Annotated in this window: 110 protein-coding genes, 1 pseudogene and 3 riboswitches (1 of these 114 cut by a window edge); of the genes and pseudogenes, 74 read left to right on the top strand and 37 right to left on the bottom strand. The window is 68.9% G+C overall.

The annotated features are described in order from the left end of the window. The first annotated feature begins 493 nt into the window (after positions 1 to 493). The 5 genes from ACYVAN_RS01320 to whiG all read left to right on the top strand — a co-directional run bounded on the left by ACYVAN_RS01320 (position 494) and on the right by whiG (position 5876). Positions 494 to 889, top strand: a complete 396-nt coding sequence (locus tag ACYVAN_RS01320) for a YraN family protein (protein ID WP_460954680.1) — start codon at positions 494 to 496, stop codon at positions 887 to 889. A gap of 172 nt (positions 890 to 1061) precedes the next feature. After that, on the top strand, positions 1062 to 2576 hold the full coding sequence (locus ACYVAN_RS01315) for a YifB family Mg chelatase-like AAA ATPase (protein WP_460954678.1): 1515 nt from the start codon (positions 1062 to 1064) through the stop codon (positions 2574 to 2576). A gap of 82 nt (positions 2577 to 2658) precedes the next feature. Next, positions 2659 to 3804 (top strand): DNA-processing protein DprA, encoded by a 1146-nt coding sequence (dprA, locus tag ACYVAN_RS01310; RefSeq protein WP_460954676.1) that lies wholly within the window; start codon positions 2659 to 2661, stop codon positions 3802 to 3804. A 199-nt stretch (positions 3805 to 4003) separates the two neighbouring features. Then, positions 4004 to 4921 carry a tyrosine recombinase XerC gene (locus ACYVAN_RS01305; protein ID WP_460954674.1) on the top strand — a complete coding sequence of 306 codons (918 nt, stop codon included), beginning with the start codon at positions 4004 to 4006 and terminating at the stop codon, positions 4919 to 4921. Continuing rightward, complete coding sequence (whiG, locus tag ACYVAN_RS01300; protein WP_460954672.1) at positions 4896 to 5876, top strand: RNA polymerase sigma factor WhiG; 981 nt, start codon at positions 4896 to 4898, stop codon at positions 5874 to 5876. Before ACYVAN_RS01305 ends, whiG begins: the two co-directional genes overlap by 26 nt. Positions 5877 to 5880: 4 nt before the next feature. Here the strand turns inward: whiG and ACYVAN_RS01295 are convergent, their stop codons facing one another. After that, a complete protein-coding gene (locus ACYVAN_RS01295) occupies positions 5881 to 6444 on the bottom strand; it encodes a M23 family metallopeptidase (RefSeq protein ID WP_460954670.1) in 564 nt (187 codons plus the stop codon). Between the two features lie 423 nt (positions 6445 to 6867). On the opposite strand from ACYVAN_RS01295, the gene rpsB reads away from it, so the two are divergent. From rpsB to ACYVAN_RS01260, 7 genes are all read left to right on the top strand, one after another. Continuing rightward, entirely contained in the window at positions 6868 to 7731 is an 864-nt protein-coding gene (gene rpsB / locus ACYVAN_RS01290) for a 30S ribosomal protein S2 (RefSeq protein ID WP_460954668.1), read from the top strand. Between the two features lie 249 nt (positions 7732 to 7980). Beyond that, positions 7981 to 8796 carry a translation elongation factor Ts gene (gene tsf / locus ACYVAN_RS01285; protein ID WP_460954667.1) on the top strand — a complete coding sequence of 272 codons (816 nt, stop codon included), beginning with the start codon at positions 7981 to 7983 and terminating at the stop codon, positions 8794 to 8796. A gap of 198 nt (positions 8797 to 8994) precedes the next feature. Then, positions 8995 to 9744, top strand: coding sequence for a UMP kinase (gene pyrH / locus ACYVAN_RS01280; protein ID WP_460954665.1), 750 nt, complete (start codon positions 8995 to 8997; stop codon positions 9742 to 9744). A 107-nt stretch (positions 9745 to 9851) separates the two neighbouring features. Continuing rightward, positions 9852 to 10409: a ribosome recycling factor gene (gene frr / locus ACYVAN_RS01275; RefSeq protein WP_460954663.1), complete on the top strand. Its 558-nt coding sequence runs from the start codon at positions 9852 to 9854 to the stop codon at positions 10407 to 10409. A gap of 119 nt (positions 10410 to 10528) precedes the next feature. After that, positions 10529 to 11374 (top strand): phosphatidate cytidylyltransferase, encoded by an 846-nt coding sequence (locus ACYVAN_RS01270; protein WP_460954661.1) that lies wholly within the window; start codon positions 10529 to 10531, stop codon positions 11372 to 11374. Continuing rightward, complete coding sequence (locus ACYVAN_RS01265; protein ID WP_460954659.1) at positions 11341 to 12117, top strand: class I SAM-dependent methyltransferase; 777 nt, start codon at positions 11341 to 11343, stop codon at positions 12115 to 12117. The genes ACYVAN_RS01270 and ACYVAN_RS01265 overlap by 34 nt, the downstream gene beginning before the upstream one ends. Before the next feature lie 259 nt (positions 12118 to 12376). After that, a complete protein-coding gene (locus tag ACYVAN_RS01260; RefSeq protein WP_460954657.1) occupies positions 12377 to 12856 on the top strand; it encodes a hypothetical protein in 480 nt (159 codons plus the stop codon). 105 nt (positions 12857 to 12961) lie between these two features. Here the strand turns inward: ACYVAN_RS01260 and ACYVAN_RS01255 are convergent, their stop codons facing one another. From ACYVAN_RS01255 to ACYVAN_RS01240, 4 genes are read right to left on the bottom strand one after another with little or no spacing between them, the layout of a single operon-like run. Then, positions 12962 to 13648: a metal-dependent transcriptional regulator gene (locus ACYVAN_RS01255; RefSeq protein WP_460954655.1), complete on the bottom strand. Its 687-nt coding sequence runs from the start codon at positions 13646 to 13648 to the stop codon at positions 12962 to 12964. 48 nt (positions 13649 to 13696) lie between these two features. Further along, the gene (locus ACYVAN_RS01250; RefSeq protein WP_460954653.1) at positions 13697 to 14569 is read right to left on the bottom strand and encodes a metal ABC transporter permease; all 873 of its coding nucleotides are present in this window, start codon (positions 14567 to 14569) and stop codon (positions 13697 to 13699) included. Next, on the bottom strand, positions 14566 to 15324 hold the full coding sequence (locus ACYVAN_RS01245) for a metal ABC transporter ATP-binding protein (protein WP_460954651.1): 759 nt from the start codon (positions 15322 to 15324) through the stop codon (positions 14566 to 14568). The genes ACYVAN_RS01250 and ACYVAN_RS01245 overlap by 4 nt, the downstream gene beginning before the upstream one ends. Next, positions 15321 to 16259 (bottom strand): metal ABC transporter substrate-binding protein, encoded by a 939-nt coding sequence (locus ACYVAN_RS01240; protein WP_460954649.1) that lies wholly within the window; start codon positions 16257 to 16259, stop codon positions 15321 to 15323. The genes ACYVAN_RS01245 and ACYVAN_RS01240 overlap by 4 nt, the downstream gene beginning before the upstream one ends. Before the next feature lie 142 nt (positions 16260 to 16401). Here ACYVAN_RS01240 and rlmN point away from each other — a divergent pair, with 142 nt between their 5' ends. Beyond that, positions 16402 to 17508, top strand: coding sequence for a dual-specificity RNA methyltransferase RlmN (gene rlmN / locus ACYVAN_RS01235; RefSeq protein WP_460954647.1), 1107 nt, complete (start codon positions 16402 to 16404; stop codon positions 17506 to 17508). Positions 17509 to 17576: 68 nt separating this feature from the next. After that, positions 17577 to 18230 carry an ion transporter gene (locus tag ACYVAN_RS01230; RefSeq protein ID WP_460954645.1) on the top strand — a complete coding sequence of 218 codons (654 nt, stop codon included), beginning with the start codon at positions 17577 to 17579 and terminating at the stop codon, positions 18228 to 18230. 176 nt (positions 18231 to 18406) lie between these two features. Here the strand turns inward: ACYVAN_RS01230 and ACYVAN_RS01225 are convergent, their stop codons facing one another. Beyond that, on the bottom strand, positions 18407 to 18691 hold the full coding sequence (locus ACYVAN_RS01225; RefSeq protein WP_460954643.1) for a DUF2631 domain-containing protein: 285 nt from the start codon (positions 18689 to 18691) through the stop codon (positions 18407 to 18409). Between the two features lie 235 nt (positions 18692 to 18926). Then, positions 18927 to 19199, bottom strand: a complete 273-nt coding sequence (locus ACYVAN_RS01220) for a GlsB/YeaQ/YmgE family stress response membrane protein (RefSeq protein ID WP_460954641.1) — start codon at positions 19197 to 19199, stop codon at positions 18927 to 18929. 161 nt (positions 19200 to 19360) lie between these two features. On the opposite strand from ACYVAN_RS01220, the gene dxr reads away from it, so the two are divergent. The 12 genes from dxr to ACYVAN_RS01160 all read left to right on the top strand — a co-directional run bounded on the left by dxr (position 19361) and on the right by ACYVAN_RS01160 (position 31985). Further along, on the top strand, positions 19361 to 20617 hold the full coding sequence (gene dxr, locus ACYVAN_RS01215; protein WP_460954639.1) for a 1-deoxy-D-xylulose-5-phosphate reductoisomerase: 1257 nt from the start codon (positions 19361 to 19363) through the stop codon (positions 20615 to 20617). Further along, positions 20617 to 21900 carry a M50 family metallopeptidase gene (locus ACYVAN_RS01210; protein ID WP_460954637.1) on the top strand — a complete coding sequence of 428 codons (1284 nt, stop codon included), beginning with the start codon at positions 20617 to 20619 and terminating at the stop codon, positions 21898 to 21900. Before dxr ends, ACYVAN_RS01210 begins: the two co-directional genes overlap by 1 nt. Before the next feature lie 218 nt (positions 21901 to 22118). Then, a complete protein-coding gene (gene ispG, locus ACYVAN_RS01205) occupies positions 22119 to 23267 on the top strand; it encodes a flavodoxin-dependent (E)-4-hydroxy-3-methylbut-2-enyl-diphosphate synthase (RefSeq protein ID WP_460954635.1) in 1149 nt (382 codons plus the stop codon). 166 nt (positions 23268 to 23433) lie between these two features. Beyond that, positions 23434 to 24303, top strand: a complete 870-nt coding sequence (locus tag ACYVAN_RS01200; RefSeq protein WP_460954633.1) for a GNAT family N-acetyltransferase — start codon at positions 23434 to 23436, stop codon at positions 24301 to 24303. Positions 24304 to 24351: 48 nt separating this feature from the next. Next, complete coding sequence (locus ACYVAN_RS01195; protein ID WP_460954631.1) at positions 24352 to 26148, top strand: penicillin-binding transpeptidase domain-containing protein; 1797 nt, start codon at positions 24352 to 24354, stop codon at positions 26146 to 26148. Positions 26149 to 26172: 24 nt separating this feature from the next. Continuing rightward, positions 26173 to 26439, top strand: a complete 267-nt coding sequence (locus ACYVAN_RS01190; RefSeq protein ID WP_460954629.1) for a type II toxin-antitoxin system Phd/YefM family antitoxin — start codon at positions 26173 to 26175, stop codon at positions 26437 to 26439. Next, complete coding sequence (locus ACYVAN_RS01185) at positions 26436 to 26831, top strand: PIN domain-containing protein (protein WP_460954627.1); 396 nt, start codon at positions 26436 to 26438, stop codon at positions 26829 to 26831. The genes ACYVAN_RS01190 and ACYVAN_RS01185 overlap by 4 nt, the downstream gene beginning before the upstream one ends. A gap of 81 nt (positions 26832 to 26912) precedes the next feature. Then, positions 26913 to 27770, top strand: coding sequence for a type I methionyl aminopeptidase (map, locus tag ACYVAN_RS01180; RefSeq protein WP_460954625.1), 858 nt, complete (start codon positions 26913 to 26915; stop codon positions 27768 to 27770). A 142-nt stretch (positions 27771 to 27912) separates the two neighbouring features. Next, a complete protein-coding gene (locus ACYVAN_RS01175; protein ID WP_460954623.1) occupies positions 27913 to 28494 on the top strand; it encodes a hypothetical protein in 582 nt (193 codons plus the stop codon). A gap of 173 nt (positions 28495 to 28667) precedes the next feature. Continuing rightward, positions 28668 to 30212, top strand: coding sequence for a cobyric acid synthase (locus tag ACYVAN_RS01170; RefSeq protein ID WP_460954621.1), 1545 nt, complete (start codon positions 28668 to 28670; stop codon positions 30210 to 30212). A gap of 53 nt (positions 30213 to 30265) precedes the next feature. Beyond that, a complete protein-coding gene (locus ACYVAN_RS01165) occupies positions 30266 to 30526 on the top strand; it encodes a type II toxin-antitoxin system Phd/YefM family antitoxin (protein ID WP_460954619.1) in 261 nt (86 codons plus the stop codon). A gap of 217 nt (positions 30527 to 30743) precedes the next feature. Continuing rightward, positions 30744 to 31985: an MFS transporter gene (locus tag ACYVAN_RS01160; protein WP_460954617.1), complete on the top strand. Its 1242-nt coding sequence runs from the start codon at positions 30744 to 30746 to the stop codon at positions 31983 to 31985. Between the two features lie 81 nt (positions 31986 to 32066). On the opposite strand, the gene gdhA is transcribed toward ACYVAN_RS01160, so the two are convergent. From gdhA to ACYVAN_RS01140, 4 genes are all read right to left on the bottom strand, one after another. Next, entirely contained in the window at positions 32067 to 33407 is a 1341-nt protein-coding gene (gdhA, locus tag ACYVAN_RS01155; RefSeq protein WP_460954615.1) for an NADP-specific glutamate dehydrogenase, read from the bottom strand. Between the two features lie 162 nt (positions 33408 to 33569). Further along, positions 33570 to 34976, bottom strand: coding sequence for a mycothione reductase (locus tag ACYVAN_RS01150; protein ID WP_460954613.1), 1407 nt, complete (start codon positions 34974 to 34976; stop codon positions 33570 to 33572). Positions 34977 to 35176: 200 nt separating this feature from the next. Beyond that, on the bottom strand, positions 35177 to 36304 hold the full coding sequence (locus tag ACYVAN_RS01145; protein ID WP_460954611.1) for a VanZ family protein: 1128 nt from the start codon (positions 36302 to 36304) through the stop codon (positions 35177 to 35179). 70 nt (positions 36305 to 36374) lie between these two features. Beyond that, on the bottom strand, positions 36375 to 36920 hold the full coding sequence (locus ACYVAN_RS01140; RefSeq protein ID WP_460954609.1) for a YbhB/YbcL family Raf kinase inhibitor-like protein: 546 nt from the start codon (positions 36918 to 36920) through the stop codon (positions 36375 to 36377). Positions 36921 to 37062: 142 nt separating this feature from the next. Between ACYVAN_RS01140 and ACYVAN_RS01135 the strand changes: the two genes are divergently transcribed. Together ACYVAN_RS01135 and ACYVAN_RS01130 are read left to right on the top strand one after the other, a co-directional pair. Next, positions 37063 to 37974 (top strand): NAD(P)-dependent oxidoreductase, encoded by a 912-nt coding sequence (locus ACYVAN_RS01135; protein WP_460954607.1) that lies wholly within the window; start codon positions 37063 to 37065, stop codon positions 37972 to 37974. 238 nt (positions 37975 to 38212) lie between these two features. Further along, complete coding sequence (locus tag ACYVAN_RS01130; RefSeq protein WP_460954605.1) at positions 38213 to 39067, top strand: S1 family peptidase; 855 nt, start codon at positions 38213 to 38215, stop codon at positions 39065 to 39067. Positions 39068 to 39131: 64 nt separating this feature from the next. Here the strand turns inward: ACYVAN_RS01130 and ACYVAN_RS01125 are convergent, their stop codons facing one another. Next, positions 39132 to 39764, bottom strand: coding sequence for a LysE family translocator (locus tag ACYVAN_RS01125; protein WP_460954603.1), 633 nt, complete (start codon positions 39762 to 39764; stop codon positions 39132 to 39134). Positions 39765 to 40062: 298 nt separating this feature from the next. On the opposite strand from ACYVAN_RS01125, the gene ACYVAN_RS01120 reads away from it, so the two are divergent. The 4 genes from ACYVAN_RS01120 to ACYVAN_RS01105 all read left to right on the top strand — a co-directional run bounded on the left by ACYVAN_RS01120 (position 40063) and on the right by ACYVAN_RS01105 (position 44818). After that, the gene (locus tag ACYVAN_RS01120; RefSeq protein WP_460954601.1) at positions 40063 to 40950 is read left to right on the top strand and encodes a S1 family peptidase; all 888 of its coding nucleotides are present in this window, start codon (positions 40063 to 40065) and stop codon (positions 40948 to 40950) included. Positions 40951 to 41088: 138 nt separating this feature from the next. Then, the gene (locus tag ACYVAN_RS01115) at positions 41089 to 41556 is read left to right on the top strand and encodes a GNAT family N-acetyltransferase (RefSeq protein WP_460954599.1); all 468 of its coding nucleotides are present in this window, start codon (positions 41089 to 41091) and stop codon (positions 41554 to 41556) included. A 166-nt stretch (positions 41557 to 41722) separates the two neighbouring features. Further along, positions 41723 to 41906, top strand: a riboswitch (cobalamin riboswitch). 66 nt (positions 41907 to 41972) lie between these two features. Further along, positions 41973 to 44159: a putative cobaltochelatase gene (locus ACYVAN_RS01110; protein ID WP_460954597.1), complete on the top strand. Its 2187-nt coding sequence runs from the start codon at positions 41973 to 41975 to the stop codon at positions 44157 to 44159. Between the two features lie 134 nt (positions 44160 to 44293). Then, a complete protein-coding gene (locus tag ACYVAN_RS01105; RefSeq protein ID WP_460954595.1) occupies positions 44294 to 44818 on the top strand; it encodes a DnaB-like helicase C-terminal domain-containing protein in 525 nt (174 codons plus the stop codon). On the opposite strand, the gene ACYVAN_RS01100 is transcribed toward ACYVAN_RS01105, so the two are convergent. Further along, positions 44708 to 45847, bottom strand: a complete 1140-nt coding sequence (locus tag ACYVAN_RS01100) for a YcaO-like family protein (protein ID WP_460954593.1) — start codon at positions 45845 to 45847, stop codon at positions 44708 to 44710. The two genes, ACYVAN_RS01105 and ACYVAN_RS01100, sit on opposite strands and share 111 nt — an antisense overlap. Before the next feature lie 369 nt (positions 45848 to 46216). After that, positions 46217 to 46459, bottom strand: a complete 243-nt coding sequence (locus ACYVAN_RS01095) for a hypothetical protein (RefSeq protein WP_460954591.1) — start codon at positions 46457 to 46459, stop codon at positions 46217 to 46219. A 202-nt stretch (positions 46460 to 46661) separates the two neighbouring features. On the opposite strand from ACYVAN_RS01095, the gene cobO reads away from it, so the two are divergent. The 6 genes from cobO (at position 46662) to ACYVAN_RS01065 (ending at position 53241) form a co-directional block, all read left to right on the top strand. Next, entirely contained in the window at positions 46662 to 47276 is a 615-nt protein-coding gene (gene cobO, locus ACYVAN_RS01090; protein ID WP_460954589.1) for a cob(I)yrinic acid a,c-diamide adenosyltransferase, read from the top strand. Further along, complete coding sequence (locus tag ACYVAN_RS01085; protein ID WP_460954587.1) at positions 47273 to 48676, top strand: cobyrinate a,c-diamide synthase; 1404 nt, start codon at positions 47273 to 47275, stop codon at positions 48674 to 48676. The genes cobO and ACYVAN_RS01085 overlap by 4 nt, the downstream gene beginning before the upstream one ends. 63 nt (positions 48677 to 48739) lie before the next feature. Beyond that, complete coding sequence (locus ACYVAN_RS01080; protein ID WP_460954585.1) at positions 48740 to 48937, top strand: hypothetical protein; 198 nt, start codon at positions 48740 to 48742, stop codon at positions 48935 to 48937. Then, the gene (gene cobM, locus ACYVAN_RS01075) at positions 48934 to 50574 is read left to right on the top strand and encodes a precorrin-4 C(11)-methyltransferase (RefSeq protein WP_460954583.1); all 1641 of its coding nucleotides are present in this window, start codon (positions 48934 to 48936) and stop codon (positions 50572 to 50574) included. The genes ACYVAN_RS01080 and cobM (ACYVAN_RS01075) overlap by 4 nt, the downstream gene beginning before the upstream one ends. Before the next feature lie 100 nt (positions 50575 to 50674). Further along, positions 50675 to 51889 carry a precorrin-6y C5,15-methyltransferase (decarboxylating) subunit CbiE gene (cbiE, locus tag ACYVAN_RS01070; protein WP_460954581.1) on the top strand — a complete coding sequence of 405 codons (1215 nt, stop codon included), beginning with the start codon at positions 50675 to 50677 and terminating at the stop codon, positions 51887 to 51889. Then, positions 51886 to 53241, top strand: a complete 1356-nt coding sequence (locus ACYVAN_RS01065; protein ID WP_460954579.1) for a cobalamin biosynthesis protein — start codon at positions 51886 to 51888, stop codon at positions 53239 to 53241. Before cbiE (ACYVAN_RS01070) ends, ACYVAN_RS01065 begins: the two co-directional genes overlap by 4 nt. A 79-nt stretch (positions 53242 to 53320) precedes the next feature. On the opposite strand, the gene ACYVAN_RS01060 is transcribed toward ACYVAN_RS01065, so the two are convergent. Beyond that, complete coding sequence (locus tag ACYVAN_RS01060) at positions 53321 to 53590, bottom strand: DUF1876 domain-containing protein (protein ID WP_460954577.1); 270 nt, start codon at positions 53588 to 53590, stop codon at positions 53321 to 53323. Positions 53591 to 53715: 125 nt separating this feature from the next. Next, positions 53716 to 53911: riboswitch (cobalamin riboswitch) on the top strand. A gap of 102 nt (positions 53912 to 54013) precedes the next feature. Between ACYVAN_RS01060 and ACYVAN_RS01055 the strand changes: the two genes are divergently transcribed. Beyond that, positions 54014 to 55060, top strand: a complete 1047-nt coding sequence (locus ACYVAN_RS01055; RefSeq protein WP_460954575.1) for a HoxN/HupN/NixA family nickel/cobalt transporter — start codon at positions 54014 to 54016, stop codon at positions 55058 to 55060. Positions 55061 to 55160: 100 nt separating this feature from the next. Next, positions 55161 to 56384, top strand: coding sequence for a uroporphyrinogen-III C-methyltransferase (gene cobA, locus ACYVAN_RS01050; RefSeq protein WP_460954573.1), 1224 nt, complete (start codon positions 55161 to 55163; stop codon positions 56382 to 56384). Positions 56385 to 56558: 174 nt separating this feature from the next. Here cobA and cobN read toward each other — a convergent pair whose 3' ends face one another. Further along, a complete protein-coding gene (cobN, locus tag ACYVAN_RS01045) occupies positions 56559 to 60173 on the bottom strand; it encodes a cobaltochelatase subunit CobN (RefSeq protein ID WP_460954571.1) in 3615 nt (1204 codons plus the stop codon). A 132-nt stretch (positions 60174 to 60305) separates the two neighbouring features. Next, positions 60306 to 60431, bottom strand: a riboswitch (cobalamin riboswitch). Between the two features lie 132 nt (positions 60432 to 60563). Between cobN and cobG the strand changes: the two genes are divergently transcribed. From cobG to ACYVAN_RS01030, 3 genes are read left to right on the top strand one after another with little or no spacing between them, the layout of a single operon-like run. Next, positions 60564 to 61811, top strand: a complete 1248-nt coding sequence (gene cobG / locus ACYVAN_RS01040; RefSeq protein WP_460954569.1) for a precorrin-3B synthase — start codon at positions 60564 to 60566, stop codon at positions 61809 to 61811. Then, a complete protein-coding gene (locus ACYVAN_RS01035) occupies positions 61808 to 62470 on the top strand; it encodes a precorrin-8X methylmutase (protein ID WP_460954567.1) in 663 nt (220 codons plus the stop codon). The genes cobG and ACYVAN_RS01035 overlap by 4 nt, the downstream gene beginning before the upstream one ends. An 8-nt stretch (positions 62471 to 62478) precedes the next feature. Further along, entirely contained in the window at positions 62479 to 64113 is a 1635-nt protein-coding gene (locus tag ACYVAN_RS01030) for a precorrin-2 C(20)-methyltransferase (protein ID WP_460954565.1), read from the top strand. A gap of 62 nt (positions 64114 to 64175) precedes the next feature. Here the strand turns inward: ACYVAN_RS01030 and ACYVAN_RS01025 are convergent, their stop codons facing one another. Beyond that, positions 64176 to 64910, bottom strand: coding sequence for a cobalt-precorrin-6A reductase (locus ACYVAN_RS01025; protein WP_460954563.1), 735 nt, complete (start codon positions 64908 to 64910; stop codon positions 64176 to 64178). A 50-nt stretch (positions 64911 to 64960) separates the two neighbouring features. Between ACYVAN_RS01025 and ACYVAN_RS01020 the strand changes: the two genes are divergently transcribed. Next, on the top strand, positions 64961 to 66043 hold the full coding sequence (locus tag ACYVAN_RS01020; RefSeq protein ID WP_460954561.1) for a cobalt-precorrin-5B (C(1))-methyltransferase: 1083 nt from the start codon (positions 64961 to 64963) through the stop codon (positions 66041 to 66043). A gap of 52 nt (positions 66044 to 66095) precedes the next feature. On the opposite strand, the gene ACYVAN_RS01015 is transcribed toward ACYVAN_RS01020, so the two are convergent. Then, complete coding sequence (locus ACYVAN_RS01015; RefSeq protein ID WP_460954559.1) at positions 66096 to 67322, bottom strand: MFS transporter; 1227 nt, start codon at positions 67320 to 67322, stop codon at positions 66096 to 66098. A gap of 161 nt (positions 67323 to 67483) precedes the next feature. Here ACYVAN_RS01015 and ACYVAN_RS01010 point away from each other — a divergent pair, with 161 nt between their 5' ends. Next, the gene (locus tag ACYVAN_RS01010) at positions 67484 to 67945 is read left to right on the top strand and encodes a MarR family winged helix-turn-helix transcriptional regulator (protein ID WP_460954557.1); all 462 of its coding nucleotides are present in this window, start codon (positions 67484 to 67486) and stop codon (positions 67943 to 67945) included. 350 nt (positions 67946 to 68295) lie between these two features. Here the strand turns inward: ACYVAN_RS01010 and cobM (ACYVAN_RS01005) are convergent, their stop codons facing one another. The 7 genes from cobM (ACYVAN_RS01005) to ACYVAN_RS00975 all read right to left on the bottom strand — a co-directional run bounded on the left by cobM (ACYVAN_RS01005) (position 68296) and on the right by ACYVAN_RS00975 (position 75056). Continuing rightward, a complete protein-coding gene (gene cobM / locus ACYVAN_RS01005; RefSeq protein WP_460954555.1) occupies positions 68296 to 69039 on the bottom strand; it encodes a precorrin-4 C(11)-methyltransferase in 744 nt (247 codons plus the stop codon). Continuing rightward, positions 69036 to 70262 carry a precorrin-6y C5,15-methyltransferase (decarboxylating) subunit CbiE gene (gene cbiE, locus ACYVAN_RS01000; RefSeq protein ID WP_460954553.1) on the bottom strand — a complete coding sequence of 409 codons (1227 nt, stop codon included), beginning with the start codon at positions 70260 to 70262 and terminating at the stop codon, positions 69036 to 69038. Before cbiE (ACYVAN_RS01000) ends, cobM (ACYVAN_RS01005) begins: the two co-directional genes overlap by 4 nt. Positions 70263 to 70286: 24 nt before the next feature. Further along, entirely contained in the window at positions 70287 to 70697 is a 411-nt protein-coding gene (locus ACYVAN_RS00995) for a TIGR03618 family F420-dependent PPOX class oxidoreductase (RefSeq protein ID WP_460954551.1), read from the bottom strand. A gap of 150 nt (positions 70698 to 70847) precedes the next feature. Next, positions 70848 to 72290: a DEAD/DEAH box helicase gene (locus ACYVAN_RS00990; protein ID WP_460954549.1), complete on the bottom strand. Its 1443-nt coding sequence runs from the start codon at positions 72288 to 72290 to the stop codon at positions 70848 to 70850. A gap of 313 nt (positions 72291 to 72603) precedes the next feature. Beyond that, a complete protein-coding gene (locus tag ACYVAN_RS00985; protein WP_460954547.1) occupies positions 72604 to 72813 on the bottom strand; it encodes a hypothetical protein in 210 nt (69 codons plus the stop codon). A gap of 169 nt (positions 72814 to 72982) precedes the next feature. Beyond that, on the bottom strand, positions 72983 to 73723 hold the full coding sequence (gene yaaA, locus ACYVAN_RS00980; protein WP_460954545.1) for a peroxide stress protein YaaA: 741 nt from the start codon (positions 73721 to 73723) through the stop codon (positions 72983 to 72985). Positions 73724 to 73775: 52 nt separating this feature from the next. Further along, positions 73776 to 75056 (bottom strand): cytochrome P450, encoded by a 1281-nt coding sequence (locus ACYVAN_RS00975; protein ID WP_460954543.1) that lies wholly within the window; start codon positions 75054 to 75056, stop codon positions 73776 to 73778. 412 nt (positions 75057 to 75468) lie between these two features. Here ACYVAN_RS00975 and ACYVAN_RS00970 point away from each other — a divergent pair, with 412 nt between their 5' ends. Then, complete coding sequence (locus tag ACYVAN_RS00970; RefSeq protein ID WP_460954541.1) at positions 75469 to 77214, top strand: proline--tRNA ligase; 1746 nt, start codon at positions 75469 to 75471, stop codon at positions 77212 to 77214. 92 nt (positions 77215 to 77306) lie between these two features. On the opposite strand, the gene ACYVAN_RS00965 is transcribed toward ACYVAN_RS00970, so the two are convergent. Both ACYVAN_RS00965 and ACYVAN_RS00960 read right to left on the bottom strand, forming a co-directional pair. Then, the gene (locus ACYVAN_RS00965; protein ID WP_460954539.1) at positions 77307 to 78059 is read right to left on the bottom strand and encodes an HAD family hydrolase; all 753 of its coding nucleotides are present in this window, start codon (positions 78057 to 78059) and stop codon (positions 77307 to 77309) included. A gap of 84 nt (positions 78060 to 78143) precedes the next feature. Next, positions 78144 to 78554 (bottom strand): secondary thiamine-phosphate synthase enzyme YjbQ, encoded by a 411-nt coding sequence (locus ACYVAN_RS00960; RefSeq protein WP_460954538.1) that lies wholly within the window; start codon positions 78552 to 78554, stop codon positions 78144 to 78146. Between the two features lie 451 nt (positions 78555 to 79005). Here ACYVAN_RS00960 and ACYVAN_RS00955 point away from each other — a divergent pair, with 451 nt between their 5' ends. Continuing rightward, the gene (locus ACYVAN_RS00955; RefSeq protein ID WP_460954537.1) at positions 79006 to 80121 is read left to right on the top strand and encodes a hypothetical protein; all 1116 of its coding nucleotides are present in this window, start codon (positions 79006 to 79008) and stop codon (positions 80119 to 80121) included. 31 nt (positions 80122 to 80152) lie between these two features. Here ACYVAN_RS00955 and ACYVAN_RS00950 read toward each other — a convergent pair whose 3' ends face one another. Continuing rightward, the gene (locus ACYVAN_RS00950) at positions 80153 to 80596 is read right to left on the bottom strand and encodes a ferritin-like domain-containing protein (RefSeq protein ID WP_460954535.1); all 444 of its coding nucleotides are present in this window, start codon (positions 80594 to 80596) and stop codon (positions 80153 to 80155) included. After that, positions 80593 to 81072, bottom strand: coding sequence for a hypothetical protein (locus ACYVAN_RS00945; RefSeq protein WP_460954533.1), 480 nt, complete (start codon positions 81070 to 81072; stop codon positions 80593 to 80595). The genes ACYVAN_RS00950 and ACYVAN_RS00945 overlap by 4 nt, the downstream gene beginning before the upstream one ends. Positions 81073 to 81374: 302 nt before the next feature. Here ACYVAN_RS00945 and rimP point away from each other — a divergent pair, with 302 nt between their 5' ends. The 8 genes from rimP (at position 81375) to ACYVAN_RS00905 (ending at position 90295) form a co-directional block, all read left to right on the top strand. After that, complete coding sequence (rimP, locus tag ACYVAN_RS00940; protein ID WP_460954531.1) at positions 81375 to 81932, top strand: ribosome maturation factor RimP; 558 nt, start codon at positions 81375 to 81377, stop codon at positions 81930 to 81932. Continuing rightward, positions 81929 to 83008 (top strand): transcription termination factor NusA, encoded by a 1080-nt coding sequence (gene nusA, locus ACYVAN_RS00935; RefSeq protein WP_460954529.1) that lies wholly within the window; start codon positions 81929 to 81931, stop codon positions 83006 to 83008. The genes rimP and nusA overlap by 4 nt, the downstream gene beginning before the upstream one ends. 116 nt (positions 83009 to 83124) lie before the next feature. Beyond that, positions 83125 to 83535, top strand: coding sequence for a YlxR family protein (locus ACYVAN_RS00930; protein WP_460954527.1), 411 nt, complete (start codon positions 83125 to 83127; stop codon positions 83533 to 83535). 80 nt (positions 83536 to 83615) lie between these two features. Then, entirely contained in the window at positions 83616 to 86801 is a 3186-nt protein-coding gene (gene infB / locus ACYVAN_RS00925) for a translation initiation factor IF-2 (protein WP_460954525.1), read from the top strand. A 70-nt stretch (positions 86802 to 86871) separates the two neighbouring features. After that, complete coding sequence (locus ACYVAN_RS00920) at positions 86872 to 87165, top strand: DUF503 domain-containing protein (protein ID WP_460954522.1); 294 nt, start codon at positions 86872 to 86874, stop codon at positions 87163 to 87165. Between the two features lie 111 nt (positions 87166 to 87276). Then, positions 87277 to 87795 (top strand): 30S ribosome-binding factor RbfA, encoded by a 519-nt coding sequence (gene rbfA / locus ACYVAN_RS00915; protein WP_460954520.1) that lies wholly within the window; start codon positions 87277 to 87279, stop codon positions 87793 to 87795. 44 nt (positions 87796 to 87839) lie between these two features. Next, positions 87840 to 88883 (top strand): DHH family phosphoesterase, encoded by a 1044-nt coding sequence (locus ACYVAN_RS00910; protein WP_460954518.1) that lies wholly within the window; start codon positions 87840 to 87842, stop codon positions 88881 to 88883. A gap of 92 nt (positions 88884 to 88975) precedes the next feature. Continuing rightward, complete coding sequence (locus tag ACYVAN_RS00905) at positions 88976 to 90295, top strand: MATE family efflux transporter (RefSeq protein WP_460954516.1); 1320 nt, start codon at positions 88976 to 88978, stop codon at positions 90293 to 90295. A 54-nt stretch (positions 90296 to 90349) separates the two neighbouring features. Here the strand turns inward: ACYVAN_RS00905 and def are convergent, their stop codons facing one another. Beyond that, a complete protein-coding gene (def, locus tag ACYVAN_RS00900; RefSeq protein WP_460954514.1) occupies positions 90350 to 90847 on the bottom strand; it encodes a peptide deformylase in 498 nt (165 codons plus the stop codon). A 98-nt stretch (positions 90848 to 90945) separates the two neighbouring features. Between def and truB the strand changes: the two genes are divergently transcribed. The 11 genes and pseudogenes from truB (at position 90946) to ACYVAN_RS00845 (ending at position 101083) form a co-directional block, all read left to right on the top strand. Further along, positions 90946 to 91869 carry a tRNA pseudouridine(55) synthase TruB gene (truB, locus tag ACYVAN_RS00895; protein ID WP_460954512.1) on the top strand — a complete coding sequence of 308 codons (924 nt, stop codon included), beginning with the start codon at positions 90946 to 90948 and terminating at the stop codon, positions 91867 to 91869. 146 nt (positions 91870 to 92015) lie between these two features. Then, positions 92016 to 92261, top strand: a pseudogene (locus tag ACYVAN_RS00890) (ATP-binding cassette domain-containing protein); the annotation flags it as partial. Between the two features lie 41 nt (positions 92262 to 92302). Beyond that, the gene (locus ACYVAN_RS00885) at positions 92303 to 92872 is read left to right on the top strand and encodes a hypothetical protein (protein ID WP_460955278.1); all 570 of its coding nucleotides are present in this window, start codon (positions 92303 to 92305) and stop codon (positions 92870 to 92872) included. A gap of 127 nt (positions 92873 to 92999) precedes the next feature. Further along, complete coding sequence (locus ACYVAN_RS00880; RefSeq protein ID WP_460954510.1) at positions 93000 to 93983, top strand: bifunctional riboflavin kinase/FAD synthetase; 984 nt, start codon at positions 93000 to 93002, stop codon at positions 93981 to 93983. 158 nt (positions 93984 to 94141) lie between these two features. Beyond that, positions 94142 to 94627: a helix-turn-helix domain-containing protein gene (locus ACYVAN_RS00875; protein ID WP_460954508.1), complete on the top strand. Its 486-nt coding sequence runs from the start codon at positions 94142 to 94144 to the stop codon at positions 94625 to 94627. Between the two features lie 30 nt (positions 94628 to 94657). Further along, entirely contained in the window at positions 94658 to 95212 is a 555-nt protein-coding gene (thpR, locus tag ACYVAN_RS00870) for an RNA 2',3'-cyclic phosphodiesterase (protein WP_460954506.1), read from the top strand. Positions 95213 to 95535: 323 nt separating this feature from the next. Next, the gene (rpsO, locus tag ACYVAN_RS00865; protein ID WP_460954504.1) at positions 95536 to 95805 is read left to right on the top strand and encodes a 30S ribosomal protein S15; all 270 of its coding nucleotides are present in this window, start codon (positions 95536 to 95538) and stop codon (positions 95803 to 95805) included. Positions 95806 to 96050: 245 nt separating this feature from the next. Beyond that, positions 96051 to 98318 (top strand): polyribonucleotide nucleotidyltransferase, encoded by a 2268-nt coding sequence (locus tag ACYVAN_RS00860; RefSeq protein WP_460954502.1) that lies wholly within the window; start codon positions 96051 to 96053, stop codon positions 98316 to 98318. 105 nt (positions 98319 to 98423) lie between these two features. Continuing rightward, positions 98424 to 99779, top strand: coding sequence for a M16 family metallopeptidase (locus ACYVAN_RS00855; protein WP_460954500.1), 1356 nt, complete (start codon positions 98424 to 98426; stop codon positions 99777 to 99779). Positions 99780 to 99850: 71 nt separating this feature from the next. Beyond that, positions 99851 to 100606 (top strand): 4-hydroxy-tetrahydrodipicolinate reductase, encoded by a 756-nt coding sequence (gene dapB, locus ACYVAN_RS00850; protein ID WP_460954498.1) that lies wholly within the window; start codon positions 99851 to 99853, stop codon positions 100604 to 100606. Continuing rightward, positions 100607 to 101083 carry a hypothetical protein gene (locus tag ACYVAN_RS00845; protein WP_460954496.1) on the top strand — a complete coding sequence of 159 codons (477 nt, stop codon included), beginning with the start codon at positions 100607 to 100609 and terminating at the stop codon, positions 101081 to 101083. 111 nt (positions 101084 to 101194) lie between these two features. Here ACYVAN_RS00845 and ACYVAN_RS00840 read toward each other — a convergent pair whose 3' ends face one another. Both ACYVAN_RS00840 and ACYVAN_RS00835 read right to left on the bottom strand, forming a co-directional pair. Then, complete coding sequence (locus tag ACYVAN_RS00840) at positions 101195 to 101719, bottom strand: hypothetical protein (protein ID WP_460954494.1); 525 nt, start codon at positions 101717 to 101719, stop codon at positions 101195 to 101197. Positions 101720 to 101887: 168 nt separating this feature from the next. After that, positions 101888 to 102451 (bottom strand): GNAT family N-acetyltransferase, encoded by a 564-nt coding sequence (locus ACYVAN_RS00835; protein WP_460954492.1) that lies wholly within the window; start codon positions 102449 to 102451, stop codon positions 101888 to 101890. 96 nt (positions 102452 to 102547) lie between these two features. On the opposite strand from ACYVAN_RS00835, the gene ACYVAN_RS00830 reads away from it, so the two are divergent. After that, positions 102548 to 103756 carry a winged helix-turn-helix domain-containing protein gene (locus ACYVAN_RS00830; protein ID WP_460954490.1) on the top strand — a complete coding sequence of 403 codons (1209 nt, stop codon included), beginning with the start codon at positions 102548 to 102550 and terminating at the stop codon, positions 103754 to 103756. 103 nt (positions 103757 to 103859) lie between these two features. Here ACYVAN_RS00830 and ACYVAN_RS00825 read toward each other — a convergent pair whose 3' ends face one another. Then, the gene (locus tag ACYVAN_RS00825; RefSeq protein WP_460954488.1) at positions 103860 to 104858 is read right to left on the bottom strand and encodes a DUF4097 family beta strand repeat-containing protein; all 999 of its coding nucleotides are present in this window, start codon (positions 104856 to 104858) and stop codon (positions 103860 to 103862) included. 24 nt (positions 104859 to 104882) lie between these two features. Beyond that, positions 104883 to 105458, bottom strand: a complete 576-nt coding sequence (locus ACYVAN_RS00820) for a toxin-antitoxin system HicB family antitoxin (protein ID WP_460954486.1) — start codon at positions 105456 to 105458, stop codon at positions 104883 to 104885. Positions 105459 to 105633: 175 nt separating this feature from the next. On the opposite strand from ACYVAN_RS00820, the gene thyX reads away from it, so the two are divergent. Continuing rightward, positions 105634 to 106386, top strand: a complete 753-nt coding sequence (thyX, locus tag ACYVAN_RS00815) for an FAD-dependent thymidylate synthase (protein WP_460954484.1) — start codon at positions 105634 to 105636, stop codon at positions 106384 to 106386. 200 nt (positions 106387 to 106586) lie between these two features. After that, the gene (locus ACYVAN_RS00810) at positions 106587 to 106796 is read left to right on the top strand and encodes a hypothetical protein (RefSeq protein ID WP_460954482.1); all 210 of its coding nucleotides are present in this window, start codon (positions 106587 to 106589) and stop codon (positions 106794 to 106796) included. A 29-nt stretch (positions 106797 to 106825) separates the two neighbouring features. Here the strand turns inward: ACYVAN_RS00810 and tnpA are convergent, their stop codons facing one another. After that, a complete protein-coding gene (gene tnpA, locus ACYVAN_RS00805; RefSeq protein ID WP_460954480.1) occupies positions 106826 to 107221 on the bottom strand; it encodes an IS200/IS605 family transposase in 396 nt (131 codons plus the stop codon). On the opposite strand from tnpA, the gene ACYVAN_RS00800 reads away from it, so the two are divergent. The 5 genes from ACYVAN_RS00800 to ACYVAN_RS00780 all read left to right on the top strand — a co-directional run bounded on the left by ACYVAN_RS00800 (position 107201) and on the right by ACYVAN_RS00780 (position 112299). Beyond that, on the top strand, positions 107201 to 107545 hold the full coding sequence (locus tag ACYVAN_RS00800) for an RNA-guided endonuclease InsQ/TnpB family protein (protein ID WP_460954478.1): 345 nt from the start codon (positions 107201 to 107203) through the stop codon (positions 107543 to 107545). The two genes, tnpA and ACYVAN_RS00800, sit on opposite strands and share 21 nt — an antisense overlap. Before the next feature lie 46 nt (positions 107546 to 107591). Beyond that, positions 107592 to 108218, top strand: coding sequence for a TIGR03085 family metal-binding protein (locus ACYVAN_RS00795; RefSeq protein WP_460954476.1), 627 nt, complete (start codon positions 107592 to 107594; stop codon positions 108216 to 108218). 138 nt (positions 108219 to 108356) lie between these two features. After that, complete coding sequence (dapA, locus tag ACYVAN_RS00790; protein WP_460954474.1) at positions 108357 to 109307, top strand: 4-hydroxy-tetrahydrodipicolinate synthase; 951 nt, start codon at positions 108357 to 108359, stop codon at positions 109305 to 109307. 32 nt (positions 109308 to 109339) lie between these two features. After that, positions 109340 to 111028, top strand: coding sequence for a ribonuclease J (locus ACYVAN_RS00785; protein WP_460954472.1), 1689 nt, complete (start codon positions 109340 to 109342; stop codon positions 111026 to 111028). Between the two features lie 185 nt (positions 111029 to 111213). After that, a complete protein-coding gene (locus tag ACYVAN_RS00780; RefSeq protein ID WP_460954470.1) occupies positions 111214 to 112299 on the top strand; it encodes a beta family protein in 1086 nt (361 codons plus the stop codon). A gap of 116 nt (positions 112300 to 112415) precedes the next feature. Here ACYVAN_RS00780 and ACYVAN_RS00775 read toward each other — a convergent pair whose 3' ends face one another. Together ACYVAN_RS00775 and ACYVAN_RS00770 are read right to left on the bottom strand one after the other, a co-directional pair. After that, on the bottom strand, positions 112416 to 113798 hold the full coding sequence (locus tag ACYVAN_RS00775) for an MFS transporter (protein ID WP_460954468.1): 1383 nt from the start codon (positions 113796 to 113798) through the stop codon (positions 112416 to 112418). Between the two features lie 27 nt (positions 113799 to 113825). After that, positions 113826 to 114804 carry the 3' portion of a Gfo/Idh/MocA family protein gene (locus ACYVAN_RS00770; protein ID WP_460954466.1) on the bottom strand. Its footprint extends 74 nt past the window's final position, so the window shows 979 of its 1053 coding nt (coding positions 75-1053); its start codon lies off the right edge, out of view; the stop codon is at positions 113826 to 113828.

Here is a 114804-nt window from a genome sequence, read left to right as displayed (position 1 = left end):
CCGCGGTGGCCGGCCGAGCTTTTTGTTTTCGCGGATGGTTCGGTCGGATTGGTTTCGCGGTTCGTGATCCGCTCAGCTGCTCACCCGATTGGTAGCACACGTTCGCATGAAAATGGTGTGTGCAAAAGTGTGAATCACGGGTGAGTTGTGCACAAGGCGGCAAGTTCTCCACAGAGTTGAAATCGGCGTTGGAAAAGCGTCTGCGGGGTGGGCAGTGTGGAGATCGCGACGGAACCGATTCGAGGAGAATCCAATGAGCGAGCTCCCTGCTCCGGTGAAAGCCATGCGTGAGAAAGCAGCCAACGAAAGAGCTATCGGGGGAAAGCCCCAGCAGGACGGGCCTCAGCAGGACGGGCCTCAGCAGGACAGGCCTCAGCAGGACGGGCCCCAGCAGGACAGGCTAGGGCGGCGGACACCGCAACCGGGTTCTCCCCATCCGGGGTCTGCGCGGGCAGGAAAGGCGCGAAGGGAGCGGGCGTCACGAGGGGCCCGAGTGGAAACGTTCACGGGTGTGCTGTCCGATTGCGACACCGCTGCGGGAACGCACCTGCTCGGCAGGGCCGGGGAACGGTTGGCCGCGGCCTGCCTGGAACAGCACGGTCTGACGGTGCTGACGCGCAACTGGCGATGTTCCCTCGGTGAGCTCGACATCATCGCCACGGATGGCGACCAAGCGGTCTTCTGCGAGGTCAAGACCAGGTCCGGAGTCGACTACGGGACTCCGCTGGAAGCGGTTGGTCCGGAGAAGATCGGCCGTATCCGCAACCTCGCCAAGGCGTGGCTGGTCGAGCAGTCGCTGGTGGGTTGTCCGGTGCGTTTCGACGTCGTCTCGGTGTTGTGGCCGCTTGGGGGGTCGGTTCGCATCGATCACCTCGAAGGAGTCTTCTGACTGAGGCCGCGGTCGCTCTCCGGAGTCTCGCGGTCCCTGCCGGGGATGACCCCGTGGAGCGGCAGTGCGTCTGTTTCGAGACTGGTCCCTTGGGGTTGCTCTTCAATTCGGTCCGAATGAGCTTCAGGTCAAAGATTCATTAAGGCGACATCGCCGGAAAGGGGAGCCGCGGATGGCGTTGCGACGAAGTTGGGCAGTGGCGCTTTTCGGCGTCGACGGTGTTCTGGTGGAGATCGAAGCCGATGTGCGCAAGGGGGGATTGCCGAATCTGCAACTGTTGGGGTTGCCGGACACGGCTTTGCAGGAGTCCAAGAACAGGGTTCGATCGGCTATTCAGAATTGTCGCGAGAGCTGGCCGAACACGTGCGTAACCCTGGCGTTGTCCCCGGCCGCGATGCCCAAGGCAGGAACCTCCTACGACGTGGCACTGGCGTGCGCGGTGCTGGCCGGTGCGGAGCAGATACCTCCGGATCGTCTGGAGGGGACGGCACTGTTCGGCGAGTTGGCCCTGGACGGGCGGATCCGCTCCGTGCGTGGCCTGTTACCCGGCCTGTTGGCAGCGCGCAGGGCCGGGATGCCGCGGGCGATCGTCCCGATGGCGGGACTTGCCGAAGCGCAGCTGGTCGACGGGTTGGAGATCTACGGCGCCGAACATCTGAGCGAAGTCCTCGCTTGGCTTCGTGGTTCGGACGAGCTGGCGGAGGTGCCGCTGCTGACGGAGTCGGGTCGCCCCGATGAACAGCCGGACCTGATCGACGTGCGGGGACAACCGGAAGCGCGGTGGGCACTGGAGGTGGCGGCGGCGGGTGGCCACCACCTGCTCATGGTCGGCCCGCCCGGTACCGGCAAGACCATGCTGGCCAAGCGACTCTGCGGGCTGTTGCCCGGCTTGAACCGGCAGGAGGCGTTGGAGGTCACCGCTATCCAGTCGGTGGCCGGTGATCTCTCAGCGGACGCTCCACTCATCAGCACGCCCCCGTTCGTCGCTCCGCACCATTCCCTCTCCGTCTCCGGGCTGGTCGGAGGCGGCGCGGGGTTGGCGAAACCGGGCGCGGTCAGTAGGGCTCACCGAGGGACGTTGTTGTTGGACGAGGCTTGCGAGTTCGGCCTCAAACGATTGGAAGCACTGCGCACGGCATTGGAGGAAGGCGAGATCCGGTTGGCCAGACGGGACGGGACCTTGCGGTATCCGGCGCGCTTCCAGCTGGTGCTCGCTACCAACCCATGTCCGTGTGCCCCGCCGAGGGAGATTGATTGCCAATGCGCACCGCAGGTACGGCGTCGTTACCTGGGCAAGCTCTCCGGACCGCTGATGGATCGGGTCGATCTCCGGGTGCGGATGCGCCCGATCACCGCCATGTCCGTCCACGACGAAGCGCTACCCGAATCCAGCGCGATGGTGCGTGCGCGGGTGGAGGCTGCTCGGGCGACGGCGATCGAACGTTGGGCGGAGCACGGTTGGCAGACCAACGGTGAGGTGCCCGGCCCGGTGTTGCGCCGGGAGTTCGTGTTGCCCGGGAAGGTTACGGCGTTGCTGGACAAGGGGTTGGACAGCGGGGCGGTGACCGCACGTGGCGCCGACCGGTGCTTGCGGGTGGCGTGGACGTTGGCAGATCTCGACGGCAGTGCGCGTCCGGATGCCGACCACGTTGCCGCCGCCCTCGAGTTCCGGGATCGGCGGTCGTAGTGCGGGCGGGACGGAGTGCGGTGGGTTTCGAACGCAGCTGGTTCGGAGTGGAGCGGGGTCTGTCCGGAGTGGGGGAGGTGCGGTGACGAGCGAAAGCACATATCCGCGTGACGAGCTGCTGGTGGCACGTGCGTACTTGTCGGCGGTCGCCGAGCCGCCTGCGCCCGCGCTCGCCGGTTTCATCGCCGAGCAAGGCGTACTCGGGGCTGCTCAGCTGGTGCGTGAGGGCGCGATACCGGAGTCGGTGGCCGATGAGGTCGATGCACGCAGAACGACTGCTTCGGGACACAGCGTGCTGGCGGCGGCGGATGCGGTCGGGGCACGCTTGATCAGCCCCGAACATCCGGAGTGGCCGTGGGAGTCGTTCCGCGAGTTCGTGGACGGCAGAACCGTGGGGATGGTGGGCATGGCTGAACCGGTTGCCCTGTGGGTTCGCGGCGGTGCCCGGCTTTCGGAGGCGTTCGCCGCTTCGGTTGCGATCGTCGGCGCGCGGGCGGCTTCCGGGTACGGGGAGCACTTGGCCGCGGAGTTCGGCCACGGGGTTGCGAGTGCGGGTGTGACGGTGGTCTCCGGGGCCGCGTACGGCATCGACGGTGCTGCGCACCGCGGGGCGCTCGCCGGGGGAGGCACCACCGTAGCGTTCCTGGCGTGCGGCGTGGACATGGATTACCCGGCCGGACACGGAAGGTTGCTGCGGGCGATCGCGACCCAGGGCGCGGTGGTGAGCGAATATCCACCCGGCACCGTGCCACGCAAACATCGATTCCTGGTGCGGAATCGGCTGATCGCGGCGGCCGGGCAAGGCACCGTGGTGGTCGAGGCCGGCTTGCGCAGTGGTGCGGCCAACACGGCGAATTCCTCGGAAGCGTTGGGTCGTCCACTGATGGCCGTACCGGGGCCGGTGAGCTCGGCCACGTCGGTGGGCTGTCACGAAATGGTCCGAGCGGGTAAGGCGGTGCTGGTGACGGCGACCGACGAGATCCTCGAAGTGATCAGCCCGCTGGGCACGAACCCGCAGGTGGAGCGGGAGTCACCGACTCGTCCGATGGACGCCATGGACCCGTCGGCTCGGATTCTCTACGACGTGCTCGCGGAACTCGGTGACGCCGGTGCCGACCGGATCGCGCAGGATTCAGGACTTGCGCTGCGGAAAGTGCGCGCATTACTGCCCACACTGGAAATGGCGGGTTTCGTGGTGCGGACCGAGTACGGGTGGTCCCGCAGCTGAGCACATCGTGACCGTGCCGGATACCACGTCGCACGGATCGTCGCGCCGAGTACCGCGACTTTGTCGAATAATGCTTCAGTTGGCGTCCTCCTGCCGCGTGGCGATGCTTGACCGAGATCGGCGGAGCGACGAGCGTCGGGGCATGGCTCGCACACGTTCCGGTGGTTCCCCGAGACCGGACATTCGCGCGGCTCGATCGATGCTGCCGGCTCAACTCGTTTCCAGCATCAACGCGTTCGAACGGCACCTGACCTTCGAACGGGGTATGTCCGGGCACACGGTCCGCGCGTATCTCGGAGACGTTGTCTCGTTGCTGGATCATGTCCGTCGCAGCAATTCCGGTGAAACCCTGGAAGCACTGTCGATTTCCGTCTTGCGGGAGTGGTTGGCCGAACAGCACTCGCAGCAGGTCAGCCGGGCTACGCTGGCCCGCCGCGCGGCCTCGGCACGAGCTTTCACCGCTTGGGCCACCCGTGCGGGGCTGCTCACGGTGGACCCCGGGCTGCGGCTGACGGCGTCCTCCCCGCAACGAAAACTTCCGGTCGTATTGCGATCGGACCAAGCGGCCACGACTATGCGGGCTTCGGCGAGTGGTGCCGAACAAGGTGATCCGGTAGCGCTGCGCGATCACGCGGTGCTGGAATTGCTGTATGCCACCGGGGTGCGGGTTTCGGAGCTCTGCGGACTCGACTTCGAGGATATCGACCACGACCTGCGGGTCGTACGTGTCGTGGGCAAGGGAGACAAGCAACGAGCAGTGCCGTTCGGCGTACCGGCCGATCGTGCGCTCGGTCGTTGGCTTTCGTCCGGGCGGACCGCGTTGGCGACGGAAAAGTCCGGATCCGCGGTGTTCCTCGGTGTCCGTGGTGGACGATTGGACCCGCGTACCGCGCGCCGCGCGGTACACGACGCGGTCGGCAGCGTGCCGGGGGCGGCCGATGTCGGGCCGCACGGACTGCGCCATTCGGCTGCGACCCATTTGATCGAGGGCGGAGCAGACCTCCGTAGCGTTCAGGAGTTGCTTGGTCACGCTACGCTCGCAACGACTCAGCTCTATACCCACGTGACCGTCGAACGGCTGAAGGCTATCCATGACCGAACCCACCCCCGTTCCTGATGACGCCGGGGGCGGTACCCGCTCGGTGACCGCGTGGTCCACCACGGTGTCGACCAAGCGCACGCCCTCCCGCGAACCGGATCCGGGTGCGTCGACCAATGGCCACGCGAATGGCCGTGTCCAGTATTCCCCCGACTCCGGGGCGCAAGCGGTCGAACCGAGCAGTGCCGGACCCGATGACCTGCGCAACGGCGACGAGGTCGAAGCCGGGATCGTGGCGTTGTGGAAGGCGTTCGGGCAGGAGCGCGATCAGGACCTCCGTGATCGTCTCGTCCTGCACTACGCGCCGTTGGTGAAATACGTCGCGGGCCGGGTCGGCACGGGGTTGCCTTCCCATGTCGAGGTTTCCGACTTGATTCAGTCGGGAATCTTCGGCTTGGTCGATGCGATCGAGAAGTTCGAGCCCGAGCGCGGACTGAAGTTCGAGACCTATGCCATGCAACGGATCCGGGGCGCGATCCTCGACGATCTGCGGGCGCAGGATTGGGTCCCGCGTTCGGTGCGCAGTCGTGCCCGCGATGTGGAAAGGGCGTTGGAACGGCTCGAAGCGAAGCTCCAGCGCACCGCCACCGACAGCGAACTCGCCGACGAACTGGAGGTCACGGCCGACGAGTTGCGGGATCTGTTCGCTCAGCTACAGATGACGAGTGTCGTCGCACTGGACGACCTCATCGGTGTGGGCAAGGGGGCGGCCTCGCTGGCCGAGACGCTGCCGGACGACCGTGCCGAGGACCCCGTGGCGGCCTTGGTCGATCGGGACAGCCGCAGGCAGCTCGCGGAAGCGGTAGAGCGGCTCAGTGATCGGGACAGGATCGTCGTGACGCTCTACTACTTCGAGAACCTCACGCTCGCCGAGATCGGCAAGGTGCTGGGAGTGACCGAGTCCCGCGTCTGTCAGTTGCATACCCGTGCGGTGTTGCGCTTGCGCAGCAAGCTCACCGAGAGCAGTTCCTGATCTCTCAGCCGTGGTGGCGCCGACCGGTGTCGTCGTTCCACGGAAGCAGACGGACGCCCCCGGTGCCGAGCAGGCGCAGCGGGTCGAGGTAGTCGAGTCTGCGGCGTGCTCCCCAGTGCAGGCAGGTCGTAGGGCCGCTCGCCGCGCACTCCGGGTGCCCGGGTTGCAGGTGCCCGATCGGATCGCCGGTGCTGACGAGGTCGCCGACCTGGACGCTGGGGGCCACGGGTTCGTAGGTGGTTCGAAGACCGCTGAGATGTTCGATCGACACCAGGTCGCGGTCCACCACCCGGCCCGCAAAGAGCACCAGCCCGTCGCCGGCCGCCAGCACGGGCTGACCGGGAGTGCCGGTGAGATCCACACCGCGGTGACCCGGGCCGTAGGTGTGGGGAGGCCGTTCGAAGGGGCGCGAGACGGTGGGGGGCGTCGGCGCGAGCGGCCATCCGTACCGGGGGCGTGCGGGGGCCGGACGGGCGTCGGATCGCTCGGCGCGGACCGGTTCGTTCGCGGGCGGCGCCGCACTCACCAGCAGCGGTGTGGCCAGGGCGGCCACGATCAGCAAGCGCATGGTTCAACGCTGCGTCAAATACCGGTCGAGTGACAGTGTGAAATCGGATTCTGTGGACAAACCGCCTGTCTGTGAATAACACGCGGGCACGCCTAGCGGGACTTTTCACGTCCAGTACACTGGCCCTGCGGTTTCGTGCAAGATGAACCGACTTCGCGTGTTCGCGCGGTGTTCTCGATTCCGGTTACCGGCGCAGGTCGTCGATCGATCCGGAGTCTGCCGGGCAAGCGGGTGTGTGGTCGAGGCTTCGGCAGCGGCTGGTGCATACCGCCCGGCGGGCACCCGAACAGGGCTCCTCGCGGTCCCGGACCCGGTCCGGGTGGGGGGCTGGCGAACACCAGGGCGATGGGTCACCCGGCCCGTCGCGTGAACCGAACCGCGCGTCCTCGCGACGCGCCCGACGAACGAGGTGCGAAACAGGCTATGGCCGTCGTCACCATGAAGCAGCTGCTCGACAGCGGCGTGCATTTCGGGCATCAGACCCGGCGCTGGAACCCGAAGATGAAGCGCTACATCTTCACCGAGCGCAACGGCATCTACATCATCGACCTGCAGCAGACGCTGTCCTACATCGATGCCGCCTACGACTTCGTCAAGCAGACCGTGGCCCACGGGGGCACGATCCTTTTCGTCGGCACGAAGAAGCAGGCGCAGGAAGCGATCGCGGAACAGGCACTGCGGGTCGGCATGCCCTACGTCAACCAGCGTTGGCTGGGTGGCATGCTCACCAACTTCCAAACCGTGCACAAGCGTCTGCAGCGTCTCAAGGAGCTTGAGACGATGGAGCAGACCGGTGGCTTCGAGGGTCGCACTAAGAAGGAAATTCTGATGCTGACCCGCGAGAAGGACAAGCTGGTCCGGACGCTCGGCGGTATCCGCGACATGTCCAAGGTGCCCAGCGCCGTGTGGATCGTGGACACCAAGAAGGAGCACATCGCGGTGGGCGAGGCCCGCAAGCTGGGTATCCCGGTTGTGGCGATCCTCGACACCAACTGCGATCCGGACGAGGTCGACTACCCGATCCCGGGTAACGACGACGCGATCCGCTCCGCCGCGCTGCTCACCCGCGTGGTGGCCGACGGTGTCGCGGACGGCCTGATGTCCCGCAGCGGCCGCTCCAACGGTGCTGCCGAGGGCGAGGAGAAGCCCCAGGCCGGTGTGGCCGAAGAGCCGCTGGCGGAGTGGGAGAAGGAACTGCTGTCCGGTTCCGATTCCGCCGCGACCGCGCAGACCGGTTCCGACGCGTCTGCGACCGCGCAGACCGGCGAGCAGCCCGCGCAGTCCTGACCTGCAGCTTCGCGCCCATCGCCACGGTGATGGGCGCGAAGCGTGGCTTCGGGGGCCCGTTGTCACACCGGTGCACGTGGCATTTGAGGTGGGCATTGTCGTTCGGGTGACCGGCTTCGTGACCGCCCGGCCCGACTGCGCGCCGCACGGTCGCCGGTACGACGACCGTGGCGGCGAACCGGCCGGGCATCCCCCGACCCCAGAACTTCCCACTGCGTACACATTCCGAAGAAGGACGGACAACGCACGATGGCGAACTACACTGCGGCCGACGTGAAGCGTCTCCGCGACCAGACCGGCGCCGGCATGATGGACTGCAAGAAGGCCCTCGAGGAGAACGAGGGGGACTTCGACAAGGCCATGGAGGCCCTGCGGATCAAGGGCGCGAAGGACATCGGCAAGCGAGCCGAGCGTTCGGCCGCCGAGGGTCTGGTGGCCGCCGAGGACGGCGTGCTGATCGAGCTCAACTGCGAGACCGACTTCGTCGCCAAGAACGACGAGTTCATCGATCTGGCCAACCGGATCGTCAAGGCCGCCAAGGCCACGAACTCCTCCGACGTGGACGTCGTGCTCGCCGCGGACCTCGACGGCAAGACCGTTGGTGAGACCATCAAGGAACTGGCCGCGAAGATCGGTGAGAAGCTCGAGCTTCGCCGAGTGGTCATCTTCGAGGGTCAGGTCACCACCTACCTGCACCGCCGTTCGGCGGACCTGCCCCCGGCCGTCGGCGTGCTGCTGGAGTACACCGGCTCGGACGAGGAGGCCGCCCGCGCGGCTGCGATGCAGGTTGCCGCACTGCGCGCGCGCTACCTCCACCGGGACGAGGTTCCCGAGGATGTGGTGGCCAACGAGCGCCGCATCGCCGACGAGACCGCGCGTGCCGAGGGCAAGCCGGAGCAGGCCCTGCCGAAGATCGTCGAGGGTCGGCTCAACGGGTTCTACAAGGAGAACGTGCTCCTCGACCAGCCGTCGGTCCAGGACAACAAGAAGACCGTGAAAGACCTGCTCGACGAGGCCGGCGTCACCGTCACCCGGTTCGCTCGTTTCGAGGTCGGCCAGTCCTGAACGAGCGGCGCTCGGCGTGCGTGCACGCCCAGTAGCTGCTAGGTAGTGAGTTGCCGGCTTCGGTCGGTCGAGTCGGTGGCAGTCGCCGGCGAGAGTCGACATTCGCGCCCCGCCTTCGTCGCACCGAGGGCGGGGCGCTTTCTCGCCGGGGGTCTGTCCGACAACAGTTTTCGCGCGACGAGCCTTTCAGGAGTGACAGTGACCGACGACGACCCTGCAGCGGGCGGCTACAGCCGAGTGCTACTCAAGCTCGGCGGCGAGATGTTCGGCGGCGGAAGTGTGGGCATCGATCCCGAGGTTGTCGGTGCGGTCTCCCGACAGATCGCCGATGTCGTTGCCGACGGGGTCGAGGTGGCCATCGTGATCGGTGGTGGCAACTTCTTCCGCGGCGCGGAGCTGCAGCAGCGCGGTATGGAGCGGGCGCGCGGCGATTACATGGCGATGCTGAGCACGGTCATGAACTGCCTGGCGCTGCAGGACTTCCTCGAACGCGAGCACGGCATCGACACCCGCGTCATGACCGCCATCACGATGGGACAGGTCGCCGAGCCCTACATTCCGCGTCGCGCGATGCGCCACATGGAAAAGGGGCGCGTGGTCATCTTCGGTGCCGGGACCGGCATGCCGTACTTCTCGACCGACACCACGGCCGCGCAGCGCGCCCTGGAGATCGGTTGTGAGGTGGTGCTGATGGCGAAGGGCGTCGACGGGGTTTTCACCGCGGATCCGAAGACGACCCCCGAGGCGGAACTGTTCTCCCACATCACGCACCGTGAGGTGTTGGAACGCGGTCTGAAGGTTGCCGATGCGACGGCGTTCAGCCTGTGCATGGACAACCAGATGCCGATCCTCGTCTTCAACCTCCTGGTGGAAGGCAACATCGCACGTGCGGTCAGTGGTGAGAAGATCGGCACCCTGGTCAAGACCCCGGGCGCTGACGAGATGTGAGCGTGCTGGGATCCTGATCGAGTCGCGGGTCGCCGAACCGGAGACGGTCCGCGCAGCAGCACCGACTCCGCAATGTCCACTCCGCCTGCACACTAGAAGGAGCAGCCGTGATCGACGAGACTCTTCTCGATGGCGAGGAGAAGATGCAGAAGGCTGTGGAGGTGGCCAAGGACGAGCTGGCCACGGTCCGCACCGGCCGCGCGAACCCCGCCATGTTCTCCGGCATTGTCGTCGAGTACTACGGTTCGCCGACGCCGCTGAACCAGCTGGCCAGCATCAGCGTTCCCGAGGCTCGCATGGTGGTCATCAAGCCGTACGACTCCAGCCAGCTCCAGGCGATGGAGAAGGCCATCCGTGACTCGGACCTGGGGGTCAACCCCACCAACGACGGCAAGCTGATCCGAGTGGCGATTCCGCAGATGACCGAGGAACGCCGCAAGGACATGGCCAAACTCGCCAAGCAGAAGGGCGAGGAAGGCAAGATCACCGTTCGCGGGATCCGGCGCAAGGTCAAGGAAGAGATCGACCGCATCGTCAAGGACGGCGAAGCGGGCGAGGACGAGGGCACTCGTGGTGAGAAGGAGCTGGAGAACACCACTCACCGGTACGTCGGCCAGATCGACGAACTCGTCAAGCACAAAGAGGCCGAGCTTCTTGAGGTCTGACGAGCCGTTCCGGAGTGAGTGAGGCTCATGAGGACTCGTGGGAACGCGAACAACGCCAGAACGCATTCTGAAAGAACCTGCCAGTGGTGACGGCCAGCCGGTGTGAAGGTGAGTCCGGGATGTCGAGCGAGGTACCGGGCTCTCCTTCGCCCGCGTCCCGTGCGGGGCGCGACCTTCGCGCCGCTATCGGGGTCGGAGTGGTGCTGGGTGCGGCGATCATCATGTCGCTGTTGATGTCACGGCACGTGTTCATCGGCATCGTGGCGGCTGCCGCGGCTGTTTCCACCTTCGAGTTGGCGGGTGCGCTGCGGCGCGGTGCGGATATCCGGATTTCGCTGGTGCCTGTGCTGGTCGGTGGCCAGGCGATGCTGTGGTTGTCGTGGCCCCTGGGTTTGCGTGGCTTGTTGCTGGCGTTCACCGGCACCGTGCTGGCGTGTATGGCCTGGCGGTTGTGGGCCGGGGTCGAGGGCTACCTGCGGGATGTGACCGCGTCGGTGTTCACGGCTGCGTACGTGCCGATGTTCGGTGCGTTCGCGGCCATGCTCGCGGTCCCGGAGGACGGCGGGTTCCGCGCGCTGGCGTTCATGATCGGCGTGGTCGCTTCCGACACCGGTGGGTACGCGTTCGGCGTCTTCTTCGGACGTCACCCGATGGCCCCGGAGATCAGCCCGAAGAAGTCCTGGGAGGGCTTCGCGGGGTCGATGCTCACGGGTGTGACGGCCGGTGTGCTTTCGCTCGTGTTGCTGTTGGACGGGCAGTGGTGGCACGGTGCGCTCTTCGGGGCGGCTCTGGTCTGCAGTGCCACGTTCGGTGACCTGCTGGAGTCGGTGATGAAGCGGGATCTCGGCATCAAGGACATGGGAACGATGCTGCCCGGCCACGGTGGGCTGATGGACCGGATGGATTCGCTGTTGCCGTCCGCCGTGGTGGCGTGGGTGGTGCTGTCCTGGTTGCTGCCGAGCTGATGCGCGGACAACGTGCTCGCTCGGCGCCGGGGGTCACACCGAGTCCGAACATCTGGCACTGGCCGGACGTCTACGAGGTCGAGAACCGGGCGCAGGACTCCGGTGGGGTGCTGTGGGCCGCTGTCCGCGATCGGTGCGACTGGAGTGGCGGCGACGTCGTCGACGTCGGTTGTGGTGATGGTTTCCACCTACCCTTCTTCGCCGCGACGGCCCGGTCGGTGATCGGGGTCGAACCGCATCCTCCGCTTGCGAGCCGGGCTTCCCAGCGCATGACCGGCGAACCCGGTGTCGAGGTGTTCTCAGCGCCTGCCCAGCGGTTGCCGGTGGCGGATTCCGCCGTCGACCTGGTGCACGCGCGCACGGCGTACTTCTTCGGGCCCGGTTGCGAGCCTGGTCTTGCCGAAGCCGAACGCGTGCTGCGGCCGGGCGGATCGATCGTGATCGTCGACTTGGACGCGTCGTGTCCGCCTTATGGGGATTGGATGCGGGCGGATGCGCCACATTACGACCCGCGTGCGGTGGAGGCCTTCTTCGATCGGCACGGCTTCCGCAGTGTGCGGGTGGACACGCAGTGGTGCTTCGAGGATCGGGCGGCTTTGGAAGCGGTCCTGGGAATCGAATTCTCCGCGAAGGTGGCTCGGCGGGCGGCGACCGAGGTCTCGGGGCTCACGATCCCGGTCGGGTACCGGGTGCGGTCCCGGACCAAGCCGGTGTGCCTGCTTCGCCCTGGTTCGTCGTCCTGATCCCCCGGCGTACTACGCGCCGTGAGTGGATGGGGCAGAACGGGCACGGCGGGTGCCGGTGGAGGGCACTGACGGATGACCTAGTTTTGACGCGGTGGCGAAAGCGTTACGTTCCGGTGCCTCTTCCGCAATCCGAACGCCCCCGAATGACGCCTTGTCTGCACGTGCATCCCGTGATCGACTTATATCGGCACGGTTCGTGGTTGTGTTACATACCGTGCGCCACATTTCGCATCGCCGACGGCAAACAGGAGCAGCCATGGCTTTCAGCTGGGGTATGCCGGTCGCTGCGGGTTTGAGCCAGGTCGCGCAGATGGATCGAGGGCAGCGGGCGCGCATCGTGCGTCAGGTCTGCGACGAGTACCCGGGTTTCCGTGGACTGCTCAAGCAGGTGTCGGTCGCGAGAGGCGTGGCATTCGCGTCCGGATTGGCGCTCGCGGTCGCCGTGATCCTGCTCGTGCAGGCGGCTTCGGTGTGGTGGGTGGCGGCGTTGGTGTTCACCGGCCTGGGCGGCTTCGGCTACGTCACCGTCGTGCTCACCGACAGCCGGTTCGATCTGCTGCTGGCCGTGCTGGGGGCGCACCGGACCGATGAACTGCACGGGCGGCTGGTCACCGATCAGATCTACGGGGAGGAGCCCGTAGCGGAGCCCGTTCAGCCGTCGTTGACCTGTTCGCGGGCGCGAGGACGTCTCCTACCGGTCGAACCGGCTCCTCGGCGCGGCCACCGCGTCAACTGACCGAGCTCGTCGCGCCGGAGCAGCCCATGGCTGGTGGGCCCGCCGGTGTCGATGGGGGCGATGGCGAGCGCACGCCCAAGGGTCCGCGGTGTAGCCGGATTTCGATCAGACGTAGTGGCTGATGGACAGTGCCGCCGCGATCTCGTCGCCGAGGAAGTGGGTCGTGTCGTCGGGGGGTTCTCCCACTCGGACCACCAGCGGGCCGCCGAATGGTTTGCGTTCGACCACCTCGATGCGGGCGCCGAGAACCATCCCGTGGTCGGTGAGGTAACGCAGCAGTTCGGAGTCGGTGTCCCACACCCGCGCGATCGTGCCGACGGTACCGGGCTCGACGTTGTCGATCAGTTTCGTCGCGGGCTTGTCCAGGTCGCCCTCGGAAGTGGGGATCGGATCTCCGTGCGGATCCTTCGTGGGGTGGCCGAGCTTGGCAGCGATGTGCTCGATGAGTTCGTCGGAGGCGGCGTGCTCGAGCGCGTCGGCCTCTTCGTGCACCTCGTCCCAGGTGTAGCCGAGTTCCTCGACGAGGAACGTTTCGAGGAGGCGGTGCCTGCGCAGCACCGCGTGCGCGAGCCGCCTGCCCTCGTGGGTGAGCTCCACGCTGCGGTAGCGAACGTGGGTGACGAGCCCGAGCTGGTCGAGTTTGGTGATCATGCCGGAGACCGACGAGGGGCTGAGCCCGAGCCGCTGGGTCAGGGTCGCGTTGGTGACCGCGACGCCGCGCTCGCTGAGCCCGTAGATCACCCGGACGTAGTCCTCGACGGAGGACGACGGGCGCTCAGCCATGCTTGTCATGACTTCCACGATAAGAGACGAGTCCCAGATCGAGCGGAAGACGGTGCGTCAACCGGCGATAGCGGCCCGCCTGCGGTACTTCCGCACCGCCTGGGCGATGATCCCTTGCTCGGGCGCGGCCAGGTAGGCGGCTGTGAACAGGCATGACTGGCACAACACGATCATGCCGCCGGTGGATGTGTCGATGTGGAAGCTCAGATACGTGCCGAGCAGACCGCTGAACGTCGAGGCAGCGGTGGCCACGATCAGCATGCGGGAGAAGCGGCGCGTCAGGAGCACGGCGGTGGCACCGGGCGTGATGAGCATCGCGGTCACGAGGATCACGCCGACTGCTTGCAGGGCGACCACGACGGTCAACGCCAGCATGGTCAGCAGCAGTGCACCGATGCGGCGAGGGTTGAGCCCGATCGCGTGCGCGTGGGTGGGGTCGAAGGCGTAGAGCGTGAGGTCGCGGCGTTTGAACAACGCCACCGCCAGGGTGACCGCGCTGATCACCAGCACCTGCGCGATGTCGTTGTCGGAGACGCCGAGGACGTTGCCGAACAGGATGTGGTTGAGGTCCACCTGGCTGGGAATGCGCGAGATGAGCACGAGCCCGAGCGCGAAAAGGCCGGTGAACACGACTCCGATCGCGGCATCTCCCTTGAGTCGGGTCGTGGAGCGCACCGCGCCGATCAGGGCGACCGCCAGGCCGCCGAACAGGAACGCTCCCACCGAGAACGGCACCGCGAACACGTAGGCCAGCACGACGCCGGGCAGCACGGCGTGCGAGACCGCGTCTCCGAGCAGCGACCAGCCGATCAGCGTCACCCAGCAGGAGAGCACCGCGCAGACCAGTCCGGCGACGATGCTGACGAACAGGGCACGCTGCATGAAACCGAACTGCAGTGGTTCGACCAACCAGACGACGAGCTCGCTCATCGGGTTTCTCCGCTCAGGCCGAAGGTGTGCGCGAGCGTCTCCGGAGCGAGCACCTCGTCGAGCGGTCCGTGCGCTACGACGCGCTGCTGCAGCAGTACGGCCTCGTCGCACAGCGATGGAACACCGCCCAGGTCGTGCGTGGAGATCACGATCGTCTTTCCCTCCGAGCGCAGGGTGAGCAGCAGTTCGGTGATCACGGCCTCGGAGCGCTTGTCGACACCGGCGAAGGGCTCGTCGAGCAGCAGCAGCCCGGCCTGCTGCGCGATGCCTCTGGCGACGAAGGTGCGCTTTCGCTGGCCGCCGGAGAGGTCGTAGATGGGCTTGCGGGCCTGCTCGGTGAGGCCGACGAGTTCGATCGCGCGGGCGACGGCTTCCCGGTCCGCCGCTCGCGGTCTGCGGGTGGGGCCGAGGTGGCCGTAGCGGCCCATCATCACCACATCGGCGACCGTGACCGGGAAGGTCCAGTCCACGTCCTCGGACTGGGGCACGTAGGAGATCAGGCCCTGCTTGCGGGCTTGCCGGGGTGTACGCCCCATCAGGTGAACTTCGCCGCGCTCGGGCCGGACGAGTCCGGTCAGCGTTTTGAACAGCGTCGACTTGCCGGAGCCGTTCGTCCCCAGCAGGCCGCACACCCGTCCGGTGCCGATCTCGATGTCGACGCGGTCCAGGGCACGGAGGTCGCCGTAGGAGACGGTCACGTCGCGGGCGTTGATCGCGATGCTGCTGTCGGCGCCGTGCGACGGGTGTGCGCTCATCGGGTCCCTCCGCTCAGGCCTTCGACGATGGCTGCGGCGTCGTGACGCAGCAGCGCGAGATAGGTGGGCACCGGGCCGTCCGGGCGGGAAAGCGAGTCGACGTAGAGCTTGGTGCCCAGTCGGGCTCCCGTCTCGTCGGCGACCTGCCGCTGGGCCGAGTCGTTGACCGTGGACTCGCAGAAGAGCGTCGGTATCCCGTTGTCCCGGACGAATCTCGTGGTGTTCTTGATCTGTTGCGGGGTGCCTTCGCTCTCGCTGTTGACCGGCCACAGGTAGGCCTCCCGGAGTCCGGCGTCCCTGGCCAGGTAGGAGAACGCTCCTTCGCAGGTGACCAGGGCGCGGTGCGCGTCGGGAACGGTGGCGAGTTCCGCTCGCAGGTGCCGGCCGATCTCGTCGATCCGACGTGAGTAGTTCTCCGCGTTGGTCCGGAAGGTGTCGGCGTGTTCGGGTGCGAGTCGGATGAGGGCGTCCCGGATCGCCGCGACGTAGGTCTGGGCGTTGTCGGGCGACATCCAGGCGTGCGGATTTGCCGCGCCGTCGTAGTCCCCGCCGCGGATGGGAATCGTCTTGATGTCGCTGGTCAGCGTGACGTGTTCGGCTTCGCTACGCTCGACGAACTTGGCGAACCAGCGTTCGAGTCCGAGTCCGTTGTCGAGCACCAGGTCGGCTTTCGCCGCGGTGAGCATGTCGCTGGGGGTGGGCTCGTAGGTGTGGATCTCGGCGCCGGGTTTGGTGATCGATTCCACCGCGACGGCGTCTCCCGCGACGTTGCGCGCCATGTCCGCGAGCACGGTGAATGTGGTGACGACCCGTTTGCGCTCGTCGTCGTCAGCGCGCACGCCGCTTCCGCAGGCGGTCGCGAGCACTCCGGCCAGCGCGAGCAGCGCGGCGAGGAGTGTTCGATTTCGGCTGCGCGTCGATGGCGGTTTCGGCACGACGAAAACTCTAACGCCCGACGCCCGCCGACCCAAACGAGGCCCGGTCGATCCCCGCCGGTGGCGGGGTCGAAATCCGCGGCGACACCGGCCTTACCCGCGCCATCTGCGCAGCTCGCGACTGTGGGAGAATGGTGAGGTTATGACTTCACTTCCCCTGGTTTTCGACGCTCCGCGCCGCGGCATGCCGCCCCGGCACCTGGCCGACCTCTCGAGCGAAGAGCGTCGGGAGGTGGTTGCGGAGCTGGGGGAGAAGCCGTTCCGGGCGAAGCAGCTCTCGCACCACTACTTCGGCCGACTCAGCGCCTCCACGGGAGACATGACCGACCTCCCCGCGGCGAGCAGGGAAAAGCTCGGCGCGGACCTGCTTCCGGAACTCCTCACGACCGTCCGCAACGTCGACACCGACAACGGTACGACGCGCAAGACACTGTGGCGGGCGCACGACGGCACGCTGATCGAGAGCGTCCTGATGCGCTACCCGGAGCGGGCCACCGTCTGCATCTCCAGCCAGGCGGGTTGCGGGATGGCCTGTCCGTTCTGCGCGACGGGACAGGGCGGGCTGCAGCGGAACCTCTCGACGGCGGAGATCGTCGACCAGGTTCGCTCGGCCGCCGCGATGCTGCGCAACGGTGAGGTGCCCGGTGGCGAGGGCCGGTTGTCCAACGTCGTGTTCATGGGGATGGGCGAACCGCTGGCGAACTACCGGCGGGTGATCAACGCGGTGCACCGGATCTGCGACCCCGCCCCGGAGGGGCTCGGCCTGTCGCAGCGTTCGGTGACGGTCTCGACGGTGGGCCTGGTCCCGGCCATCAAGCGGATGACCGCCGAGAACCTGAACGTGACGCTGGCCGTGTCGCTGCACACGCCCGACGACGAGCTCCGCGACACCCTCGTGCCGGTGAACAACCGGTGGAAGGTGTCCGAGGTGTTGGAGGCGGCGCGTGGCTATGCCGACAACACGGGCAGGCGTGTCTCGATCGAATACGCGCTGATCCGGGACGTCAACGATCATCCGTGGCGCGCGGACCTGCTCGGCAAGCTGCTGCACCAGTACTTGGGCCAGTACGTGCACGTCAACGTCATTCCGCTGAACCCGACGCCGGGCAGCGAGTGGGATGCCAGCCCGAAACCGGTCGAGCGCGAGTTCGTCCGGCGAGTGCGCGCGGCGGGAGTTCCCTGCACGGTGCGCGATACCCGCGGCCAGGAGATCTCAGCGGCCTGCGGCCAGCTCGCTGCCGAGGAATGAACCTCCCCGCTGTCCGATAGGCGGCAATTGCGCCGTCCTGGCCGATTCGGCCTTCGTGCTTTGGCAGGATGACCGATGTGAACGCGAGCTCCGAAGAGGTTCCGGATCGAGCGTCGGAGCTGGAGCGGCGGCTGCAGGCTCCGGTGCTCATCGCGGCGGCGGCCGCCGTACCAGCGGTGTTCCTCACGGGGATGGACGGCGGCGCCGGAATCGTCGGAACGGTGCTCAACTGGGTGTCGATGGTGGTGCTGACCGGCGAGTCCGTCCTGCTGTTCTGGTTCAGCTCCGACCGGATCGCGTGGCTCCGCTCGCACTGGTGGGTCGCCTTGGTGGCCATCGTGACGGTCCCGGCGGTGCTGTTCGCCATCGGTCCCGTTCAGGTCCTGCGCGCGGCTCGAGTGGTCACGGCATTCCAGATCCTGCGGGTGTCGCGGTTGATCAAGGTGGCGCGCGTGCTGCACCGCCACGGCCGGAGGTTCGGACGCCTCCGGGATTTGCTGTGGATCTCGGTCCTGGCCCTGGCGCTGGTGTTCGCCGGTAGCGTCCTCACCGATCCGGAGGCGTCGTCCCGCCGCGTGCTGAGCTTCGTGTTCGATCACTGGATGTGGACGGCACCCGTTGCGGGGGTTCTGCTCGCGGTCGCCGGCGGCTGTGCTGTCCTGTGGTGGAAGGCGCGCCGGTCCCGGGGCGCGGAATGCGGTCATAGCCGCGACGAGAGCTGAGATCGCGCGGGCACGGATTCGGCGGACTCACCGACCCGGCTTTCGGGCAGCAGGTCGCGAATCGCCGCCTGGTCCGGAGTTGCCCGGCCCGTCAGCGCTGGTGTGTGCCGTCCGGTCCGAATGACCGGCTCGGAACCGGCACGGGCCGCCGGAAGTGCTCGCTCCGGCGGGTGATGTCAGCTGCGCCAGCCGGAGCGCTTGCGGCGCAGGTCGACCAGCAGGCCGATGATCAGCACGAGTGCGATCCCGATCAGCCAGTAGTCCGAGGTGACGAACGAGTCGCCGCCGCTGAGGATGCCCTGGTGGTTGCCGATCAGCATCATCAGGATCGAGAACGCCGAGAACCAACCGGCGATCTGGGTGCCCTTCGGGAACCCGCCGTGCCAGCCCCACTCGGCGGACGGTTCCTCTGCCGGGTCGATGGCCTGGCTGGGCTTCTTCTCCAGCTCCGTGCTCGCCACGTCACCCTCCTGTGCCAGCGGCCACCCAGGCCGTTGATCGTGCTCGTCCGTATTCGGCTGCCGCCACCGATGTTGTCCGGGTGCGGCGCGCCGAATCATCCTCGCACACGCGGAAGCCACGCGGTCGTGCGGCCGATGTGGTCTCCGTCGCTGCGGAGACGATGGCGTGAACGCAGTTGTTGCGGAACAGGCCGGGCCTGTTCCGCAACATCCTGGGAGGACACTGCGATGGGGATCAACTCCCCTTGACGGCCTTCCGGCCGACGATCAACCGATAGACACCCAGCACGATCAACGAGCCGACGATCGCCAGCAGCCACGTGGTCAGCGACCAGAACCGGTCGATTCCCACGCCGAAGATCCAGTTGCCGAGCAGGCCGCCGAGGAAGGCCCCCACCACGCCGAGCAGCATGGTCACCAGGATTCCTCCCGGATCGTCGCCCGGCATGATCAGTTTTGCGATGGCCCCCACGATGAGACCGAGCACGATCCAGCCGATAATGCCCATGACCTCCCCCTTTCACCGGTCCACCCAATGGTGCCCCGGAGTGACTGACTGTGCGACCGCTGTGACAACGCTGGGGTCTACTCGGATGATCGTGACGTCTTACGGTGATTTCCGCACCGCGAACGTTTGCGGGTCACCTGCTTCGGGGACAATGGGCGTCGATGGAAACCGCGACCCCCACCAGTGACCCGAGCGCCGACCGCGGTACGAACGAGCCACGCAGCGTGCTCGTCCTCGGTTCGACCGGCTCGATCGGCACTCAGGCGCTCGACATCGTCCGGCGGAATCCGCATCGTTTCCGAGTGGCGGGCATCGCCGCCGGGGGCAGCGATCCGCACGCCTTGGCGGCCCAGGCGCTCGAATTCGGGGCGGAGACCGTGGCGGTGGCCAAGGGAACCGCGGCCGAGGACGTGCAGCTGGCCCTCTACGCCGAAGCGCAACGCCTCGGGTACGCGTCCGGCGAGTACCGGCTCCCGCGATTGCTGGCGGGGCCGGACGCCGCCCAGGAGCTGGTCGAATCCGTCCCGGTCGATGTGGTGCTCAACGGTGTCGACGGTTCCAGGGGGCTGCGGTTGACTCTGGCCGCGCTGGCCACCGGCGCCGATCTGGCGCTGGCGAACAAGGAGTCGCTGGTCGCGGGCGGGTCGCTGGTGCTTGCGCGGGCCAAACCGGGCCAGATCGTGCCGGTGGACTCGGAGCACTCCGCGCTCGCCCAATGCCTGTTCGGTGGGCGGAGCGACGAGGTCGACCGGTTGGTTCTCACCGCTTCCGGCGGGCCGTTCCGGGGTCGGACCAAGGCGGAGATGGAGAACGTCACGGTCCAGGAGGCGTTGGCGCATCCGACCTGGTCGATGGGTGACGTGGTCACGATCAACTCGGCGAACCTGATGAACAAGGGGTTGGAGCTGATCGAGGCGAACCTGCTCTTCGGCGTGGGCTATGACCGGATCGACGTGGTGGTGCACCCGCAATCCATCGTGCATTCGATGGTCACTTTCGTGGACGGGTCGACCATCGCGCAGGCGAGTCCGCCGAACATGCGGGTACCGATCGCGCTCGGACTGGACTGGCCGAACCGCGTCGAGGGTGCAGCACCGGCTCTGGCATTCGACGCGGCGAGTTCGTGGACGTTCGAACCACTCGACGAGGAGGCCTTCCCGGCCGTTTCGCTGGCCAGATACGCGGGGCGCGCCGGCGGTTGCCTGCCAGCGATCTACAACGCCGCGAACGAGGAAGCCCTGGACGGGTTCGTCAAGGGGAACATCCGCTTCACCTCCATCGTGCACACTGTTGAGCAGACGTTGGTCGCGGCCGAACAGTGGGGGGCCGAGCCGGTCGACGTGGATGATGTTTTCGCAGCAGAGGACTGGGCGCGGGCCAAGGCGCGCGAGGTCGTCGCGGCAGGGAAGGCGAATTGATGCTGGTCGTTCTGGGCATCCTGATCTTCTTCATCGGGTTGTTGCTGTCGATTGCCTGGCACGAGCTCGGGCATCTCGCCACCGCGAAGATGTTCGGTGTCAAGGTCACCCAGTACATGGTCGGCTTCGGCCGCACCGTGTGGTCTCGCCGGAAGGGCGAGACCGAGTACGGGATCAAGGCCATCCCGTTCGGCGGCTACATCCGGATGATCGGCATGTTCCCGCCGAAGAAGGATGAGGACTACGGCCGGACCGCATCGTCGGCGCCCTGGCGGGCCATGATCGAGGACGCCCGCGAGCAGTCGTCCGAAGAGGTCACCCCCGAGAGTGCGCACCGGCAGTTCTACCAGCGCAAACCGTGGAAGCGGATCATCGTGATGGCCGCGGGCCCGTTCATGAACCTCATCTTGGCGGTGGGGCTCTTCGCGGGGTTGCTGATGGGCTACGGCACGGCGGAACCCACGACCACGGTGGCCAGCGTGAGCAAGTGCGTGCTGCCCGCGGCGGCAGAGGACACGAGTACCTGCCCGGTGGACGCTCCACCGTCGCCCGCGGCCGCTGCCGGTTTCCAGCAGGGCGACAGGATCGTCGAGTTCGACGGCAAGCGCTACGCGAGCTGGGAACAGCTGCGGCTGGCCATCCGCGACTCCTCGGGCACGGTGCCCGTGGTGGTCGAGCGGGACGGGCAGCGGGAAACGTTGCACGCCGAACTGATGCGGACAGAGCGGCCGAAGATCAACGACCAGGACGAGCTCGTGCAAGTCGGTTTCCTCGGGCTCGCACCGACTACGCACCTGGTGCGCCAGGACATCGGTGGCGTGGTCGACACGATCGGTGGGTTCATCAGCCTCACCGCGCAAAAGATCGTGGAGCTGCCGCAGCGCATACCCGGCCTGGTCTCCGCGATCGGCGGTCAGGAGCGGGCCAACGACTCGCCGGTCGGGATCGTGGGCGCCAGCCGGTTGGGCGGCGAGGTGCTGTCGATGGACCAGGCTTCGGTCGGGGCCAGGCTCGTGACCATGGTGCACTTGCTCGCGGCGGTGAACCTCTCCCTGTTCGTGTTGAACATGCTGCCGCTCCTCCCGCTCGACGGCGGGCACATCGCGGGTGCCGCCTGGGAGTCGATCCGGCGTAACCTCGCCCGAGTGTTCAAACGACCCGATCCGGGTCCATTCGATACGGCAAGGTTGATGCCGCTGGCCTACGCGGTCAGCCTGGTGTTCATCGCGTTCTCGTTGCTGGTCTTGGTGGCCGATATCGTGAATCCGGTGACACTGTCGTAGCACCTCTCGGGGCCGTCCGCAGTCCTGCACGGTGCGGGAAGTGCGCAGACGGTTCCCGGCAGTGGGTGGACTCTCGGTGAACATCGAACGTCGAATACGGAACGTGGCGGGGATGCCATGTTTCCCGCTCCGACCGGGTGAAACGGTATCGGTATCGTGGTAGCCGGTACGGCTCGCGCCGCACCCGAAGTCGCCAGCGCAAAGGTGGAGAGGAATCGATGACCGTCGATCTGGGCATGCCGTCAGCACCCGACCCGGTGCTCGCCGAACGGCGCAAAACCCGGCAGTTGCAGGTCGGACCAGTCGGAGTGGGCAGTGAGCACCCGATCTCCGTCCAGAGCATGACGACGACCAACACGGCTGACATCAACGGAACCCTCCAGCAGATCGCCGAGCTGACCGCGTCCGGGTGCGACATCGTCCGGGTCGCCTGCCCGAGTGCCGACGATGCCGAAGCGCTGCCCGCGATCGCGCAGAAGTCCAAGATCCCGGTGATCGCCGACATCCACTTCCAGCCGAAGTACGTGTTCGCCGCGATCGAGGCGGGATGCGCGGGTGTACGGGTCAACCCGGGCAACATTCGCAAGTTCGACGACCAGGTCAAGGAGATCGCGCACGCCGCGAGGGACCACGGCACTCCCATTCGGATCGGGGTGAACGCGGGGTCGCTCGATCCGCGGCTGATGGCCAAGCACGGCAAGGCGACGCCGGAGGCGCTGGCCGAGTCGGCGTTGTGGGAGGCGAGCCTGTTCGCCGAGCACGGTTTCCACGACATCAAGATCTCGGTGAAGCACAACGACCCCGTGGTGATGGTGGGTGCTTACGAGATCCTCGCCGAGCAGTGCGACTACCCGCTGCACCTCGGCGTGACCGAGGCCGGACCGGCGTTCCAGGGGACCGTGAAGTCGGCGGTCGCGTTCGGGGCGCTGCTGCGCCAGGGAATCGGGGACACCATCCGGGTGTCCCTGTCCGCCCCGCCGGTCGAGGAGATCAAGGTCGGCACCCAGATCCTGCAGTCGCTGAACCTCCGCCCCCGCAAGCTGGAGATCGTCTCCTGCCCGTCCTGCGGGCGGGCGCAGGTCGATGTCTACAAGCTGGCGGAGGAGGTCACCGCCGGGCTCGAGGGCATGGAGGTGCCGCTGCGGGTGGCGGTCATGGGGTGCGTGGTCAACGGGCCCGGTGAAGCTCGCGAGGCGGATCTCGGCGTGGCTTCCGGCAACGGCAAGGGGCAGATCTTCGTCAAGGGTGAGGTCATCAAGACCGTTCCCGAGGCCAAGATCGTCGAGACGCTCATCGAAGAGGCCATGCGGATCGCCGAGGACATGGAGCAGACCGACTCGGAGGCTCCGACGGTGACGGTCGGTTGATGCCGGCCTGCTGACTGGTGCCGGCCTGCTGATTGGTGCCGGCAGGTTCGTTGGTGAGCAGGTTCGTTGGTGACGGCAGGATGTGCCGATTCTTCGAGAATGGGCACATCTACTCCAATCGGGTGAGTCCGCTCGGTTGTCCGGCAAGTCCTGAGCGACTGACGAGTTGACGGCTGGAACTTTCTGGCAGGCTTGGCTCGTGCTCAAGCTCGCCGGTGCGCGGTTGTTGGAAGAACGCGACGTACGCAGTGTCCGCTCGCTGCTCGACGCGGACCCCGTCGCTGCCTGCATGGTCGCGACCAGGGTAGAAGCCGCGGGGCTCCGCCCGTTCCGGTTGGGCGGTGAGCTGTGGGGTTACGGCAGCGCTCTCGAAGGCCTGTGCTTCTCCGGCGTGAACCTCATCCCGTTGCGTGGTGATGCGCACGCGATGCGCGCGTTCGCCGAGCGTGCTCTGCGGCGCAAGCGGATCTGCTCCTCGCTGGTAGGGCCGTCCGAGCAGGTCATGATGCTGTGGGACCGGCTCTCGCGGGAGTGGGGCCCGGCTCGGGAAGTGCGGGCGGAACAACCGCTGATGGTGCTGGCGGGTGAGCCGGACATCGTTCCCGACCCGTTGGTGCGCCCGGTCCGTCCGGACGAGCTCGATCGCTACCTGCCCGCGGCGGTCGCGATGTTCACCGAGGAGGTCGGCATCGACCCCTCCAGTGACGGAGGTGGAGCGGGCTACCGCGCGCGAGTGGCCGAGCTGATCGCGGCGGGGCGAGCGTTCGCCCGCTTCGACGGCGACGAGGTGGTCTTCAAGGCGGAGATCGGGGCGCTGTCGAGGTCGGTCGGCCAGATCCAGGGCGTGTGGGTCCATCCGGATCGGCGGGGTACCGGCCTGGGGACTGCGGGGACGGCCGCGGTGGCCGACCGGCTCGTGCGCGGACTGGGGCGCACCGCGAGCCTGTACGTCAACGATTTCAACATCGCCGCCCGCGTCGCTTACCGCAAGGTCGGCTTCCACGAATCGGGATCGTTCAGCACGATCCTGTTCTGACCGGCGATCTCGCGTGACCTCGTCGTGGATCTTCGGCATACTTCTGGCGTGTTGGGATCTCGGATCTACGCCCTCTTTGCGGGCCTGCTGTTGGTGATTCCGGTGTCGGGATGCGGTGTGTTCGACACAGGACCGTCGGCCAGAGAGGTCGCATCGGGCTTTCTCGACGCCGTCGCCGCAGGTGACGCGGCTGCGGCTGCGGCAAGGACCGACGCGCCCGAGGTGGCTCGGCCGTGGCTGGCGGAGAACCGCGATGCGCTCGACCCGCAGTCGGTCACGACTTCTGTGCGCGAGATCACCGAGGGCGAGCAGATCGACACGGCTTCCTTCGACGCCTCTTGGGTCTTCGGCGAGGGCAAGGAGTGGAATTACCGGGGTTCGCTGGAGTTGGTCGAGCGGGAAGACGGCCTGAAGGTTCGGTGGTCGCCGTCGGCGGTGCATCCGGACCTGGCAGGCGGCCAGACCCTCGACTTCAGTGAGCAGGCCCCTGAACCGGCTCCGGTGCTCGATCGCGACGGCAAGTCGATGATGTCGCCTGAACCGCTGGTGACCGTGACGCTCGATCCGCGGCAGGCGGACGACGTTCCGAAGGTGGTGGACACGCTCGCCGGTGCGCTCGGCGAGATCGACCCGGGCATCACCAGCGAGTCGATCATGGAAGGTGTGGAGAAGAGCCCCGGCCAGCCCTACGCGGTCGTGACGCTGCGCCAGGAGGACTACGAGAAGGTCAAATCGGAGATCCATGCGCTGCCGGGGGTGTGGTTCCCGGAGAAGACCGAACTGGTCGCGCCCGAACGCACATACGGGGCGCAGGTGCTGCCCGGGCTCGCCCGGCACGCCGAGAAACGAGCCGCTGCCAAGACGGGTTGGCGCGTGGTCACGCGGGACGCCGACGGCAACGAGGTCGACGTGCTGCACGACCAGCCCGCCGGAAAGGCCGAGCCGCTGCACACCGTGCTCAGCGACCGTGTGCAGCGGGCCGCCGAACAAGCGGTCGACCCGGTTGAGAAGGGCGCCATGGTCGTGGCGATGCGACCTTCGAACGGTGATGTGCTCGCGGTCGCGCAGAACGAGGGCGCGGACGCGCACGGCCCGGTCGCACTGACCGGGCAGTACCCGCCGGGGTCGACGTTCAAGATCGTCACCGCCGCCGCCGCGTTGGAGGTGGGCGCCACCGGGATCGACCAGCCCGTGGAGTGCCCCGCGAAGAAGACCTTCAACGGGCGCGAGCTGCCCAACGACAAGGAGTTCGAGCTGGGCACGGTCCCGTTGCACACTGCTTTCGCCCAGTCGTGCAACACGACCTTCGCCCAGCTCGCGGTGGATCGACCGGCGGATGCCCTGACCAGCACCGCCCACAAGTTCGGCGTTGGCGTGGACTTCGACATGCCCGGTGCGATCACGATCACCGGCAAGGCGCCGCCCGCCGAGCAGGTCGTGCAGAAGGCCGCCAACGGGATCGGACAGGGTTCGGTGGTGGCCAGTCCGTTCGGGATGGCACTGGCGGTGTCGACGGTCGTCAACGGCAGCATGCCGACACCCACCCTGATCAGGGGTACCGAGACAAAGGTTGATTCCCCTCCGGAAGCGCCGAGCGGTGCGGTGCTGGAACAGCTCCGGCCGATGATGCGGGAGGTCGCCACCTCGGGGACCGCGTCCGCCTTGGCCGGTGCTGGGGACGTCGGGGGGAAGACCGGCACGGCACAGTTCGGTGACGGCACGCATTCGCACGGTTGGTTCGTCGGGTACCGCGGTGATCTGGCGTTCGCCGTGCTGATCACGGATGCGGGAACGTCCAAACCCGCTGTCCAGCTCGCGCGGAGTTTCCTTTCGAACACGCAGTGAAGTCAATGTGCTACGTTGTAGCTCATGGAGCGGATCGGTGTGCGTGAACTTCGCCAGCACGCGAGCCGTTATCTCAAGCGGGTGGCGGCGGGCGAGTCGATCCTGGTGACCGATCGGGGACGCACGGTAGCGGTGCTCGGTCCGCCCACTCGGGAACTCTCGCTTTACGACGAACTCGTGGCCGCCGGTGAACTCGTTCCGGGTGACGGCGGCGAGTTGCCCGACCCCTTGCCCGCGACCTCCGAGACGGCCGATGCCGAACGGTGCGGGTGCGAACAGGAGCGGTTTTGATCTACCTCGATTCCTCCGCGCTGATCAAGTTGATCGCCCCGGAGCCCGAGAGCAAGGCGCTGAGCGAGTGGGTCCGGGATCGCTGGGAGCAGCCCCGGATCACCAGTGCGCTGTCGAAGGTCGACGTGTTGCGCACGTTCCGCGAGGTCGGATCCGCGGCCGAGGATCTCGCGTCGATCATCGTCTCGAAGATCGACCAGTTGCCGGTGAAGCAGGATGTGCTCGACGTGGCCACCGATCTGCGGGTGTCGTCGTTGACCCCGACGGAGGCGATCCACCTCGCGTCCGCCTGCAAGTTGCGGGAGGGACTCCACGCCTACGTGTCCTACGACCCGGCGATGCTCGCGGCCGCCGAGGGTGCGGGACTGGCGACGGCGTCGCCGGGGACGTGATGGGCGTCGCGCCGCCGACGTGGGCACCTCGTCGACACCTGCCCTGACCTGTGCAGCACCGGACGTTCTAGAGTGAGGGACATGCCGGTACGAGCCCCGCTGCAGCCAGGTGTGCAGACACCCCGTCGCCAGGTCCCATCGTCGATCGAGCGCCCCGAATACGTGGACAAGCCGGCTCCGAGCCGGAACACGGACCCGGATGTGCAGCCGCCCGAGGTCATCGAAGCCATGCGGGTGGCGGGCAAGCTCGCCGCGCAGGCCCTCGCGGAAGCCGGGAACGCGATCCGGCCCGGCGTGACCACCGACCACGTCGACGAGGTCGTGCACCAGTTCTTCGTGGACAACGGCGTGTACCCGTCGACGCTCGGCTACCGCGGCTTCCCCAAGTCCTGCTGCGTCTCGCTGAACGAGGTGATCTGCCACGGCATCCCGGACTCGACGGTGATCGAGGACGGTGACATCGTCAACGTCGACGTCACCGGTTTCGTCGGTGGCGTGCACGGTGACAACAACGCGACCTTCCTGGCGGGCGAGGTTTCCGAGGAGGCCCGGCTGCTGGTCGAACGCACCCACGAGGCCACGATGCGCGGGATTCGCGCGGCCAAACCGGGTCGCCAGCTCAACGTGGTCGGGCGGGTCATCGAGTCTTACGCCAAGCGGTTCGGCTATGGCGTGGTCCGCGACTTCACCGGCCACGGCATCGGGCGTTCCTTCCACAGCGGTCTGGTGGTGCTGCACTACGACGAGCCGTCGGTGCAGACGGTGATGGAACCGGGAATGACCTTCACCATCGAGCCGATGATCACCCTCGGCACGCACGAGTACGACATCTGGACCGATGGCTGGACGGTGACCACCAAGGACAAGAGCTGGACCGCCCAGTTCGAGCACACCATCCTCATCACCGAGGACGGCAACGAGATCCTCACCCAGCTCTGAGGCTCAAGCCGTGCTGCGGAGACCCGGCAGGCTTTCGCGCGGGTGGCGACCTGGGCCGCGCACCGCGTGGAGGTCGCGACGTCACCACCAGCGGGCTGGGTGGCCGGGTTGGGTGGCGGAGTCGAACGGCTTAGGGGGGCGTGTGCGGAGTGAGGCTTCGTCGCCCGGCGAGAACGCGACCACCGTCCGGTACCGCTTCGGTTGGGGAATGTTCGCGGGGGCTCTGGGGCTCTGCAGTTTCGTGGGACTGTTCGTGTACTACCTGGTCACGCCCGACCAGGCGGCGCGCGAGTTCAATCCGATCATCCCGTGGATCATGATCGCCGTAGTGGGGCCGTTCGCGTTGTTGATGCTCGCGGGCGCGCTGTTCATGCTGTCCCGCACACATCGGGTGGACGTCGACGACCGCGGGATGTGGTTCATCGGCTGGGGTGCGACCGAACTCGTCTCCTGGAGTGAGCTGCAGGCGGTACGGGCGCGGGAGCCGCAGCCCAAGGAGAAGGAGAACGCGGACTCACGGGCACTGTCCGCGGCGGTCGAGTTCTTCCCGGACGATTCCGGTTTCACCGACCGGCACCGCCGGTTGGTGAAGGCCGACGCCAGCGGGGCCTGCATCGTCGACCTGCCCGGGCGAGGCACCGTTCAGCGGCTCGCACGGGCGGTCTCAACGCACCGCCCGGAGCTCCTGCGTCCAGGGCAGTCGGCCGCGGACTCGTCGGACTGAGAGCCGGTTCAACCCGTCTTTGCTCGCGGGCTTGTTTGCGTTCTTGGTGATCGGCTCTGATCTTCGCCCGGAACTCGTCGGTTCTTGCTTCTTTGCGGCGCGCTCTTCGGGGTGCCAGTCCTGGGCAGCGGGGTGTGAGCTGGGCGGTGTGCGGGCCTGAGGTAGAAAGCGGTGTGACTTCGCTGCTGATCGCCGGTACGACATCGGATGCGGGTAAGAGCGTGGTGACGGCGGGTATTTGCCGTTGGCTGGCGCGTGAAGGTGCCCGGGTGGCGCCGTTCAAGGCGCAGAATATGTCCAACAACTCGGTGGTGACGCCCGACGGCGGGGAGATCGGCCGTGCGCAGGCGGTGCAGGCCGCCGCGTGTGGCGTCGACCCGACGGTGCGCTTCAACCCGGTGTTGCTCAAGCCGGGAAGCGACCGGACCTCCCAGGTGGTGGTGCTCGGCAGGGTGGCCGGTGAGGTGACCGCCATGTCTTACCGGGACCGCAAGGCGAGCTTGCTGGAGACGGTGGTGGCCACCCTGGAGGAGCTGCGTTCGGAGTACGATCACGTCATCTGCGAAGGGGCGGGCTCTCCGGCGGAGATCAACCTGCGCGCCAACGACATCGCCAACATGGGGTTGGCCAGGGCGGCCGACCTACCGGTGCTGGTGGTCGGCGACATCGACCGCGGCGGCGTGTTCGCCCAGCTTTTCGGCACGTTGGCCCTGCTGGACCCGGCCGACCAGGCGTTGATCGGCGGATTCGTGGTCAACAAGTTCCGCGGTGATCCGGAGCTGCTCCGGCCCGGGTTGGATCAGCTCCGCGAGTTGACCGGCCGCGCCGTGCACGGGGTGCTCCCGTGGGCGGAGGAGCTGTGGCTGGATGCGGAGGACTCGCTCTCGTACGTGGCCGACGGGGTCGTCGGCAGGCCGGAGTCGCCGCGCGGTGACCAGTGGCTGCGGGTGGCGGTGCCGCGACTCCCGCGGATTTCCAACGCCACCGACATCGAGGCGCTGGCCGCCGAGCCGGGAGTGTCGGTCCGGTTCGTCACCGAGCCGTCCCGATTGGCCGACGCCGATCTCGTGGTGCTGCCCGGGTCGAAGTCGACCGTGGCCGACCTGGATTGGCTGCGCGGGACGGGACTGGCCGCGTCGATCAGTGCGCACGCCGCGGCGGGACTTCCGGTGTTCGGCATCTGCGGGGGCTTCCAGATGCTCAGCAAGGTGATCACCGACGAGGTCGAATCCGGTGGTGGTCGGGTCGGCGGCCTGGGGCTGCTGGACCAGGAGATCGAGTTCGCGCGGAACAAGACCCTGGCCCGCCCGACCGGTACGGCCTTCGGAGAAGCGGTGCACGGCTACGAAATCCACCATGGTTCGGTCGTCGCCACCGGTGACGCGCTCGCTCCGCTCGTCGAGCTGTCCGAGGGTTCGTACGAGGGCGCGCGTGACGGTGCGGTGGCAGGCACCCATTGGCACGGCCTGTTCGAGAATGACGCGTTCCGGCGGCGGTTCCTGCGGTGGGTGGCCGACACGGCCGGCCGCAACGGGTTCGTGGTGGACGAGAAGACGTCGTTCGCCGAGCTGCGTTCGGGCCAGTTAGACCTGTTGGGTGATCTAGTGGCGGAGCACCTGGACACCGACGCGCTCCGGCGGATGCTCGACGGCGGGGCACTGCGAGGACTGCCGAACCTGACGACCTCCACCGGTGTTGAAGACCGCAACACCACCTGATCGGCGCTCCGGTCCCGCCGATGCGGCGCCGTTCGTGCGCGTAGCGTCGGGATATGGCCATCGAGTTCTCCGCAGAGCAAGCGCAGGAACGGTTGCCGGACTTGCTCGACCGCGTCGAGTCCGGTGAAGAGATCGTGATCACGCGGTTCGGGGCGCCGTCGGTGCGGCTGCAGCCGGCCGGTGACGTCCGAGCGGGTGCGGGGATCGCATCCGGAGTCATCACCGGCGCGTGGCTGGGGGCCGGCGCGGAGGAAACCGGTGGTGACTCGGGTTTCGACGTCGGAACCGACTACCTGACCGGACTGTCCGGCTGACCAGCGGCTGATCCGCCGGCCCAGCGCAGGCGGTCGAAATTCCGGCGGCGGCCACCACACCGGCTCGCGAGTCCGTGGGGTGCTCGGCCGACGAGGGCGGTTCGTTCCGGGGTGGTCTGCGGGTGCGGTTCTCGGCGCACCGCAACGGTCCCGACACCGCTTGTGATACTACTAGTCAGTAATGTTCCCCGAGCTGCCTACTCAGCCGATCGCACGCGTGACCGCAGGCAGACGCCGGGCGGAACCCGGACAGACCCTCGGGCTGCTTCCCGAAACGCCGGGGTTGCGTACCGCCTCGGTGACCGGTGGGGGACTGCTGCTGGTGGGGGTGGCGCTCGCCGCGCTGAACATGCGCCCCGCGGTCACGAGCCTCGCCTCCGTCCTCGGTGAGGTCCAGGGGGCGGCCGGGGCATCGACCACGTGGGCGAGCGCGGTGACGGCTGCCCCGACGGTGTGCTTCGGAATCGCGGGAATCACCGCCCCGCTTCTCGCCGCCCGGTGGGGCCACAACCGGGTCGTGGGGGCTGCTCTGGCGGCGTTGACCGTGGCACTGCTGCTGCGCACGACCGGTGGTCCACCCACGATCCTGGCGGGCACGGTGCTGGCCTGCGCCACGCTCGCGCTCTGCAACGTGCTCATTCCCGTCGTCGTCAAGGAATCGTTTCCCGACCGGGTCGGCATGGCGACCGGTCTGTACACGACCGCGATGGCTGCCGGAGGTTCCCTGGGGTCGGCCTTGACGCCGTGGCTGCGGTCGGCCGCCGGTAGCTGGCGGCTCGCGCTGGCGACGTGGGCGGTGGTGTCGTTCGCCGCCCTGTGCGTGTGGGTGCCTGCCACGCTGCGTCGGAACCCACCGGAACCGCCGAACGAACCCCTCACCGCGGGCCCTCGCCGGTCTCTCGTTCGCAGCCCGCTGGCCTGGGTGATCACCGTCTACTTCGCGCTGCAGGCGCTGATCGCCTACGTGGTCATGGGGTGGTTGCCGGAGGTCTTCAAGGGTGCGGGGATGGACAGCACCACTGCCGGGCTCGTGCTGGCCGTGCTCCTGTTGATCGGCGTGCCGATCAACATGGCGTTGCCGCCATTGGTGACCCGATCGCGCAGCCAGTCGTGGTGGGCGGTGGGGCTGTCCGTGGCCGGGGCGGGCGGCGTCGCCGGGCTGTTGCTGGATCCGTTGAGCGCACCGCTGCTGTGGGCGCTCCTGCTGGGGATCGGAATGAGCTCGTTCCCGCTGGCGTTGGTGCTCATCTCACTGCGGACGAACAACGCGGCCGAGACGGGGCAACTCTCGGCGATGGCGCAGGGGTGCGGGTACTTGCTCGCTTCGGCGGGGCCGTTCCTGTTCGGCGTGCTGCGCGACGTGACCGGCGGCTGGTCGGTCTCCCTGGTCGGAGCACTCGTCGTCGTCCTCGTGCAGGGCGTGGTCGGTTTCGTCGCGGGACGTCCGAGAACGGTCTGACCGTTATCGATTGCGCCGCGGGGCCGATCCGTGAAGGGAGCGACACCCGCGGCGCAGCAGCTCAGGTCAGGCCGGGCCCGCTCAGACCAGGCCGAGACGCAGCATCGCGTCCGCGACGCGGGTGAACCCGGCGATGTTGGCGCCCGCAACATAGTTGCCGGGCATGCCGTAGTCGTCGGCAGTGGTGTGGACGCGGGTGTGCACGTCCTTCATGATCTCCTCGAGCCGCCGTTCGGTGAACTCGAAGCTCCAGCTGTCCCGCGAGGCGTTCTGCTGCATCTCCAGGGCCGAGGTGGCCACGCCACCGGCGTTGGCCGCCTTGCCGGGGCCGAAGGAGACTCCGGCCTCCTGGAAGATGCGTACGCCCTCCGGGGTGGTGGGCATGTTGGCGCCCTCACCGACCGCGATGCAGCCATTGGCGACGAGGTTCGCTGCGTCCTTGCCGGTGATCTCGTTCTGCGTGGCCGAAGGCAACGCGACCTGGCAGGGAATGTCCCAAAGCCGACCGCCTTCGTAGTACTTCGCGCGGGGGCGGCGTTCGGCGTAGACGCTGATGCGGTCCCGCTCGACCTCCTTGATCTGCTTGATCAGTTCGGTGTCGATGCCCTGCGGATCGTGGATGTAGCCGGCCGAGTCGGAGCAGCCCACGACGGTGCCGCCGAGCTGGTGCACCTTCTCCATCGTGTAAATCGCGACGTTGCCGGATCCGGACACCACGGCTTGCCTGCCGTCGAAGGACAGCCCGCGAGCGTTGAGCATCTCGTTGACGAAGAACGCGCAACCGTAACCGGTGGCCTCGGTGCGTACCCGCGCCCCGCCGAAGGCGAGGTGCTTGCCGGTCAGCACGCCCGACTCGTAACGGTTGGTGATGCGCTTGTACTGGCCGAACAGGTAGCCGACCTCGCGTCCGCCCACTCCGGTGTCGCCTGCGGGCACGTCGGTGTACTCCCCGAGGTGCCGGTGGAGTTCGGTCATGAAGCTCTGGCAGAACCGCATGACCTCGCGGTCGGAACGTCCCTTGGGGTCGAAGTCGGCTCCGCCCTTGCCGCCGCCGATGGGGAGCCCGGTGATGGCGTTCTTGAATACTTGCTCGAAACCGAGGAACTTGACGATCCCCTGGTAAACCGACGGGTGGAAGCGCAGGCCGCCCTTGAACGGTCCGAGAGCGCTGTTGAACTCGATTCGGAACCCGCGGTTGATGTGCACCTCACCGGAGTCGTCTTCCCACGGCACGCGGAAGACGATCTGGCGTTCCGGCTCGCAGATCCGCTCGATGGTCTTGTGATCGGCGTACTCCGGGTGCTTCGCCAGTACGGGGCCGATGCTTTCGAGCACTTCGCGAACAGCTTGGTGGAACTCGGTCTCGCCGCGATTCCGGTTGACCACGTCTTCGTAGATCGGCTCCAGCCGCTCGTGCAGCATGAACGCTCCTTACCTGGTGGCGGGGAAACACCGCTCTAACACGGCGGTCATGTTGTTTTACATCGCCGAGAGCCGTTACCACAGGTTCGAGTGGTTCTTCCCACGGCATCTCGACAGCACGAGACGCGGGGGTAGCTCCGCCGTCCGAGCGGTCTCCGCGAATCAGGACGTCGTCGACAGGGGCAGGTTCAACAGTGCGTTCTCGACCAGTTCGGGCATGCCGGGGTGGATCCAGTACTGGCCCGTCGCCATGGTGTGCGCATCGAGTCCGAACCGCATGGCCTGGATCAGCGGCTGCAGCAGGGTCGGTGCCTGGGGACCGATGATGTGTGCACCGAGCAGCTCGCCGCTGTCCGGGTCCGCGAGCAGCTTGGCGAACCCGGAGGTGTCCTCCATCGCCCAGCCGTAGGCGACTCCGGCGTAGTCCTGCGTGGAAGTGACGTACGGGATGCCGCGCTGCCGGGCTTCCTGCTCGGTCAATCCCACCGAGGCGATCTGCGGGGACGAGAAGACCGCGTGCGGTACGTAGCGGTGGTCGGTCTCGGTCGGTGCATCCGGGTGCAGGAGGTTGTGCTGCACGACCTGCATCTCGTGGTTGGCGACGTGCTTGAGCTCGTACTCGGAGCTGATGTCACCGAGCGCCCACACGCCGTCGACGGAGGTCCGCTGGTGGGCGTCAACCTTGATCTTGCCGTTCTCCGCCGTTTCCATACCGCCGGCCGTGGCGTCGAGCAGGTCCGAGTTCGGCTCCCGGCCGACCGCGACGAGGAGTTCTTCGGCCTCCACGACCTCGGCCCCCTCGGAGCCCTCCAGGTGCAGGCGCACGAGCCCGTCGACTCGCTCCACCCGGACCTCCTTGCGGTCGAGCCGCAGGTCCCAGCTCTGAGCGGCGATGTCGGTGAACCGCTCGGAGACGTCGACGTCCTCGGAGCGCAGGGCCCGACCGGACCGGCCGATCATGGTGACGTCCACGCCCAGCGAGGAGAACACGTGCGCGAACTCCGCGCCGACGAAGCCGGTGCCCATGATGATCATGCGCTGCGGGAGTTGTTCGAGGCGCATCACGGTGTCGCTGGTGTGGACGCCGACGTCCGAGCAGCCCGGAATCTCGGGGATCGTCGGACGGCCACCGGCGGCCACCACGACGCGGTCCGCTGTGATCGTCTCCGGCCCGGTGCTCAGCTCCACGGTCAGTTGCTTGACGCCGGTGAACCTGGCGGAACCCTCGAAGACGGTGACGTTCGCGTTGTCCTCGACCCGGTAACGACGACCACCGGCGGAAATCGTGTCGATGCGCCCGAAGATCCGGTCCCGGATCTCCTGCCACCGCACGTCACGCAGTTCGAGGTCGACCCCGAGCCGGTCTCCTGCCGATGGTGCGCTCGCGACGTCGGCGGTGTGGACGAACATCTTCGTCGGGATGCAGCCGACGTTCAGGCAGGTACCGCCATAGGCGTCGTTGGTGCCGATGCCCTTTTCGACGACGGCGACGTTCCAGTCGGCGAACCGATCGTCGAGGATCGAGTTGCCGGAACCGGTACCGATGATGATCAGGTCGAAGTGGCGCACGGGTCCATCCTGTCTCGGGGGTGTGGAGCTTGGGCTAGTTGTGGCGGAGCGACTTCGTCCGGGACGCTCTCCCGCGAGGGAACCACCCCGGCCGGAACGGCACACCCGACCACCCCGACTCAGGGTCGGACTCGCAGGGTCGGACTCGCAGGGTTGAACTCTCAGCGCTGAACCTCACTATGCCGACTTCCGGTGCCGATTCACGAGTCGATGGTGCTCGGGGTTCGCTCGGGAGCGGGCCGCAGCGTCCTGACGTCTACCACGTCCAACCCGGCGAACCGGCCCGCAATTCCACGGTGTCCGCGAGATCGCAGCACGCTGAAGAGGGTGATCGTCAGCCATCCCACGGCCAGCAGCGCCCCCAGCGCGGGGAGGAGCACGTGCACGATTCCCTGGGCCAGGGCGAACCCGCCCAACCCGGCAAGCCAGTGCAACCCGGTCCGCCACGGGCTGCTCCGGCTTCCGCGGGCGTCGACCGAGCGGAGCAGGACCGCGTGCTGGCCGAGACTGCTGCCCTGACCGATCAGCGACACCAGCAACAGCAGGACGGCGGGTCCGAACCACAGTGCGCCCGATTCGATCCACGCGGCGTTCCCGATCGCCACCTCGCCGCGGCGGAGCAGGTAATCGGTGGCGCGGTAGGTACTGGTTCCCAGCCACCACAGCAGCAGAAGGTCGCAGCCCATCCCGAGCAACCGCCGGGTGGCGGTGACCGGGCGCGGCTGCGTGGCCTCGATCCCGCTGCGCTGGCCGGGCAGCAGCCGCAGCAGCGGGGCGAGCATCCCGCCCACCAGAGCTCCCGCGGAATTGGCGATCAAGTCGTCGACGTCGAACAGCCGGTACGGGCACGGGTAGAGGAACCAGATGCCGGTGAGTTGGGTGAGTTCGATCAGCATCGAGACGCCGAACCCGGTGAGCAGGGCGGCCGTCATTCCTCGTCCGCGCAGGTGCCGGACGAACGTTCCCAGCGGGACGAACAGCAGAACGTTGAAACCGAACTGCTGGATGGTCGGATCCGCGAGCACGTTGGTGAGTTCGTGCCACGTGTGCGGCCGGGCGATCTGATCGAATCCGGCGAACGGTTGCCACTGCGGGGTCATGCCCGAGAACGTTTCGCAGAATCCGGGTGCGACGGGGGGCAGCGGAACGAGCACGAAGGCCACCAGGCCCAGCAGATACAGGAGCGCGGCGAAGCGCACCACGACCGTGCCCGCGCGGAGTTCCCCGTACCGGCGGTGTTCGCGTGCCACGAAGGGCACGAACAGCACCACCGCCAGTAGTACCGCGAAAAGAATGGCGACGACTGCGGGCAGGACCCGGACGCTCACCGCGGGCCTCCTCGGAACGGCGCGGTTTCAACGGAAACCACCGTTGGTTTCCGTTGAAACCGCCGGTGGATCAGTGTGCGTAGGTCGGCGTGATGATCGCTCGGCCGACCGTGTGGAAGGCCAGGTTGAAACCGACCACCGCCGGGCTGGCGTTCTCGTCCACCCCGAGCGTGTCGACGTCCACCGCGTGCACCACGAAGTAGTAGCGGTGGGGCCGGTCACCGGGCGGCGGGGCGGCACCGCCGAAGGCGAGCTCGCCCATGTCGTTGTGCACGTGGAAGGCGCCATGCGGGATGCCGGAACCGTTGCGGTTGCCCGCGTCGGCGGGCAGTTCCGTGACCGAGAGGGGAATGTCGACCAGGACCCAGTGCCAGAACCCGCCAGGGATCGGAGCGTCCGGGTCGAAGCAGGTGACGACGAAGCTCTTGGTCTCCGCGGGGAAGCCTTCCCAGCTCAGCTGCGGTGAGCGGTTCTCGCCGCCCGCTCCCATGCCGTCGAAGGCGTGGGCGCGGGACATCGGCTGCCCGTCGGCCACGTCCTGGGAGGTGACCGTGAAGGACGGAACCTCCGGAAGCAGCGAGTACGGGTCCGGATCGATCGGTCGCTCCAGGCTCATCGAGAGTCATCCTCCTCGTCGAGATGGGGTCTTGGTTCGAGTGAAAGATCACCTGCGGCAAGCGTAGTCCGAAGGGGGGCTCGGTTCTCGATAGGCTCGACGGCCGGACGTGTCGGATTCAACAGGATTGGTGGGAGTCGGAGTGAAGGTCCACATCGGCCCGGGGGAGCCGTCCGAGCTAAGAGATGCGGTGTGCTCCGCTGGAGCGGAGCTCAGTTCGGCGGCTGACGCGCAGGCGCTGGTGTGGTTCGGTGCCGGGCCGGAACGGTTCGGTGAGCTCGTGCACCCGGGACTCGAATGGGTGCAGTTGCCGTCCGCCGGAATCGAGTCGTGGATCGGCTCGGGCAGCTTGCCGGAGGGCATCACGATCACGTCAGCGGTGGGCAGCTATGCGGACACCGTCGCGGAACACGCCCTCGGGATGATGCTCGCGGGTGCGCGCGAGTTGCACACCCACGCCAGGTGTGCCGAGTGGACCGCTCCGCGAGGTCCCCGCACGCTTTTCGGTGCCACGGTGGGCATCATCGGTGCGGGCGGTATCGGACGCGCGTTGATCGGACTGTTGGCCCCGTTCGGGGGGCGGGTACTGGCGACCAATCGTTCGGGCGAGCCGGTTGCCGGCGCGGAGCGGACGTGGCCCGCCTCGGATCCGGTCGGGTTGCGGGAACTTCTCGCGGAGTCCGATTTCGTGGTGGTTGCCGCTCCGGCGACTCCCGACACCGAGCGGATCGTGGACGCGAACGCGCTGGCCGCGATGAAGGACGACGCCTGGTTGCTGAACGTGGCGCGCGGCTCGCTCGTCGATACCGAAGCGCTGGTCGAGGCGTTGGACGAGGCGCGGATCGGTGGTGCGGCGCTCGATGTCACCGATCCGGAACCGCTGCCCGCCGACCATCCGCTGTGGTCCAGTCCGCGTGCTCTGATCACCTCGCATTCGGCGAATCCGCGCTCGATGCTGATGCCCGCGCTGGCACGACGGGTGCGGGAGAACGTGCGCCGCAGGATGGCCGGGGAGCCGTTGGTGGGAGTGGTCGATCGGACGGCCGGGTACTGAACGGTCGAGGGCGGCGTGCTCCGTCCGCCGTGCAGCAGAGCGCCCTGTTCGTCCTTTTCGGACTTTGACTGCTGCGTTCGGGTGGTATGCGCCCGTCTGGCTCACCTGGTCGGGTGGAGAGTCGGTATCCCGGTACGGAATCCGGCGCTGTGGTCCTCTTTCTCGTGGAGACTGAACCGGCCGGAAGCGGCCCGGTCGTGGACCGTGCCACCACGCTCCAGGGGAGGAGAGCAGCCAGATGGGACGAACTCGGCACCGAACGTGGTCGTTGACCGGCGTCGCCGTCGCAGCCGGTGCGGCAGCGGTCGCGTTGATCGCGCCCGCCGTCCCCGCACCCGCCCTCTCCGCGGCCACCCTCTCCGCGGCCACCCTCTCCGCGGCCGCCGATCGGAGCGCGCCACCGCCCTCACGAATCGTCGGTGGCGAACCCGCGAGCATCCAGGAGTACCCGTGGGTGGTTTTCCTGGCGGACCACAACGGCAACCAGTTCTGCGGGGCGACGCTCGCCCGCCCGGACAAGGTCGTGACGGCAGCGCACTGCGTGCGCCACGAGTCCCCCGGCGGGTTCGAGGTGGTCGCTGGTCGGGAGGACAAGACGAGCGACGAAGGGGTGGCGGCGCGGGTCACCGACATCTGGATGCATCCGGAGTTCCAGAGCGCCAGCGCCGGTAACGACGTCGCGGTGCTCACGCTGGACCAGGAGTTGCCTCAGGACCCGCTGCCGCTTGCTTCCGGCGCGGACAGTGCGTTGTACGAGCCGGGGACGCGGACCACGGTGCTGGGCTGGGGTGCGGTCTTCGAGGGCGGGGCGTCGTCGGACATCCTGCGCAAGGCGCACCCGCCGGTGGCCAGTGACGAGGATTGTTCGCGGGCCTACGGCAGCGGCTACGACTCGGTGGCGATGGTCTGCGCCGGGCTGCCGGAGGGCGGTGTGGACAGTTGTCAGGGTGACTCCGGTGGACCGCTGGTGGCGGGCGGCAAGCTGATCGGGATCGTGTCCTGGGGCAATGGTTGTGCTCGTCCGGGTTCGCCCGGTGTCTACACGCGAGTGGCGACCTACCACGACGAGGTGCGGGCACAGTTGGACCGGTGATCCGCTGACGAATGCGGCCGGGCACCCGAATCGGTGCCCGGTCGCATTCGCGTGGTCGGTCCGGTCAGGCGGTGACCAGGCCGACGGAGATCGTCATGAATGCCGCTGCGCTGACCATGTCGAGGGAGCGGGCGAACCGGGGGTGACGGAGCCGTTCGGCGATGCGCGCGGCCATCAGCACGATCAGGACTTCCCAGATCGCGGCCATCACGAGGAAAACCGCTCCGAGCATGACCAGCTGCAACGCGGGTTGCGCGGCCGTTCCGACGAACTGCGGCAGGAAGGCCAGGCTGAACAGCAACATCTTGGGGTTGGTGATGTTGCTCAGGAATCCGCGCATGTACGGGTTGGACGGGTCGGTCTGTTCCGCCGCGAGCGCACCGTCGACGGATTCCTTCCTGGTCAGCCACAGTCCGCGGAGGATCGTTCCGGCGAGGTAGACGAGGTATGCCGCACCGACCCACTTGAGCGTGGACAGCATGGCCGGGTTCGCGCTGATCAGGGCGCCCAGTCCGGAGATCACGAGTGCTACTTGCAGCGCGGTCGCGGTGTGGATACCAGCGAGGGCGAGCAGTCCGGGGCGGATTCCCTGGCGCAGCGAGGTCCGCAGGAGCAGGAACATGTCCACTCCGGGTGTCAGGACCACGACGACGCCGGCGAGCAGGAAGCCCGGCAGGGTTGTGAGGTCCAGCATCATGGCGTGTTCGCTCCTTCTGTTGGTGTGCGGTCCCGTCTGCGCCGCAGGCGGGCATCACTTGATCGGGGGTGATCTCTCACCCGGGCGTGTGTAAACCGCTCGGGGATGCGGACACGGTCGACGCAATATCGAGATGACCAACGGCCGACAGCGATGTCGGCAACAACTTTTCCCGCGTATGTCCATTGTATCGGGATTTTTTTCTGTGACCTTGTGAGTTCTGCCTCGTAATGTTCTGTCAACGAACCGATACGCTCTGCGGTCGACACAAGATCCCTGGGTTGGCTGGAGGCACGACGTGGCATTCGACGTTGCTCGGAGGAGTGGGCAGGCGCGTGGCGGTGCGGTTCTGCGGCGGCTTGCCGTGACCGGTGCGGTCGCCGCGTTGGCCGGTGGCATCGGCGCGTCGGCAGGTGTCACTCCTGCGAGTGCGGAGCCCGGTTCGGCGGATTCTCGTTCGGGAGAGTCGGGGGCGCGGTCGCAGGCACGTGTGCTCGGTGGTGCGGAGAGCAGCACCGCGGAGGCGCCGTGGACGGTGGCGCTCATCGGCGAGACCGGCGCGCACTTCTGCGGTGGGACGTTGGTCTCCGCCACCAAGGTGGTCACGGCGGCGCATTGCACGGTCGATCCGAGGACGGGGGAGACGCGGGATCCGGAGTCCCTGCAGGCGGTGGCGGGCCGAACGGATCTGCGCACGAACGAGGGCTTCGTCGGCGATGTGGAGCGGGTGTGGGTGCACCCGGAGTACACCGATTTCTCCCAGGGCGAGGACCTCGCGGTGCTGACCCTGGCCGAACCACTGCCGCAGGAGACGTTGCCGCTGGTGGAGCCGGGGGATGCCGAGTCGTATCGGGCGGGCACTCCGGGGCGCGTCTACGGATGGGGCCGGACGAGCGAGTGGTCTTCTTCGTCGCCGCAGCTGCGCTCGGTGGAGGTGCCGGTGGTCGCGGACGCCGATTGCAAGGCGACCTATCCCGAGTACGACGGCGCGGCGATGCTCTGCGCGGGCGTGCCGGAGGGCGGTCGGGACGCCTGCACGGGTGATTCGGGCGGCCCGCTGGTCGTCAACGGCCGCCTGGCGGGCGTCGTTTCCTACGGCAACGGCTGCGGCCGTCCCAACACGCCGGGGGTCTACACCCGGGTCAGCACCTACAGCCCCGAGATCGCCACCCAGCTGCGGAACTGAACAGCAGGACCCGAGCAGTGGTGTCCTGCGTCCGGAGGTGTTCCCGGGGCCGGAGGTGTTGGGCCGGGGCGTGTCGTAGGCAACGTCCACCGCTGGTGAATGCGGGTCCGCCCGCCGGGTTGTGATATCCAGGTAAGGGTGACCCTCCAGCCGCTTGCGACCGCCGTGCACCGCGCCTACACCGCCGACCTCGACGCCGAGGACTTCTATCGGATGCTGCGGTTGCGCGTCGACGTCTTCGTCGTGGAGCAGCAGTGCCCCTACCCGGAGTTGGACGGTCGGGACCTCGAAGGCAGTACCCGGCATTTCTGGATCGACTCGGCTGACGGTTGTGTGCTCGGCTACGTCCGGCTGCTCGAAGAGCCGGACGGGACCTACCGCATCGGCCGGGTCTGCACCGCGAAAAACGCCCGAGGCATGGGCCTCGGGCGCAAGCTGATGCGGGCGGCCGTGGCGGAGATCCAGCGCGCGCCCGCCGTGCTCTCGGCCCAGTCGGACACGGTCGAGTTCTACCGTTCCTTCGGTTTCGTCGAAGCCGGTGACGAGTACGTGGAGGACGGCATCCCGCACGTCGACATGGAGCGCTTCGTGACGACCCGCCGCTGAGGTCGCGCACTTCCCGCGGTACCGGAGCAGGTCAGCGAAGTGCCGCCCGCTTGGGCGAAGCCGCCGGTTTCGGGCCTCACCGGGCAGCCCGCTGGAGGCGCGGGTGGCGCATGGCGGAGTGGCGAGGGTTACGTCGACGGCGAATGAGCTTGGTCGACTGATCCCGTTCTGGGACGATGCACGCTGGTCCCAGCGAGGAGCCAGTCAGGAAGCCGGTGCGAGTCCGGCACGGTCGGCGCCACTGTGACCGGGGAGCGGACCTCCCACGAGAGCCACCGGGAAAGCCCTGGGAAGGCCGGCGGGACGCGATGATCCGGGAGTCAGGACACTGCTGCGCTCCTTGTCCACACCGGCTGCGCGGCACGCTCGCGCGGCCACATTCGGGGCGTCCGATACCCGAGGAAGGAACTGCCGGCATGACAGCCTCCCCAGTGGAGCGCACGACCGCCCGATACCCCTTTACCGCCGTCGTCGGTCACGACGACCTGCGCTTGGCACTGCTGCTCAACGCGGTGCACCCGCGCATCGGGGGTGTCCTGGTGCGCGGTGAGAAGGGCACGGCCAAGTCGACCATCGTCCGGGCACTGGCCGCACTGCTGCCCGCACTCGACGTGGTGCCGGGATGCCGGTTCGGCTGTTCGCCCTCCGAGCCGGACTCCCGCTGCCCGGACGGGCCGCACGAAGGCGCGGAGACCGGAACGCGCCCCGCCGAACTCGTCGAGTTGCCGGTGGGTGCCACCGAGGACCGCCTGGTCGGTTCGTTGGACCTGGAGCGGGCGCTGACCGAAGGAGTGCGCGCCTACCAGCCGGGTCTGTTGGCCTCGGCGCACCGCGGTGTGCTGTACGTCGACGAGGTCAACCTGCTGCACGACCATCTCGTCGATCTGCTGCTCGACGCGGCGGGGATGGGTCGTGCGCACGTCGAGCGCGAAGGTGTCTCGATCTCGCACGCGGCCTCGTTCCTGCTGGTGGGAACGATGAACCCGGAAGAGGGCGAACTGCGACCGCAGCTGCTCGACCGGTTCGGGCTGACCGTGCAGGTGGCGGCCTCGCGAGAGGTGGAGACCCGCACCGAGGTGGTGCGCAGGCGATTGGCGTTCGAGGACGATCCGGCGGCGTTCGCGCGCAAGTGGGCGGACGAGGACGCCGCGCTGGCCGAACGGATCGTCGACGCGCGGGGGCGCGTCGACTCGATCGCGCTGCCGGATTCGGAACTGCGCCGGATCGCGGCCTTGTGCGCGTCCTTCGAGGTGGACGGGATGCGGGCCGATCTGGTGTTGGCGCGCACCGCGGTGGCCCACGCCGCCTGGCGCGGTGCCGATGCCGTCGCCGAAGCCGATGTCGAGGCAGCCGCGCGACTCGCGCTGCCACACCGGCGCCGCAGGGATCCGTTCGACGAGCCGGGGGTGGAGGAGGACCAGCTGCAGCAGGCGCTGTCCGATGCCGCCGAGCACGCCGAGGACAGCGGTGAATCGCCGGAGACCCCGGGAGCGGAGCAGGACGGCGGCGGTCGGGACGCCAACGGTGACGGCGGGCCGGAGGATGATCCGGACGATGACGGCCCCGACGGGGGACCGGACGGCGGTTCGGATGGCGGTCCGGAAGACGACGGGCCGGACGGGGGCCCCGGCGGTGGCCGTCCCGAGGAGTCCGATCCCGGCTTGCCCGAACAGGACGACCAGTCCCGGGGCGGAAAACCACAAGAAAACGACAACGAGAACAACTCGGGCAACGCTCCCGCCGACCGACCGCCGGCGGCTCCGACACCCGCGTTCCGGGCCAAACTCCTGGAAGTGCCCGGAGTGGGCGAGGGGACTCCCGGCAGGCGCTCGCGCGCCAAGTCCCGATCCGGGCAGGTCGTCCGATCCTCCGATGTGGAGGGAAGTGGTCTGCACCTCTCCGCGACGCTGGCGGCTGCCGCGCCGCACCAGATGTCGCGGGGGCGGAGCGGTCCCGGGTTGTTGTTGCAGCGTCAGGACATGCGACACGCGGTGCGGGAAGGTCGCGAGAGCAATCTCGTGCTCTTCGCCGTCGACGCGTCCGGGTCGATGGCGGCCAGGAAGCGGATGTCGGCGGTCAGCGGTGCGGTGCTCTCGCTGCTGCGCGACGCCTACCAGCGCCGGGACAAGGTCGGAGTGGTCACTTTTCGGGGTGAGAACGCCGAACTCGCGCTCCCGCCCACATCCTCAGTGGACATCGCGGCCACCAGGATGCGGCAGTTGCGCACGGGTGGGCGGACGCCACTGGCGGACGGACTGCTCAAAGTTCACAAAGTGGTCACGACCGAACGGATGCGGGACCCGCACCGGCGGCCGCTGGTGGTGCTGCTGACCGACGGCAAGGCAACGGTGCCGCTGGAGAGCGAGTCGGGAGCGCGCGCCAAGCGGGCCGTTTCGGACGCGATGCGTTCCGCTCGGCTGCTCGCCGATCTCGGCACGGCGTCGGTGGTCGTCGACTGCGAGCACGGGATGGTTCGGCTGGGGTTGGCCAACCAGGTGGCGACCGCGCTGAACGCCGATTGCATGCGGTTGGAGGAACTTTCCGCGGACAACGTCGCCGGCGTGGTGCGAACGATCCGGGACGACCGTGCCAAAGTCGCGTGATTCCGGTTCGGTTACGAGTTTCGGCCTGTCGCATACCGCTCCAGCTACTTGATTGCTACGATCGATAACGTCCACCTGACCCCCAGGGGTGGACCCTTGAAGCGCCCCCGCGTTCCCGGTGACCCCCAGGCCGGTTGAGTGCGGGGGCGCTTTCTTCTGCCCTGTCCGCGACCGCGCTGGGGGAGCACCTCACGCACGCGCTGGCGGCGATCGAGGACCGCGCCGTCAACGGTGTCCAGGCCGGGATCATGACCGGTTTCCAAGACATCGACCATGTCACCAACGGTCTCCAGCCCGGCCAGCTGGTCGTGGTCGGTGCCCGCCCCGGCATCGGTAAATCGACGCCGGCGGTGGACATCGCCCGCAGCGCCAGCATCGATCAGGGTGTCTCGTCGCTGTTCCTGTCGATGGAGATGCCCGAGCAGGAGACCTCCGAGCGGGTGCTCGCGGCGGAGCCGGCTGTGGCTGCTGGCCGAGTACGACGCGGCCAGCAGTACCTGACTTGTGCAAATGGTGCGGCCGGGTCCGACCGAGTCATCGCCCGAGCGTCAAGACGTTCGGCCGCGGGGTCCGGGAACAACGAGCGCCCCGTTGACGATGGCAAAAAACCGTTCCAGTCCTGGTACCACGGTGTGCACAGCGCTCACGTCGTCGGGTAGTACAGCTAAGTGCCGTTGGTAGGCGGTGAACCCGACTGCGGCCAGACGGGCGAGAATCTCGCCCAATTGTGCACGAGGGGCTTTGGGCGAAGGTTGGTCGAGGAACGCTGTGGTGTGCGCCCGTCGTAAGGCGTCGGTGAGGTCGAAGCGGGCGCAGCGGTGCAGTGCCGGATAGGGCTTCAGCAGAGTCAGGGCAATGGGCGGCGGCGCCGTACGAGGCATTTGGGATTGAAGGAGCTCGGTGATCGCGCCGCTGACGGCGTCGCGTGTGGCGAGCGCGGCAGCTTGGCCTCGGCGATAGCGGGGCCCATCGCTGGGGGTGCAGTAGGCGAGAACGGTCGGGATTCCCAGGTCGGTTGTGGCGTCGACGAGATAGATCGTGGCGCTGACTTCACGCTCGGCCTGGGTGTGGAGCAGGGCGAGCTCTTCCGGGAGGGTGCGCGGGTCGATGACGGTGGGCGGTCGACCCGACATGAGGGCGCGGATCGTCAGAAGTGAGCACGCGTCACGTTCCACCGTTTCCAGTAAGGCATGGACAGTGGCCTCATCGAGGGTAGGTGCGAGGCCGTAACCGGACTGGACGGAGTATCGGGACAGCCCCTGGTAATCGGCGCGGTCGCCGACGCTGTCCCGGTAGACGTGTCCGTCGTGACCCGCATACCACGGGGCCCCCAGGTACAGCGGAATTGTCGCGTCGTCGTGGCCAGCATGAAGTGCCTGGTAGGGATAGCACGCGATTTCGCTGCCGGTGAGCTGCCTGAGCAGTGGCGCGCTCGCTTCTTTGGCCAGCACGCCGTCGGCGAGCCCCTCGGCGGCGATGAAACGCACGGCCGCACTGTCCAGGCTCGCCGGACCTGTCAGGTACCGCTCCAGTGCCTCGCTCAAGGCATAAAGGCGCGCTTCGGCCTGGTTGTGTCCTTTGCCGAGGCCGTGGGCCCCGGATGCGGGCGCACCGGCGTCATCAATCAGCTCACATTCCGACAGAGACACCGCACCGGTTTGCGAGCGCCAGCGCGGCCGCAGGCCCACGCTCAGGGCAACCTGCTCGATGGTCGTCGTCGCCGGACCAGCACCACCGAGGGTCGGTTGGGAAAACGCCGAGGTGTCCCCAACCGACCCGCACCGGTGAGCCCTGTCGAGCTCCCCACCGGATGGCACGCGTTTACGCGTCCTCGGGTGCCGAGTTCATCGTGGCCGTCGCCAACTCGGCGGCCAGCGCCTCCTCGGTGGCCGTCAGCAGCGTGCCTTCCGGCTGCTCCGCTACCTTCATATCACCGCTAATACCAGACACAGAGAATCCCTCCATGATCTCGTTGAGCATCCGAACGCGGCCGTGGATGCGCCGCCCGGCAACGCTATGGGCAAGATCCACCAGCGCACCACACCTGGCACGCAGGCTCATCTGATCGGAGCAGAGCCGCAGGAATCCAGGAACTGGCCAAGCCGCTGACCGCGTTGCTCGAACGCGGTGGCCGAGTGGAGATGGTCCCCGGCGGCGACGACCTGCAATCCGCAGGCGCTGTGGGAGCCGCTGGAGCTGATCGACGATGCCCCGAGAGCTTCGGCGCGCGTGGTGACCGGCCCGGAGGTGTTCCACAACGGTGGCGTGATCGACGGCGCCATCGGGAGCGCTTGCGTCACACGGCAGCCAGCAGAGATCAATGAAGCATGAGATCCCGATTGGAGCCGGTAGTACGCGCCGAAGAAAGCATCGATTGGCTCGTGCACAAGCGCCGGAGACGACGTCCCCGTACGAGCTGCCGTCGTCTTGTCCTGCGGTCGAGCTCCGTGCCGACGGTCACCCGTACAACCGAACTCCGCGCCGAGCTCGTAGGGTCGAGGCATGCCTCAGGGAAAGCCATCCACTGTTCCGTCCGACGGGTTGACCACGCGGCAGCGCCGCAACCGCCCACTCGTGGTGGTCCACACCGGCGAGATGAAGGGAAAGTCGACCAGCGCGTTCGGAATGGCGTTGCGCGGCTGGAACCAGGGCTGGTCGCTCGGCGTCTTCCAATTCGTGAAATCCGCCAAGTGGCGTGTGGGCGAGGAAACCGCCTTCCGCACGCTCGGGCGCGTGCACGAGGAAACCGGTGAGGGTGGCCCGGTCGAATGGCACAAGATGGGTGAAGGTTGGTCCTGGTCCCGCAAGCAGGGAACCGAGGAGGACCACGCCGCCGCGGCGCTGGAGGGCTGGCAGGAGATCGCCCGCAGGCTGGCCGACGAGCGGCACGGCCTCTACGTGCTCGACGAGTTCACCTACCCCCTGCACTGGGGATGGATCGATGTGGACGAGGTGGTCGCCACGCTGCGGGACCGCCCGGGGCACCAGCACGTCGTGATCACCGGCCGGAACGCCCCGCAGGCTCTCGTGGATGCCGCCGACCTCGTCATGGAGACCGGGAAGGTCAAGCACCCGATGGATTCCGGGCAGAAGGGGCAGAAGGGCATCGAGTGGTGACTGCCGACGCACGTCCGGCCCGCCCCGGCGGCACGTCGGATGCGCGAATCGTCATCGCCGCTCCCGGCTCCGGACACGGCAAGACGACCGTGGCCACCGGGCTGCTCGGAGCGCTGGGACGCCGTACGGCGGTGGCACCGTTCAAGATCGGGCCGGACTACATCGATCCCGGATACCACCGGCTCGCGGCCGGGCGTCCCGCCCGCAACCTCGACCCGGTCCTGGTCGGCGAGGAACGCATCGTCCCGCTGTTCCGGCACGGCAGTGCGGGTGCCGAACTGTCGGTCGTCGAAGGCGTGATGGGCCTCTTCGACGGTCGCATCGGCCCCGTTACCGACGGCCCGGCGCTCGGTTCCACCGCGCACGTCGCGGGAATGCTGGACGCCCCGGTCGTGCTGGTCGTCGACGCGCAGGGGCAGAGCCAGAGCCTCGCCGCGCTGCTGCACGGCTTCCGCAGTTTCCAGCCGGGGGTGCGCATCGGCGGCGTGATCCTCAACCGGATCGGTTCGGTGCGCCACGAGGAGATCCTCCGGGCCGCCGCGGAATCCGTCGGGTTGCCCGTCTTCGGCGCGTTGCCCCGTGGCGAGGAGCTGAGCGTTCCGTCCAGGCATCTCGGTCTGATCACCGCCACCGAGCACGGGGCGGACGCGCAGCAGGCCGTCGAATCGATGACCGATGTCGTGGAGCGCTCGGTCGACCTCGATGGCATCGCCGAGCTGGCGCGGTCGGCGCCCGCGTTGGACACCCCGCCGTGGGACGCCGAAGCCGAAGTCTCCCCGGAGCCGTCCGCGCCGGTGGTGGCGGTCGCGGGGGGACCCGCGTTCACCTTCGCCTACGCCGAGCACCTCGAACTGCTCGCGGCCGCCGGTGCCGAGGTCGCGGTGGTCGATCCGCTTCGGGACGAGCAGTTGCCCGCGGGAACGGCCGGGCTGGTGTTGCCCGGCGGATTCCCCGAGCAGCACGTCGCCGACCTGTCGGCCAACACCCGGCTGCGCACGGAGGTCGCCAGGTTCGTCGAGACCGGCGCACCGGTCCACGCCGAATGCGGCGGCCTGCTGTACCTGGCCGACGAGTTGGACGGCCACCCGCTGTGCGGAGTGCTCGGGGCCCGCGCGTACATGTCGCCCCGACTGACCCTCGGCTATCGGGACGCGGTGGCCGCGACGGATTCCGCGCTGTTCGCGGAAGGCAGCCGGGTCAGCGGTCACGAGTTCCACCGCACCGTCCTCGAACCGGGGTCGGGGGAAGCCGCCGCGTGGGCGTGGCGGACCGACCGTCCGGTGGCGGAGGGCTTCGTCCACCGGGGGGTGCACGCCTCCTACCTGCACACCCACCCGGCCGGTCGCCCGGAGTCGGTCGAGCGGTTCGTCCGTGCTTGCGGGGCGAGCGCGGGCAACTGATCGCGCGAACCGATCTCGTGCGGAGCCCACGCCGATCACCCGGTACGGTCGGGTCCGCGGAAGGTGGCCGCGGACCCGAAGAGCCCGGGTTCGCTCCGGCGGACGCCGCACGCGGGCATGCGCGGGTCCTGCGCCATCGCGGTGCTCGCGCTGCCCGACCTGTCGATGTCCGAAGAGGACGGTGAGCCGGTGGAGCCCGCGCACTCCCCGCCCGCCGTGGTAGTACTTCCACCCCGAGGCGGAAGAGGAGAGCAACTGTGAGTGGGCGGATCTCGTTCATCGGTGCCGGCCCCGGGGCGGCGGATCTGATCACCGTTCGCGGTGCCCGACGCATCGCCGAAGCCGACGTCGTGGTGTGGACCGCGAGCCTGGTCGCCCCGGAGTGCATCCAGGAGCATGCGCGCGCGGACGCGGAACTCGTGGACTCCTCCCGGTTGACCAGGGAACAAGCCGTCGAGATCTACCGCCGCGCCGAACGGGACAAGCTCGCGGTGGCGCGCGTGCACTCCGGTGACTCCGCGCTGTGGGGTGACGTGCAGGACCAGTACGACGCCTGCGTCCGGATGGCCGTCGAGGTCGAGATTGTCCCCGGCGTCGCCACCTTCTCGGCGGCCGCTGCGACGGTCGGGCGCGAGCTCACGGTTCCCGAGGTCGCCCAGTCGCTGGTGGTGACGCGCCTGGAGGACGGCAAGCATCCGATGCCCGCGGGGGAGAGCGTCCGCGAGTTCGCCAGACACGGCACGACGATGGCGCTCCACTTGGCGGCCTCCCGCGCCGGCCAGTTGGTCGAGGAACTGCGGGCGGGTGGCTATGCCGACGACGTGCCGGTGCTCGTGGCGTACAAGGTGAGCTGGCCGGACGAGGTGTTGCTGCGCACCGAGGTCGGTGAACTGGAGAAGACCGTGAAGCAGCACAAGCTCTGGCGGAGCGCGCTGTTCCTCGTAGGCCGGTCGCTGGCCGGTTCGGGCACGCGGTCGCGGAGCTATCCGTCGAGCGGTCAGTCGCCCGCGTACCGAAGGCCTTCCGGTCCTCGCCGTTCGTACCGGAGCCGAGAAGACGGCGGTTCGGAACGCGCGGGCACCGGTAACGCCGAGCCTGCGCGTCCCTCCCCGGCGGAGACCGCCGCTGCGGGACCGTTCCCCGCCCCGCGGACCGGCGCTCAGGAGAGCAGCCGCTCGGAGTCGGACGTCGCCTGGTGGGCGGTGCGAAACTGGCAGGACACCGCTCGTGGTGCCGTCAAGTCGGCGGCGACCCGCCGGGTCGCCCCTGCGCAACAAGGTCTTTTCGTCAGCGAGCCGGAACTGGACGAGAGCGTGATCGAGCGGTCGGTCGAGCTGGGTGCCGTCGGCGTCGCCGTGGTGCAGCCGGCGGCAGCGGAGCACCTTGGCGAGGATCACGCCGGTGAGGATGAGCTCCCTGGGCCGGCGAGGTCCGCGGTCGAACCCCCGGGGCAGGCCGAAACGGCAGGGCAGGCCGAAACGGCAGGGCAGGCCGAAACGGCAGGGCAGGCCGAGACCGCGGCGGATTCGGCAGCGGGGACCACTGCGGGAGTCGAGCCGGACTCCGCCGGAGCGGCCCGGGCCGTTGCCGAGCAATCCGCCGTTCAGCTGGAATGCGTTGATGCGGAGCCTGCGGGGCAGGCGTCTGCTGGGCAGAACTCCGCTGGGCAAAACTCCGCTGGGCAGGAGCGCACTGGGCAGGAGTCCGCCGAGCAGGAGTCCGCCGAGCAGGCCGGGGACGCGGGGGACGAGGTGCCCGGCGGAAAGCAAGCTTCCCAGAGCGGTCGTCGGACCCGGACGGCGAAGGCCGCACCGAAGACGCGGTCCAAGGGCAAGAGCAAGGCGACCGGGACCAAAACCTCGACCGCGCGCAAGTCCGGGGGCAAGCAGGCGGAGTGACCCGGTGCTCCGGCGGGGCTCGTGTTCGCGGCATTGGTATGACGGTGGTCGGGTCGCATCCGTTCGGGCGGCCGACCTGTACGGAGCAGAGGTGGGTGGCGTGACGGTCACGGTGGTCGGGGTCGACGGAGACTCGTTGCCCGCGGGCAGCGACGAGACGCTGGCCGAGGTCAGACTCGTCCTGGGAAGCCGGCAGCATCTCGCGGCCCATGCGCCCGCTCATGCGCGGCAGCTCGAACTCGGCCCGCTGGAACCGGCGTTGGGTGCGCTGACCGCTCTCGCCGATCACGAGAACGCCGCGGTGTTCGCCTCCGGTGATCCGGGGTTCTTCGGCGTCGTCCGGGCGCTCCGCGAGCGCGGCATCCGGTGCGAGGTACTACCCGCGACTTCCAGCGTCCAGCGGTTGATGGCGCGGGTCGGGCGGTCCTGGGATGACGTCGCCGTCGTCGGTGCCAACGGGGGTGATCTCGGCCGCACGATCAACGTGTGCCGGGCGCACCCGGCGGTGGTCGTGCTGACCGCCTCCGGTGCCGGTCCCGCGCAACTGGGCACCGGGCTGATCGGGTGGCGACGGACGATGATCGTGGGTGAGGACCTCGGTGGTCACCACGAGAAGCTGACCACGATCGAGCCGGCCGAAGCGGCCAAGCGCACCTGGCGTGAACCCAATCTGGTGCTGTGCTTGACGGAGCCGGACGCGGTGCCGCCTCGCGGATGGCGCGCGGGTGGATCGCCGTCACCACCGGAATCCGGTTGGGCGCTGCCCGCGGACGACTTCTCCCATCGGGAAGGCACCCTCTCGTCGGCCGAAGTTCGGGCGGTGGCCCTCGCCAGGCTCGCGCCGCGACCCGGTGCACTGGTGTGGGACGTGGGAGCGGGTTCGGGTTCGGTCGCGGTGGAGTGCGCCAGGCTGGGGGCGGCCACGATCGCCGTCGAGTCCGACGAGGCGCAGGTCGTCCGGCTGGTCACGAACGCGGCGAGTCATGGCGTGGACGTCCGCGTCGAGGAGGGCGAAGCGCCGCGGGTGCTGCGCGATCTGCCCAGGCCGGATGCGATCTTCGTGGGCGGCGGCGGAAACGCGGTGGTGACCGCGTGCGCGCACGCCGGTGCGACGCGCGTGGTCGTCGCGCTCACTGCGCTGGACCGGATAGCGGGCACTCGCGAGACGTTGCGCAGCGCGGGCTATGAGGTCGAAGGCGTGCAGCTGGCGGCGAGCCGACTCGCCGAAGCATCCGACGGCACCTGGCAGCTCGCGCCGAACACGCCCGTCGTGCTGGTCACCGGGCATCGGACCGGAACGGAGGAACGAGCATGATCGGGCTGTTCGCGGCCACTACCACGGGTAGGCGTGCCGCAGCTGAGCTGGCCGCCCGGCTCGGGCCGGACGCGGTACTGGTTGACGGGCCGGTGGGGCCCGCACTGCGGCGGGCCTGGACCACCCTGGACGGGGTGGTGCTGTTCGTCGACACGTCTTCGGCGGTGCGGCTGATCGGGCCGTTGCTGGGCGACGAGAGCACGGACCCGGGTGTGGTGTGCGTGGACGACGATCGACGTTTCGCCGTGGCGGTGGCGGGTGGTCGTTCGGGGGGTGCCAACGCGCTGACCCAGCAGGTGGCCGACGTGCTGGACTGCGTCCCGGTGACCGTGGTCGGCAGTCTGGCGGTCGGTCCGCTGGACGAGCTGGCCGACGAGTTCGATGCCACTGTGGACGGTGATCTGGCCGCGTGCGGAGCGGCCGTGCTCGACGGCGAACCGGTCCGCCTGCTCAACCCGCACGGCTTCCCGCTTCCGGCGCTGCCGTCGAACGTGGCGGCCGACCCGGAAAATCCGATGTGGACGGTTGTGTTGGACGATCGCCGCCCGGACGAGCCCGATGACGACCGGACGGTGCGCATCATCCCCCGGACCCTCGTGGTGGGCATCGGCTCGAGCCGGGGCGTCAGTCGCACCACCGTTACCGACCTGATCGCCGGTCTCGACACCGCACACGGGCTCGACCCGCGAGCCGTGCGCGCCTTCGCCACCGTCGAGCACAAGGCAGACGAGACCGGAATCCTCGAAGCCGTGCAGGACATGGGCTTCTGGCACACCGCCGATGGAGGTGACGAACTCCCGCTGCTGACCTTCTCGACCGATGAGCTGGCCGAGGTCGAGGTGCCGACCCCCAGCGACCTGGTGCGTGCCGCGACCGGTACGCCGAGTGTCGCCGAGGCCGCCGCCGTGCTCGGCGCCCGGGAGATGGGTGGCGGAGCCGGCGTGGAGTTCGCGGCGCCCAAGACCAAGAACGAGAGCGTCGCGGTAGCGGCCTGCCGGGTCCGGCCGCGAGGCAGGCTCGCCGTCATCGGGATCGGGCCGGGCCCACCGGACCTGCGGACGCCGCGTGCCGAGACGCACCTGCACCGGGTCGCTGTCGTGGTCGGCCGTCGCGAGCATCTCGACGATCTGCACCACCTGCTCCGCGCGGGAACCCGGTTGCACCCGACCGCGCGCAACGAAGCCGACCGCCTCGATGAGGCGATGCAGCTGGCGCGTGCGGGCAACGCGGTCGCGTTGCTCGCCCCCGGTGACGGGGAGCTGAGCATGCGCGCGGCCCAGTGGCAGGTCACCGACGACATCGACCTGGTTCACGTCCCGGGCGTCGCCGAGCGCGACCAGGGTCTGTCCTAGACGGTATGGCCCAACGGCCGCGGAGGTGACGTCGCGGGAAACCGGACCGGCCCGGATCCGGTTTCCCGCGGTCGGCCCGTCATGCGGGCAGGTGCACGCGCCGATGCTGTCGTTCTCCGATGTCGTGCGCCGCGGTGTCCAGCAGCTTGTGGGCCAGTTCGAACAAGGCGCGGGCCACCGCGATCTCGTCGCCGATCTGCGGGACGTCCGGGTCCTCCGGATGCCGTCGTGCCGTCCCGTGACCGTGCAACGCCTGACCGTTGGTCGTTGTCATCCCGACGTCCGCGGTCGTCTTCGCGCCCGCCTCGATGACCTGCATGTCCAGCGTGATCGTCCGAGTCTCGTACATGGTCGCCTCCTCGGTATCCGGTTCCAGCATGCGCCGGTAGGTGGCGTGATGGAAGTCTCCATGTCCCCTGACCGGGTGGGGTCGGGTCGGCAACCCGGGAGTCGTATCGCTGGTGAGCGAATTCACCGAGGTTTGACCTCGGTGGCGCGGCGGGTGAGGATACAGCGGCCGGTGGGGAGGAACTCGGTGTGAATCCGAGACGGTCCCGCCACTGTGACCGGGGAGTGGGTCCCGCGGACCACGGCTCGAACGAGCTGGAAGGTCGGGACCGGGAAGCGACGATCCGGGAGTCAGGACATTCGCCACCGGCGCCGCGTCACGCCGTGGCGCGCGAACGCCGATCCCCTCGGGCGGGAGAACCCAGGAGGTCCGGACCCCATGTCTCGGGACACGGAAGTTGAGCGAACGCACTCCGGTTGGGGTGTGGTCGAACGTCGGAAAGCCGCGATCGTCCTCGCCGCTGTGGGCGTGCTGCACTTGCTCGGGTGGGGCGGTTACCTGCTCTACCACGATTCGTTCGGTGCGGTGGGCGGCCTCGCCGCGGCGGGGACCACCGCTTACCTGCTGGGCCTCCGGCATGGTTTCGACGCCGATCACGTTGCCGTGATCGATGATGCGACCCGGCTGCTGATGCAGCGCGGACGCAGGCCGGTATCGACCGGAATGTGGTTCGCGCTCGGCCACGCCAGCGTGGTGATGCTGCTGGCGGTCGGCGTGGCGTTCGTCGCGGGTCCCGCGGCCCAGCGATGGGCTGAGCAGACGGGGGCCCACACCGCGACGCTCGTCGACCTCTGCGTCGTGCTCGTGCTCGGTACCTTGGCGGTGCTCAACGCGCTGGTGCTGCGGGACGCGGTGGGGCTGCTGCGGCGCGGGCGGAGTGGACCGGTCGCCGAGCACGAAGTCGAAGACGTGCTCGGGCGGCGCGGGGTGCTCGCCAGGCTGCTCCGGGGGCGGATGATGCGCATCGGTCGTTCCTGGCACCTGTTCGGCATCGGTTTGCTGTTCGGGCTGGGGATGCAGACCGCGACCGAGATCACGGTGCTGGCTCTGGTGGCGCCGCAGGAGCAGATCTCCTCGGTCGCCGTGCTGAGCCTGCCGCTGCTGTTCGCGGCCGGTATGTGCACAGTGGACAGCGTGGACGGAATGCTGATGTCCCGCGCTTACACCTGGTCGCTGGCTCAGCCGATGCGCAGGCTCTGGGTGAACGTGACCACCACGGCGTTGACCGTGGTTCTCGCCGCTGTCGTCTCGGTGGCGGTGCTGGCCGGACTGCTCTCCGACCTCGGGGTCTCGCCGATGGCGCCGGTGGCCTCGCTCGGGGACCATTTCGAACTGCTCGGCTACCTGACCATCGGGGCGTTCATGGCAGTATGGGGCGGCGCTGCGCTCTGGTGGAGGCTGTCGGGCCCCGGCGACCACCCGGACGGTGGGCTTTCGCCCGCCAGTAGCGCCGCGCGGTCAGGCCGATGAGCGTGAGCCATGTCACGCCCGCGCGCCCCGGCTGCTTCGGCCTTCTTCGAGCTGGTTCTCGGCGACGTTGCCGGGTCGAACATCAACACGGACTACGGACATGACCACGCACACTGAACATCATTACTTCGCAGGGCTCGACCTCACCGGCAAGCGGGTGGTGGTCGTCGGCGGCGGCACCGTCGCGCAACGCCGGGTGCCCCGGCTGATCAACGCCGGGGCTCTGGTCGAAGTGATCTCTCCGGAAGCCACGCCCGCGGTGGAGGCGATGGCCGATGCGGCCGAACTGACCTGGCATCGCCGCCCGTACGCCGACGGCGATCTGGCGGGCGCGTGGTACGCGGTGGCGTGCGCCGCGGGCAACGAGGTGAACGCCCAGGTGGCGGCCGAGGCGGAACGGTCCAGGGTGTTCTGCGTCCGAGCCGACAACGCTTCCCTGGGCACGGCTGTGACCCCCGCCGTCGCCGAGCACGGGGGACTGCTGATGGGCGTGCTGGCCAGCGGTGATCACCGCCGGTCCGCCGCCGTCCGGGATGCGCTCGCGGCCGCGTTGCGCAGCGGGACGATCGACGACAACGCCGAGCGCCCGGCGCCCGGTGTGGCGCTGGTCGGTGGTGGTCCCGGTGACCCCGATCTGATCACGGTCCGCGGGCGCAGGCTGCTCGGTTATGCCGACGTGGTGATCGCCGACCGGCTCGCACCGCGTGAACTGCTCGACGAGCTGGGGCCGCACGTGGAGGTCGTCGACGCTTCGAAGATCCCGTACGGGCGGGCCGCCAGCCAGGACGTGATCAACGAGTTGCTCATCGAGCACGCGCGGGCGGGCAAGTTCGTCGTCCGGCTCAAGGGCGGCGACCCGTATGTGTTCGGACGTGGTTTCGAGGAGCTGCAGGCGTGCGTGGAGGCGGGTGTCGCGGTGACCGCGGTACCCGGCATCACCAGCGCACTGGCGGCTCCCGCAGGCGCCGACGTGCCCACCACCCACCGGGGTGTGGCGCACGAGGCGGTCATCGTCTCCGGTCACGTCGGGCCGCACGACGCGGAATCCCTGGTGGACTGGCCCGCGTTGGCTCGGCTGCGCGGCACCCTGGTACTGATGATGGCGGTCAAGCGGATCGGGGAGTTCGCGGACGTCCTGCTGGAGCACGGCCGGGATCCGAAATCGCCGGTGGCGGTCGTCGAGGAGGGCACCACCCGCGGTCAGCGGACGCTGCGCACGACTCTGGCCGAGGTCAAGGGTGCCGTGCTCGAAGCGGACGTCAGGCCGCCCGCCATCATCGTCATCGGTCCGGTGGCCGACCTCGCTCCCGAGAGCCGCCGCTGAACGCATCCGTCTCGGGGCGACGTCACCGGCCACCCGATGGTTCCGGCGACACGATGGTTCCGGCCACGTGATGGCTCCGGCAAACGAATGCTCCGCAAAACGAGGGCCCCGAAAAGCGAAGGCCCCGGACACCCGCCGCGCGACGGGTGTCCGGGGCCTTCGTGTCGGCCAGGGTCAGCTGCCGGCCGAGCCGTCCTCCAGGTCGCCCTCGGCCTGCAGGTAGATCTCCCGCAGCGCCTGGAGGGTCTCCGGGTTGGGCTCCGACCACATCTCCCGATCCGCGGCTTCGAGCAGCCGCTCGGTGATGCTGTGCAACGCCCACGGGTTGGACTCGGTGAGGAAGTCGCGGTTCTCCTCGTCCATCACGTAGGTCTCCGCGAGCTTCTCGTACATCCAGTCGCCGACCACGCCGGTGGTGGCGTCGTAGCCGAACAGGTAGTCGACCGTCGCCGCCAGTTCGAACGCGCCCTTGTAACCGTGCCTGCGCATGGCCGCCAGCCACCGGGGATTGACCACGCGGGCTCGGAACACCCGTGAGGTCTCCTCGGTCAGCGATCGCGTGCGGATCGAGTCCGGCCTGGTGCTGTCGCCGATGTAGGCCGCCGGTGCCTTCCCCGTCAACGCACGCACCGTGGCGATCATGCCGCCGTGGTACTGGAAGTAGTCGTCGGAGTCGGCGATGTCGTGCTCGCGCGTGTCGGTGTTCTTGGCGGCCACCGAGATCCGCTTGTACGCGGATTCCATGTCCTCCCGAGCGGGCGCACCGTCGAGTTCGCGGCCGTAGGCGAAACCGCCCCACACCGCGTACACCTCGGCGAGATCGGTGTCGTCCCGCCAGTTGCGGCTGTCGATCAGCGGCAGCAGGCCGGCCCCGTAGGCACCCGGCTTGGAACCGAAGATCCGCATGGTCGCGCGCCGCTCGTCACCGTGTTCGGCCTGATCGGCCCGGGAGTGCGCCCGGACGAAGTTCTCCTCGTCGGACTCGTCCAGGTTCGCCACCAGCCGCACCGCGTCGTCGATCAGCGTCACCACGTGCGGGAACGCGTCCCGGAAGAACCCGCTGATGCGCACGGTCACATCGATGCGCGGGCGGCCGAGTTCGGACGTCGGAATCGGTTCGAGCCCGTTGACCCGGCGGGAAGCCTCGTCCCACGTGGGGCGCACACCGAGCAGCGCGAGCACCTCGGCGATGTCGTCGCCGGAGGTGCGCATCGCACTGGTGCCCCACACCGACAGGCCTACCGAACGGGGCCAGTCGCCGTGGTCTTCGCGGTAACGCTGCAGCAGCGAGTCGGCGATCGCGTACCCGGTCTCCCACGCGAGCCAGCTGGGCACGGCCTTCGGATCGACCGAGTAGAAGTTGCGTCCCGTAGGCAGCACGTTGATCAGGCCGCGCAACGGCGAACCGCTCGGCCCGGCGGGCACGTAACCGCCCTCCAGGGCGCGCAGGGTCGCGCTCATCTCGTCGGTGGTCGCGTCCAACCGCGGGACGACCTCGGTCGCGGCGAACTCGAGGACGCGGGTGACGTTCTCGTCGGCGGAACCGGTGACGGACCGGCACACCTCGGAAGCCGCGTCCGGCTTCCACCCGTTCTCCTCCATGGCCTCGACGAGCCGGTATGCGCGGGTCTCGATCTCGTCGACCCGTTCACGGGGGACGCTGCCGTCCTCGACCAGGCCGAGCGCCTCGCGCAGCCCCGGCAGCGCGGCGTTCTGCCCGCCCCACATCTGGCGTGCGCGCAGCATCGCCAGCACGAGGTTGACCCGGGCTTCCCCGGTCGGGGCTTCGCCGAGCACGTGCAGACCGTCCCGGATCTGCGCGTCCTTGATCTCGCAGAGCCAGCCGTCGACGTGGATGAGGATGTCGTCGAACTCGGCGTCGTGCGGGCGTTCTTCCAGCCCGAGGTCGTGGTCGAGCTTCGCGGCCTGGATCAGCGTCCAGATCTGGCTGCGGATGGCGGGCAGCTTCGCCGGGTCCATCGCGGTGATGTTGGCGTGCTCGTCGAGCAGCTGTTCCAGCCGGGCGATGTCGCCGTAGCTCTTGGCGCGGGCCATCGGCGGCACCAGGTGGTCGACCAGTGTCGCGTGCACCCGCCGCTTCGCCTGGGTTCCCTCACCCGGGTCGTTGACCAGGAACGGGTAGATCAGCGGGAGGTCGGCGAGCGCGGCGTCCGGAGAACAGGCCGCGGACATGCCGGCCGTCTTGCCCGGCAACCATTCGAGGTTGCCGTGCTTGCCCAGGTGGACCATCGCGTGGGCGTCGAACTCGTCGAGCAGCCACCGGTAGGCCGCCAGGTAGTGGTGGCTCGGTGGCAGGTCCGGATCGTGGTAGATCGCGATCGGGTTCTCGCCGAAACCGCGGGGCGGCTGCACCATGAGCACGACGTTGCCCGCTCGGATCGCGGCGAGCACGATCTCGCCTTCCGAGTCCTGGGAGCGGTCGACGAACTGCTCGCCGGGCGGCGGTCCCCAGTGCTGCTCGACCTGGGTACGCAGTTCCTGGGGGAGCGTCGCGTACCAGGCGTTGTAGCGCTGGGCCGGAATGCGCACGGGGTTGCCTTCGAGCTGCTCTTCGCTGAGCCAGTCGGGATCCTGCCCGCCCGCCGCGATCAGGGCGTGGATCAGCGCGTCGCCGTCCTGCTCGGCGACTCCCGGAATGGCGTCCGCACCGGTCTCCGGACCGATGTCGTATCCCTGCTCGCGGAGTTCGCGCAGCACTCGGACGGCGGTGGCCGGGGTGTCGAGGCCGACGGCGTTACCGATCCGGGAGTGCTTGGTGGGGTAGGCCGAGAGCATCAGGGCCAGCCGCTTGTCCTGCGGCGGAACGTGTCGGAGTCGCCCGTGCCGGACGGCGATGCCCGCCACCCGCGCGGCCCGTTCCGGGTCGGCCACGTAGACGGGCAGTCCCTCGGAATCGTTCTCCTTGAACGAGAACGGGACCGTGATCAGGCGTCCGTCGAACTCGGGCACGGCAACCTGAGTGGCCATGTCCAAAGGGGACAGACCTTCGTCGTTCTCCTGCCAGGCCTCTCGGCTGCTGGTCAGGCAGAGTCCCTGCAGGATCGGGATGTCCAGATCGGCGAGCGCTCCGATGTCCCACGCTTCGTCGTCACCACCGGCGGTGGCGGTGGCCGGGCGGGTGCCACCGGCGGCGAGGACGGTGACGACGAGCGCGTCGGCGCGCTGAAGCGTCTCGATCAGTTCCGGCTCGGGGGCGCGCAGGGACGCGCAGAACACCGGTAGCGCCTGGCCACCCGCGTCTTCGACGGCGTCGCACAGGGCGTGCGCGAAGGCGGTGTTGCCGGCCATGTGGTGCGCGCGGTAGTACAGCACCGCCACGGTCGGGCCCTCGTCGCGGCGGGGAGTGCGGTCGAGCAGGCCCCACCGCGGCGTTTCGGCGGGCGGTTCGAACCCGTTGCCGGTGAGCAGCACCGTGTCCGAGAGGAAGTTGAACAGCTGGGTGAGGTTCTCGGGTCCGCCTTGGGCCAGGTACGAGTGTGCTTCCGCGCACACGCCGCCGGGCACCGTGGAGCACTCCATCAGTTCGGCGTCCGGCGCTTGCTCGCCACCGAGCACGACGACGGGGCGCGGGCCGGCCAGCAGGGCGTCGAGACCTTCCTCCCATGCGCGGCGTCCGCCCAGCAGGCGCACGACCACCAGGTCGACGTCTTCGAGCAGCGGTGGCAGGTCGTCCACGCCGAGCCGGGCCGGGTTTCCGAGCCGGTACTCGGCGGCACTGGCCCGCGCACTGAGCAGGTCTGTGTCCGAAGTGGACAGAAGCAGGATCATGCGGTTCGCTCCTCGGCGATGGAGACCTGAACGGTGAAGGGGAAGAACACGGAGACGCGAGACGTGCGTCTGCTGCGCATGGTGAGCCTTCCTCGGGGGTCCTCGCCCCCGGGTCGTCGGGCGCGGCGACCGGAGTCTCCTGGCTTCCGGATCAACGCTCGCTCCGGTCTTCCCGCCCGCTGCGGGGCAGTGACCTGTCGTGGAGTCCGCTCCCCGGTGACAGTGGCGGGACCGCGCCGGACTCGCACCGGCTTCCTCCGCCTGTCGCCGCTCAAATGCTGTGACCACTCTCCGCAACAGGCCGATCTTCCGTCAAGTTGACCCCGGCATGACGCGCGTCGCAGCAACGCGTTTTGCGTCCGCAACTACCGCGGACCGTAGGATCGGCGCGTGTTCGAAACTTCCAGAGCCGAACGTGACGCCTGCCCCGGTGCTCTCCGTGTCCACGAAGCCGCGGACGGTGGCCTCGCGCGGGTGCGCGTGCCCGGTGGAGCCATGACGACCGCCCAGTTCCGGGCCGTCGGTGAGGCTGCCGCGGAACTGGGAAGTGGGGGAATGGAGCTGACTTCCAGGGCGAACCTGCAGGTCAGAGGGCTCAACTCCGGTTGCGGGCAGGAGTTCGCCCAACGGCTGGCCGCGGTCGGCCTGCTGCCTTCCGCGACACACGAGCGGGTCCGCAACGTCCTCGGTTCGCCCACCGCCGATGGGGACGCGATGTGGGACGTGCGTGCCGTTGCCCACGAGCTCGACGTCCTGCTCTGCGCGATCCCCGACCTCGCCGAGCTGCCGGGACGGTTCTTGTTCGCGGTGGACGGCGGTGGGGGCGACGTCGCCGCGCTCGCCGCCGACGTCTGTCTGTACCCGCTGCGCTCCGACTCGATCGCGTTGCTGCTGGCCGGAACCGACTCGGGTGTCCGCGTGGCCCCGGGCGAAGCCGCGCGGGCGGCCGTGGCCGCCGCGGAGGCATTTCTCACCGAGCGCGGCCGCCAGGGATCGCTGGCCTGGCGGCTGACCGAGCTCGACAACGGCGTGCAGGCCATCGCGGGCAAGGTGCTGGCCGTGCGCGACGCCGTCTGGAGCCCGCCCGAACCTGTTCCCGCGCGGCCGTTGCCGACACATGCGCAGGTCGGAGAGCTCTTCCGGCAATACGGGCGGATCACCGTGGGTGTGGGAGCACCTCTGGGCCGACTGTCGCCGGAGCAGGTGGATATCATCGCCGCTGCGTCCGGCACCGCCGGTGAGCTCCGCCTGACACCGTGGCGAACCATCGTCCTGCCCGGCCTGCCCGCCGACGAGGCGGACCGGTGGTTGTCGGACCTGGGCGCGCACGGCCTGGTCGTCGACCGGGAACAGGGGCGGACCGGAGTGACGTCGTGCACCGGTCGCCCCGGCTGCGCCAAAGCCCTCGCCGACGTCCGCAACGATGCGGAACGCGCCATGCGGCGCCCGATCGGAGGCGAGCTGCCCGTGCACTGGGTGGGTTGCACGCGGCGGTGCGGCCGACCCCAGGGGCCGGTGGTGGAAGTGCTGGCCACGGAGGCCGGCTACGAGATCGGGCTCGACGGCCGCACGTACGCGACCGAAGCCGACATCGACCAGGTATCCGCCGCGCTGGACGTGGCACGGAGGAAAGAGTGAACGAGGACAGCGGGACCACCCGCCACAGCGGAGTGCCGGAGTACATCCGGGAAGGCGCGGAGATCTACCGCCACTCCTTCGCCACCATTCGCGCCGAAGCGGAGCTCGGCGGCCTACCGTCCGAAGTGGCCGGTGTCGCGGTGCGGATGATCCACGCCTGCGGCATGGTCGACCTCGTCGAGGACCTGGCCTACTCGCCGAACGTCGTGCTCGACGCCCGCGCGGCACTGCGCGGTGGCGCACCGGTCTTCTGCGACGCGGCGATGGTCGCGGCCGGGGTGACCCGGCGACGCCTGCCCGCGAACAACGACATCATCTGCACCCTCTCCGACGAGCGGGTACCGGGGCTCGCCCAGCAGCTGGGCACCACGCGCAGCGCCGCGGCGATGGAACTGTGGCGAGACCGGTTGGAAGGCTCGATCGTCGCCATCGGGAACGCGCCGACTGCGCTGTTCCGGTTGTTGGAAATGATCGAGGCAGGCGCCGGTCGGCCCGCCGCGGTACTGGGCGTCCCGGTCGGGTTCATCGGTGCCGTCGAATCGAAGGAAGCGCTGGTCTCGCACGCGAGCAGCCTGGAGCACCTGGTCGTCCACGGCCGCAGGGGCGGCAGTGCGATGACCGTGGCAGCCATCAACGCGATCGCGAGCGAGGAAGAGTGAGCAGCGAAATGACGGATGGGACCGGAGTCAAGGGCAAGCTCTACGGGGTCGGCCTCGGCCCGGGGGACCCCGAACTGGTCACCGTCAAGGCGGCCAGGTTGGTCGAGCAGGCCGAGGTGATCGCCTACCACAGCGCCCGCCACGGCAACAGCATCGCGCGGTCGGTCGCCGAACCGTACCTGCGGGAAGGGCAGGTCGAGGAAGCGCTCGTCTACCCGGTCACCACCGAGACCACCGACCACCCGGGCGGCTATCAGGGCGCGATCGACGAGTTCTACGCCGAATGCGCGGAGCGGCTCGCCGCCCACCTCGACGCCGGGCGGGACGTGGTGCTGCTCGCCGAGGGCGACCCGCTGTTCTACGGGTCCTACATGCACATGCACAAACGCCTCGCGGGACGGTTCGACGCCGAGGTCGTGCCCGGTGTCACGTCCATCAGCGGGGCCTCGGCCGCGCTGGGGCATCCGCTCGCCGAGCGGGACGAGGTCTTCACCGTGCTGCCGGGCACGCTCGAACCGACGGTGCTGGCGGAACATCTCGCCCGCACCGACGCGGCCGCCGTGATGAAGCTCGGTCGCACCTTCGAAGACGTGCAGGACGCGTTCGAGAAGGCCGGGTGCCTGGAGCAGGCGTGGTACGTGGAACGCGCGACCACCGACCGGCAGCGGTTCCGTCCGCTGTCGGAGGTCGATCCGTCCACCGTCCCCTACTTCTCGTTGGCCCTGCTGCCGAGCCCGGTCAACTCGGGTGGCCCGGTCAACTCCGGTGGCCCGGTCAACGCCGGCGTCCCTGCCTCCGAACCGGGGGCCTCGGCCGACGCGGTCGCCACCGACGCGGTCGCCACCGACTCGATCGCTGCCGACTCGGTCGCTGCCGCCGACCGGACCGAACCGCCCGGTGGTGACGGCGAAGTCGTCGTGGTCGGGCTGGGACCGGCGGGCCGGGAGTGGACCACGCCGGAGGCCCAAGCCGCGCTCGCCGAGGCCGACGAACTCGTCGGCTACGGCCCGTACCTGGCACGGCTACCCGAGAACCCGCGTCAGCGCAAGCATCCCTCCGACAACCGGGTCGAATCGGAACGGGCCGAGTTCGCCCTCGAACTCGCGCGGCGCGGTTCCAAGGTCGCCGTCGTGTCCTCCGGTGACCCCGGGGTGTTCGCCATGGCCAGCGCGGTGCTGGAGGTCGCCGCCGAGGCCGCCGACGTCCCGGTGCGGGTGTTGCCGGGCCTCACCGCCGCGCAGGCGGTCGCCAGCCGGGTGGGAGCGCCGCTCGGTCACGACTTCTGCGTGCTGTCGTTGTCGGACCGGCTCAAACCGTGGGACGTGGTTCTCGACCGGCTGCGGGCGGCCGCGCAGGCGGACCTGGTGATGGCGATCTACAACCCGGCTTCCCGCAGCCGCACGTGGCAGGTCGATGCCGCCAGGGACGCGCTCCTGGAACACCGCTCCCCGGAGACACCGGTGGTCATCGGACGCGACGTCGGCGGCTCGGAGGAGCACGTCAAGGTGGTCCGGCTGGCCGATCTCGCGCAGGCGGACGTGGACATGCGGTGCCTTCTGCTGATCGGTTCGTCGACCACCAAGCTGGTCCCCGGCGCCGGGGGCGGGGACGTGCTGTTCACGCCCAGGCGCTACTCGGCATGATGGCGGACCGGGCCTTCCGGGTGGGGGCTCCCACGCGGACCGGCTCGTCGGCACCCGCCGGTTCAGAGCACGGAATGCAGCCACGCCACCGCGTCGTCGGCGGTCTCCGCGGTAGGCACCGCAGGCAGCGGTGGACGCTGCACGACGACGACCGGCAGACCCAGCTCCCGCGCCGCGGTCAGCTTGGCCGTGGTCATCGTGCCACCGCTGTTCTTGGTGACCACGGCGTCGATCCGGTGTTCGCGCAGCAGCTCCAGCTCGTCGCGCTCGGTGAACGGCCCCCGCGCCAGCAGCGTGGTGGTCCGCCCCGGCAGCGGCGGCTCCGGCGGGTCGACCGTGCGCACCAGGAACCACAGGTCGAGTTCGGCGAAGCAGGAGAGGCCCTGCCTGCCGGTGGTGAGGAAGATCCGCTCGCCGACGTCCGGCAGCAGCTCCGCCGCGGCTTCCAGCGAGGGAACCGGGCGCCAGTCGTCCCCGGGGCCGGGGTGCCAGGCGGGCCGGCGCAGGACCATCACCGGAACACCCGCCCGTTCGGTGGCGAGCACCGCGTTGTCGGTGATCGTCCGCGCGAAGGGGTGGGTGGCGTCGACCACGGCCGACACCTGTTCCCGACGCAGCCACTCGGCCAGGCCGTCCGCACCGCCGAATCCGCCGACCCGCACCTCGCCGGCGGGCAGCTTGGGGTGCCGCACTCGTCCGGCCAGCGACGAGGTCACCTCGATGCCGGACCGGTCGGCGAGGCGGTCGGCGACCTCGCGCGCCTCACCGGTGCCACCGAGGATCAACACCCGCGCCATCAAGACCACCCCGTTTCCACACCCGAGAGCATGGAGGGCATTCTCCCGTCATGACCGGGCGAGAGGGATCGGCCCTGCGATACGGCTGGACGACCGGGGCTTGCGCGACCGCATCGACGGCGGCCGCTTACACGGCGTTGCTGACCGGATCCTTTCCGGATCCGGTCGAGATCGTCCTGCCCAAGGGGCACCGGCCCGCCTTCGCGCTGGCGCGGGAACGGCTAGACGAGGACAGCGCCACGGCGGGCGTGGTCAAAGACGCGGGCGACGATCCCGACGTGACCCACGGTGCCCTGGTGTCGGTGAAGGTCAGCCATGGGACACCGGGGGAGGGCGTGGTCTTCCGAGCCGGACCCGGGGTCGGCACGATCACCAAACCGGGACTGCCGCTGCCGGTCGGGGAACCGGCGATCAACCCGGTACCGAGGCAGCTCATCGGGGACGCGGTCGCCGGAGTCGCCGCGGAGCACGGTGGGACCGGTGACGTCATCGTCGAGGTTTCGGTGGATGACGGTGACGAACTCGCCAGGCACACCTGGAATCCGCGGCTCGGAATCCTCGGTGGACTGTCCATTCTGGGTACTACGGGAGTCGTCGTGCCCTACTCGTGCTCGGCCTGGATCGACAGCATCCGCCGGGGTATCGACGTAGCCCGCGCGGAAGGACTCGAGCACGTGGCGGGCTGCACCGGCAGCACGTCGGAGAAGGTCGTCACCGGGCTGTACGGGCTGCCTTACGAGGCGCTGCTGGACATGGGGGACTTCGCCGGTGCGGTGTTGAAGTACCTGCGCCGCCACCCGCTTCCGCGCCTGACCATCGCGGGCGGCATCGGCAAGATCTCCAAGCTCGCCGACGGGCACATGGACCTGCATTCCAAGCGTTCGCAGGTCAACTTCGCGGTGCTGGCCCGGATCGTCCGGGATGCCGGTGGTGCGGACGTCCTCGCCGAGCGGGTGGAGGGGGCCAACACCGCGCTCGAAGCGCTCCAACTGTGCCAGGCGGCGGAGCTGCCACTCGGTGACCTCATCGCTGGGAAGGCGCGGGATGTGTGCCTGGACACGCTGCGCGAGGCCGCGGTCGAGGTCGACGTCGTCGTGATCGACCGCGGCGGCACCATCGTCGGCCGCGCCTGAGCGGCCCGGAACGTCCTCCCCTCCGGCACTCCGGGCCGTCGGTCGGGTCGGGTCAGGCTCGGGCCGAATCCGCGGGCGCGGGGGCAGAGTCCGCGGAACTCGTCGTGTCGGACCGCTCGGAGCGCTCTGAGCGGCGGGCGTGCGCGGTCGCTGCGACCATGACCGCCAGGCCAGCGAAGGCGAGGCCGGCTCCGACCCACAGCGGTGATACGTAGCCGAATCCGGCGCCGATGGTCAGGCCGCCCAGGTAGACGCCGAGCGCGTTTCCGAGGTTGAAGGCACCGATGTTGGCTCCCGAAGCCAGCGTGGGGGCGTCGGAGGCGTACTTCAGCACCCGCATCTGCAGGCCGGGCACGGTGGCGAAGCCGAACAGGCCCATCAGCAGCAGTGTGATCGCGGTCAGCGCCGGGTGGGAAGCGACGGCTCCGAACACCGTCAGGATCACCCCGAGCGCGGTGATGAGGGTGAACAGCGTGCGGGTGAGGGCCCGGTCCGCCGACCGGCCGCCGAGGAGGTTGCCCGCGAAGAGTCCGAGTCCGAAGAGCACCAGCAGCCACGGCACGGTGGACGGCGCATAGCCGGTGACGTTCGTGAGTAGTGGTTCGACGTAGATGAAGGCGCCGAACATCCCACCGAACACGAGCACTGTCAGCGCGATCGAGAACAGCACCTGTGGCCGCCGGAAGGCGAACAGCTCGGCGCGCAGGCCGCCGCTGCCCTGGTTCGCCCCGTCCCGGACATCGGGCACGAGTGCGACGATGCCGACCAGGGCGACGACGCCGACGACCGTGATGGCCCAGAAGGTCGAGCGCCAGCCGTGGAGCTGGCCGAGGAAGGTCCCCAGCGGCACACCGAGGACGTTCGCGCTGGTCAACCCGGCGAACATGATCGAGATGGCACCGGCCTTCCGGTGTGGTGCCACGAGGTTGGCGGCCAGCACCGCGCCGATGCCGAAGAAGGCGCCGTGGCTGAGTGCTGCCAGCACCCGTCCGGCCAGCATCACCGCGTAGTTCGGGGCATTGGCCGAGAGCAGGTTGCCTGCGATGAACAGGCCCATCAGGCCGATGAGGGCGTTTTTCGGGGTGGTCCGCGAGGCGGCGGCGGTGAGTCCCAGCGCCCCGACCACGACGGCCAGGGCGTAGCCGGAGACGAGGTAGCCGGCCACCGGGATGCTCACCCCGAGGTCGGTGGCGACGTCGCTGAGCAGGCCTGCGATGACGAACTCGGTCAGCCCGATTCCGAATCCGCCTGCGGCGAGGGCCAGCAAGCCGAGTGGCATGTCACTCCTAATAACGGCGCCACCTGTGGATGGCGTGCGCGTGAATATGGCGTGCGCCGGTAGTTGCAAGCGCGCCATAAATAGTTGCATGCGCGTTCTACCCGCGCAAGCTGCTAGGATTTCGGGAGAACTGGCCGTCCACGTGTTGGGATTGGTGTGCGATGGGGATCGCCGACGACGCCGTCGAGATCCGCGCCGAGGGCTGGCGGACGCTGGCCGCGCTGCACGGGCTGATCGACACGGCGCTGGAGAAGGAACTGCAGGCCGAACACGGCCTCTCCGTCGTCGAGTACACCGTCCTGGATGCGCTCTCCCGCCAGGACGGCTGGCACATGCGGATGCAACAGCTCGCCCGGGCGACCGCACTGTCCAGCAGTGCCACCACCCGGCTGGTGAACCGGCTGGAGAACCGCGAGTTGCTCTGCAGGATCATCTGCCCCGACGACCGACGTGGGATCTACACCGAACTGACCTCCGAGGGGCAGAACCTGCTGGCGCGAGCGCGACCGGTCCACGACGCCACGCTCGAATGCACCCTCAAGCAGGCCGCCGAGGTTCCCGAACTGCGGCCGCTGGTCGATGCTCTGCACAACCTGCGCTCACCGAGTCATCAGGAGGCGTGAGGCGCCTCGTCAGGCTGGTGGTGCGCGCGCCGCGGAGCCGTCGGGAAGCCATTCGTTGGCTGGAGGTGAACGGTAGCTACCCGGGTGCCCACGTGTGTTCCGGGTTCTGGGTCGAGGAAGGTGACCACTAGGTCAAGGCGGAAGAGGACGCGGACCGTGTGCAAATGGGGGTGGTAGGCACCATGAGCGCACTCTGCCCCGAGTCGTGATCCGAGGCGGAACGCCCTTGTCGTCTCACTGGTAGGTGCCTACCGCTTCGACGAACCGCGTTCGACCGGGTACGGGGCTGGGGGCGACTCCTGCCGGAATCGCCCCCGGCCCCGTACCCGTCGCCGGGCCGGACGTCAACGTCACTCGCGGCAGCGGCCGACCGAGTACAGGTGGCTGTCCGGAAAAGTCGAGGCGGTCAGCACCTGGCCGACGACCACCACGGCCGTCCGCTTGATGTCCGCGTCGCGCACCCGCTCGGCGAGGTCGGCGAGCGTTCCGCGCAACACGACCTCGTCCTCACGGCTGGCACCGGCGACCACGGCCACCGGGCAGTCCGCCCCGTAGTTCGGCCGCAACTCCTCGACCAGCTGCTCGATGCGGTTGACCGCGAGGTGCAGCACCATCGTCGCCCGACTGCTGCCCAACGTCGCCAGGTCCTCGCCCTCCGGCATCGGCGTCGCCTGTGCGGAAGTCCGGGTCAGCACCACCGTCTGGCCCACACCGGGCACGGTGAACTCTCGGTTCAGCGAGGCCGCCGCGGCGGCGAAGGCGGGCACGCCGGGCACCATCTCGTACGGCACGCCCACCACGTCGAGCCTGCGCATCTGCTCGGCAACCGCGCTGTAAAGCGACGGGTCGCCCGAATGCAGCCGGGCCACGTCACTACCGGCCTCGTGGGCCGCGGTCATCTCGGCGAGGATCTCGTCGAGGTTCAGGTTCGCGGTGTCGACCAGCCTGGCGTCGCTCGGGCAGTGCGCCAGCAGCTCGGTCGGCACCAGACTTCCCGCGTACAGGCACACCGGCGAAGCCGCGATGACATCGCGCCCCCGCACGGTAATCAGATCGGCCGCTCCCGGACCGGCCCCCACGAAACGCACTGTCATCGTTTGCTCACCACCCACTGTGTCACCCGCATCGCGGGTCGCCAGCCGGTGAACCCGCCAACCGGCGAGGCACGATCCACCGAGAGCCGAACCAGCTCACCGCCCACGCGGTCATACCAGTCGGCCACCAGCATTTCGGATTCCAACGTGACCGCATTGACCACCAGCCGGCCGCCCGCGCGCAACGCCGTCCAGCACGAGTCCAGCACGCCGGGGGCCGTTGCCCCACCGCCGAGGAACACCGCCTCCGGGCTCTCCAGCCCTTCGAGCGCATCGGGTGCCGTGCCGGTGACGACCTCCAGGCCGGGCACGCCGAGAGCGCGCGCGTTCCGCGCGACGCGTTCGGCCCGATCCTCCCGGTGCTCGACCGCGATCGCGCGGCACGACGGGTCGCAGCGCATCCACTCGACCGCGATGCTGCCCGCACCCGCGCCGACGTCCCACAACAGGCGTCCCGGTCCCGGCAGCAACTTGGGCACGGTGATGGCCCGCACGTCCTGCTTGGTGAGCTGCCCATCGTGTTCGAAGGCGTCGTCGGGGAGGCCCGGTGTCGTGGGCCGCGGAGGTGCGTCCGGACCGGCGACGCACTCCACCGCGATCACGTTCAGGGCGGGACCGGCCGCTTGTGACCAGTCGGCCGCAGCGGCGTCGACCCTGCTCTCGTGTGTGCTGCCCAGGTCGGCGAGCACGGACAACCGGCTCGCCCCGAAACCCCGTTCGACGAGCAACGAGGCCACCTGGCTGGGCGTGTTCCCGTCCGTGCCGAGAACCAACACCCGGTTTCCGGGCTGGACGGCCGGGTGCAGCAGCTCCGTCGGGCGGCCCACCAGACTCACGGTGGTGGTCTCGTGCACGGGCCACCCCAACCGGGCGCAGGCCAGTGACATCGCCGACGGGTGCGGCACGATGCGCAGCCGCTCGGGCCCCAGCACCCTCGCCAACGTGCTGCCGATCCCGTAGAACATCGGATCACCGCTGGCCAGGACGCAGATGGACCGGTCGGCGTGCTCGGCCAGCAGGCCGGGCAGCGCGGGCAGCATCGGTGACGGCCAGGCGACGCGCTTTCCGGCCGGTTCGGGAACCAGGTCGAGCTGTCTGGCACTGCCGATCACGACGTCCGCCGAGGACACCGCGCGTTGCGCCTGGGGCGCGAGGCCGGCCCAGCCGTCCGCGCCGATGCCCACGACGTCCACCGCTTCGGGCATGTCTTGGTGAACGGTCACGCACCCACCTCACCATGTCGCAGGTCAGACGTTGCCGAGGACCTTCGCCACGGAGATCTCAATCACCACTCGCCGGGGGTTCTGCCTGGGCTGCTTGTACCGCTGGGCGTAGCGCTGTTCCGCGTCGGCCACCGATTCGGCATCGTCCCGGATCACGGCGCGTCCCTCCAGGGTGGACCAGCGGCGCCCGTCCACCTGGCACACCGCCACCCGAGCGCCTTCGGAGCCCGCGGCGCGGATCTGCCGGACCTTGTGCGAAGTCGTCGAGGAGATGACCCGGGCGGTGGCCGTCCCGGCGTCGAGGGTCACTCCGACCGGTACCACGTGCGGTGTGCCGTTCCTGCGCACCGTCGTCAACGTGGACAGGTGCCGTTCCTGCCAGAACTGCAGGAAACCAGCGCTCGCATCGTCCAAAGAGGACTTCTGCGTGCTCACCCGGGAACCTCCTCGTGTCGGTGTGGCGGAACAGCCATCATCCCGGGCACACCGGTCGGGTCGGGCGCCGGAGCGACCACGTGCGATCGGATACCGAAACGCGGCCGGATGAACCGGTCAGGCAAGGGCGTCCGGCCGCGTCGGGAGACATCAGTTCGCCGAAGTCCGGGGACGACGGTTGTTGCTGTTGCGGGGCGCCCCACCGCTCTTGCGGGGACCACTCCGACCGCGCGGGGTGTCGTTGCGAGGTCCCTTCGGACCCCTCTTGTTCGGGGCTTCACGCTTCGGCTCGGCGATGGCCACGCCGCTCGGCTGGCGCGCCCCGGTGAGACGGGCGAGTTCGTCACTCGCGGGAGTGACCGCGGTCGTGGTGGCCTTCACCCCGGCCTTGGAGGTCATCGCGCGGAAGGCCCGCTGCTGGTCATCGGTGACCAGCGTGACGACCGTGCCCTCGGCGCCCGCTCGCGCGGTCCGGCCCGCGCGGTGCAGGTAGTCCTTGGGGTCGGCGGGCGGCTCGACGTGCACGACCAGGCTCACGTCGTCGACGTGGATACCGCGAGCGGCGACGTTGGTGGCCACCAGCGTCTCGGTGGTGCCCTGCCGGAATTCGTCGAGAATGCGGGTGCGCGCGTTCTGCGCCTTGCCGCCGTGCAGCGCACCGGCGGGAACGCCGACCGCGCGCAGCTTGCGGGTGAGCCGGTCCGCGTGGTGCTTGGTGCGTACGAACATGATCGTGCGGCCGTCCCGCGAACCGATCCGTGCGAGCACGTCCTGCTTCTCGTCGGCCGAGACCACCAGCTGGTGGTGTTCCATGTTGTCGACGCTCGCGGCGGGCGGTGCCAGCGAGTGCACGACCGGGTCCTTCATGTACTGGTGCACGAGCTTGTCGACGTCGCCGTCGAGGGTCGCCGAGAACAGCAACCGCTGCCCGTCCGGCGGGACGAGGTCGAGCACTTCCCGAATTTGCGGCAGGAATCCCATGTCCGCCATCTGGTCGGCTTCGTCGAGGGCGGTCCGCTCGACTTCGGAGAGCACGCAGGTGCCCTGCCGCACGTGGTCGTTCAGCCGGCCCGGAGTGGCGACGAGCACGTCGACGCCGCGCCGGAGCGTGTCGGCCTGCCGCGAGAACGACGTGCCGCCCACGACCTCGCGCACGTACAGGCCGAGTGCTTTCGCCGGGGCCTTGAGCGCTTCGGTGACCTGGGTCGCCAGTTCGCGGGTGGGCACCACCACCAGACCGCGCGGGTGCAGCGGTCGGGCATTGCCCTGCTGCATGGCCAGCAGCGGCAACCCGAAGGCCAGGGTCTTGCCGGAACCGGTCTGACCGCGCCCGAGGACGTCCCGGCCGGTCAGCGCGTCGGGGATGGTGGCCGCCTGGATCGGGAACGCTTCTTCGAGTCCCGCGTTTGCCAACGACCGGACCATCTTGTCGGGGAGCCCCAACTGGTTGAACGGTGCCGGGTCGACAGCGGTGACGCCTGCCTTGTCGAACAGGCTCATCGCCGGTGCCGCGGCCGGTGCGGTCGTGCGGGGACGACGGCGACGCGGCTTGCGCTGGGAACGATCCGACGTCGGGGCGGAGCTGGAGCTCACGTGAAACCTCCGGGGTATGGCACGTCTAGGGAGGCTTCGCGGAGACCGCGCGCTGATCGCAAGGACGAGCCCGGCGCACTGGGCGCCACTGGTTGGTCGGGTGCATCGGAAAGATGCGGATGGTCGTCGGCAGGCAGATTTTCCGTCCACGAAGCCCTGGCCGCCGAACGGCACCGAAACGCCTGCGAGGCGCGGGGGGTCGAAGCCGTTGATCCGGGATCGGCGAGTGGGCCGGGAATGGGAGCGGGGCCTACCGGCCGACGCCGTGTCAGTGTAGCCGATCGGCTAGCTGTGACCGCCGGACCCCGTTTCGTCACACGGCGTGTGCGATCTCCCGCGGTAGCGGGAACGGACTGTCCGGATCGGACTTCTCCGTGCGCAGGCCATGTGTACCGAACCGGTTCGGGATGTTTTGTGCGTCCGGCCACAGGAACGGGGTTTCGAGCGGGTCGACACCGGGATCGACGGCTTTCGGCAGGTCGATCAGTACGAGCCGGGGTGTCGGCGCACGGTTGTCCGCCAACCCTCCGTGTTCCTGAGTGTCACCGTGCGTGATTCCCTGTTCAGTCGGCCGGACAGTGCTTCGAGGGTGGGAACGGCGTCGTCCGACGGTCCATTGGGGACACCGGCGAGTGCGGGCAGGGCGCCGGCTCGGGCGGACGTCGAGCTCGACTACGTGCCGATGATGCCGGTCAACTGACGACGACGCAGAGCTGCCGGTCGGCTTCGCGTTCCACGTGCAGACCGGCTTCGGAGGCGACGGTCAGCAGCCCGTCGACGTCGACCGGTTCGTCCTCGGCCTGCGCGAGCGCGCGGGCGAGCTTGCCCTTGTGGGACTTGTTCTGGTGACTGACCACCTTGCGTTTCCCGGTGGCGTCTTCGGACAACACGCGCACCGAAACCGCGTTCGGCAGTTTCGCGAGGGCGGCGTAGGCACCGGAGCGCATGTCCACGACCAGCTCGTCGGTAGCGGTCAGCGCGGGCTCCAACACCGGCCGCCACACGGCGCGCAAGGTCCCGAGCCCCGGCAGCGTGGTACTTCCGGAGAGCCGGTAGGCCGGAATGCGATCGGTGCCGCGCACCACGCCGAACAACGCCGAGGCAACGGCCAACCGCAGGTCCGCCTGCTTGCGCTCCGCGGCGGACAACGTCGATACGTCCAGCGCGTCGTAGAGCACACCGGTGTAGCGCTCCAGCGCCGGTGCGGTCGGTGAAGTGCACAGTTCGGCGTTGCGCTCGACCTCACCGGCCTGGCGCTGCGACAGCCCCAGCACCCGCAGGCTCTCCGGAACGTCCGCGGCCAGTCCGGTCAGGGAATCGATCAGTTCCCTGCGGGTCGGTTCGAGTTCCGGATGCGACAGCGATCCCAGGTCCAGGGGCGGACCGTCGCCGCCCGTGGCTTTGGTTTCCGAAGGAGGAAGCAGCACCAGCACGCCGCCAGGGTATCGCCGGTCACCGAGCGTTCGAGGAGGGCCGGATCGGAGATCAGGACGTGCTGACCGGCAGCGACGTCAAGCCCCGGAGGATCGTGGTGGGGCGCCTGGTCGGATTGCCCACCATCCGGAGATCCGGTAACCGAGTCGCCAGGCGGCGCAACGCGATCTCCCCCTCCATCCGGGCCAGCGGTGCACCCAGGCAGTGGTGCATGCCGCTGGAGAAGGCCAGGTGCTCGTCGCGCGTGCCACGGGTGATGTCGAATCGCGCCGGATCGGAGTGCACCGCCGGGTCTCGTCCGGCCGCCGCGACCAGCGCCATCACCACGGAATCCGTGGACAACGGCTGCCCGGCCAGTTCGAGCGGTTCGGCGGCGATCCGAAGAGTCGCCTGCACCGGCGGATCCCACCGCAGGGTTTCCTCCACGGCCGGGCCCGCCAGCTCCGGTGCGTCGCACAGCACATGCCACTGGGAGGTCCGGTCGAGCATGGCCAGCACCGCGTTGCTGATCAGCCCGACCGTGGTCTCGAACCCGGCGACGAGCAGCAGGTTGCACATCTGGAGGAGCTCGGCCACGGTGAGCCGATCCTCGTCCAGCGCGGCGACGAGATCGCTGACGACGTCGTCGCCGGGGTCGCGCCTGCGCTGTTCGACGAGGTCGGTGAACAGCCCCTCCAGCGCGGTCGTCGACTCGCGCATCCGGCGCAGATGGCGTGGAGAACGGATGCCGTCCAGCGAACCGCTCAGTACGGAACCGTGCTCGGTCAGGAACCGCGTACCGACATCTGGCAGGTCGAGCAGCTCGCTGATCACCCGGATCGGCAGCGGTGCCGCGAAATCCCGGACCAGGTCGAAACCGCCGTGTGCGGAGACCTGATCGAGCAGCTCGTCGGCGATTTCCTCGATGCGCCGTCGGTAGCCGTCCAGTTTGCGCGGACGGAAGGCGGGGGCGGCGATCCTGCGCAGGCGCGTGTGATCGGGCGGATCCAGTTCCAGCAGGGACAGTTGCAGGTCGACGGCCTCCGTCGTGGGGTCGCCGAAACCACCGTCGCTGGTGCGGACGCCGAAGCGGGAGTCGCGGAGGATCGATTCGCACAGCTCGTGCGAGGTCGCGACGCGAAGCCCGAGGCGGCTGCGGGCGAGAGGTCCCGCCGCGCGCAACTGCTCGTAGATCGGGTACGGGTTCTCGCGCCACGGTGTGTGTAGCAGTCGCGCGGCCGGGTCACCCAGCTTCGCCATCGTCCAGGTGAACGTTCCGCCGGCAAGCAGTCGTGCCCCCAGCGCGAACTCGCCCACGCGGCCGCGGGTGTGGACGTCCTCAACCGTCGCCATCGTTTCCTCCAGCTCCGTCCCCCCGCAATCGAGGGGAACCCAGGAGCGGGCCACGGGCAAGGGGCCGACCGGTTGAAGTCGATGGTCGGGCGAGGGGAGTTGTTTCGCGGGAGTTCGAACCGGCGGGAGTTCGAACCGGCGGGAGTTCGAACCGGCGGGAGTTCGAACCGGCGGGAACTCGATCGGGTGGCGTGGGTGCCGGAGGCTGGTGCTCGTGCGGTTCCCTGCATTGCGCGTCCGCTTCCGGAACCGCCGGAAACGGGCGCATTCGAGGGTGTCGCGATTCACCCGAACATCGGCCCGGCGGGTTCGACGGTCCTCCACAGCGACCGGTAATCCGCTGGTGTCGGCACCGGGGTGGCTCGTTACGCTCTGCCCACGAACCTGCGAACCCGGATGAGGAGCGAGCACTGTGATCACGAGGATGTCGACGTTGTTCCTGCGTACCCTGCGTGAGGATCCGGCCGACGCCGAAGTGCCGAGCCACAAGCTGCTCGTCCGCGCCGGATACGTGCGCCGGGTCGCGCCGGGCATCTACTCGTGGCTGCCGCTCGGACTCCAGGTCCTGCGCAACGTGGAGCGCGTGGTACGCGAGGAGATGGCCACGATCGGCGCGCAGGAGATCCACTTCCCGGCTCTGCTGCCCAAGGAGCCCTACGAGGAAACCAACCGCTGGACCGAGTACGGCCCCAACCTTTTCCGGCTCAAGGACCGCAAGGGCGGCGACTACCTGCTGGGACCCACCCACGAGGAACTGTTCACCCTCACCGTCAAGGGTGAGTACAGCTCGTACAAGGACTACCCGGTCATCCTGTACCAAATCCAGACCAAGTACCGGGACGAGGAACGCCCCCGCGCGGGCATCCTGCGCGGGCGCGAGTTCGTCATGAAGGACTCGTACTCGTTCGACCTCGACGACGACGGGCTGGAGAACTCCTACCAGCTGCACCGGCGGGCCTACGTTCGCATCTTCGACCGCGTCGGGCTGCGCTACGTCATCGTCGCCGCCACCTCGGGCGCCATGGGAGGTTCGGCCTCCGAGGAGTTCCTCGCCGAGAGCGAGACCGGTGAGGACACGTTCGTCCGCAGCACCGAATCCGGCTTCGCCGCGAACGTCGAGGCCGTCGCCACTCCCGTCCCGGCCGCCGAGCCGATTGAGGACAAGCCCGCGGCACAGGTGCACCACACGCCGGACACGCCGACCATCCAGACCCTCGTCGACTTCCTCAACGAACACGGCGACCGCAAGTTCACCGCTGCCGACACCCTCAAGAACGTGCTGGTCAAGGTCCGCCGCCCCGGTGGGACGGACTGGGAACTGCTGGGCGTGGGTGTGCCGGGAGACCGCGAGGTCGACTTCAAGCGCCTCGAAGCCGCGCTGGAACCGAACGAGGTCGCCCTGCTCGACGACGCCGACTTCGAGGCGAACCCGTTCCTGGTCAAGGGCTACATCGGGCCGCGGTCGCTGCAGGAGAACGGGATCCGGTTGCTCGTCGACCCGCGCATCGTGACCGGCACGGCGTGGGTGACCGGTGCGGACCGCGACGACCACCACATCGTCGACCTCGTGTGCGGCCGGGACTTCACCCCCGACGGCACCATCGAGGCGGCCGAGGTCCGCGAGGGCGACCCCTCACCGGACGGCAACGGCACGTTGGTCGCCGCCCGCGGTATCGAGATCGGGCACATCTTCCAGCTCGGCAGCAAGTACACCGACGCCTTCGGGCTCGACGCGCTCGGCCAGGACGGCAAGCCTAAGCGGATCACGATGGGGTCCTACGGCATCGGCGTCTCCCGCCTGGTGGCCGCGATCGTCGAGCAGAGCCACGACGACATCGGCGTGGTGTGGCCCCGCGAGGTCGCACCCGCCGACGTGCACGTCGTCATCGCGGGCAAGGACGACACCGTCCGCGACGGTGCCGAACGCCTGGCCGCCGAGCTCGACGCGGCGGGTGTTCGGGTGCTGCTCGATGACCGCACTTCCTCGCCGGGCGTGAAGTTCGCCGACGCCGAACTCGTCGGCGTGCCGACGATCCTGGTCGTCGGAAAGGGGCTGGCCAACGGTGTCGTCGAGGTCAAGGACCGCCGCACCGGTGACCGCGAGGAGGTCGACGTGGACGCCGCGGTGAACCACCTCGTCGACGTCGTGCGCGGCTGAGCCGTATCGGGCCGGTGGTGGCGACGTCCCGGGACATCGCCACCACCGGCACCGGCCACTGGTCGGCACACCACTGCCGGTGTCGCTGCCGGTCAGTCGCCGGGGCCGCCGGACCGGCCGAAGTGAGCGTCGGTCCGGAAGCGCAGCGCCGCGAGCACCGCTTCGGTGTCGGCGAGGTCCTTGAGCACCACGTGCGCGCCCGCGTCACGGAGCTCGCCTTCGTCGCTGCCACCGGTGGCGACCCCGACTGCCACCGCGCCGGAATGCAGCGCCCCCGCGACGTCGTGCGGCGTGTCGCCGACGACCACCACGTCGTCGGGGGCGAATGTGGTGCTGTGCTTGTCACCGGCCTTCGCCACCGCCGCTGAAATCAGATCGTTGCGGTGTACCGAGTCGGTGCCGAACCCGCCGATCTCGAAGTCGAGGTGGCGGTCCAGGCCGAACGCGTCGAGCTTGGCCAACGCCACCGACGGCAGATTCCCGGTCACGGCCGTCTGCATGAACTCCGGCGTCTCGGTCAGCGCGTGGAGTGCGAGCGCGGCACCGGGCATCGCGTGGCCGTGCGAGGCCAGCTCATCGCGACTGCTCTCGACGACCGAGGTCAACGCCGCGAACATGGCCGCGACCGTGGTTTCGGTGGCCTCGACGCCGTGGTTGTTCAGGGCATCAGTGGTGATCGCCAGTTCGGTTCGCCCGGCGGTGTCGGGCATGCGCCGGAGGTCGCGCCCGGTTACTTCGGTCAGCGCCGCGCGGTACCAGCTCTCGCCGAAGCCGCGTGCGTCGATCAGCGTCAGGTCGATGTCCCACAGGACCAACCGCGATTCGGACCCGTTGTTCGAGCTCACCCGGCCAGTCTCGCAGCTCGGCCCACCTCGGGGCCGAGAAGGCCGGATCCGGGCTCCGCGTGCTCCGCCGTAAGTGGGCTCGGCTCAGCCGGGCAGGAAACTCAGACGGACACGCCGGACCGGGTTGTCCGCGTTGGTGTCGACCAGGCACACCGACTGCCACGTTCCCAGCGCCATCCGCCCGTCGAACACCGGCACGGACGCGTAGGGCGGAACGACGGCGGGCAGCACGTGGTCGCGCCCGTGTCCGGGAGAACCGTGCCGATGCCGCCACCGATCATCCGCGGGCAACAGCTCCCGCAGCGCTTTGAGCAGGTCGTCGTCGCTGTTGGCGCCGGTCTCGATGATGGCGAGGCCTGCCGTGGCGTGCGGTACCCACACGTGCAGGAGCCCGTCGTGCGAATCCACTCCGCTGAGGAAGCGTTCGCACTCGGAGTTGAGGTCGTGGACGACCTCTGCCGAACCTGTTCGAACTTCGATCTCCTCGCTGTGCATGGTTGCCACCGTAGAACGTGCCGTGGGATGCACGCCGAGATGACCACGCGAAAGCCTCGACGCGATCGTCCGAGCCGACTGAGGCGGACGGGCACCGAGGGTTCACCCATGCGGACGGTTGGTGATCATCCGAATGGTTCTGGGACCCGACGGGATTCGATCCCTGCGCATGTGCTGTTCAATGTGAGATCGCCACCCGCTACCGTAGGTGCTCGTGCCGGACCAGGATGGTGCACCCGAACAGACGACAGGCGCGTTTCCGGATTCGGAACGTGCTCATACGACGCCGCTCAAGCGCGATAACTCGCGGGTGAATCAGGAGTCACAGCCAGCGTCCGGGAGCCCGCATCCCGGCAGCAGCTCGAACGGCACGGACGGGGTCGGTGAAACGACACGTCCGGCCTTCCAACAGCCGGGTCCGCCGGGCGGCAGGCGGGGAGTACCGGCGGCGGTGAGCCCGCCGGCCGAGACACCGGCGCCGGGACCGCAGCCGACACCGGGACCGCCGTTCGTCAATCAGCAGCCCGCCAATCAGCAGGCCGCGCAGCCGCCGCAGTCGCCTTCCGGCTGGCAGAACGCCCACCCACCGACTCCGCAGCCCGGGACACCACCACCGGGTGGTGCGGGCACGCCCCAGGCTGGTATGCCCCAGCCCGGTATGCCCCAGGCCGGCACGCCCCAGGCCGGTATGCCCCAGGCCGGCCCGCCCCAGCCCGGCACCCCCCAACCCGGTGGGTACGCGCCGGCCGCGCCGCAGCACACGGCCGTGCAGCAGCAGCCCCCGTACGCGTCCCAGCCTCCGGGGCCGGCGCAACCGCACGGTCCTTCGCAGCCGCACGGTCCTTCGCAACAGCACCCGTCCACACCGCGGTCCCAGCCGTACGAAGCCGCGGGAGAGCAGGACGAACCGCGCTCCACCGGGTCGCCGATCGCCTACCTGCGCGTCGCCGCCAACGCGGCGACGGGCAGCAACGGCCGGGTCGGCCCGGCGGGCTGGGCGATCCGGGGGCTCGGGCTCCTGGCGATCTCACTCGTCTCCGGGCTCGTGTGGTTGGCGATCAAACCGGGCGGGCCGGAGACCAGCGAGCCGGAGGCGCAGCAGTCAGGTCCGCGAACCGACCACGCTTTCGAGCGGATCAGGTGGGAAGAGGGCGCGCAGAGCTGCAAGAACGTGTCGACGTCCAAGATCCGGGAGTACTTCGCCTCGCAGGAATGCGAGCACCTGACCCGCGCGCTGTACACGACCGAACTGGCCGACGGGCGCCGCGTGCTCACCTCGGTGGTCACCGTGGTGATGCCGGACGAGGGATCGGCGCGCGAACTCGAGCAGCTGACGACCGAGAACAACACCGGCAACATCAAGGACCTCGTCGAAGAAGGCCGTCCCGGCTTGGAGAACCACCCGGACCTCTATGACAAGGCCTACGGTTCCGCGCTGCAGGGGCGCCTGGTGGCGGTGGGAGACTCCGCGTACTTCGAGGGCAAAACGCCCAAGAACGATCCGGGACTGGAGGCGGTCACCGCCGACGCGCTGAAACTCGGCTGGCCGCAGGACAAGGACGAATGATCGCCGGTGCCTGGCCGGGGAACCGGATGGATCAGGGCTTGCCGGGGAAGGCGGTCGCCGAGGGCTGCTGACCGGCGTGCAGCCGCCAGCGCGTGGCTCGGGTCGCGGAGGTGGTCAGCCCCTTCAGCGCGGTGCGCCGCAGCGCGGCGTTGTCGGTGCTCTCCAGCACCGCGCGCCACCCCACCTGGCAGTCGTTCTCGCTGGTGATCAGCATCCGTACGGCCGAGTCCGCGTCCTCGATCGACTCGGGGAGTCGGTAGGCGGGCGCGCCGGGAGGAGGGGTGAGGTTCGCATCGCGCAGGGCACGTTCGGCCGCGTTCCGCCGTTCGCGGTGCTCGGCCGTGGCTTCGTCGGCGGCCGAGCGGGTGTCCGTCCCGAGGAACGCCTCGGCGAGGCCGTAGACCCACAGCGCGGTGTGCTCGGCTTTCAACGCGGCTCGCAGTGCGTTCGCGGTCTTCTCCTGCAGATCGCTCATCCGAGAACCTCCAGTAGGCTCGCGCAGCCTGCCGAGATCGAACCGACCATGCCCGCCCGGTGCGACGGCAACGTCGGTGTGAGCTCGGCTGCCTCCGCCTGCGCCTTTTCCATCGCTGTGCGGAGAGCTTCGGTCGCCGCATCGGGCGTGGTCGGGGCGTCCGGCCCGGAGGGGGAGGGGCCCGCCGGTTCGTCCGGATCGGGGGGATCGACCCGGTCGATCTCGAGTTTCAGCTCACGGGCGTGGTCGCTGCGGATCGAGACGATCAGCTCCGTGGTGTCGGTCTTCGCGTGCTTCTTCGCGATCGCCTGCGCGAGCTTCACGTCCGACTTCGCCGATTTCACCAGTGCTTCCAGCGGGTCCGGTTCCGCCGAGCCGGTGGCGCAACCCGTGACGGCGGCCGCCGCTGCCGGTGCCAGCGCGAACAGTCGAAGCGCGTCGCGGCGCCCGAGGAGCGGTCGGGAGGTGGGATCCACGACGCCCCATCCTGCCAGGTGATCAGCGCGGTGCGACGTTCGGTGCCAACCGGGAAACCGTACAGTCGGTGGCTAGCTCGGTCGAGCATTCGGGGACCACGGGTAACACCGCGCCGAGGGCTTCGAATAGGGTTCCCACAGCGCGCCGACGGTAGGGCGGACGCGATAGGCTGGACGACTGCGGTCAACATCGAAGGTTGACCCCGCCGTCGTCGGTATCGCGAACCCGATAGTAGGCGCGTTCGCCGCGCCGGAGAGTGTCTTTGGCGACCCAGACCCCAACGAACCCAGGGAGTGCCAACGTGTCCAGCCCGCCGCGTGGTGAGATCGCCGCGCAGCTGGAGCCCGTCGTGGCCGAGGCCGTCGCGGCCGAAGGCTTCGATCTGGAGGAGCTCGACGTGCAGCTGGCCGGGCGCCGCCGGCTGGTCAAGGTGGTCGTCGATTCCGACGACGGGGTCGGTCTCGATCGGATTTCCGAGATCAGCCACGCCGTGTCGCAGGTGCTGGACGCCCACGAGCACGTGCTCGCCGGTGCTTACACCCTGGAGGTCACATCGCCCGGGGTCGATCGGCCCCTGACCCGGAAACGCCATTGGCGACGGGCCCGCAACCGGCTGGTCAAGGTCCGGATGGTCGGCGGCACCGAGCTGGCGGTGCGTGTCGGGGAATCCGATGATGACGGTGTGGTCGTTCTGGTGGGCGGGAAGATCCGCCGACTGGCCTACGGTGACATCGAGCGCGCGGTGGTGGAGGTCGAGTTCCAACAACCATCGGCCGAAGAATTGAGCAAGCTTGAGCGGGCTGCGGGCGGCGTTCCTCAGCACGGGGACGACCGGAAAGACACGGAGGAGCCGAGGTGAACGTCGACATCGCCGCGCTGCGGGCGATCGAACGCGACAAGGACATTCCATTCGAGACGGTCCTGGAAGCGATCGAATCAGCGCTGCTCACCGCTTACCGCCACACCGAGGGGCATCAGCCGCACGCGCGGGTGGAAGTGGATCGCAAGACCGGCATTGTCCGGGTGCTCGCGCACACGCTGGGCGCCGGGGGTGAAGTCCAGGAGGAATGGGACGACACGCCGGAGGGCTTCGGTCGGATCGCGGCGACCACCGCGCGGCAGGTGATCCTGCAGCGGCTCCGGGACGCCGAACACGAGCGGACCTTCGGGGAGTTCTCCACCAAGGAGGGCGAGATCCTCGGTGGGGTCATCCAGCGGGACGCGAAGGCGAACTCCCGCGGCATGGTGATCGTGCAGGTCGGCGACAGCGAGGGCGTCATCCCGGGGGCCGAACAGGTTCCGGGGGAGCGCTACGAGCACGGTAGCCGGATCAAGTGCTACGTCGTGGGTGTCTCCCGCAGTGCGCGCGGACCGCAGATCACGCTGTCACGTACCCACCCGAACCTGGTGCGGCGGTTGTTCGCGTTGGAGGTCCCGGAGATCGCCGACGGCACCGTCGAGATCCCGGCTGTCGCCCGCGAAGCCGGACACCGGTCCAAGATCGCGGTGCGATCCTCGGTCAGCGGTGTGAACGCCAAGGGTGCGTGCATCGGGCCGATGGGTGCTCGGGTCCGCAACGTGATGAGCGAACTCGGTGGCGAGAAGATCGACATCATCGATTTCTCGGAGGACCCGGGTACGTTCGTCGGCAATGCGCTCTCACCGGCGAAGGTGGTCTCGGTGGAGGTCGTCGACGAGCGGGCGAAGACCGCCCGGGTGATCGTCCCCGACTTCCAGCTGTCGTTGGCCATCGGCAAGGAGGGGCAGAACGCGCGCCTCGCCGCCCGGCTGACCGGATGGCGTATCGACATCCGCAGTGACGCCGACCCGAGTGCGCCCACGACTTCGGCAGGGACGCCGTTGGCATCGCCGAACGACCCGCCGAACCTCGGTGCGGCCATCGGGGACCTTCCCGCGGTCGGGTCCACCGAGTGATGTGAGCCCGAGCACGTTAGCCGGGTGATGGGTCGTGGACTCGCCGCGCAAGGCGGATCGAGCGGCTAGGACCAACCTGGGGAACAACCGTTGGCGACAACGGGTTAGAATCATTGGTGGCTCGACGCGAGGGAGCGAGAATCCGCACACATCCACCCGGTGACCGTGACGCAAGTCCCGGACCGGTCCGTACCTGTGTGGGGTGCCGTACCCGGACGTCGGCCGCCGAGCTGCTGCGAGTGGTGGCAAGGGATGGCGAGACGCATCGGGTAGCCATTCCGGATCCTCGACGCCGGCAACCGGGGCGTGGTGCGTGGTTGCACTCCGACCCCGCGTGCCTGCGGTTGGCTGAGCGGCGTCGGGCGTTTCCGCGTGCGTTGCGCGTGCAGAGCCCCCTCGACCTCTCGGCGCTCCAGGATCATCTCACCGGCACTGGCGAACACGCGGCTCACGATGTGACCGACGCGGGAACCTCCCGCGCCAGGCAGTTGAAGGAAGCAGGTCGACCCGTCATGAATCAGCCGTGAAGCTGAAGCCATGAACGCGCATCGGCGATAGGACGAGGTCGTGCGGGACTGCCGCCCGGCCTCACCAGATGAGGAGAGCAGTGGCAGGCAAGGCCCGCGTGCACGAGCTCGCTAAAGAGCTCGGAGTCACAAGCAAGGAAGTACTCAACAAGCTCGCCGAACAAGGCGAGTACGTGAAGTCTGCGTCCTCCACCGTGGAAGCTCCGGTGGCTCGCAGGCTTCGCGACGCGTACCCGAAGTCGGGCGCGTCCAAGAAGAGCGACGGCAACGGAACGGCAGGCGGTGGAGCGAAGCCCGCACCGCCGCGTCCGGAAGACGCATCGGAGAACGGCGGTGCCGAGGCTCCCAAGCCGGCGGCCCCGAAGCCCGGTCCGCGTCCCGAGGCCCCGGCCGCGGATGCCCCGAAGCCCGGGCCCAAGCCCGGGCCGAAGCCGGGCCCCAAACCGGGTCCGAAGTCGCCCGCTCCCGAAACCAAACCCTTCGAAGAGGCCCCGGCCGCCAAGGCGAACCAGGGGCAGCCGGAGCAGGCCCAGCCCGAACCGGAGAAGCCCGCGGCCAAGGATCAGGGCGGGGAGCAGCAGGCTCCGCGCGCCGACCGGCCCGCGGCTCCCAAGCCGGGTCCCAAGCCCGGCCCCAAACCGGGTCCGAAGCCGGAATCCAAGCCTGCGGGTGGCGAGGGCGATGGCGATGGTGTCGTTCCGCCGCGCCCGCAGACCTCCAAGCCCAAGCCCGGTCCGAAGTCTCCGCGGGTCGGCAACAACCCGTTCGGCGTGGGCAGCGGTTCGCCGGCGCAGCGGCCCTCCAAGGGCCAAGGCGGTGGCCAGCGTCCCGATCGCCAGGGCAGCGGCCAGGGCGCTCAGGGCCAAGGTGGCCAGGGCCAAGGTGGTCACGGCGGCCAGGGCCAGGGCGGCCAGGGTGGCGGCCGTGGTCAGGGTCAGCGTCCGGACCGCCAGGGCAGTGGCCAGGGCGGCGGTCAGGGCACGGCTCCTGCCGCCGGATCCACTCCGCGTGGCGAGGGCGGTGGCGACCGGCCGAACCCGGGCATGATGCCCCCGCGTCCCAACCCCGGCATGATGCCGTCCCGTCCGGCCCGTTCCGGCGGTGGTGGCGGTGGCCGCGGCGGTCCCGGTGGCGGCGGTGGTCGCCCCGGTGGTGGCGGCGGCGGTCGTCCCGGCGGCGGTGGCGGCGGTGCTCGTCCCGGTGGTGGCGGTCCCGGTGGTGGCGGCGGTGGCCGTCCCGGCGGCGGCGGTGGCCCCGGTGGCCCCGGTGGCGGTGGCGCCCCCGCGGGCGGTGGCTTCCGCGGTCGTCCCGGTGGCGGTGGCCGTCCCGGTGCTCGTGGTGGTACGGCCGGTGCGTTCGGTCGTCCGGGTGGTCCTGCGCGTCGAGGCCGCAAGTCGAAGCGGCAGAAGCGCCAGGAGTACATGGAGAACATGCAGGCACCGTCGGTGGGCGGTGTCCGGCTCCCGCGCGGCAACGGCGAGATCCTTCGCCTGCGCCGGGGTGCTTCGCTGACCGATTTCGCCGAGAAGATCAACGCCAACCCGGCTTCGCTGGTGCAGGCGATGTTCCACCTCGGTGAGATGGTGACCGCGACCCAGTCCGTCTCCGACGAGGTGCTCGAGCTCCTCGGCCAGGAGATGAACTACAAGGTCGAGATGGTCAGCCCGGAGGACGAGGACCGGGAACTGCTGGAGTCGTTCGACATCAACTTCGGCGACCCGGGCAGCAGCGATGAGCAGCTGATGTCCCGCCCGCCGGTCGTGACCGTCATGGGTCACGTCGACCACGGTAAGACCAGGTTGCTGGACACGATCCGGAAGGCGAACGTCCACGAGGGCGAAGCCGGCGGCATCACCCAGCACATCGGTGCCTACCAGGTCGCCACCGAGCTGGAGGGCAAGGAGCGTCCGGTCACCTTCATCGACACCCCTGGTCACGAGGCGTTCACCGCCATGCGTGCCCGTGGTGCGAAGTCGACCGACATCGCCGTGCTGGTCATCGCCGCCGACGACGGCGTCATGCCGCAGACGGTGGAGGCGCTGAACCACGCCCAAGCAGCCGGTGTGCCGATCGTGGTCGCAGTCAACAAGATCGACAAGGAGGGCGCGAACCCGGACAAGATCCGGCAGCAGCTCACCGAGTACAACCTGATCGCCGAGGAGTACGGCGGCGAGACCATGTTCGTGGAGATCTCCGCGAAGCAGGGCGAGAACATCGAGGCGCTGCTGGACGCGATCCTGCTGACCGCCGATGCGGCCCTGGACCTGCGGGCGAACCCGAAGATGGAGGCCCAGGGCGTGGCCATCGAGGCGCACCTGGACCGTGGCCGTGGTCCGGTGGCGACCGTGCTGGTGCAGCGCGGCACGCTGCGAGTCGGTGATTCGGTGGTCGCGGGTAACGCCCACGGCCGCGTCCGACGGATGATCAACGAGCACGACGAGGACGTCACCGAGGCCCAGCCCTCACGTCCGGTCCAGGTCATCGGGTTCACCTCGGTGCCCGGCGCCGGGGACACGTTCCTGGTCGTCGACGAGGACCGCGTCGCGCGGCAGATCGCCGACAAGCGTGGTGCTCGCATCCGGGAGGCGCAGAACGCGGCCAAGCGCAAGCGCGTCAGCCTCGAGGACCTGGACAAGGTGCTCAAGGAGACCAACCAGCTCAACCTGATCGTCAAGGGTGACAACTCGGGTACCGTCGAGGCGCTCGAGGAATCCCTGGGCAAGATCGATGTGGGCGACGAGGTCGAACTCCGGGTGATCCACCGCGGTGTCGGTGGCATCAACGAGAGCGACATCAACCTCGCGACCGCCGAGAACACCATCGTGCTGGGCTTCAACGTCCGTGCGGAGGGCAAGGCCGCCGAGGTCGCCAACCGCGAGGGCGTGGAGATCCGGTACTACTCGGTGATCTACCGGGCGCTCGAAGACATCGAGCAGGCCCTCAAGGGCATGCTCAAGCCCGTGTACGAAGAGGTCGAGCTGGGTCGGGCCGAGGTTCGGGACATCTTCAAGTCCTCGAAGATCGGCACGATCGCGGGTTGCATGGTGACCGAGGGCATCATGCGACGCAACGCCAAGGCCCGGTTGATGCGGGACAACGTCGTGGTCGCCGAGAACCTCAGCGTCAACTCGCTGAAGCGGTACAAGGACGACGCGACCGAGGTCCGCGACGGTTTCGAGTGCGGTCTGACCCTGGGTTCCTTCGGGGACATCAAGGTCGGCGACTTCATCGAGACCTACGAGATGCGGGAGAAGCCGCGCACGTGAGCCGTGGCTTTCGGGGCCGTCCTGCGCGGACGGCCCCGAAAGCCGCCGGTGCGGTGGCACGCTGGTGCCCATGTATGTTGGCGCACTGGAGCTGGACGTGTTGCTCGGCGACGTCCACTCCCTGAAGCAGAAGCGTTCGGTGGTCCGTCCGGTGGTGGCGGAACTTCGCAGGCGCTTCGAGGTCGCGGTTGCCGAGGTCGGCGACCCGAGCCTTTATCGCCGAGCACTGATCGGGGTGAGCGCGGTATCGGGGGACGCCGCACACGTGCGCGATGTGCTGGACGCGTGTGAACGCGCGATCGCCGGGCGGCCCGAGGTGGAGTTGCTGTCGTCCCGGCAGCGGATGCTCGGCCCGGAAGATTGAGTCTGGCCGGATGGCGCCCGGAACGCACAATGGGTGTCAGCGAGTGGCCAGGAAACAGAATGGCTCTTGCCCGGCGCCCGCCGGGCTGTGGATCAATTGAGGAGGTGCGCCGTGGCTGATACGGCGCGCGCCCGCAGGCTCGCCAAGCGGATCGCCCAGATCGTGGCCTCCGGGTTGGAGTTCGAGGTCAAGGACCCGAGACTGGCGATGGTGACGATCACCGACGCCCGGGTCACGCCGGACCTGCGGGATGCCACTGTTTACTACACCGTGTTCGGTGACGACGCCGATCTCGCGGGCACGGCTGCGGCGCTGTCCAGCGCGACCGGTGTGCTGCGGACCAGGGTGGGGACGCACACCGGTATCCGGTTCACCCCGACGCTGACCTTCGTAGCCGACACGGTTCCCGACGACGCCAAGCGGCTCGACGAGCTGCTGGCGCAGGCGAAGGAAGCCGACGCGGAGGTCGCCCGGTTGGCGTCCGGAGCCGAACACGCCGGGGAGTCCGAACCGTACCGCGACACCTCGGCCGAGGTCGGCGAGGACGATGAGGACGATGACGACGACGAGGAGGCCACCGACCGGGAAGGCTCGTCCGGTACCGATGTGCGTGGACCACATGCCGGTTGAGTCGCTGGGAGGCGTGCCCGCCGCATCGCAGCGGAGGTGAGTGGGTGAACGGTCAGTCCGGGATCAAGCAGGAGAACGCGGACGGGCGGGGGACCGAACTCGCCTCCGCGGTGACGGATGCCGCTCGCGTCCTCTCGACGGCCAGGGACGTGACGTTCCTGGCCCATGTCAATCCGGATGCCGACGCGTTGGGCAGCGCCCTCTCGCTCGGGATGGCCCTGCGCAGGCGGGGCGCGGCGGTGCGGGTCTCGTTCGGCTTCCCGGCGGAGCTGCCGTTCACCCTCCGCCCGCTGGACGCCGAGGGCTTGGTGGTGCCCGCCGCCGAGATCGCTCCGGCGCCGCCGACTCTCGTCGTGTGCGACGCGGGCAGTCTGGAACGGGTGGGGGAGCTGGCCGATCGGGTCGACGCGACGATCGCCGCGGGTGGCGATGTCGTCGTCATCGACCACCACGTGGCGAACACGCGGTTCGGCACGATGCACGTGCTCGACGAGACGGCGGAGGCGACCGCGGTGATCGTGCTGCGGTTGCTGGACGAACTCGGCGTCGAGCTCGATCTGTCCATCGCCCGCTGCCTCTACGCGGGTCTGGTGACCGATACGCGCTCCTTCCGCAGCGCGACGTCGACGACGCACCGCATCGCCACTCGGCTGCTGGAAGCCGGGGTTGATCCGGAGGCGACCACCCGACCACTGATGGACACCCATCCTTTCGGGTGGTTGCGGATGCTGTCGAAGGTTCTGGACGAGGCACGGTTGGAGCCGGATGCCGCGCAGGGCCTGGGTTTCGTGCACGCCACCGTCCGCCTGACGCACTCGGACGGATTGCGGAGCGAGGAGCTGGACAGCGTCGTCGATGTGGTCCGCACCACGGCCGAAGCGGAGGTCACGGCGGTGTTCAAAGAGGTCGCGCCGGATCGCTGGTCGGTGTCCCTGCGGGCCAACAGCCGCCTGGACGTTGGCAAGGCCGCTGTCGCATGCGGTGGTGGTGGGCATCGACTGGCTTCCGGGTTCACCACCGACGGTCCGCTCGACGACGTACTCGCCGAGCTGCGCGGTGCGCTGGACGAGGCGCCACTGCTGACCTGATCCGGCCGCGCCGACGAGAGCGTCGGCGCGGCCGAAGTGCGTCGATTTCGAGGGATTTCGGTCCCGTCCTGATGTCGATCGTGGGAGAACGCGTGTCCGAGGTGAGTGAGCGGGTATCGCCCCGGCGAGTGCTGGGGCTCGCGGTACCCGCGCTCGGGGTGCTGGCAGCCGAACCGCTCTACGTGCTGGTGGACACGGCTGTCGTCGGACACCTGGGGGCGGTGTCGCTGGCCGGTCTCGCACTGGGCGGGACGCTGTTCACGCTGGTCTCCACGCAGCTGACTTTTCTGTCCTACGGCACGACCGCCCGAACGGCTCGACTGCACGGGGCGGGACGCCGCCGGGATGCGGTCGCCGAGGGCGTGCAGGCGTCGTGGCTGGGCATCGCGGTCGGTGTGGTGCTGCTGTTGCTGGCCCAACTGTTCGCGGTTCCGGTGGCCAACGCGCTGGCCGGTCCGGGGCTGATCGCCGACGCGGCGTCGAGCTGGCTCCGGATCGCGCTGATCGGCGCCCCGATGGTGCTGGTCACGATGGCAGGCAACGGCTGGATGCGCGGCGTGCAGGACACCGTTCGCCCGCTGCGCTACGTGCTGGCCGGCAACGTCGTCTCGGCCATCCTGTGCCCGGTGCTCGTCTACCCGGTCGGCTGGGGCCTGGAGGGGTCGGCCGTCGCGAACCTGGTGGGGCAGGCGATCGCCGCGAGCCTGTTCCTGCGGGCATTAGTGGTCGAGCGGGTGCCGCTGAAGCCGGACTTGGCGGTCATGCGCGCGCAATTGGGCATGGGACGTGACCTGGTGTTGCGCACGCTCGCCTTCCAGGCGTGCTTCCTGTCGGCCACTTCGGTGGCCGCGCGGACTGGAGCGGAGACGGCGGCCGCGCACCAGGTGGTGTGGCAGTTGTGGACGTTCCTGTCGCTGGTACTGGATTCGCTGGCGATCGCGGCGCAGTCGCTGGTCGGTGCCGCGCTCGGGGGCGAAACGGCCCGCCGCGCGAAGGGCATCGCCAGGCAGATCACCTGGTACGGGCTGGTGTTCGGCATCGTGCTCGGGGTCGTCTTCGCCGGCCTGTCCGGGCTGCTGCCGAAGGTGTTCACGGCCGATGCGGGCGTGCTGGCCGAGATCCCGCACGCGTGGTGGTTCTTCGTGGCCCTGCAGCCGATCGCGGGTGTGGTCTTCGCACTCGACGGCGTGTTCCTCGGGGCGGGTGACGCCGCCTACCTGCGGACGGCGACGTTGCTGAGCGCGGCGATCGGCTACTTGCCGCTGATCTGGCTGTCGCTGGCGTTCGGCTGGGGCCTCGCGGGGATCTGGACCGGATTGAGCCTGTTCATGGTGCTGCGGCTGGTCACATTGTTGTTGCGGGCGCGTTCCGGCAAGTGGGCGGTGGTGGGCACCGCGCCGGTCACGGCGTGAGGTTCGGGCCCAGAAGAGGTTCGGGCCCAGAAGAGGTTCGGGCCCAGAAGAGGTTCAGGCCCAGAACCAGTCGGTCCCGCGGATCCGGCGCAGCGCTTCCCGGCGGTGTTCGGTGGGCAGGCGCTGGATGTAGACGATCCCGTCGAGGTGGTCGACCTCGTGCTGCAGGCACCGCGCCATCAGCCCGCTCCCGGAGACGGTGACCGGCTCGTTCCGCAGGTCGACGCCGCTGACGACGGCGTGCGCGGCGCGCGTGGTTTCGAATCCGAGTTCCGGCACCGACAGGCAGCCCTCGGTGTCCACCTGCTGCTCGTCGGAGAGCTCCACGATCCGGGGGTTGAGCACGTAGCCGATCTCGCCGTCGACGTTGTAGCTGAAAGCGCGGGTGCCCACTCCGATCTGCGGGGCGGCCACGCCCGCGTGGCCGGGCTGGTCGACGGTGTCGAGCAGGTCGGTGACCAGCGCGCGCACTCCGTCGTCGAAGGTCGTGACCGGGTCGGCGGTGCTGCGCAGCACCGGGTCGCCGAATCGGCGGATCGATCGCTTCGCCACCCGGGTATCTCCAAACGACGTGCTGGGGTGCGTTTTCGTGCCGTTCGAGGCTACTGGCATCCCGTTTGTTGGATGCGGCCCGGTATCGGGGACGATGGGTGGTCGTGTCCGAACGTTCTCGTACTTCTCGCTCTGCCCGTCCGGCCGTCGCACCTGGTCTGCTGGTGGTGGACAAACCTGCCGGAATGACTTCTCACGACGTCGTCTCCCGCGTGCGGCGGATCATGGGGACCCGCAAGGTCGGCCATGCGGGCACGCTCGATCCGATGGCGACCGGTGTGCTCGTGCTCGGCCTCGAACGCGCGACCAAGCTGCTCGGGCACCTCGCCATGGACACCAAGGCGTACCTGTCGACGATCCGACTGGGCGTGGCGACCTCGACCGACGACGCGGAGGGCGAGGTGCTCTCCGAGGCGGACGGTTCCGGGGTGGCGGACGAGGCGATCCGGGCCGGGATCGATCGGCTGACCGGTGACATCGAGCAGGTGCCGAGCGCGGTCAGCGCGGTGAAGATCAACGGGCGCCGCGCCTACGAGCTGGCGCGCGAGGGCAAGAGCGTGGAGCTCGACGCCCGGCCGGTGACGGTATCCCGCTTCGACCTGCTCGCCTCGCGCAGGACCGAGTCCACCACGGAACTGGACGTGCTGGTGGAGTGCTCTTCGGGTACCTACGTGCGCGCCTTGGCGCGCGACCTCGGTGCGGAGCTCGGGGTGGGTGGTCATCTCGGCGAGCTGCGCCGCACCCGGGTGGGTCCGTTCGGGCTGGCAACGGCCCGCACGCTGGAGCAGCTGGAGGCCGAGCCCGGGTTGTCGATGGATCTCAACCAGGCGGTGGACACCGCGTTCGCGCGGGCGGACGTGGACGCGGCGGCGGTGCGCGCGCTCTCGCACGGTCAGGCGGTGCCCGCGGCCGGGGTGGCCGGTACGTACGGCGCGTTCGGTCCGGACGGGACGGCGGTGGCGCTGCTGCGGGACGAGGGGCGGACCGCCCAGCCGGTGCTGGTGCTCGCCCCCGCGAACTGAGCCGCGTCGCGGAGGCCGCGAGCGTGCCGCCGGACCGCCCCCGCACGGGCCGAACTTGATCATTCCGCCGCGAGCCGCCCCCGCCTCCGGATGCCTTTCGTCTGGTTTGTCCGGTCGAGTCGGAGGGTGACGTGAGCGTAGTGCGGATGGCGGGGGTGGATCATTCGTACGGATCCACCCGGGCCCTGCGGCAGGTGGATTTGGATATCCCGGTGGGAGTGACGGCGCTGCTCGGCCCGAACGGGGCGGGCAAGAGCACGCTGCTCGGGTTGTTGTCCTCGGCGTTGCGATTGCGCAGCGGCTCGGTGGAAATCGACGGGCTCACCCCGTCGCGCGATCAGCGGCGCTACCGGGAGTCGATCGGCTTCCTGCCGCAGCGGTTCTCGGCACCGAACCACCTCACCGTCGCCGAGTTCGTGGAGCTGTCCGCGTGGTGGCGGCGCGTTCCCCGGAAGACCCGGAAGGCGCGGGTGTGCACGCGCTGCTGGGTGCGAGTCAGCTGCCGGTTCCGGTGCCGAACGTGGGACCGCTCGATGTGCCGCTCGGCCTGTTCAGCCCGCTCGTGCTCGCGGTGCTGCTCGGGTTGCACCTGCGGCCGCCGACCCGGTTGTGGGACACGAGTCCGCGCGGGCACGGTCTTGTCCGGGCGGGGCTCGTGGCGGGTGCGCTGCTGCTCGCCGTGCTCGCGAGCACCCCGCTGCTGCTGCACGGTACGGCGCTGTGGGCGTCCGGGGTGCGCAACGTGCTGGGGCTGGTGGGGATGGTCCTGCTGACCGCTGTCGTGGCCGGTGCGAGCAGGTGCTGGATGGCGGCCTTCCCGTACGCGCTGGCGGTGTTGTTACTGGGCACGAGCGGCAGCACGATCACGGGCGACCGGTCTGCGCACGCGTGGTGGGCGTTCGTGCTGCAGGACGCGACCGACAGTCGGGGCGGGCTGCTGGCCGGGCTGTTGCTCGCGGCCGGGGTGCTCGCCTACGTGCGGCGCGGGATGCGAGCGGAGTGAGCTCCGCGCTTCGGTGCGCGCAGCTTCCCGCGGCCCGGTGCCGATCTCCGGGAGGGGAGGAACATCCGCATCCTGTGGCGCCTGCCGCTCGTCGCCCGGGTGACAGCAGGCCGTAAGCTTGTTGGCCGTGCAACGTTGGCGCGGTTTGGAGCAGATTCCCGGCGGCTGGGGTCGGTGCGTTGTCACCATCGGCGTGTTCGACGGGGTCCATCGAGGACATCAGCAACTCATCTCGCACGCCGTGGAAAGAGCGCGGCGCCAGAACCTGCCGTGCGTGCTGGTGACGTTCGACCCGCATCCGGCGGAGGTGGTGCGCCCGGGGAGTCATCCGGCGCAGCTCACGACGCTGCGGCGGCGCGCGGAGCTCGTCGAGCAGCTCGGCGTGGACGTCTTCTGCGTGCTGCCGTTCACCCGCGAGACCTCCCGCATACCGGCCGACGAGTTCATCCACGAGTTCCTGGTGGAGCGGCTGCACGCGGCGGTGGTGGTCGTCGGCGAGAACTTCACCTTCGGGCACAAGGCCGCGGGCAACATCGAGGTGCTGGGCAAGCTCGGCGACCGGTACGGGTTCGAGGTCGAGTCGGACAGCCTGCTCGCCGGTCCCGCGGGGTATCCGGACGGGGCGGACGCGTCGGTGACGTTCTCCTCCACCTACGTGCGGTCCTGCATTGACGCGGGTGACGTGGCGGCCGCCGCCACCGCGCTGGGCCGTTGGCACCGGCTCGAGGGCATCGTGGTGCGCGGAGTCGGCCGGGGTGGCAGCGAACTCGGCTTCCCGACGGCGAACCTGTCGACGCCGCAGTACTCGGCGATCCCCGCCGACGGGGTGTACGCGTGCTGGTTCACCCACCGGCACCGCAAATCGCGCGAGCCGGGTGGGACCTACCTGGCGGCGGTCTCGGTGGGCAGCAACCCGACCTTCTCGGGCACGGAGCGCACGGTCGAGGCGTTCGTGCTGGACGTCGACGCGGACTTCTACGGGGAGCACGTCGATCTCGACTTCGTGGAGCGGTTGCGCCCGATGGAGCAGTACGAGTCGGTGGCGGCACTGGTCGAGCAGATGAACGCCGATGTCGCCGAGACGCGGAGGCTGCTGGGCGTGCGGCGGTGAATCGGGCGAAGGGAACGAACTCCGGTCGTTCCGGTTGCGGTGTCCGCCCGCTGAATCTGAATCGGTTTCCTGAATCACATACGCGAAACAGCAGTGACCTGGCACTATTCAGGACTCAGAGAAGCAGCGAGATCAAGGGTGCCACCGGGGGAGCGAAAGTGGAGGAAACCAAGAGCGTGCGGCGCAACCTGGCCCTGCAGCGGCAGTGGTACGGGGAACCGCTGGGCGATCGGGTACGCAGGCTGGTGGTGGCCTTCCGTATCTCGCAGGCACAGCTCGCGGAGGTGCTCGGGCTCAGCGCGCCGATGCTCAGCCAGGTGATGAGCGGCCGCCGGGCCAAGATCGGCAACCCCTCGGTGCTCGCGCGACTGGTCATGCTCGAACGCAAGGTGCTCATACCCGGGGTGGCGGCCGGTGATTCGGACGCCATCTCCCACGCGCTCAAGGACGTCCGCGACTCGCAGCCCTCCCTCGGCAGGGACAACCTCCCGGTCATGCAGGCCAGCGCCGAGGAGTCGGCGTGGCCGGTGCTGCGCGAGGTCGCCAAACCCAGCGAGCTCGAAGCGGCCGCGGCCATGATCGACGGCCACTATCCCGGGTTGGCGAGCCTGCTCCGGCGTGCGGCCACGGGGGAAACGGGTTAGAAATCCGGTCGAACACCTCGGGAGGTCGGCGTGCGACTGTTCACTGCTCTGTGGCTGCCGCCGGTTCCTTCCGGACACCTCGAAGCGGCGATCGACGAGCTCGGTCCGCGGCGGGTGGAGGAGGCGGCCGCCGGTGTGCGCGGGTTCCGCTTCCTGCCCGCTCGGCAGTGGCACCTCACGCTGTGCTTCCACGGCGAGGTTGCCGACCCGGAGCCGCTCGGCACCAGGTTGGGGCGCCGGGTCCGGCGGTTGAACGGCCACGACACGGAGTTCGCCGCGCCTCGCCTGCGGTTGGCGGGCACCGGGTCGTTCCGGGGAGTGCTCTGGATCGGGGTGGAGCCGGAAGCGGAGTCCGACGCGGCGGCGCTGAGGTCGTTGGCGCGCGCGGCCGGTGCCGATCCGCACTCGTACCGGGCGCATCTGACGGTGGCGCGCTGGAATCGTGGTCGGGCCTCGGAGGCGTTGCGCGGGTTGTTCGCCGGGTACGCGGGGCCGCGGTGGCGGGTGGAGGAGATCGCGCTGGTGCGCAGCGAACCGGGACGCGGCCCACCCGTGTACAGCACGACGCATCGCGTTCCGGTGTGATCCGGGAGTGCAGGGCGCCAAGGCGGGCCGGGGTACTCCTGATATCCTGAAGGCGTATCCGGCTGCGGTCCGTGGTGGCCGGATACACGTCATTCTGGCCCGCCCGATACCGGGTCCGATATGGGGCCGCTTCGGCCGCCCGTTTCGGAGGCCGCACGGGAACACCCCGTTTCGGAACACCCCGTTTCGGGGCACCGTTCCGGGAGCACCGTTCGGATGTGCCGGCGTCGAGCGGCGGGTCGCGGCGGAATCACGATGTGTTCCGCCGTCGGATGAGTGATGGTTCCCTTGCACACGGCACGCCCAACAGGGAGAGTCAACTCGTGGCATTGTCCACTGCGCAGAAGAAGCAGATCCTCGGCGACTACGGCCTGCACGAGTCCGACACGGGTTCGGCAGAGGCCCAGGTGGCCCTGCTGACCAATCGGATCTCGGGGCTCACCGAGCACCTGAAGATGCACAAGCACGACCACCACTCGCGTCGTGGTCTGCTGCTGATGGTGGGTCGTCGTCGGCGTCTGCTCAACTACCTGACGAAGGTCGACATCGGTCGTTACCGTTCGCTGATCCAGCGCCTGGGTCTGCGTCGTTGACCAACGCCGGGGGGAGTGGCCGAGCGGCCGCTCCCCCCGGTGCTTGACGTGGTGGCGCCGAAGCTCGGTGCCGCCGGAAATTGCATAGGGTCCACGTCGGCGGCGGGCATCGTCCGCCGGTCCTCGGTAGTGGCCTCCGGGAGGTCCGCGAAATGCGGGTCCCGTGGGCTTCGATCGATGACCGGCCTCGTCGGAGGAACTGCCCGGTCGGTTCGTCGTGGATCTCGTGAACAGAGGAGTTCCACTTGACCGAAGCACAGTCCTACGACGAGGGCGTGTACGAGACGACGGCCGTGCTGGACAACGGCGCGTTCGGTACACGCACCGTGCGTTTCGAAACAGGTCGGCTGGCCAAGCAGGCCGCCGGCAGTGTCGCCGCCTATCTGGACGACGACACCATGCTGCTCTCGGCCACCACGGCCTCGAAGCAGCCCAAGGAGAACCTCGACTTCTTCCCGCTGACGGTGGACGTCGAGGAGCGGATGTACGCCGCGGGACGCATCCCCGGCTCGTTCTTCCGCCGCGAGGGCCGCCCCTCCACCGACGCGATCCTGACCTGCCGGCTGATCGACCGCCCGCTGCGCCCGTCGTTCAAGGACGGCCTGCGCAACGAGGTCCAGGTCGTGGTCACCGTCATGAGCCTGGACCCCAAGGACCCGTACGACGTGCTGGCGATCAACGGCGCTTCGGCGTCGACCCAGCTGTCCGGCCTGCCGTTCTCCGGGCCCGTCGGCAGCACCCGGATGGCCCTGATCGACGGCCAGTGGGTCGCCTTCCCCACCCACGAGCAGCTGGAGCGCGCGGTCTTCGACATGGTCGTGGCCGGCCGCATCGTCGGTGAGGACGTCGCGATCATGATGGTCGAGGCCGAGGCGACCGACAAGACGATCGGGCTGGTCGGCGAGGGTGCCCAGGCACCCACCGAGGAAGTCGTGGCCGCCGGCCTCGAGGCCTCCAAGCCGTTCATCCGCACCCTGTGCCAGGCCCAGCAGGAGCTGGCCAAGGCAGCGGGCAAGGAAACCGCGGAGTTCCCGGTCTATCCGGCCTACGAGGACGACGCCTACACCGCCGTGGAGAAGGCCGTCTCCGACGACCTCGCGCAGGCGCTGACCATCAGCGGCAAGCAGGAGCGCGAGGACCGCATCGACGAGCTCAAGCAGGCCGTCCTGGAGCGGGTCGGTGTCGAGGAGGGCCAGCCGCTCGCCGGTCGTGAGAAGGAGATCGGCGCGGCGTTCCGCTCGCTGAACAAGAAGCTGGTTCGCCAGCGGATCATCCGCGATCAGGTGCGCATCGACGGTCGTGGGCTGACGGACATCCGCAGCCTGTCCGCCGAGGTGGGTGTCGTGCCGCGCGCGCACGGTTCGGCGCTGTTCGAGCGGGGCGAGACCCAGATCATGGGTGTGTCCACGCTGAACATGCTGCGGCTGGAGCAGACCATCGACAGCTTGGGTCCGGAAACGGCCAAGCGCTACATGCACCACTACAACTTCCCGCCCTACTCGACCGGTGAGACCGGCCGGGTCGGCAGCCCGAAGCGGCGCGAGATCGGACACGGTGCGCTCGCCGAGCGCGCCCTGATCCCCGTGCTGCCCGGCCGGGATGACTTCCCGTACGCGTTGCGGCAGGTCTCCGAGGCGCTGGGTTCGAACGGTTCCACCTCGATGGGCTCCGTCTGCGCCTCGACGCTGTCGCTGCTCAACGCCGGTGTGCCGCTGAAGGCGCCGGTCGCGGGCATCGCCATGGGCCTGGTCTCCGACGAGGTCGACGGCAAGACGCACTACGTGGCGCTGACCGACATCCTCGGTGCCGAGGACGCGTTCGGCGACATGGACTTCAAGGTCGCCGGTACCAAGGAGTTCGTGACGGCCCTGCAGCTCGACACCAAGCTGGACGGCATCCCGTCCGAGGTGCTGAGCCAGGCGCTCGGCCAGGCGCGCGACGCCCGGTTCACCATCCTCGAGGTGATGGACGAGGCGATCGGCAGGCCGGACGAGATGAGCCCGCACGCGCCGCGCGTGACCTCGGTCAGCGTCCCGGTCGACAAGATCGGTGAGGTCATCGGCCCGAAGGGCAAGATGATCAACTCGATCACCGAGGAGACCGGCGCCGAGGTCACGATCGAGGACGACGGCACGATCTACGTCGGTGCCGCCGACGGTCCGTCCGCCGAGGCCGCGATCGACAAGATCAACGCCATCGCGAACCCGCAGCTGCCGAAGGTCGGGGAGCGCTTCCTCGGCACGGTCGTCAAGACCGCCGCCTTCGGTGCGTTCGTCTCGCTGCTGCCGGGCAAGGACGGCCTCGTGCACATCTCCAAGCTGGGCAACGGCAAGCGCATCGGCAAGGTCGAAGACGTGGTCAACGTCGGTGACAAGCTGCAGGTGGAGATCGCCGACATCGACAGCCGGGGCAAGATCAGCCTCGTGGTCGTCGATGAGGAGGGCGAGACGTCCGGTTCCGACGAGCAGTCGGAGTCGGCGTCGGAATCCGAGTCGGAGTCCCCCGCTCAGTGATGTGAAGCTCTGCGGCCCGTCCCGGGAATGTCCTTCCGGGGCGGGCCGTATTGTGCGTGTACGACTTCAGTCGAACGCTGTCGACAGCCCCGAGACCAGGGAAAGATGAAGCAGAACCAGACACGCGACGGGCACCTGCAGCGTCCGGGAACAACCCGGACCCTCGGCCGCAGCGGCTCGGGCGAAGCCGTCCGCCGGACTGTGTTGCCCGGTGGGCTGCGCGTCGTCACCGAGCAGGTGGCGGGCGTACGTTCGGCTTCGGTCGGCATCTGGGTCGGTGTCGGTTCCCGGGACGAGAACCGGGTCCAGGCCGGTGCCGCGCACTACCTCGAACACCTGCTGTTCAAGGGCACCACCAACCGCACGGCGGTCGACATCGCCCAGGAGATCGACGGTGTCGGTGGTGAGCTGAACGCGTTCACCTCCACCGAGCACACCTGCTTCTACGCGCACGTGCTCGACTCCGACCTGCCGCTCGCGGTCGACGTGCTCTGCGACGTCGTGTTCAACGCGGTCAACACCGAGGCCGACGTCGACATCGAGCGAAGCGTCGTGCTCGAAGAGATCGCCATGCGCGACGACGATCCGGAGGATCTGCTCCACGAGCTGTTCGCCGAAGCTCTGCTCGGCGACCATCCGCTCGGGCGGTCGGTGCTGGGCACCGAGGAATCCATCCGGAACATGAGCCGCTCGCGAGTGCACAACTTCTACCGCCGTGGCTACACGCTCCCGAAGATGGTCGTGGCCGTGGCCGGCAACATCGAGCACGGCCGGGTGCTGCGCCAACTGCGGAAAGCGGTCGGTGACCGGCTGGACGGCACGTCCACGCCTGCTCCGCCCCGCGAGGGACGGGTACGCCTGCCGAAGCAACAGCCGCTGGTGTTGCGGTCGGACGAGACGGAGCAGGCACACCTGCTGATGGGGTGCCGTGCGTTCGACCGGCACGATGAGCGCCGATTCACGCTCGGGGTGCTCAACGCGGCACTCGGCGGTGGCATGAGCTCGAGGCTCTTCCAGGAGATCCGGGAGCGGCGCGGGCTCGCCTATTCGGTCTACTCGTCGGACAGCGCGTACGCGGACACCGGGGCTTTCTCGGTTTACGCCGGATGCCAGCCGGATCGGCTCGGCGAGGTGGCCGAGGTGATCCGCGAAGTGCTGGCGGAGGTCGCCGACAACGGTCTGACCGACGAGGAGGTCGCCCGCGGCCGTGGGCAGCTGCGCGGCGGTCTCGTACTGGGGCTGGAGGACTCGACGGCCCGCATGAGCCGCATCGGCAAGAGCGAGCTCAACTACGGGCGGCACCTCAGCGTGGAGGAAACCCTGGCCCGCATCGATGCCGTGACCACCGAGGACGTGGCGGAACTCGCAGGTGAACTGCTACGGCGCCCGCTGACCACTGCGGTGGTCGGACCGTACGCTGATGTCGAAGATCTACCGGAGCAGGTCGCGCGGCATTGCTGAACCACCATCGGGTGGAATGTCCGCTAGCAGTGGGCGACCGAGTTGTTCGTGCGAAGAGAAAGGCGGCCCGCGTGAGTTCGTCAGTCGGAGGACCGATCAAGGTCGGTGTGCTCGGTGCCCGAGGCCGGATGGGCTCGGAAGCGGTCCGCGCCGTGGGCGAAGCAGCCGACACCGAACTGGCCGCGGCGCTCGGCCGCGGTGACGATCTCGGCGAGCTGGTGTCCTCGGGCGTGCACGTCGCGGTCGATCTGACGCACCCGGATTCGGTGCTGGACAACGTGCGTTTCTGTGTGGAGAACGGCATTCACGTGGTGGTGGGCACCAGCGGGTTGGACACCGCCGCGGTGGAGGCCCTGCTGACCGATCACCCGGGGGTGGGCGTGCTCGTGGCGCCGAACTTCGCGATCGGTGCGGTGCTGTCGATGCGGTTCGCGGAGATGGCCGCGAAGTTCTTCGAGTCGGCCGAGATCGTGGAGCTGCACCACCCGAAGAAGGCCGATGCGCCGTCGGGAACCGCTGCTCGAACAGCGCAGGTCGTGGCGCGGGCGCGCGAGGAAGCCGGTGTGGGGGCGGCCCCGGACGCGACGACGAAGGAGCTGGACGGCGCACGAGGTGCCGACCTCGACGGTGTGCGGGTCCATTCGGTGCGAATGGCCGGGCTGGTGGCGCACCAGGAGGTGCTGTTCGGCACCGAGGGGGAGACGTTGACGGTCCGCCACGACTCCTACGACCGCCGGTCCTTCATGCCCGGTGTGCTGCTCGGTATCCGTCACGTCGGGACGAAACCGGGACTGACGGTCGGTCTCGACACGCTGATGGGATTGTGAGTGTCCGACCAGCAGAAGAACAAGAGAAGCCTGCGGGGGCCGCGCACGGCCGCCTTCGTGCTGGCAGCGGTGCTGCTGGTGTACCTGGTGCTGATGGGCAGCCGTGCCCTCACCATGATTCTCAGCGGGCGGCCGGTGTTCATCGTGCTCGGGCTGGCGATCCTCGTCCTGCCCGTGCTCGGTGCGTTGCTGATCGTTGACCAGTTGCGGTTCGGGATGAGCACCGAACGGTTGGCGCGGCGGTTGCACGAGGAAGGCGCCCTGCCGGACGTGTCGCATTTGCCGCTTCGTCCGTCGGGGCGGGTCGAGCGCGAGGCCGCGGACGCGTGGTTCGAGCAGAAGCAGGCCGAGGTCGAGGCCGCCCGGGAGGACTGGCGCGCGTGGTTCGCGGTCGCGCAGGCCTATGACCTGGCCGGGGACCGCAACCGCGGGCGCAAGGCGATGCGCAAGGCCATCGAGCTGGAGAAGGATTCCTAGGGAGAGGGAGCGTTACGGGAGTTGGTTGGGGTGGTGGTCACCCAGCCCGCCGGTCACCCTGGGGCCCACGTGGAAGGCGGCTGAACGCCGCTTGTGAGCAGATCCTCGTGTCTACAGCCAGGCGATGACGGCGCCCGGCGTGATCGCCAGCGCGGCGAACCGGACGAAGCGGCCGGCGAATCCCGTCACCAGGAAGGTCGTGAGGGGCACGCGGGCCCACCCCGCGATCACACAGGTCGCGAGGAACGGCGGCAGGCTCGAGGCAGCGCTCACCAGCAGCAACGCCCCGGACCACACCGGACGGTTCCGGCAGTTCATCCGGAATCGTTCGAGCAGGTCCCGCCAGCGTCCGACCCGGTTGAGCTGGCCGGTGCCGTGCGGGGTGTCCGGAGCACCGGGGGCGGTGTGCCGGTGCAGGAACCGGGGAAGCCGGATCACGCCCCGCGCCGCGTAGTAGTACAGCAGCTTCGCGCTGATCTGGCCGACCGTGACCACCAGTGCGAGGAGCCACCACGGTACTTCGGGGCTCTTGAGCACGAGCCCTACTACGAAGACCTCGACGCTGATCAGCGGGATGAGCGCGGAGGCCACTGCCATCCCGAACGAGGTCGAGAGCAGCCCGATCAAGGTCAGCACGGTTCTCCGGAGGACGTCGGTGGCTGGGTGGCACCGGTGCGGGCACCGGCGGTACGCACCGGCGACTGCGCCGACACGTCGTGGTTCATCAGGTGCGGCCCGTCCGGTTACGCCAGGAGCGATTCGTCCGGGTGCGTTCTCAGGATGAGTTTCGTCTGGGTGCGTTCGTCAGGACTCGGTGAGCGGTAGGTCCAGCGTGCCGGACAGCCGGATTTCGCGCAGCGGACGCCCACCTGCGTCCAGCGTACGGACCGTCCCGTCCGGTTCCCATCCGATGTCGCGGAAGAACTTCATCGAGGCCACGTCGGCTTCGGGAACCCACGTGATCCCCCGGGTGGCGCCTGCTCCGGTGAGCCGCTCGGCCATCACGCCCAACAGGCGACCCCCGTGACCGCGTCGCCCCCACCTCGGTTCCACCAGCAGCGTGCTGACCAACGCGACGGCGGGGGCATCGGGGGGAGGCGTGCCGTCAGGGGCGGCGGCTTCGTCGACGGGGGCGGTCCCGGCGACGCAGAACCCCACCGTCCAGGTGCCCTCGGTGGCGACCAGGACTTCGGCTCGGCCGGTGGTGAGGGCCTGCTGCCACTGCGCCTCGGTCTCGGTGGAGTCGAGCTCGTCGAGGACTTCGGACGGCAGCAGCTCGGCGTACGCGCTGCGCCAGGTCACCTGTTGGATTCGCGCGATCTCGGCGGCATCGGACGCGACCGCGGCTCGGACCTCGACGTCGGCCATGGCGCCCAACCTATAAGGCGCCGCGGGTGACGGTCGCACGGGGTGAGCCGGTGAGGACTGTCGGTACCTCCTGGCATGGTTGACCGGGTGCAGACGATGAGCGAGGACGCTGCCCGGCGGACGGTGTTGGCCGCGCAGGGATTCAGCGACGAGCGCCCCGAGAGCGCGCCGAACCGCCGCCACCTGCGTCGGGTTCTCGCGCGGACGAAGCTGCTGCAGCTGGATTCGGTCAACGTGGCCGTGCGGGCGCACTACATGCCGATCTTCAGCCGGCTCGGTCCGTACGCCACCGAGTTGATCGACGATGCCGCGTGGCAACACCGTGCCCGCAGACCGCGGCTGCTGGTCGAGTACTGGGCACATGAGGCGTCGCTGTTGCCGGTGTCGGACTGGTCGTTACTGCGCTGGCGCATGCGCGAGCACGGGGGTGCTTGGCAGCGGAAGTTCGGGAGGTTGGCCGAGCGGAATCCCGGCTTGATCGCCGAGGTGCTCTCCGCGGTGAAGGAGATCGGCCCGGTGGGGGCGGGCGCGCTGGAGCGTGAGATCGGCGGTGAGCAGCGGCGCGCGCGTGGTTCGTGGTGGAACCGGACCGATACCAAGCAGGCGTGCGAGCTGCTGTTCTCGACGGGAGATCTCACCACCGGCGCGCGGCGCGGGTTCGAGCGGCTCTACGACCTACCTGAGCGGGTGTTGCCCGCCGACGTGCTCGCGCACGACCCCGAGGACGACGAGGCCATTCGCGCGCTGGTGGAGCGTTCCGCGCAGGCGCTCGGAGTGGCGACCGAGCCGGATCTCCGGGATTACTACCGGCTGCGCCCCGCGCAGTCCCGGCGCGCGGTGGCCGAACTCGTCGAGGACGGGGTGCTGGAGCCGGTCGCGGTCCGTGGCTGGACGTGGCAGGCCTACCGGCACGTGTCGGCCCGGACACCCCGGTCGGTGACCGGTGGTGCGCTGCTGTCCCCGTTCGATCCGCTGGTCTGGCAGCGGGATCGGGCCGAACGGCTGTTCGGATTCCGGTACCGCATCGAGATCTACGTTCCCGAAGCCCAGCGCGAATACGGGTACTACGTCTTCCCGTTCCTGCTCGATGGGCGCCTGGTCGCCAGGGTGGATCTGAAGGCGGACCGGGCGTCGGGCGTCCTGCGGGTGCCGGGGGCGTTCGCGGAGCCGGGCGTGGATACCGGCACGGTCGGTCCGGAACTCGCCGGGGCGTTGCGCAGCATGGCCGGATGGCTGGGGCTCGACGGGGTGGCCGCGGGGGAGCGCGGCGATCTGGCGGGTCCGCTGCGGTTGTTGCTCGACTGATCGGCGGGATCGGGCGATCCCGCCGATCAGGTGCTCGGGCCGTCAGCTGACGGGCCGGCGGGCAAGTAGGGCCGGTCGGGAAGCGACGGTCGGGAAGTGCCGGTCAGGCAGCGCCGGTCAGCACCGCGTCCCCGCTGCCCGTGCGGCCGAACACGCGCAGCGCCGCCCCCTCCTCCGGGGGCTCCTCGGACACGTCGAGATCGCTGTCGACGGTGCCGGTCGACGAGTTCAGGTCGACCTCCGCCGCGACGCCTCCGTGGAGCGAGACCCGCAACTGCCCGGACCCGGTGATGAGTTCGGTCTGACCCTCGACGGCATCCGCGACCGTGATGTCACCGCTGCCGGAGCGCACGAGCACGTCGCCGGAGACCGCCCCGAGCCACACGTTCCCGCTGCCGGTGACGACCGAAGCGGGTTGTTCCAGGGTGGCGATCTCGATGTCGCCGCGCCCGCTGCGGGCCTGGAACTCTCCGCTCATGGTGCCGAGTCGCAGCGGACCGGAACCGGTGCGGACCGAGGTGTTGCCGGTGGCGTGCGCAACCGAAACCGGTCCGGTGCCGGACTGGATCTCCACCCGTCCGGCACGGCCGGCGACGGCCACCGGAGCTGAGGACGCGCGGATCCCGATGTGGGACCCCTGGGGAGCGTGCACCTTGATCGCCAGCGGCACGGTGCGCAGTGGAGAGGTGGTCGGTGGGCGCACCACGAGCCGGTTGCCGGTCAGGTCGACGCGGGTCTGCCGCACCGCTTCGGAGATCGGTTCGGCCGGGTTGCGGGGGTCGCTTTCGCGGTTGGGCACGCCGGTGCGGATGCCTGCTTCCCCGAACTGCTCGCTGACCCAGCTCAGCAGCCCGTTGAGTCCGCCGCGCCAGTCGAATCCGGCCGCCTCCGGGTCGTGGCGGATCTCGACGTGGGTGGTCGCAGCGTCGGTCAGTTCGATCGTCACGGAACCGGCGCTGTTGCTGATGTCGAGTTCGATCGGGTCATCGGTGTCGAAGTCCTGGTGGCGAACGATCTCGTGCGGTTCGCCGCCCGGTTGCTCGCCTGCCGGGTTCGGACCGTCCGCGGGGTGCTCGCCTGCCGGATCGGTGTCGTCTGCCATGGGGGTCTCCACTCCGTCGGTCGCTCAGCCCTGAACCCAGCCGCGGAGCCGGCTGCCGCCTTCGCCGCCTTCGCCGCGCCACCGGCCTCCGCGTCCGGGACCGGGGGAGCCCCATTGCGGGCCGCGGTTGCGGCCGGAGCGGTCCCACGATCCGCGCGGCCGCCCGCTGTGCAGCGCACCTTGGACCGCCTGGGCGACCCACGTGTTCAGCGACACGCCTTGGGTGGAGGCCGCTTGCTCGGCTTGGGACTTGATCTCGTCGAGCAGTCGCAGCGTGATCCGGCTGATGTCGCCGCTCTCCCCGGGAGGCGGCGGCGGGGGAGATTCCGGTTCTTCGGTCGGTCCGGCGGTGGCCGTGGAGTTTCCGCTGACGACGACCTGCACGTCGCGGCCGTCGAGGCGGAGGTCGACGACTTGGCCGTCGAGGTGCGTGGTCACCTCTGCTGCCAGGTCGGACAGCGCGTTCATGATCGCGAGCCTGGCGGCGGGTTCGATGGCCGACGAGAGCGCCGCGGCGGTCTGCCGCGTCTGGTCGTCGCCCGCCGAAGCCGCCGAGGTGAGGTCCTCGCGCAGCTGCGTGATGTACGAACTCAGGTCCATGACATCAATATGACACTAGCTGTGGCGTCACGCAATGGCGGTTTCGACTCGCCGGTGACGTCAGCGGGCGTCAGGGATCTTGTCGGCGGCGACGGTTACGCTCGACGGGTAATCGGGGAGTCGTTCCGGTGGTCGCCGACCACCGTTGTAGTGCAGGAAGAGGGGTTCGCCCGCCGTGACCGAGATCGTGCCGCCGAAGGTGCAGCTGATCGGCAAGACCGAGTTCTTTCCGCCGTCCGACGTGGACTGGTCGACCGATGCCGACGGTGGACAGGCGCTGGCGGAGTTCGCCGGCCGGGCCTGCTACCAGTCCTGGCACAAGCCCAACCCGGCCACCGCCACCAATGCCGGATACCTCCAGCACATCATGGAGGTCGGTCACCTGTCGGTGCTGGAACACGGCACGGTGACCTTCTACCTGACCGGGATGTCGCGGTCGTTGACCCACGAGCTGATCCGGCACCGGCACCTGTCCTACTCCCAGCTCTCGCAGCGCTACGTGCCCGAGCGGGATGCCGCGATGGTCGAGCCGGACGTCATCGCCGAGGACCCCGAGCTGCACGCGAAGTTCCAGAAGGCCGCGGACGCCAGCGTTGCCGCCTACAACGACCTGTTGGAATCGCTGCAGGAAAAGTTCGCCGACGAGCCGAAGGCGACGCTGCGCCGCAAGCAGGCGCGGCAGGCCGCCCGCTCGGTGCTGCCGAACGCCACCGAAACCCGGATCGTGGTTTCCGGGAACTACCGTGCGTGGCGGCACTTCATCGCGATGCGTGCGAGCGAACACGCCGATGTCGAGATCCGCGGCTTGGCGATCGAGTGCCTCCGCCAGTTGCAGAAGGTGGCGTCGAACGTGTTCGGCGATTTCGAGATCAGCGCGCTGCGCGACGGCACAGAGGTCGCTTCCAGCCCGTTCGTCAACGAGGGCTGATCCGGCATCGCGTCCACCACCGCCCGGTCTCGTGCTCGAAGAGGCCGGGCGGTGAACCGCGCCAGCCGGAGATCCCGTCTGAGTTCCCCACTTGAATACCCACCGGAAGCGATCGGAGCCGACCGGAACCGACCGGGTCGATTCCGAATAGTCCGATCCCGCGTGGCGAGGGTCATCTGGTTGGATGACTCGGCCAGTGCGTGAGCCTGTGCGGGGCTTACTTCGCCTCTTCGGAGATCGTCTTTCCCGGCAAGGACACCGTGCGCCTTGTCGCGCTTGTGCTCACCGAGGAGCACTGGAACCTCAAGCGCCGGGTTCAGGAGGACGATTCCAGCGACAACGACGAGCAAGGGGCCCAGCAGGTCTACCGGAAAGGCCGGGCAGTGCTCCGTCCTTCAGGGCGGGGGTGAAGCCCGGCCACCGGCCGCGAGGCCGGTCCTTATGCGCTGGGCCGAGCCTGCTGTTCGATGTACTGCCGAACCACGCTGATCGGGGCACCGCCGACTGATCCGGCGAAGTACGAGCCCGACCACAACCGCACGCCTTTCCAGTAGGCGAACCGCAGGTCCTCGAACTCCTTACGCAGCAACCGCGACGACACACCTTTGAGGCTGTTCACCAGCTTCGATACCGCGACCTTCGGGGGAAAGTTCACCAGCAGGTGCGCGTGGTTGGTTTCGCCGTTGAACTCGACCAGTTCGCATTCGAAGTCCTCGCACACCGCCCGCATGATTTCTTCCATGCGGGCCAGGTGGGCGCTAGTGAAGACCGGATGCCGGTACTTCGTGACAAAAACCAAGTGCGTATGTATGAGGTGAAACTTGCACGTCAGCACGCGAAGGTCACCGACACCCGAGCCGACTGGCTGCACAAGGCTACGACCAGCATCGTTCGTGAGAACCAAACGATCGTGCTGGAAGACCTCGCAGTCTCCGGCCTCGCCCGCACCCGGCTGGCGAAGTCCGTGCACGACGCATCATGGGGCACCTTCCGACGACTCCTCACCGAGAAGTCCGCACGGTACGGCCGTGATCTGGTCGTCATCGACCGGTGGCTGCCGACCTCGCAAACCTGCTCGGTATGCGGAAGCGTCGACCGGCACGGCACGGCGCGCGGCGGCACGGACGGCAGCAAGCTGAGCACGTCCGCCACGCCGTAGTCGCGTTTCACCCCTGGCGGTAGTGGGCGGGGATACAGTGGGAACCATGGGTGTCGCCAACGATGAACGAGAAAAGCTGTGCAACCTCTTCGAGCAGGTCGGGCCGGACGCGCCCACCTTGTGCGAGGGTTGGCGGACACGGGATCTCGCTGTGCACCTCGTGTTGCGCGAGCGGCGTCCGGACGCGCTGGCCGGCCGGGTGGTCAAGCAGTTGGCGCAGCGTGGTGACCGGGTCCGCTCGGAGCTGCACGAGCTGCCCTGGGCCGAGCTGATCGCGCAGGTCCGGCAGGGGCCGCCGAAGTGGAACCCGCTGGGCATCGGCGCGGTCGACGAGTGGGTCAACAGCGCGGAATTCTTCGTGCACCACGAGGACGTGCTGCGGGCGCGGCCGGGCTGGCAGCAGCGCCCCGCCGATCCGGAACGCGACGAGGTGCTGTGGAAGGCGCTGGCCAAGGCCGCCAAGATGTTCTACGGACGCAGCCCCGTCGGCGTGACGTTGCGCCGCCCGGACGGGACCGAGATCCAGGCAAAGCGCGGCCCGCGCACCGTTCGCATCTCCGGTGAGGTGGGCGAGCTCGTGCTGCACGCCTTCGGTCGAAAGCAAGCCCAGGTTTCCTCCGACGGAAACGAGGCCGACGTGCTGGCGGTCGAGGACCTGCGCCGCTCGATGTGAGCTGCGGAAAACTCGCGCTCCGGCGGTGGTTTCGGCAGGAAGAATCACGCCCCGACCCGATGTGTTGCCGGGAGGTTTCCGCTCTTGCGTTCGACGGTGGTGTGGGCGCGCTGACCAGTGGTCTCACCAGGTAGCGTCATGAGTATGACCGTCTGTCCCACTGCCACTCCGGGCCGCCCGTTCGGCCGGGTCCTGACCGCTATGGTGACGCCGTTCGACGAGGACGGGAAACTCGATCTGGACCTGGCCCAGGAGCTGGCCGCGTACCTGGTCGATCACGTCGGAAACGATGGCCTGGTCGTCAACGGCACGACGGGCGAGAGCCCCACGACCAGTGATGACGAGAAAGAGCGTCTGCTGCGGGCCGTCGTCGAAGCCGTGGGAGATCGAGCCACCGTCATCGCGGGCGCGGGCACCAACAACACCGTGCATTCCGTCGAGCTGGCGCGTGGCGCCGAGAAGGCCGGCGCGCACGGTCTGCTCGTCGTGACGCCGTACTACTCACGACCGCCGCAGGAAGGGCTCCTGTCGCACTTCACCACGGTCGCGGACGCGACCGACCTGCCGGTGATGCTCTACGACATCCCGCCTCGCTCCGTGGTGCCGATCCACACCGAGACGCTGAAGCGGTTGGCCGAGCACCCGAACATCAAGGCGGTCAAGGACTCCAAGCACGATCTGCTCGCGGGCAGCGAAGTGCTGGCCAACACCGACCTCGCCTACTACTCGGGTGAGGACCCGCTGAACCTGCCGTGGCTGTCCGTCGGCGCGGTCGGTTTCGTCAGCGTGATCGGTCACGTGGTCGGCGACCGGTTGCGCCAGATGCTCGACGCGTACGAGTCGGGGGACACCGCGACGGCCCGCGAGGTCCACACCGGACTGATGCCGGTGTACCGCTCGATGAACTTCGTCGGTGGTGTGATCTTCGCGAAGACGGCGTTGCGGCTCTGCGGCTACGAGACGGGGCAACCCCGGCTGCCGCTGCCGGCGGCGACCGATGAACAGGTTCGTTTGATCACCAGTGATCTGTGGGATGCTGGTCTGGTACTCGTGAATCCAGATGCGGCAGCAGAGGTGACCCAGCGTTGAGCTCGAGACCGACAGCAACCGAGTCCCACCCGGTGGCACCGACTTCCTCGGAACCACCCAAGCCGCTCACCGAGGGTGGACTGCGCGTCGTGGCGCTCGGTGGCATCGGCGAGGTCGGGCGGAACATGACGGTCTTCGAGTACGAGGGCCGACTGCTGATCGTCGACTGCGGGGTGCTGTTCCCGGAGGACGACGCGCCGGGTGTGGACCTCATCCTGCCCGATTTCGGGGCGATCGAGGATCGGCTCGACGAGATCGAGGCCCTGGTGCTCACCCACGGGCACGAGGACCACATCGGGGCCGTGCCGTTCCTGCTGCGGATGCGGCCGGACCTGCCGGTGATCGGTTCGAAGTTCACGCTGGCGCTGCTGGCGGCCAAGTGCAAGGAGCACCGGCTCAATCCGGAGCTCATCGAGGTGGCCGAGGGCCAGCGCACCAGTCGTGGTGCTTTCGACCTGGAGTTCTTCGCGGTCAACCACTCGATTCCGGACGCGCTCGCGTTGGCGATCCGCACTCCGGCCGGGGTGGTGCTGCACACCGGTGACATCAAGCTGGACCAGCTTCCGCTGGACGGGCGCCTGACCGACCTCGCCGGGTTCTCCCGGCTGGGTGACGAGGGCGTCGACCTGTTCTTGGCCGACTCGACGAACGCCGAGGTTCCCGGGTTCGTCACGCCGGAGCGCGAGATCGGCCCGGTGCTCGACCAGGTGATCGGCAAGGCCACCCAGCGGTTGATCGTGGCCTGCTTCGCCAGCCACGTGCACCGCGTGCAGCAGGTGCTGGACGTGGCCGCCGCGCACAACCGGAAGGTCTGCCTGGTCGGCCGTTCGATGGTCCGGAACATGGGGATCGCCGTCGAGCTGGGCATCCTGCAGGTTCCGCCGGGCTTGTTCGTCGAGCTGGACGAGGCGCTCTCGATGCCGGAGGACCAGGTCGTGTTCGTCTCGACCGGTTCGCAGGGCGAGCCGCTTTCCGCGCTGTCCCGGATGGCGCGTGGCGAGCACCGGCAGATCAGCATCCGCGCGGGTGACACCGTGGTGCTGGCGAGCTCGCTCATCCCGGGCAACGAGACCGCCGTGTTCGGCGTGGTCAACGGCCTGGTCCGGTTGGGTGCCGAGGTCGTCCACCAGGGCGGGGCGAAGGTGCACGTTTCGGGGCACGCCTCGGCCGGTGAACTGCTCTACCTGTACAACGCGGTGCGACCGAGCAACGTGATGCCGGTGCACGGCGAGTGGCGGCACCTCCGCGCGAACGCCGAACTGGCCCGGTTGACCGGTGTTCCCGCCGAGCGGGTGGTCATCGCCGAGGACGGCGTGGTGGTGGACATGATCGACGGCATCGCGAGCGTCGCCGGGCGGGTCAAGGTCGGGCACGTCTACGTCGACGGCCTGTCGGTCGGCGACGTCAGCGAGTCCACCCTGTCGGATCGGTTGATCCTCGGGGAGGGCGGCTTCATCTCGATCACGGCCGCCGTCGAGGCGAGCACCGGGCGGGCCGTGTCGGCGCCGACGATTTCCGGCCGGGGTTTCTCCGACGATCCGAAGGCGTTGGACGACGCGGTGCGGCTGGTGGAGATGGAGCTGGCCCGTACCGAGTCGGAAGGCATGACCGACACGCACCGGATCGCGCAGGCGGTTCGCCGCGTCGTCGGCAAGTGGGTGGCCGACACCTACCGCCGCCGTCCGATGATCGTGCCCAACGTGCTCCCGGTCGATTCCTGAGCATCGCTTCTTCGCTGGATTGACGGCTGCCCTCCCGGGCCCCCGCACGCGGGCCGGGGAGGGCAGCCGCCTTTCGGCCGTCCCCGGCACGGCAGTTGATCGCGACCCGTTCGGCAGACGCGAACGCCTGCCGGTGATTCCTACGTTGGTCACCGGTCCGGCAGGTCTGCTGAGCGGAGGGATCGGTGGAGTTCACTTCCCTCGTGGCGGTGAAGAGCAAGTCCGGCGAGTTGACGGCGCTGCGGCACGTAGATCGTGTCGCGGCGCGCCGGGTGCAGCCGTTGGTGGAAGTGTTGTCGAACGTGGCTTCCAGCGGTTCGGTGCGCGAGTCGCTGGGAGACGTCGCGCGCGTCCTGAAGCAGCACGGTCGCCGGTTGATGCTGGACGCCTCGCAGCTGGATCCCGCCTCGAGCCTGTGGCGGACTTTCGGCGGCCCGCTCGATCACGTGTGGCGGATGTTCCGGGATTCGCTCGAGCTGCACGAGTTGGGCGAGATCCCGCCGTTCGTCCCGGTCGTGCGCATGGATGCCGCCGATGCCTACCTGCGGAAGACGCGGGGGCTCCTCGCCGAGCTCGGTTGTGGTGTCGGCGTTCGGATCGTCGGTGCCCAGGTACGGGATCCGCAGGTGGCGGCCGCGCTGGAGCGGGCGTTGCGGCTGCTGCGGGTCGACATCACCGAGGTGGATCTCGTCGTCGATGTGGGTTTTCTGCGTCGCAACCGGCTGACGCCCGCTGTGGTTCGGGACGTCTTCGCCAATCTGGGCAGCCTGCCGATCGCGGGATGTCGTTCGGTGAGTCTGCTCGGCGGTTCCGTTCCGCCGCGGCGTTGGGACGCGGGGTGTACGCGGAGTCGCGTCGAATTCGACCTCTGGCACCAGGCCTTCGCGAGGTTTCCGTCCCTGCGGTACGCCGACTACGGCGTGACCCACGCCGCGGCGCGGGATGGAGCGGATGTCCGGTCGCGAGCCCGCCATCCGTTCCTGCACTACACCCGCTGCCAGGAATCCCGCTTCCTCACTCGTCGGCTGCCGCCGGAAGGGGCCGTGGCCCAGGCCGATGATTACCTCAAACGGCGGTATTTCGGAGAGATCGCCGAGGAGGTCGTCGAAGCAGAGCGGCCGGTGTCGTGTTCGTGGGGCGACCGGTCGATCCGGGACAGCGCCCTGCACGGTGGTCCGGCCGATTCGAGCGAGTGGATCGCGATCGGGACGTCGCACCACATCGCCCACCTGGCCGCCGACGGCGATCTGCTGCCGGAGGATCGGCTGTAGTGCTCGGCGGCCCTTCCGGCCGAGCCGTGTGGTCCGGCTGGCCCGCCGTCCCAACCGAGCATCGGGCACCCCGGCCGTGCGAGCGACCGAGGGTACCCGATGGTTGCGTCGGCCGGTCAGCTGCGGCCGGAGCGGGCGAGCTGCTCTGATTCCGCCGCTTCGTCCGGGTGGGTGTGCATGTCGTCGATGCTTTCGAGGCTGCGGTGGGCCGTCTCCTTGGCGGTCAGCGCGGCGATGGTCGCGATGGCGCACATGGCGGAGACGAACACGGCCGGTGCCAACCAGTTCTCCGTGCCGGGGCCCGCGAGGTAGGTGGCGATCGCCGGTGCGAGGCCTCCGGACAGCGCGAAGCCCACCTGGGTGCCCAGGGCGATGCCGGTGGCGCGCACGCGGGTGGGGAACATTTCGGCGTAGAAGGCGGGCCAGATCCCGTTGGCCAGGGAGTAGAGCAGGCCGGACATGAGCACGCCGAAGGTGAAGATCAGCGGCCAGTTGCCCGCCGAGATCGCCGCCAGGTATGGGTAGAGGACCAGGGCGGAGCCGACCACGCCGCTGATGAACAGGGGTTTGCGCCCGATCTGGTCGGCGAGTCGTGCGCCGAGCGGGATCGCGCCCAGGGCCACGGCGTTGGCGGCCACGGCGACTCCCAGCATGGTGGACCGGTCCAGGCCGACTCCGTTCGTGGCGAAGGACAGCGACCAGACGGTGAAGACCATGTTGACGGTGTTGACCATGGCTGCGGCGGCGATCCGGAGCACGGCCGCCTTGTGGTGGCGCATGATCAGGCCCAGCGGGGTGTTCTTGGGGGCCTCGTCGTGGATCTCGTGGAACGCCGGGGGCTCTTCGAGCTTGCGGCGGATGAGGTATGCGGTGATCACGACCACTGCCGAGAGCCAGAACGGCACCCGCCAGCCCCAGCTGAACAGGGCCTCTTCGGGAAGTTGGGTGAAGGGGATGAACACGGCGGTGGCCAGCAGGGTGCCGAATTGGGTGCCCTGCAGGGTCCAGCTGGTGGTGAAGGACCGTTTGCCCTCACCGGCGTGTTCGAGGGACATCGAGATCGCGCTGGCCTGCTCGCCGGCAGCGGAGAGTCCCTGGATCATCCGGCAGGCCACGAGCAGCGCGGGGGCGAGCATCCCGGCCTGGTCGTAGGTGGGCAGACAGCCGATCGCGAAGGTGGCCCCGCCCATCATGAACAGCGTGAGCATCAGGACGAACTTGCGACCGAACTTGTCGGCCAACGGGCCCATGACGAGTGCGCCGAGCGGGCGGACCACGTAGGCCACGCCGACGGTGCCCATCGACAGGAGGATCGCCACCGCCGGGGCCGCGTTCTCGGGGAAGAACAGGTGGTTGAGCACGATCGCCGCCGCCGTGCCGTAGACGGCGAAGTCGTAGTACTCCAGGGCGGAGCCGATCCAGCTGGCCAGAGCGGCTTTCTTGGGGGTCTTGCCTGGCGCGGCGTCCTCGGGCGAGTGCCCGGGGGGAGCGTGGGTCATGTCGGATCCTTCGGTTGGTGCTGCGCGCTATGCGTTCTGCGGTGCGGGGGTTCCGGTGGGGACGTCGACCGGTGCTCCGCTGCCGGTGCTGTCGAGTACGGCGTGGACCACGCGCAGCGACTGCAGCCCGTCGTGGGCGGTGACCCGGGGCGCGGCTCGCTTGCGGAGGACCTGTTCGAAGTGGTCGAGCTGCAGGTCCAGGGGATCCTGCCGGTCGGTCCGGAGGTCCTGAACGGTGAACGGTTCCCACCAGGACGCTTCGCCCGCGTAGGTCCGCATGCGCATGGTGGGAACGGACAGGGAGCCGCGCGTTCCGGCTATGTGGTAGCAGTTCTCGTCGTCGGCCGTGGTGTAGCTGGGGTTCTCGCGGGAGGTTTGCTCCCAGGAGAGGGCGGAGGCGGCGGCGTCGGAGAGGATGAACGTGCCGAGCGCCCCGTTGGCGAAGGTCAGGGTGATCGCGACGGTGTCCTCGACGTCGAATCCCCTGGTCCGGTTGCTGCTGACGGCCTGCACCCGGGTGATCTCCCCGCACAGGGCGCGCAGGTTGTCGATGTCGTGGATGAGGTTGATCAGGATCGGCCCACCGCCCGTCCGGGTGCGCCAGGGCGCGGTTTCGAAGTATTCCTCGGGTTTGTGGAACAGCGCCGACCCGGTGATCGCCACGGGATTTCCGATGGCGCCGCCTGCCACGGCTTCGACGGCTGTTGCCAGCAGTGGTGAGTGCCGCCGGTGGTGGCCGACGAGGACGGGCACGCCGGTCGACTCGGCGGCTTCCGCGATCCGTTCGGCAGCCTCGACGGTGTCGGCGATCGGTTTCTCGACGAGGACGGGCACTCCCGCTTCGACGGCGGCCAGGGCACCGGGTGCGTGCAGGTGGTTGGGCGTGGCCAAGATGGTCCCGTCGACCTCGTCGAGGACGTCGTCGAGATTGCTCGCGATGCGCGTGGCCGGGCCGAACGGGTGCCGGTCGGGTTGGAGGGCGGGGTCCACGACGTGGCTGAGTTCC

It is taken from the genome of Parasphingorhabdus pacifica (genome assembly GCF_054779195.1).
The sequence above is the reverse complement of the archived record's forward strand: the minus strand, read 5'-3'. Positions and strand labels throughout refer to the sequence as shown.

What these genes read in the sequence shown, in the direction of transcription:
- ACYVAN_RS01270 (WP_460954661.1), top strand. Translation starts at nt 10,529, where the DNA reads ATGTCGAGCGAGGTACCGGGCTCTCCTTCGCCCGCGTCCCGTGCGGGG.
- ACYVAN_RS00920 (WP_460954522.1), top strand. Translation starts at nt 86,872, where the DNA reads ATGTATGTTGGCGCACTGGAGCTGGACGTGTTGCTCGGCGACGTCCAC.
- ACYVAN_RS01255 (WP_460954655.1), bottom strand. Translation starts at nt 13,648, where the DNA reads ATGACAAGCATGGCTGAGCGCCCGTCGTCCTCCGTCGAGGACTACGTC.
- ACYVAN_RS01305 (WP_460954674.1), top strand. Translation starts at nt 4,004, where the DNA reads ATGCTGCCGGCTCAACTCGTTTCCAGCATCAACGCGTTCGAACGGCAC.
- ACYVAN_RS00820 (WP_460954486.1), bottom strand. Translation starts at nt 105,458, where the DNA reads ATGGACCTGAGTTCGTACATCACGCAGCTGCGCGAGGACCTCACCTCG.
- ACYVAN_RS01110 (WP_460954597.1), top strand. Translation starts at nt 41,973, where the DNA reads ATGACAGCCTCCCCAGTGGAGCGCACGACCGCCCGATACCCCTTTACC.
- ACYVAN_RS00975 (WP_460954543.1), bottom strand. Translation starts at nt 75,056, where the DNA reads ATGGCGACGGTTGAGGACGTCCACACCCGCGGCCGCGTGGGCGAGTTC.
- ACYVAN_RS00775 (WP_460954468.1), bottom strand. Translation starts at nt 113,798, where the DNA reads ATGACCCACGCTCCCCCCGGGCACTCGCCCGAGGACGCCGCGCCAGGC.
- ACYVAN_RS01015 (WP_460954559.1), bottom strand. Translation starts at nt 67,322, where the DNA reads ATGCCACTCGGCTTGCTGGCCCTCGCCGCAGGCGGATTCGGAATCGGG.
- ACYVAN_RS01295 (WP_460954670.1), bottom strand. Translation starts at nt 6,444, where the DNA reads ATGCGCTTGCTGATCGTGGCCGCCCTGGCCACACCGCTGCTGGTGAGT.
- ACYVAN_RS01065 (WP_460954579.1), top strand. Translation starts at nt 51,886, where the DNA reads ATGATCGGGCTGTTCGCGGCCACTACCACGGGTAGGCGTGCCGCAGCT.
- ACYVAN_RS01020 (WP_460954561.1), top strand. Translation starts at nt 64,961, where the DNA reads ATGACCGGGCGAGAGGGATCGGCCCTGCGATACGGCTGGACGACCGGG.
- cobM (WP_460954555.1), bottom strand. Translation starts at nt 69,039, where the DNA reads ATGACAGTGCGTTTCGTGGGGGCCGGTCCGGGAGCGGCCGATCTGATT.
- ACYVAN_RS00825 (WP_460954488.1), bottom strand. Translation starts at nt 104,858, where the DNA reads ATGGCAGACGACACCGATCCGGCAGGCGAGCACCCCGCGGACGGTCCG.
- ACYVAN_RS01025 (WP_460954563.1), bottom strand. Translation starts at nt 64,910, where the DNA reads ATGGCGCGGGTGTTGATCCTCGGTGGCACCGGTGAGGCGCGCGAGGTC.
- whiG (WP_460954672.1), top strand. Translation starts at nt 4,896, where the DNA reads ATGACCGAACCCACCCCCGTTCCTGATGACGCCGGGGGCGGTACCCGC.
- ACYVAN_RS01125 (WP_460954603.1), bottom strand. Translation starts at nt 39,764, where the DNA reads ATGATGCTGGACCTCACAACCCTGCCGGGCTTCCTGCTCGCCGGCGTC.
- ACYVAN_RS01230 (WP_460954645.1), top strand. Translation starts at nt 17,577, where the DNA reads ATGACCGATGTGAACGCGAGCTCCGAAGAGGTTCCGGATCGAGCGTCG.
- ACYVAN_RS01245 (WP_460954651.1), bottom strand. Translation starts at nt 15,324, where the DNA reads ATGAGCGCACACCCGTCGCACGGCGCCGACAGCAGCATCGCGATCAAC.
- gdhA (WP_460954615.1), bottom strand. Translation starts at nt 33,407, where the DNA reads ATGCTGCACGAGCGGCTGGAGCCGATCTACGAAGACGTGGTCAACCGG.
- ACYVAN_RS01140 (WP_460954609.1), bottom strand. Translation starts at nt 36,920, where the DNA reads ATGAGCCTGGAGCGACCGATCGATCCGGACCCGTACTCGCTGCTTCCG.
- ACYVAN_RS00830 (WP_460954490.1), top strand. Translation starts at nt 102,548, where the DNA reads ATGAGCGAGGACGCTGCCCGGCGGACGGTGTTGGCCGCGCAGGGATTC.
- ACYVAN_RS00835 (WP_460954492.1), bottom strand. Translation starts at nt 102,451, where the DNA reads ATGGCCGACGTCGAGGTCCGAGCCGCGGTCGCGTCCGATGCCGCCGAG.
- ACYVAN_RS01010 (WP_460954557.1), top strand. Translation starts at nt 67,484, where the DNA reads ATGGGGATCGCCGACGACGCCGTCGAGATCCGCGCCGAGGGCTGGCGG.
- cobN (WP_460954571.1), bottom strand. Translation starts at nt 60,173, where the DNA reads ATGATCCTGCTTCTGTCCACTTCGGACACAGACCTGCTCAGTGCGCGG.
- ACYVAN_RS00960 (WP_460954538.1), bottom strand. Translation starts at nt 78,554, where the DNA reads ATGCACAGCGAGGAGATCGAAGTTCGAACAGGTTCGGCAGAGGTCGTC.
- ACYVAN_RS01210 (WP_460954637.1), top strand. Translation starts at nt 20,617, where the DNA reads ATGCTGGTCGTTCTGGGCATCCTGATCTTCTTCATCGGGTTGTTGCTG.
- ACYVAN_RS01260 (WP_460954657.1), top strand. Translation starts at nt 12,377, where the DNA reads ATGGCTTTCAGCTGGGGTATGCCGGTCGCTGCGGGTTTGAGCCAGGTC.
- rpsB (WP_460954668.1), top strand. Translation starts at nt 6,868, where the DNA reads ATGGCCGTCGTCACCATGAAGCAGCTGCTCGACAGCGGCGTGCATTTC.
- ACYVAN_RS01250 (WP_460954653.1), bottom strand. Translation starts at nt 14,569, where the DNA reads ATGAGCGAGCTCGTCGTCTGGTTGGTCGAACCACTGCAGTTCGGTTTC.
- cobO (WP_460954589.1), top strand. Translation starts at nt 46,662, where the DNA reads ATGCCTCAGGGAAAGCCATCCACTGTTCCGTCCGACGGGTTGACCACG.
- cobA (WP_460954573.1), top strand. Translation starts at nt 55,161, where the DNA reads ATGACCACGCACACTGAACATCATTACTTCGCAGGGCTCGACCTCACC.
- ACYVAN_RS00950 (WP_460954535.1), bottom strand. Translation starts at nt 80,596, where the DNA reads ATGAGCGATCTGCAGGAGAAGACCGCGAACGCACTGCGAGCCGCGTTG.
- tsf (WP_460954667.1), top strand. Translation starts at nt 7,981, where the DNA reads ATGGCGAACTACACTGCGGCCGACGTGAAGCGTCTCCGCGACCAGACC.
- ACYVAN_RS01190 (WP_460954629.1), top strand. Translation starts at nt 26,173, where the DNA reads ATGGAGCGGATCGGTGTGCGTGAACTTCGCCAGCACGCGAGCCGTTAT.
- dxr (WP_460954639.1), top strand. Translation starts at nt 19,361, where the DNA reads ATGGAAACCGCGACCCCCACCAGTGACCCGAGCGCCGACCGCGGTACG.
- ACYVAN_RS01220 (WP_460954641.1), bottom strand. Translation starts at nt 19,199, where the DNA reads ATGGGCATTATCGGCTGGATCGTGCTCGGTCTCATCGTGGGGGCCATC.
- ispG (WP_460954635.1), top strand. Translation starts at nt 22,119, where the DNA reads ATGACCGTCGATCTGGGCATGCCGTCAGCACCCGACCCGGTGCTCGCC.
- dapA (WP_460954474.1), top strand. Translation starts at nt 108,357, where the DNA reads ATGAGTATGACCGTCTGTCCCACTGCCACTCCGGGCCGCCCGTTCGGC.
- map (WP_460954625.1), top strand. Translation starts at nt 26,913, where the DNA reads ATGCCGGTACGAGCCCCGCTGCAGCCAGGTGTGCAGACACCCCGTCGC.
- ACYVAN_RS01315 (WP_460954678.1), top strand. Translation starts at nt 1,062, where the DNA reads ATGGCGTTGCGACGAAGTTGGGCAGTGGCGCTTTTCGGCGTCGACGGT.
- ACYVAN_RS00855 (WP_460954500.1), top strand. Translation starts at nt 98,424, where the DNA reads ATGAAGCAGAACCAGACACGCGACGGGCACCTGCAGCGTCCGGGAACA.
- ACYVAN_RS01030 (WP_460954565.1), top strand. Translation starts at nt 62,479, where the DNA reads ATGACGGATGGGACCGGAGTCAAGGGCAAGCTCTACGGGGTCGGCCTC.
- ACYVAN_RS01130 (WP_460954605.1), top strand. Translation starts at nt 38,213, where the DNA reads ATGGGACGAACTCGGCACCGAACGTGGTCGTTGACCGGCGTCGCCGTC.
- ACYVAN_RS01165 (WP_460954619.1), top strand. Translation starts at nt 30,266, where the DNA reads ATGGCCATCGAGTTCTCCGCAGAGCAAGCGCAGGAACGGTTGCCGGAC.
- ACYVAN_RS00795 (WP_460954476.1), top strand. Translation starts at nt 107,592, where the DNA reads ATGGGTGTCGCCAACGATGAACGAGAAAAGCTGTGCAACCTCTTCGAG.
- rlmN (WP_460954647.1), top strand. Translation starts at nt 16,402, where the DNA reads ATGACTTCACTTCCCCTGGTTTTCGACGCTCCGCGCCGCGGCATGCCG.
- ACYVAN_RS01060 (WP_460954577.1), bottom strand. Translation starts at nt 53,590, where the DNA reads ATGTACGAGACTCGGACGATCACGCTGGACATGCAGGTCATCGAGGCG.